General features: G+C 54.6%; 102 protein-coding genes, 2 pseudogenes and 1 riboswitch (1 of these 105 cut by a window edge). Of the genes and pseudogenes, 45 read left to right on the forward strand and 59 right to left on the reverse strand.

The window, feature by feature from the left end; translation table 11 throughout:
- From HX824_RS26005 to HX824_RS26025, 5 genes are all read right to left on the reverse strand, one after another.
- Positions 1-180: the 5' end (the start) of a sce7726 family protein gene (locus HX824_RS26005; RefSeq protein WP_177055392.1), read on the reverse strand. Its footprint begins 396 nt before the window's first position; only the first 180 of its 576 coding nucleotides appear in the window; it begins with the start codon at positions 178-180; the stop codon falls past the left edge of the window.
- A 416-nt stretch (positions 181-596) separates the two neighbouring features.
- Positions 597-3824 (reverse strand): hypothetical protein, encoded by a 3228-nt coding sequence (locus HX824_RS26010; protein WP_177055394.1) that lies wholly within the window; start codon positions 3822-3824, stop codon positions 597-599.
- 184 nt (positions 3825-4008) lie between these two features.
- Positions 4009-4722, reverse strand: coding sequence for a hypothetical protein (locus HX824_RS26015; RefSeq protein ID WP_177055396.1), 714 nt, complete (start codon positions 4720-4722; stop codon positions 4009-4011).
- A gap of 542 nt (positions 4723-5264) precedes the next feature.
- Positions 5265-6761, reverse strand: a complete 1497-nt coding sequence (locus tag HX824_RS26020) for an SIR2 family protein (RefSeq protein WP_177055512.1) — start codon at positions 6759-6761, stop codon at positions 5265-5267.
- A 345-nt stretch (positions 6762-7106) separates the two neighbouring features.
- Entirely contained in the window at positions 7107-7517 is a 411-nt protein-coding gene (locus tag HX824_RS26025) for a hypothetical protein (protein ID WP_177055398.1), read from the reverse strand.
- A gap of 319 nt (positions 7518-7836) precedes the next feature.
- Here HX824_RS26025 and HX824_RS26030 point away from each other — a divergent pair, with 319 nt between their 5' ends.
- Positions 7837-8739, forward strand: coding sequence for a restriction endonuclease (locus tag HX824_RS26030; protein WP_177055400.1), 903 nt, complete (start codon positions 7837-7839; stop codon positions 8737-8739).
- Between the two features lie 98 nt (positions 8740-8837).
- Here HX824_RS26030 and HX824_RS26035 read toward each other — a convergent pair whose 3' ends face one another.
- From HX824_RS26035 to HX824_RS26045, 3 genes are all read right to left on the reverse strand, one after another.
- Positions 8838-11387: an AAA family ATPase gene (locus HX824_RS26035; RefSeq protein ID WP_177055402.1), complete on the reverse strand. Its 2550-nt coding sequence runs from the start codon at positions 11385-11387 to the stop codon at positions 8838-8840.
- A gap of 649 nt (positions 11388-12036) precedes the next feature.
- Positions 12037-14835 carry an AAA family ATPase gene (locus HX824_RS26040; RefSeq protein ID WP_177055404.1) on the reverse strand — a complete coding sequence of 933 codons (2799 nt, stop codon included), beginning with the start codon at positions 14833-14835 and terminating at the stop codon, positions 12037-12039.
- A 342-nt stretch (positions 14836-15177) separates the two neighbouring features.
- Positions 15178-16206: a hypothetical protein gene (locus HX824_RS26045; protein ID WP_177055406.1), complete on the reverse strand. Its 1029-nt coding sequence runs from the start codon at positions 16204-16206 to the stop codon at positions 15178-15180.
- Between the two features lie 613 nt (positions 16207-16819).
- On the opposite strand from HX824_RS26045, the gene HX824_RS26050 reads away from it, so the two are divergent.
- On the forward strand, positions 16820-17437 hold the full coding sequence (locus tag HX824_RS26050) for a 3'-5' exonuclease (RefSeq protein WP_177055409.1): 618 nt from the start codon (positions 16820-16822) through the stop codon (positions 17435-17437).
- A gap of 432 nt (positions 17438-17869) precedes the next feature.
- Positions 17870-18544: a histidine phosphatase family protein gene (locus HX824_RS26055; protein WP_177055411.1), complete on the forward strand. Its 675-nt coding sequence runs from the start codon at positions 17870-17872 to the stop codon at positions 18542-18544.
- Between the two features lie 236 nt (positions 18545-18780).
- Here the strand turns inward: HX824_RS26055 and HX824_RS26060 are convergent, their stop codons facing one another.
- Positions 18781-19029 (reverse strand): CsbD family protein, encoded by a 249-nt coding sequence (locus tag HX824_RS26060; protein WP_058419426.1) that lies wholly within the window; start codon positions 19027-19029, stop codon positions 18781-18783.
- Between the two features lie 140 nt (positions 19030-19169).
- Positions 19170-19322 carry an NAD(P)-binding domain-containing protein gene (locus HX824_RS33030; protein WP_177055413.1) on the reverse strand — a complete coding sequence of 51 codons (153 nt, stop codon included), beginning with the start codon at positions 19320-19322 and terminating at the stop codon, positions 19170-19172.
- Between the two features lie 302 nt (positions 19323-19624).
- On the opposite strand from HX824_RS33030, the gene HX824_RS26070 reads away from it, so the two are divergent.
- The 3 genes from HX824_RS26070 (at position 19625) to HX824_RS26080 (ending at position 20639) form a co-directional block, all read left to right on the forward strand.
- On the forward strand, positions 19625-19867 hold the full coding sequence (locus HX824_RS26070; RefSeq protein WP_177055414.1) for a hypothetical protein: 243 nt from the start codon (positions 19625-19627) through the stop codon (positions 19865-19867).
- A gap of 33 nt (positions 19868-19900) precedes the next feature.
- Positions 19901-20296 (forward strand): hypothetical protein, encoded by a 396-nt coding sequence (locus HX824_RS26075; protein WP_177055416.1) that lies wholly within the window; start codon positions 19901-19903, stop codon positions 20294-20296.
- A 124-nt stretch (positions 20297-20420) separates the two neighbouring features.
- Positions 20421-20639 carry a hypothetical protein gene (locus tag HX824_RS26080; RefSeq protein ID WP_064053317.1) on the forward strand — a complete coding sequence of 73 codons (219 nt, stop codon included), beginning with the start codon at positions 20421-20423 and terminating at the stop codon, positions 20637-20639.
- A gap of 31 nt (positions 20640-20670) precedes the next feature.
- Here HX824_RS26080 and HX824_RS26085 read toward each other — a convergent pair whose 3' ends face one another.
- Positions 20671-21588 carry a LysR family transcriptional regulator gene (locus tag HX824_RS26085; protein WP_177055418.1) on the reverse strand — a complete coding sequence of 306 codons (918 nt, stop codon included), beginning with the start codon at positions 21586-21588 and terminating at the stop codon, positions 20671-20673.
- A 237-nt stretch (positions 21589-21825) separates the two neighbouring features.
- On the opposite strand from HX824_RS26085, the gene HX824_RS26090 reads away from it, so the two are divergent.
- From HX824_RS26090 to HX824_RS26105, 4 genes are all read left to right on the forward strand, one after another.
- The gene (locus HX824_RS26090; RefSeq protein WP_177055419.1) at positions 21826-22665 is read left to right on the forward strand and encodes a pirin family protein; all 840 of its coding nucleotides are present in this window, start codon (positions 21826-21828) and stop codon (positions 22663-22665) included.
- A gap of 71 nt (positions 22666-22736) precedes the next feature.
- On the forward strand, positions 22737-23822 hold the full coding sequence (locus tag HX824_RS26095; RefSeq protein ID WP_177055421.1) for an alkene reductase: 1086 nt from the start codon (positions 22737-22739) through the stop codon (positions 23820-23822).
- Positions 23823-24059: 237 nt separating this feature from the next.
- A complete protein-coding gene (locus HX824_RS26100; RefSeq protein ID WP_177055423.1) occupies positions 24060-24848 on the forward strand; it encodes an SDR family oxidoreductase in 789 nt (262 codons plus the stop codon).
- Positions 24849-25046: 198 nt separating this feature from the next.
- Complete coding sequence (locus tag HX824_RS26105; RefSeq protein WP_256347047.1) at positions 25047-25739, forward strand: GntR family transcriptional regulator; 693 nt, start codon at positions 25047-25049, stop codon at positions 25737-25739.
- A 62-nt stretch (positions 25740-25801) separates the two neighbouring features.
- On the opposite strand, the gene HX824_RS26110 is transcribed toward HX824_RS26105, so the two are convergent.
- From HX824_RS26110 to HX824_RS26145, 8 genes are all read right to left on the reverse strand, one after another.
- On the reverse strand, positions 25802-27328 hold the full coding sequence (locus tag HX824_RS26110) for a UxaA family hydrolase (protein WP_177055426.1): 1527 nt from the start codon (positions 27326-27328) through the stop codon (positions 25802-25804).
- Positions 27325-28695, reverse strand: a complete 1371-nt coding sequence (locus HX824_RS26115) for an MFS transporter (protein ID WP_177055428.1) — start codon at positions 28693-28695, stop codon at positions 27325-27327. Before HX824_RS26115 ends, HX824_RS26110 begins: the two co-directional genes overlap by 4 nt.
- Positions 28696-28807: 112 nt before the next feature.
- Entirely contained in the window at positions 28808-29734 is a 927-nt protein-coding gene (locus HX824_RS26120) for a 3-keto-5-aminohexanoate cleavage protein (protein ID WP_177055430.1), read from the reverse strand.
- A 50-nt stretch (positions 29735-29784) separates the two neighbouring features.
- Complete coding sequence (locus HX824_RS26125; protein WP_177055431.1) at positions 29785-30747, reverse strand: 3-hydroxyacyl-CoA dehydrogenase; 963 nt, start codon at positions 30745-30747, stop codon at positions 29785-29787.
- 322 nt (positions 30748-31069) lie between these two features.
- Positions 31070-32290, reverse strand: a complete 1221-nt coding sequence (locus HX824_RS26130; RefSeq protein WP_007913176.1) for an alpha/beta fold hydrolase — start codon at positions 32288-32290, stop codon at positions 31070-31072.
- 65 nt (positions 32291-32355) lie between these two features.
- The gene (locus HX824_RS26135) at positions 32356-33744 is read right to left on the reverse strand and encodes an MFS transporter (protein ID WP_007913177.1); all 1389 of its coding nucleotides are present in this window, start codon (positions 33742-33744) and stop codon (positions 32356-32358) included.
- Positions 33745-34134: 390 nt separating this feature from the next.
- Positions 34135-35061 carry a LysR family transcriptional regulator gene (locus HX824_RS26140; protein WP_007913178.1) on the reverse strand — a complete coding sequence of 309 codons (927 nt, stop codon included), beginning with the start codon at positions 35059-35061 and terminating at the stop codon, positions 34135-34137.
- An 84-nt stretch (positions 35062-35145) separates the two neighbouring features.
- Positions 35146-35682 (reverse strand): 2,4'-dihydroxyacetophenone dioxygenase family protein, encoded by a 537-nt coding sequence (locus HX824_RS26145; protein ID WP_007913179.1) that lies wholly within the window; start codon positions 35680-35682, stop codon positions 35146-35148.
- Between the two features lie 352 nt (positions 35683-36034).
- Between HX824_RS26145 and HX824_RS26150 the strand changes: the two genes are divergently transcribed.
- Positions 36035-37039, forward strand: a complete 1005-nt coding sequence (locus HX824_RS26150) for an LLM class oxidoreductase (RefSeq protein WP_177055433.1) — start codon at positions 36035-36037, stop codon at positions 37037-37039.
- On the forward strand, positions 37036-37983 hold the full coding sequence (locus HX824_RS33035; RefSeq protein ID WP_177055435.1) for a nuclear transport factor 2 family protein: 948 nt from the start codon (positions 37036-37038) through the stop codon (positions 37981-37983). The genes HX824_RS26150 and HX824_RS33035 overlap by 4 nt, the downstream gene beginning before the upstream one ends.
- Positions 37984-38001: 18 nt before the next feature.
- Here the strand turns inward: HX824_RS33035 and HX824_RS26160 are convergent, their stop codons facing one another.
- The 5 genes from HX824_RS26160 to HX824_RS26180 all read right to left on the reverse strand — a co-directional run bounded on the left by HX824_RS26160 (position 38002) and on the right by HX824_RS26180 (position 43729).
- Positions 38002-39018 carry a substrate-binding domain-containing protein gene (locus HX824_RS26160; protein ID WP_007913182.1) on the reverse strand — a complete coding sequence of 339 codons (1017 nt, stop codon included), beginning with the start codon at positions 39016-39018 and terminating at the stop codon, positions 38002-38004.
- Between the two features lie 161 nt (positions 39019-39179).
- Positions 39180-40142 carry a cyclase family protein gene (locus HX824_RS26165; protein ID WP_027620510.1) on the reverse strand — a complete coding sequence of 321 codons (963 nt, stop codon included), beginning with the start codon at positions 40140-40142 and terminating at the stop codon, positions 39180-39182.
- A 47-nt stretch (positions 40143-40189) separates the two neighbouring features.
- Entirely contained in the window at positions 40190-41293 is a 1104-nt protein-coding gene (locus tag HX824_RS26170; RefSeq protein WP_177055438.1) for a glycerol dehydrogenase, read from the reverse strand.
- A gap of 71 nt (positions 41294-41364) precedes the next feature.
- Positions 41365-42135: an SDR family NAD(P)-dependent oxidoreductase gene (locus HX824_RS26175; protein WP_177055439.1), complete on the reverse strand. Its 771-nt coding sequence runs from the start codon at positions 42133-42135 to the stop codon at positions 41365-41367.
- Between the two features lie 655 nt (positions 42136-42790).
- Positions 42791-43729, reverse strand: a complete 939-nt coding sequence (locus tag HX824_RS26180; protein ID WP_122597435.1) for a LysR family transcriptional regulator — start codon at positions 43727-43729, stop codon at positions 42791-42793.
- A gap of 121 nt (positions 43730-43850) precedes the next feature.
- On the opposite strand from HX824_RS26180, the gene HX824_RS26185 reads away from it, so the two are divergent.
- Both HX824_RS26185 and HX824_RS26190 read left to right on the forward strand, forming a co-directional pair.
- Positions 43851-44777, forward strand: a complete 927-nt coding sequence (locus HX824_RS26185) for an alpha/beta hydrolase (protein ID WP_177055441.1) — start codon at positions 43851-43853, stop codon at positions 44775-44777.
- Between the two features lie 179 nt (positions 44778-44956).
- Positions 44957-46129 (forward strand): MFS transporter, encoded by a 1173-nt coding sequence (locus HX824_RS26190; RefSeq protein ID WP_177055443.1) that lies wholly within the window; start codon positions 44957-44959, stop codon positions 46127-46129.
- Positions 46130-46350: 221 nt separating this feature from the next.
- Here HX824_RS26190 and HX824_RS26195 read toward each other — a convergent pair whose 3' ends face one another.
- The 6 genes and pseudogenes from HX824_RS26195 to HX824_RS26215 form a co-directional block, all read right to left on the reverse strand.
- Positions 46351-47127 carry an SDR family NAD(P)-dependent oxidoreductase gene (locus tag HX824_RS26195; RefSeq protein WP_177055514.1) on the reverse strand — a complete coding sequence of 259 codons (777 nt, stop codon included), beginning with the start codon at positions 47125-47127 and terminating at the stop codon, positions 46351-46353.
- 141 nt (positions 47128-47268) lie between these two features.
- A pseudogene (locus tag HX824_RS33040) lies at positions 47269-47370 on the reverse strand (transcriptional regulator); the annotation flags it as partial.
- Between the two features lie 200 nt (positions 47371-47570).
- Positions 47571-48917, reverse strand: coding sequence for an MFS transporter (locus tag HX824_RS26200; RefSeq protein ID WP_177055444.1), 1347 nt, complete (start codon positions 48915-48917; stop codon positions 47571-47573).
- A gap of 70 nt (positions 48918-48987) precedes the next feature.
- Positions 48988-49845, reverse strand: a complete 858-nt coding sequence (locus tag HX824_RS26205) for an NAD(P)-dependent oxidoreductase (protein WP_177055445.1) — start codon at positions 49843-49845, stop codon at positions 48988-48990.
- 11 nt (positions 49846-49856) lie between these two features.
- Positions 49857-50858 (reverse strand): transketolase family protein, encoded by a 1002-nt coding sequence (locus HX824_RS26210; protein ID WP_177055446.1) that lies wholly within the window; start codon positions 50856-50858, stop codon positions 49857-49859.
- 1 nt (position 50859) lies between these two features.
- Positions 50860-51729 carry a transketolase gene (locus tag HX824_RS26215; RefSeq protein WP_177055447.1) on the reverse strand — a complete coding sequence of 290 codons (870 nt, stop codon included), beginning with the start codon at positions 51727-51729 and terminating at the stop codon, positions 50860-50862.
- A gap of 118 nt (positions 51730-51847) precedes the next feature.
- Here HX824_RS26215 and HX824_RS26220 point away from each other — a divergent pair, with 118 nt between their 5' ends.
- On the forward strand, positions 51848-52762 hold the full coding sequence (locus tag HX824_RS26220; RefSeq protein WP_177055448.1) for a LysR substrate-binding domain-containing protein: 915 nt from the start codon (positions 51848-51850) through the stop codon (positions 52760-52762).
- A 756-nt stretch (positions 52763-53518) separates the two neighbouring features.
- Here HX824_RS26220 and HX824_RS26225 read toward each other — a convergent pair.
- Positions 53519-54436, reverse strand: coding sequence for a LysR substrate-binding domain-containing protein (locus HX824_RS26225; RefSeq protein ID WP_177055449.1), 918 nt, complete (start codon positions 54434-54436; stop codon positions 53519-53521).
- Between the two features lie 193 nt (positions 54437-54629).
- On the opposite strand from HX824_RS26225, the gene HX824_RS26230 reads away from it, so the two are divergent.
- The 4 genes from HX824_RS26230 (at position 54630) to HX824_RS26245 (ending at position 58662) form a co-directional block, all read left to right on the forward strand.
- Positions 54630-55379 (forward strand): SDR family NAD(P)-dependent oxidoreductase, encoded by a 750-nt coding sequence (locus tag HX824_RS26230; protein WP_177055516.1) that lies wholly within the window; start codon positions 54630-54632, stop codon positions 55377-55379.
- 99 nt (positions 55380-55478) lie between these two features.
- The gene (locus HX824_RS26235) at positions 55479-56777 is read left to right on the forward strand and encodes an MFS transporter (RefSeq protein WP_177055451.1); all 1299 of its coding nucleotides are present in this window, start codon (positions 55479-55481) and stop codon (positions 56775-56777) included.
- 17 nt (positions 56778-56794) lie between these two features.
- Positions 56795-57643 (forward strand): transketolase, encoded by an 849-nt coding sequence (locus tag HX824_RS26240; protein WP_177055452.1) that lies wholly within the window; start codon positions 56795-56797, stop codon positions 57641-57643.
- A complete protein-coding gene (locus HX824_RS26245; RefSeq protein ID WP_177055454.1) occupies positions 57640-58662 on the forward strand; it encodes a transketolase family protein in 1023 nt (340 codons plus the stop codon). The genes HX824_RS26240 and HX824_RS26245 overlap by 4 nt, the downstream gene beginning before the upstream one ends.
- 113 nt (positions 58663-58775) lie before the next feature.
- Here the strand turns inward: HX824_RS26245 and HX824_RS26250 are convergent, their stop codons facing one another.
- Positions 58776-58952, reverse strand: coding sequence for a CsbD family protein (locus HX824_RS26250; protein WP_177055456.1), 177 nt, complete (start codon positions 58950-58952; stop codon positions 58776-58778).
- Between the two features lie 298 nt (positions 58953-59250).
- Entirely contained in the window at positions 59251-60219 is a 969-nt protein-coding gene (locus HX824_RS26255) for a hypothetical protein (RefSeq protein WP_177055458.1), read from the reverse strand.
- 315 nt (positions 60220-60534) lie between these two features.
- Here HX824_RS26255 and HX824_RS26260 point away from each other — a divergent pair, with 315 nt between their 5' ends.
- On the forward strand, positions 60535-61848 hold the full coding sequence (locus HX824_RS26260; protein WP_122595990.1) for a sensor histidine kinase: 1314 nt from the start codon (positions 60535-60537) through the stop codon (positions 61846-61848).
- Between the two features lie 104 nt (positions 61849-61952).
- Here HX824_RS26260 and HX824_RS26265 read toward each other — a convergent pair whose 3' ends face one another.
- From HX824_RS26265 to HX824_RS26285, 5 genes are all read right to left on the reverse strand, one after another.
- Positions 61953-64067 carry an EAL domain-containing protein gene (locus HX824_RS26265; protein ID WP_177055459.1) on the reverse strand — a complete coding sequence of 705 codons (2115 nt, stop codon included), beginning with the start codon at positions 64065-64067 and terminating at the stop codon, positions 61953-61955.
- Between the two features lie 9 nt (positions 64068-64076).
- A complete protein-coding gene (locus HX824_RS26270) occupies positions 64077-64466 on the reverse strand; it encodes a response regulator (RefSeq protein ID WP_122722118.1) in 390 nt (129 codons plus the stop codon).
- Complete coding sequence (locus HX824_RS26275) at positions 64451-66181, reverse strand: PAS domain S-box protein (RefSeq protein ID WP_177055461.1); 1731 nt, start codon at positions 66179-66181, stop codon at positions 64451-64453. The genes HX824_RS26270 and HX824_RS26275 overlap by 16 nt, the downstream gene beginning before the upstream one ends.
- 302 nt (positions 66182-66483) lie before the next feature.
- Entirely contained in the window at positions 66484-66849 is a 366-nt protein-coding gene (locus tag HX824_RS26280) for a histone-like nucleoid-structuring protein, MvaT/MvaU family (RefSeq protein ID WP_177055463.1), read from the reverse strand.
- Positions 66850-67137: 288 nt separating this feature from the next.
- Positions 67138-67893 carry a hypothetical protein gene (locus HX824_RS26285; RefSeq protein ID WP_177055464.1) on the reverse strand — a complete coding sequence of 252 codons (756 nt, stop codon included), beginning with the start codon at positions 67891-67893 and terminating at the stop codon, positions 67138-67140.
- A gap of 252 nt (positions 67894-68145) precedes the next feature.
- Here HX824_RS26285 and HX824_RS26290 point away from each other — a divergent pair, with 252 nt between their 5' ends.
- A complete protein-coding gene (locus tag HX824_RS26290; protein WP_177055465.1) occupies positions 68146-68481 on the forward strand; it encodes a hypothetical protein in 336 nt (111 codons plus the stop codon).
- A gap of 101 nt (positions 68482-68582) precedes the next feature.
- Here HX824_RS26290 and HX824_RS26295 read toward each other — a convergent pair whose 3' ends face one another.
- From HX824_RS26295 to HX824_RS26315, 5 genes are all read right to left on the reverse strand, one after another.
- Positions 68583-69527 carry a DMT family transporter gene (locus tag HX824_RS26295; protein WP_177055466.1) on the reverse strand — a complete coding sequence of 315 codons (945 nt, stop codon included), beginning with the start codon at positions 69525-69527 and terminating at the stop codon, positions 68583-68585.
- Positions 69528-69606: 79 nt separating this feature from the next.
- A complete protein-coding gene (locus HX824_RS26300) occupies positions 69607-70335 on the reverse strand; it encodes an AraC family transcriptional regulator (protein WP_177055467.1) in 729 nt (242 codons plus the stop codon).
- Positions 70336-70598: 263 nt separating this feature from the next.
- Positions 70599-70961 (reverse strand): response regulator, encoded by a 363-nt coding sequence (locus HX824_RS26305; RefSeq protein WP_053123225.1) that lies wholly within the window; start codon positions 70959-70961, stop codon positions 70599-70601.
- 23 nt (positions 70962-70984) lie between these two features.
- A complete protein-coding gene (locus tag HX824_RS26310; protein ID WP_177055518.1) occupies positions 70985-72427 on the reverse strand; it encodes an ATPase domain-containing protein in 1443 nt (480 codons plus the stop codon).
- A gap of 215 nt (positions 72428-72642) precedes the next feature.
- Positions 72643-73605: an arsenic resistance protein gene (locus HX824_RS26315; RefSeq protein ID WP_177055468.1), complete on the reverse strand. Its 963-nt coding sequence runs from the start codon at positions 73603-73605 to the stop codon at positions 72643-72645.
- A gap of 92 nt (positions 73606-73697) precedes the next feature.
- Between HX824_RS26315 and HX824_RS26320 the strand changes: the two genes are divergently transcribed.
- The 5 genes from HX824_RS26320 to HX824_RS26340 all read left to right on the forward strand — a co-directional run bounded on the left by HX824_RS26320 (position 73698) and on the right by HX824_RS26340 (position 77045).
- On the forward strand, positions 73698-74132 hold the full coding sequence (locus HX824_RS26320; protein ID WP_104911081.1) for a helix-turn-helix domain-containing protein: 435 nt from the start codon (positions 73698-73700) through the stop codon (positions 74130-74132).
- 162 nt (positions 74133-74294) lie between these two features.
- Positions 74295-74355, forward strand: a riboswitch (Fluoride riboswitch).
- A gap of 137 nt (positions 74356-74492) precedes the next feature.
- Complete coding sequence (gene crcB / locus HX824_RS26325) at positions 74493-74876, forward strand: fluoride efflux transporter CrcB (RefSeq protein ID WP_168224321.1); 384 nt, start codon at positions 74493-74495, stop codon at positions 74874-74876.
- A 10-nt stretch (positions 74877-74886) separates the two neighbouring features.
- On the forward strand, positions 74887-75240 hold the full coding sequence (locus HX824_RS26330) for a DUF190 domain-containing protein (protein ID WP_177055469.1): 354 nt from the start codon (positions 74887-74889) through the stop codon (positions 75238-75240).
- A gap of 2 nt (positions 75241-75242) precedes the next feature.
- Positions 75243-75773, forward strand: a complete 531-nt coding sequence (gene ppa, locus HX824_RS26335; protein ID WP_177055470.1) for an inorganic diphosphatase — start codon at positions 75243-75245, stop codon at positions 75771-75773.
- A 612-nt stretch (positions 75774-76385) separates the two neighbouring features.
- Positions 76386-77045 carry an SH3 domain-containing protein gene (locus HX824_RS26340; RefSeq protein ID WP_177055472.1) on the forward strand — a complete coding sequence of 220 codons (660 nt, stop codon included), beginning with the start codon at positions 76386-76388 and terminating at the stop codon, positions 77043-77045.
- 176 nt (positions 77046-77221) lie between these two features.
- On the opposite strand, the gene HX824_RS26345 is transcribed toward HX824_RS26340, so the two are convergent.
- Positions 77222-78085: a sensor domain-containing diguanylate cyclase gene (locus HX824_RS26345; protein WP_177055474.1), complete on the reverse strand. Its 864-nt coding sequence runs from the start codon at positions 78083-78085 to the stop codon at positions 77222-77224.
- Positions 78086-78472: 387 nt separating this feature from the next.
- Between HX824_RS26345 and HX824_RS26350 the strand changes: the two genes are divergently transcribed.
- Positions 78473-79795 (forward strand): chloride channel protein, encoded by a 1323-nt coding sequence (locus tag HX824_RS26350; RefSeq protein ID WP_177055476.1) that lies wholly within the window; start codon positions 78473-78475, stop codon positions 79793-79795.
- Positions 79796-79797: 2 nt separating this feature from the next.
- Here the strand turns inward: HX824_RS26350 and HX824_RS26355 are convergent, their stop codons facing one another.
- Complete coding sequence (locus HX824_RS26355; RefSeq protein ID WP_177055478.1) at positions 79798-81075, reverse strand: DUF2254 domain-containing protein; 1278 nt, start codon at positions 81073-81075, stop codon at positions 79798-79800.
- A gap of 233 nt (positions 81076-81308) precedes the next feature.
- Here HX824_RS26355 and HX824_RS26360 point away from each other — a divergent pair, with 233 nt between their 5' ends.
- Positions 81309-81506 (forward strand): DUF1214 domain-containing protein, encoded by a 198-nt coding sequence (locus HX824_RS26360; protein ID WP_256347049.1) that lies wholly within the window; start codon positions 81309-81311, stop codon positions 81504-81506.
- 53 nt (positions 81507-81559) lie between these two features.
- On the opposite strand, the gene HX824_RS26365 is transcribed toward HX824_RS26360, so the two are convergent.
- Positions 81560-83023 carry a DUF1254 domain-containing protein gene (locus HX824_RS26365; protein ID WP_177055481.1) on the reverse strand — a complete coding sequence of 488 codons (1464 nt, stop codon included), beginning with the start codon at positions 83021-83023 and terminating at the stop codon, positions 81560-81562.
- Between the two features lie 323 nt (positions 83024-83346).
- On the opposite strand from HX824_RS26365, the gene HX824_RS26370 reads away from it, so the two are divergent.
- Together HX824_RS26370 and HX824_RS26375 are read left to right on the forward strand one after the other, a co-directional pair.
- On the forward strand, positions 83347-83904 hold the full coding sequence (locus HX824_RS26370) for a lipocalin family protein (protein ID WP_177055482.1): 558 nt from the start codon (positions 83347-83349) through the stop codon (positions 83902-83904).
- Positions 83905-83947: 43 nt separating this feature from the next.
- The gene (locus HX824_RS26375; RefSeq protein ID WP_177055483.1) at positions 83948-84472 is read left to right on the forward strand and encodes a DUF3833 domain-containing protein; all 525 of its coding nucleotides are present in this window, start codon (positions 83948-83950) and stop codon (positions 84470-84472) included.
- Positions 84473-84698: 226 nt separating this feature from the next.
- Here HX824_RS26375 and HX824_RS26380 read toward each other — a convergent pair whose 3' ends face one another.
- The gene (locus HX824_RS26380) at positions 84699-85091 is read right to left on the reverse strand and encodes a 4-oxalocrotonate tautomerase (RefSeq protein WP_177055484.1); all 393 of its coding nucleotides are present in this window, start codon (positions 85089-85091) and stop codon (positions 84699-84701) included.
- Between the two features lie 109 nt (positions 85092-85200).
- On the opposite strand from HX824_RS26380, the gene HX824_RS26385 reads away from it, so the two are divergent.
- On the forward strand, positions 85201-86067 hold the full coding sequence (locus HX824_RS26385; RefSeq protein ID WP_177055485.1) for a LysR family transcriptional regulator: 867 nt from the start codon (positions 85201-85203) through the stop codon (positions 86065-86067).
- Between the two features lie 483 nt (positions 86068-86550).
- Here the strand turns inward: HX824_RS26385 and HX824_RS26390 are convergent, their stop codons facing one another.
- The gene (locus HX824_RS26390) at positions 86551-86850 is read right to left on the reverse strand and encodes a hypothetical protein (protein WP_177055486.1); all 300 of its coding nucleotides are present in this window, start codon (positions 86848-86850) and stop codon (positions 86551-86553) included.
- Positions 86851-87003: 153 nt separating this feature from the next.
- On the opposite strand from HX824_RS26390, the gene HX824_RS26395 reads away from it, so the two are divergent.
- Positions 87004-87303: a hypothetical protein gene (locus HX824_RS26395; RefSeq protein WP_177055488.1), complete on the forward strand. Its 300-nt coding sequence runs from the start codon at positions 87004-87006 to the stop codon at positions 87301-87303.
- A 52-nt stretch (positions 87304-87355) separates the two neighbouring features.
- Here the strand turns inward: HX824_RS26395 and HX824_RS26400 are convergent, their stop codons facing one another.
- The 5 genes from HX824_RS26400 to HX824_RS26420 all read right to left on the reverse strand — a co-directional run bounded on the left by HX824_RS26400 (position 87356) and on the right by HX824_RS26420 (position 89556).
- The gene (locus tag HX824_RS26400; protein ID WP_177055490.1) at positions 87356-87889 is read right to left on the reverse strand and encodes an HAD domain-containing protein; all 534 of its coding nucleotides are present in this window, start codon (positions 87887-87889) and stop codon (positions 87356-87358) included.
- 41 nt (positions 87890-87930) lie between these two features.
- Entirely contained in the window at positions 87931-88122 is a 192-nt protein-coding gene (locus tag HX824_RS33045; RefSeq protein WP_177055492.1) for an antitoxin VbhA family protein, read from the reverse strand.
- A gap of 59 nt (positions 88123-88181) precedes the next feature.
- Positions 88182-88745: a hypothetical protein gene (locus HX824_RS26410; RefSeq protein WP_177055494.1), complete on the reverse strand. Its 564-nt coding sequence runs from the start codon at positions 88743-88745 to the stop codon at positions 88182-88184.
- 78 nt (positions 88746-88823) lie between these two features.
- A complete protein-coding gene (locus HX824_RS26415) occupies positions 88824-89228 on the reverse strand; it encodes a hypothetical protein (protein ID WP_177055496.1) in 405 nt (134 codons plus the stop codon).
- A 22-nt stretch (positions 89229-89250) separates the two neighbouring features.
- Positions 89251-89556, reverse strand: a complete 306-nt coding sequence (locus HX824_RS26420; protein ID WP_177055498.1) for a hypothetical protein — start codon at positions 89554-89556, stop codon at positions 89251-89253.
- Positions 89557-89874: 318 nt separating this feature from the next.
- Between HX824_RS26420 and HX824_RS26425 the strand changes: the two genes are divergently transcribed.
- Positions 89875-90339, forward strand: coding sequence for a helix-turn-helix domain-containing protein (locus HX824_RS26425; protein WP_371319423.1), 465 nt, complete (start codon positions 89875-89877; stop codon positions 90337-90339).
- Positions 90340-91142: 803 nt separating this feature from the next.
- Here the strand turns inward: HX824_RS26425 and HX824_RS26430 are convergent.
- Positions 91143-91592 (reverse strand): annotated as a pseudogene (locus tag HX824_RS26430) (cation:proton antiporter); the annotation flags it as partial.
- Between the two features lie 213 nt (positions 91593-91805).
- Here HX824_RS26430 and HX824_RS26435 point away from each other — a divergent pair.
- The 4 genes from HX824_RS26435 (at position 91806) to HX824_RS26450 (ending at position 94921) form a co-directional block, all read left to right on the forward strand.
- Complete coding sequence (locus HX824_RS26435; protein WP_003219341.1) at positions 91806-92168, forward strand: ArsC family reductase; 363 nt, start codon at positions 91806-91808, stop codon at positions 92166-92168.
- A 33-nt stretch (positions 92169-92201) separates the two neighbouring features.
- Positions 92202-93236 carry a 2,3,4,5-tetrahydropyridine-2,6-dicarboxylate N-succinyltransferase gene (gene dapD, locus HX824_RS26440; protein WP_003219342.1) on the forward strand — a complete coding sequence of 345 codons (1035 nt, stop codon included), beginning with the start codon at positions 92202-92204 and terminating at the stop codon, positions 93234-93236.
- A gap of 69 nt (positions 93237-93305) precedes the next feature.
- Positions 93306-94511, forward strand: coding sequence for an aminotransferase class V-fold PLP-dependent enzyme (locus HX824_RS26445; RefSeq protein ID WP_003219343.1), 1206 nt, complete (start codon positions 93306-93308; stop codon positions 94509-94511).
- On the forward strand, positions 94508-94921 hold the full coding sequence (locus HX824_RS26450; protein ID WP_003219344.1) for a SufE family protein: 414 nt from the start codon (positions 94508-94510) through the stop codon (positions 94919-94921). The genes HX824_RS26445 and HX824_RS26450 overlap by 4 nt, the downstream gene beginning before the upstream one ends.
- A 102-nt stretch (positions 94922-95023) precedes the next feature.
- Here the strand turns inward: HX824_RS26450 and tcdA are convergent, their stop codons facing one another.
- Positions 95024-95848: a tRNA cyclic N6-threonylcarbamoyladenosine(37) synthase TcdA gene (gene tcdA / locus HX824_RS26455; RefSeq protein ID WP_167665521.1), complete on the reverse strand. Its 825-nt coding sequence runs from the start codon at positions 95846-95848 to the stop codon at positions 95024-95026.
- 219 nt (positions 95849-96067) lie between these two features.
- Between tcdA and HX824_RS26460 the strand changes: the two genes are divergently transcribed.
- The 4 genes from HX824_RS26460 to HX824_RS26475 all read left to right on the forward strand — a co-directional run bounded on the left by HX824_RS26460 (position 96068) and on the right by HX824_RS26475 (position 101311).
- Positions 96068-98659: a glycosyltransferase gene (locus tag HX824_RS26460; protein WP_003219347.1), complete on the forward strand. Its 2592-nt coding sequence runs from the start codon at positions 96068-96070 to the stop codon at positions 98657-98659.
- Between the two features lie 236 nt (positions 98660-98895).
- Positions 98896-100047, forward strand: a complete 1152-nt coding sequence (gene dapE, locus HX824_RS26465) for a succinyl-diaminopimelate desuccinylase (RefSeq protein ID WP_008430488.1) — start codon at positions 98896-98898, stop codon at positions 100045-100047.
- Positions 100047-100856, forward strand: coding sequence for a putative RNA methyltransferase (locus HX824_RS26470; protein WP_008430489.1), 810 nt, complete (start codon positions 100047-100049; stop codon positions 100854-100856). The genes dapE and HX824_RS26470 overlap by 1 nt, the downstream gene beginning before the upstream one ends.
- 77 nt (positions 100857-100933) lie before the next feature.
- Positions 100934-101311 carry a hypothetical protein gene (locus HX824_RS26475; protein ID WP_008430491.1) on the forward strand — a complete coding sequence of 126 codons (378 nt, stop codon included), beginning with the start codon at positions 100934-100936 and terminating at the stop codon, positions 101309-101311.
- 122 nt (positions 101312-101433) lie between these two features.
- Here the strand turns inward: HX824_RS26475 and HX824_RS26480 are convergent, their stop codons facing one another.
- Positions 101434-101643 carry a cold-shock protein gene (locus HX824_RS26480; protein WP_003219353.1) on the reverse strand — a complete coding sequence of 70 codons (210 nt, stop codon included), beginning with the start codon at positions 101641-101643 and terminating at the stop codon, positions 101434-101436.
- A gap of 196 nt (positions 101644-101839) precedes the next feature.
- Here HX824_RS26480 and plsB point away from each other — a divergent pair, with 196 nt between their 5' ends.
- From plsB to HX824_RS26495, 3 genes are read left to right on the forward strand one after another with little or no spacing between them, the layout of a single operon-like run.
- Positions 101840-104344, forward strand: a complete 2505-nt coding sequence (gene plsB / locus HX824_RS26485) for a glycerol-3-phosphate 1-O-acyltransferase PlsB (protein WP_177055502.1) — start codon at positions 101840-101842, stop codon at positions 104342-104344.
- A 51-nt stretch (positions 104345-104395) separates the two neighbouring features.
- Positions 104396-104797 carry a YbaY family lipoprotein gene (locus HX824_RS26490; RefSeq protein WP_003219355.1) on the forward strand — a complete coding sequence of 134 codons (402 nt, stop codon included), beginning with the start codon at positions 104396-104398 and terminating at the stop codon, positions 104795-104797.
- Positions 104798-104825: 28 nt separating this feature from the next.
- Complete coding sequence (locus HX824_RS26495; protein ID WP_177055504.1) at positions 104826-105515, forward strand: DUF4197 domain-containing protein; 690 nt, start codon at positions 104826-104828, stop codon at positions 105513-105515.
- Positions 105516-105563: 48 nt separating this feature from the next.
- Here HX824_RS26495 and HX824_RS26500 read toward each other — a convergent pair whose 3' ends face one another.
- The 3 genes from HX824_RS26500 to HX824_RS26510 form a co-directional block, all read right to left on the reverse strand.
- Positions 105564-105755, reverse strand: a complete 192-nt coding sequence (locus HX824_RS26500) for a hypothetical protein (RefSeq protein ID WP_177055506.1) — start codon at positions 105753-105755, stop codon at positions 105564-105566.
- A gap of 542 nt (positions 105756-106297) precedes the next feature.
- Positions 106298-109363, reverse strand: coding sequence for an efflux RND transporter permease subunit (locus HX824_RS26505; RefSeq protein ID WP_177055508.1), 3066 nt, complete (start codon positions 109361-109363; stop codon positions 106298-106300).
- Positions 109364-109369: 6 nt separating this feature from the next.
- On the reverse strand, positions 109370-110470 hold the full coding sequence (locus tag HX824_RS26510; protein WP_003219359.1) for an efflux RND transporter periplasmic adaptor subunit: 1101 nt from the start codon (positions 110468-110470) through the stop codon (positions 109370-109372).
- Between the two features lie 92 nt (positions 110471-110562).
- On the opposite strand from HX824_RS26510, the gene HX824_RS26515 reads away from it, so the two are divergent.
- Positions 110563-111201, forward strand: a complete 639-nt coding sequence (locus HX824_RS26515; RefSeq protein ID WP_003219360.1) for a TetR/AcrR family transcriptional regulator — start codon at positions 110563-110565, stop codon at positions 111199-111201.
- Positions 111202-111258 lie beyond the last annotated feature (57 nt).

A 111258-nucleotide genomic window follows, 5' to 3' on the forward strand; every position in this document is an offset into this window, starting at 1 on the left:
TTCGAAAGCGGTTAGCTTTCCATTGGCATGAACGAGGTCGGCGCGTCTGGCCTTATCGATGAAGCACAGTTCCTCGATGAAGACGTCACTCTCTTCATGGCACATCGCTTTCGCGACCCACTGTTTGAGAATTGGGCGGATTTCGGTTGGATTCAACATGCGCGGATTATAGACAGACAATTGAGGCTTCTCACGCTAAAAAGCGCCCAGTCGTCGATCACCACGGGGCCCGCACCAGCGTGATATCTGTCCGGCACGGGGTGAAGACGATGACGCAAAGCCAAGCCTGCGCTAGGTCATTCCTGGCTTGACCACCTTCCCCCTGGCCGACCTCAGCACCTTTCTCTTGTGAAGGATTTTGGAAGGGCAGCTTCCAGAAAGTGCAGCGGTAGTCGCCTAAGTCTCTGCAGCGCTGGCCTGGCAGGGCAAATGTGACTGGGCTATGCCGCTGCAATCACCATCGTTGCGGAAGGAATCTCGGCTGGAACACAGCTCTGATCTTCAGGCATTTCCCTAGCGGGGCAGCCAATCCTGCTGATCCCCCTTCGTCTTGACCGCGATGGGTTTTCGCTTGGCTTAGGCCGCGAGTATGACCTTTACCTGTTTTCAAATGAACGAAGCTTCGCCAGCGCACGGCTGATTGGAGGATTTTCCACGCCTGCCGGAACAAAGATATCGTCGTCAGGCTTGATCGCCGAAATCTCCTGGTCGTTTTCATCGATCTCCCAAGCATACATGACAACGACGCCAGAAGTTATCAAATGGCTAACGAGCTTGCCCTTGGAATTCACTGTAGCGACATGACACTTCTTGTGTACTTCGTAATCCTTCAAAAATCTGTCAATATTTTCAGAGGAACTTGGCGTCATAGTATGTAGTCTAGACAGTCCCGCTTGGACTCTCAAAGACCCATCTTCAGATCGATCAAGATCACTTGTAACCGCCACGCGATAATGCGCGGGATTCTGACTGTCAATGCCCCGTATTAATGCGATGCGCAACGTATTGTTGGAATCTTTGTCTGCGATAGTTTTTGCGATATTCTCGAATATCTTATGTCCGATAGCGGCATTCTCGAAGCCGAATATCAGCACTGGAATTTCGCCTTCGCATGTCTGAAAGCCTAAACCCCTCCAGCCCGCTTGACTCCACAGGCTTTCTTGGATGATAGAAACAACTTTAAGCTCTCTATGCTTCATTGTTGAAAACTGAAACGGATGTTTTGGACGCTCCTCAGGCTCATCAGATTTAGAGGGCCAGTCCATAGGTTCTACATTGTGGTGCTCATGCCAAGTTACGCGCCGAGTTGGCTTGTAAAATTCTAAGGCATCATCCTGATGAGACTCGATGCTTGGGACAGCATTACGCCCCATAAAATAGCTGTCCAATCCAATATTACAATTGAAGACAACTGATCGCTCCAAGGCCTTGTCTTCCCGAAGCATCTCTTCGATTTTCGACCAGCTTATTTGAGGGCAAATAATGGACACAAAGTGAAGGCAGAATTCACTGTAAAATTGCCTGATCGCATCTCGTTGTTCATCGGTCAAACTAGCAATGCTGAACGGTGAACAGAGGATCTCAGCAGAGGTCACCTGCGCAGCGGTGTCGAAGCTGTGCTGCAGTATGAAGCCATCCTCATCTTCCAATAAGATATCAATGTTCACGGCGGGCACTGTAGCCGTTGCATGATCTGCCATCATCGGTGCGCAGAAGCTCTCCAGCACAGCCAGCAATTGCTGCGCTAACTCAATGCATGGAGATTTTACCGGGAAGGACACAGACACCTTACAACCCAGAATACAGGAGCTTATGGTTGTCCAGCGATCCAGATAAAGGTCGAGCGGGGCCACCGGAGCGCCCATATCGATACTGCGCCACATGTTCATAAGGTGAAAATCAATTGGCTCACCCTCAGGCCCCGCTTTATCTTCATGTCCTAAGCATACCAATAGCGCATCTGCACTGAGCCCTAGATCCAACTGATTCAGCTTGTCCGGCAGCCAGGCTATTCTTTCAACGTCTGAAAAATCAGCATTGAGAAATAGCTGACCAATCAGAACCTCATAATTCATTTTCTGATTTTCTGTCCACAGCTTTTCATCCACCGCTTGAGAGACAAGTTGAGCTAAGTGGTACCAAGTCAAAGACTGACTCACACGACCTAGTTGACCTTCGATCCACATGAGTCGTTGGTAAATAGCAGCTTGCTTAGAACTGCTTCGCTGTTCCTTCAGTGCGTCAGAGGTGATCACATAAGCTGCCATCAGCGCTGCTCCGCGCGCAGCCCACAGCAGGCCCTGCTTATCGTATGCATGGGACAACATATAAAGGGCAGCGAAGACTTCCGCCTTGCTTTCACTGCTATACAGCCCAGACAGGGATAACCCGAAGCACTTGATCGCCCTGTAGTAATCCTGTTTATCGCTGCTCAGCGCTCCTCGTCTCAGGTACTTATCTGCCTTTATCCGGCTATTTTCCCGTTCACCCGCATCATCAATGAGCTTATCCATGAGATCTTCGTAGGCCTTGAGATCTCCAAAGGCCACGTCGAGTTCTTCGAGCAAGTTGACGAGACGAGCCATAGGGTAGCCAATCAGCTTATGAGCACTATCAGCGATTTCGCTCAAAGAACGGAAGGTGTTAGTGGCTTGCTCCTCATTTTCGGCAACAAGCAGATCCAGAAGCGCCAGAGAGGTCTTGGCTTGTAATGCGCCGCTTATCATGTCCGAGTTGTCGGCTATCGAGTTCAGCTTCTCTCGAATGGTGGCCTCGATGGAGTCCATATCAAGGGTACACTTACCGTCTCGATGAGTGGTGATCACCAGATTGAACAACGTTACGACTTTTTCCCACACCTCAACATTGTCGGTCTCTCGGGCCACGCCGAGCGCTTTCTCAAAGGTTTCCTCAAAGAGAGCGGCATTTTCCAGCCACCAGTACGCGGCCCAAGTTAGCTGGTAAAGGGCGTCGAAATGCTGTCTCTGGGTACCAAACTTTTTCGCTGTCCGCACAGCAATATTGAACTGGTGCTCCACAGCAACGGCATCATGTTCCAGCTCTTTGTAAATGATGGCCCGCTTGGTGTAGAGGTCGACCTGGGAGAGCGTCAGATGGCCCGGATCTTCAATCTGTTCGATCCGGCGTTCGATCTCTGTGAGCTGAATTTTCTTGTCAGCGTCGAATGGGCCGATCTGAATTTTGCTTTCAATGCTGCCTGTAAGACCTAGGTGATCGATGGCGAGTTGCTGATTCTTAGGCTGCAGTGTTTTATCAAGCAGCCAAGTACGATCGAGGATTGTGACCTTGACGCCATACTTTTCGGAAAGCTCGTCTTGAAGCTCTGCTCTGGAGCTGTTCTTGATGAAACGGCTGGTGACACAGAAGATTTGAACGTAGCCACGCCCTGTCGACATGATGCTCTCGACGTCCTTTCTGCATTTTGCCCTCCAATCTTTCTGGGTGCTGACACCGAATGCCCATCGCTCGGACTCCGGGGCCTCGTTTAATCCCCAGAAAAAGGCGATTTGGCTGGCTACAGGATACGTCTCGGTATCGGTTTTACCGTCCCCACCCGCAGTAGGGCCGGTCTGGGCAACTAGGTTGGGGCAAATTTCTCGCTCACAAAGCTTCCGTACGAATATCTCGAACTCAAGCTCTTGGCTTCGATTGTTCAGGGTCTCGAAGTGATACTCCAGCATGGAGCGATCAATAGTCGACTCCTGTAGCTTTAAAGAGTCCGAGAACTGCTCCGGACGTCTCGCTCGCAGAAAGTCTTGCGGCTTGGGAGCAGTTATCTTGGTAGCCGATTGTTCCTTTTCCATCGTCCACTCCTGAAATGACCACTGGCACTGCCCGGCTACGATCAACGCTCTGGCCCTAGGTTAATGCAGGGCTCGACGTCATCGTGATGGTGTGCGGTACACGATGCATGGGAACGTCTGCGCACACTGGGTGAGCGGACGGTCGTATACACCAGCCCCTACCGAGGCTGATGCTTACTCGAATTTATAGTGCTGGCATCTCGGCCTGCCAAAAATTGCAGCTGAAGTTATTCAAGCCCCCACCGTAGGGACTAGGTCTCACCGCGAACACCTCAGGCACAGCATCACCGTCACCACCATCGCGGAAGAACCCCCTCATAGAGAAGAGGGCCTGAGCCTTCAAGCGCTCCCATTCTCGGTACCGACTGGCTTCGAGATCCCTCGCTACCTGCGCCTCGCTGGGTTTGCGCTTGGGCAGCGGCAAGGTATAACTGGGCTGAGGGGAGAAATCGTAGACGAACGTCAGGTGCCCGTACTTCCAGTCCGCAGACGGAGACGCTCGCCAGCGGAACGCCACGGGCACCGATAGCCGCTTGCTGAGATGGAAAGGCGGCCTGATCTGGTCTTCGATGAAGAACAGCTCCCCCTCTAGGCGCTCAGTTTCGAGCCGGCTCTTCATCTGCTGTACCGCATGAACGAGGTCACTGCCGGCGTGCAGCGCATCTTGCCGAGTTCGTTCGCGCTTGGCATGGGCCTTGGCCTTGCTGTACTCAGCGATCGCTTGTTGAAACGCATGAAGCTCGGTGCCTATATAGGGGCCACAGTCACTGAGCCCAAGGCCTTGAATCGGCCCTATTCGCTCTTCATCCAGGCACTTGCGCACTGCTGCCCGAAGCGCTGTTTCGTCGACGTCGCTGATTGCAGCCTGCTGATTACTGGGCAAGTTAATGTACGTCATACCCAAAACTATCCTTGTGTAATGGTGGCCTAGTTACAGGCTCATCTTAGCCCAGGGTTACTGGCAGGGTGACAACATACAGAATGGCTGCGGTGCGAGGCGAAGCTCCTTAAAGCCGGGCCAGCCTTGCGGCTAGCAGGCTCGTCCGATCAGATAGCAGGACTGTGGCTCTTTCCGCCTTATTTATAAACGATGATGGGCTAGCTGCGAGGCGCAGGCCCCCAGACACAGTGGAGCGCTGCCTGGGCCTCGTGGGGAGACCATGATGCAAGGCAGCTTAAACGAGATGCCGGCTTTTCTGCCCGCCCTTCCCTGCTCGAAGGCTTGCCCCATTTCAATCATAGGAAATGGCATTCCAGTTTATATGATGATCGACGTAAATCACCCGAGCAAACGGTGGAATCGTTGGGCTGGTTTGGATAGAACGGTGCTTTTCGAGCTTGCAGAATTCTGCGAGTTTGGAGATGAAAAATCTCCTTGTAGTTAGCACCTAGAATGCTGAAATCCGACACAAATAAGCGGAATTTTCAGAAAGTCCTAAGCTATGCCAATAATCTTCCTTTGCGAATACGATTAAGGATTTCTGGTATCTCATTATAGTCTTCATACCAGATCACATTCACACCTAGCTCCTTCAGCAACTCCTCATTGAGACTATGGTGCCTATCCAGAAAGCGCTTCAATACTTCAGAGGGAATTTTTAACACTCGCCCTCGGTCATCCTTAAAAAACCTTTCCAGACTCAACCTCCGCATGAAAGCAAAATGCTTTGGTCTTTCCAATGATTTAGCGCTAATCTCGAGTAGTCGGCGTAAGTTAGGATCTGTCAAGGAGAGGCCTATCATGAGGCATACTGTATCCTTGAGATTGCTCAATTGCACTAGGTTTGACCAATGATATGCCTCACCGTAAATTTGGTGATATCCCTCCTCTGAAAAAACCATCGTAGTTCGATCAAGATTGGAATAAGCAGATCTGTCCTCCGGTAAAAAACCGTGCACATGATAGACAGGTAGCTCTTCAGCGCCGGGCATCTCAAATTCTTCAAATATGCTTTTGAAACCCAGACCTCGCTTAATTAAAGCGCGTTCGATTAGATCATCAAAATTATACGTCAGAATAGATCTAACCTTCGCCCCGATCCGCGTCGGCGTGCACAATCCAGCAATGGAGCTGATAAGCTGCGACTCAAGCTCTCGGTTTGGATCTCTAAGCTCGTAAAGCTGTTTAGTAATAGATTCGATGAAAATTGACTGCTCAGATTGTGAGCCAGAGGCCATACCTTTGCGAACGTAGCGCGCCAGCATCAAAGACGATGGCCCATCAACGCTTCTCAAGCGTTGGACGATCAGGGCGACCTGCTCTCTGCTGCTATCCCCCTCTCCGAGTTTTTCATCAGCAAGCATAGATACAAATAGTGAATTAAGAAGAGTATCCCAGTCAGGAAGCCCTGCACTACTAGAAACACCCGCTCCAAGCATCAATGAAAACCTACCGGACTGGTAATGTTCCGCTACAGCTTCAATAACAGTGTCACGCTCATCCCTCCAATACTTCGCATCCCTAGAAACAGCCTCTTTAAACCTGATTGAAAATAAATTCTCAATTAGAACCTCGACTGCAGCCTTGTGCTTATCAAGTAATATTTGAATTTTTTCAGCGCCCCATATGTATATTGGAGACGGAAGAAACTCGAGCTCTGGAGGAAGATATTTAGATTTTCCCTGTGAGTATTTCGGGGCAACAATCAAGAGACCATGATCAGTCCCTTGCCGGCGATGACTAAACTTACTCAAAAGTTTTTTAAACTTTTCCGAGTTCAGGGCGTACGTGACCTCTACTTCCAAAGGCTGTTTAAGATCGCCTATACCGTTCGGAGCAAAAGCGTCCATCGCCGAAAATTTATTATCTGGAATGGATATCGATTGACCACAGCTTTCCGCCTCTAGTGCCAGCAGGCGAATCAAAAAAGTTTCGAGAAGATAGTACCCTCCCGAACCATATGAAGATAATCTTTCTTCCAACCAATCCAAATTCATAATTATACCCGACACGTCCATGACCAGCGTTTTTCTTAAATACTACGAATCAGAAGCTACAAAGTCTTATTTAGCCATTGCCCCCAGAAAATACCACATTGTGCTTCTCCCCCTAGCTTTGTTGGCTCTGATGAAATTTTGACCCGAGTTGCCGAACTCGATTGCCACCCTAATGTACTGTAGCGATGGACTTGCTCGATCCCTCAGAGGCTTCAGACGGGTCATTCAAAATCAGCCACTTGGGTCAAAATCGTATCGGCACCAACAAACCCATCACTGAAGCTAGTTTTTGCCTAGCGCACGCCTGATGAAACTTTGGTCGACGTAACCAATGAATTTTCAGGCCTACTCGTTATTCAGAAGGTGTTCAGCTAGCTCATCCATCCCCGCTCCGTCTGGGAAATCGAGAAGGGCAGAGATACGGTGTAGCGTCTGGATTGGAATGCCTATCTCCTCAAGCGCGTTCAGGCCTGCAGGAAGATGAAGGCTCTCAAAAGTCATTCGGGCGTAGCTGTAGTCAATTTTGGTCTGAATTCCATTCTTGATGGCGTGCAAGCGAACCTCATCTTCCAGTAGTCCAAGTACCTTCGGCATGGTGTAGCCGAAAGTATTGCTTAGAAGCTTCAGATCGTTGTTGTTCATGGTGGAAAGGTTGGGTCTCTCATCGACCTTGAGGCGTTGCTTGGCGTATTCAATCTGGCTTTTCAGATAAGCCGAGTAACTCTCTGCCTTCTTATAGCTCGTCAGCTTTGCCACCGCTATCATCCACTGCGACCGGACGTGCTCATCACCTTCTGGAGAATCGCTTTCGATTCGGTCACAATCATTACAGAAAATCTGATCACGAAAGCTCCAACGTAAACCTAGTGGAAAACCCCCACACTGACGATTAAGCCCATTAAACATGCTTAAAAACTTCGTAGAAGCTGGCCTGATCCCTTATGCGGAAGTGAGGGTGCTACGCGAACCCAGTTTGATTATCGACTTGCTAGACAGATCCAGCACGCGACGCCCTATACCGGGCGATGAGGCAGTCGTCACTAGCATTAATGAGAGCCTTCAAGAACGAGGAATCATGGTCGCAAAATATTGCGACGATGGGGATGCCGAATGGATTGCCGCGTTTTCTGCTGATGAGCTGGAACTTATCAATCCCGCCGGCCCACAACCGTTAGAGATTATCCTCCCGCCTCACTATGAGCAGGATGGTTCCCCACAATTATTCGTTTGGCGGGAGTGGGCACAGGAATGGTATCAAAATCGTGCCATCTGGGAGCAGAGTCTAGTTTGTGTATACTGCTCAAATCCACTCACCAAGGCAGACTCAGATACCTGTCCACCAGATCAAGAAAACAATAGGCATATAGAGTACTACCGAGAGGCTTCCTGCAGCCTGTGTGGCTGGGCTAGACGTCGGTGGGTATCCCATTATAACGCCGAGATGGCGCTGAGAAGTGGCAGATGGGCCACCTTTAGAGAGCTTAAAAGCTTTGAAATCTCTGATCAAAATATTGCTCTAGAAGAACTGGCCTCTCATCTAAAGCGTAAGTTCACAGATATATATTCCATTACGCCTCGGCGGTTCGAGGAACTCGTTGCAGAGATTTTTAGAAGTTTAGGTTGGCAAACTAGGCTCACTAAGAAATCTGCGGATGGAGGCGTCGATATTTATCTTTTTGAAAACTCCACAGGCAAGCAAGCAATTGTTGAATGCAAGCGCTATAAAGGCACGGTTGGAATCGGCATCGTGGATAGGCTCCTAGGCGTGCAAGTCGCCCTCGGTGTCAATAGTGCTTATCTTGTGACAACTTCTAAATTTTCCAAACCAGCCAAAAATCGCCTCGACTCACCGAACATTGCTAAGCAAGGTATCGAACTGACCCTAATGGATGCGGAGGTCTTACTGCGGGAGCTCGGTGCGTTCAATACCGATCTACCGTCGCTCCATTTATACAACACGTTCAAGAACACGCCATGATGTGATCGGGTAAGAGCATGGACGATTGGGCAGACGCTGATCCATTTGCCGTCGGCCTGAGTACCCAGCACACGAGGCGGTGCGCTGGGCTGATGAGGTCAGAACGGTATCGAATCTGGGTCTTGGTCATCGCCAGGTGCTTCGGGTGGTTCAGGTATGCGAGGCGTGCCTGGTTCGCCAACAGTGTTCGGGGCGTTAGGTGTGTCAGGGAGAAGAAGTCCTGGCTCAATCGCTTGACGTTGTGCTCGCTTTGGCAGGTCTGCTTCCAGAGGTGCCGTACCAGGTAATGAATCTACCTTAATTGGCTCCTCGGCTATCGGAATGTGGGCTGCAGCCAAAAGCGTTTCTCCTCTCGCCACCTCTGTTTGAGACCCGGCGTCAGAATCGCCATCAGCGTCGCTACCTTCTTCAGCCACGACATCGTCAGCCGTGAGATCCTTGTAGTCCTCACCCATCATCATCTCGTAATGCGCCAAGTGATTGGCCGCTTTGAAAATCTTGAAGAAGATTTTCATGTAGCTGGTCGCCATCTTGTCGCCAATGGCCACGAACAAATCATCTGGAGAATAGTGCGATCCGTCGTTGACCCAGCTGATCAGAGACTGGCACTGTACCTTCTCGTGACCGTCGAACTTTTCCAAGAGCTTATCGGTGTCGATGCCACCTAAGATCTTGAAGTAGTTCTCCAAAATCCTGCGCATGGTATTTTGCAGCGTCAATGTCGGCAGTGGATTCTTACGCAACTCTCCCCACAAGAGCTGATATGACGTTTTGACGGGGTTGTGCGCGTGACCCTCGACTTTCGTGTGATGATCCGGCTTGCGGACAACCCAGAAGGTCTCGTCACCCCACGCCTTGGTACCACGACGGAGCGGACTAAAGGTGATTTCCTTATGGAAATGAACGTTATGGGTCAGCACGAAAATCTGCCGAATAACATTGTTAGCCTGACGCACCTCAGTGAAAATCTGTTTGATCAAGCTGCTAACAATGAAGAGAACGTCACTGTCCAGGCTGGAAACAGGGTCATCGATAACCACGATTCGCTCAGTGGTAACCCCAGATGTCGTAGTGCTGCCCTTTAGCAGGTGGTAGAAATACAAGAATGTGACGAAAGTCTTTTCACCTTCACTCAATGTCTTTCGCGCATCCGTTCCATCTGACCTGAGGAGCTTATAAGAATTTTCTCCAGGGGCAACCGCCAGCGAGAATCCTCGGAACCCGAAATCTCTGAGCAACTCATTAATGGCTTTTACGGTAGGCTGAACACTGGTGAGCAAAGCTTCGATCGTGGCGATATCAGCATTTGCTTGCAAAATATCGCCCTTGGCCTTGTCTAAAGTTCTAGTCAACCCTTCAATAGCTTTATCAAGACGACCAGTATCAGCCGTATACTCTGAAAGCGTCTGCTTCAGTTCAGTCTCAAGCAGGTACTTCCATACTTCCGATGTCAGATTGGATTGTTCGGTACTGAAGCCGGTGACAAGCCGATTATGCTCACTTATTTTTTTGTTTGCATCTGCAATAAGCTTAGTGAGCTTCTCGCCCAGGTCACTGAGCGACTCCAACTCAACCGCCAGACTTGGCGAAGCCATCTTATTGACAATTCGCTCAACATTAACCTTTATCAGGGCTTCAAGCGCCTTAACCTCTAGACCCAAGACCTCCTTTTCTAGATGCTGGTAATCATTGTCCAGTAAAGTTTGTGCGCGCGCTACGAGGTCATTTGCTCTCAAAAAGTAGAGGTCACTGAATTCCTTCAGCGCCTTCACATCCGTTTCAAACGTCTCATCGAAATATTGACTTAAATGTGCTTCGAAGTCGTGCGAGACAGCCTGCTGACAGAAAGGACAATGGTCATCACTGTGCTCCAGAAACTTTATACCTTGACGAACCCAGTCACTATTGCCTAGACGCTCAATGAGGGCAGCCACATCAACATCACCTTTACCAATTATCTTCTTTGCAAGAATCCTGTCGGACTGAAGGGCGATAAGGGATGTCGGGTCTATGCTGGGCACAGCAACAAGGGCACTTGGCGCATCGCCATAGAGCACCAGTGCCTTATCAGTGAGCTTTTCCAGCTTTAGCAAGGATGCTTTATTGTTCAAGTTTTCCTGGAGCACTCTTGCTTTAAAGCTATCCCGGCTACTGCGAACTCCTTTAAACGCGCCCTGAAAGACTTCATCATGCTTGATCTTCTGATCCCAGCAGCGGGAAATTAGTCTCGCATCCAGCTCCCGACGTTCCGCGTGCTTTCCGCTTGTTCCATCTTCACCGTTGAGCTGGACTAATGTTCTGTCTCGCTGCTGCTCGAAACGCTTACAGTCATCCTTGAGTTGTTCCAGTCGATCTTTCTGGCTCTGCTCCGTCTTGCCAAGAGTAAAAACACCCTTGAGGTTCTTGGAGTCACTATAATTATCGGCAATAAAGTCGCTGTTATAGACCAAGGCAGGGACGGGAATATTGTTCTTCCAGCGCACCGTACAATCCGCTGATATCCCAGGATCAGCAATCAGACGACTGAGGGTTGTTTTACCCGCGCCGTTTGCTCCGTAGATGACGTTAACCGCTTTGAGTTCGGTTAGGTTTTCCGGGGTGTCAGGGCTATAAGTTGCAATCTTTTTGAGGCTGATAGACTCGATCATCTCTCTCGTGTCCATGAGAAGCAGCGGTGCACATGCCGCAGCTTGGCTGGTGGGAAAGGGTTAACAGACCTGTAACCAATCGGGTGCACCCTCGGGGCTTCTGTGCCAAAAAGGATTAAATGATGGCGAGAGGCCCGCATTAGCGTAGGTGGTTTTCGAGGATCTGCACGGTGCAAGCACAGTCCTTTGACTGGCCATCTGCGCGCGTGGGGTGTAAAGGAACAGAGACGAGTGATAAAGGGCAGTCACATCCACCCGGTCATCTTGCGCGACGATTTAAATACGGCCCTTCAAACGGTTTTTTGAAAGAAACCAGGACGTGCTCGGGCTGTGGCTGACCTACGAGCCTAATGCTTGGGAAGGACGCGACGCCGATTTTGTAAAAGACGACAAACACGGCTCCAACGATGCGGGCCGCTTTGGCAGTTAGCGAAGACTTGGAGGTCGGAAAAGGGCATGGCCCTCTACCGACTTTGATGACCAGGCGAACAAGCCTAAATTTACGAGTTCCGGATTTAGAGGGCGTCGGTCACTCGATCGACGACCTAGTCAGAACCTGCGGATCGACTGGTCAGCGAGCTTGAACTGACCAACTTTGGCAAGGAATGCGTGCCCGAGTCGCTATCGGGCACATCAGTCCTCGACGGGCTTATGTCCCGTGGCACTTTTTGAACTTCCGCCCTGACCGACACGGGCACGGCTCGTTGCGACCGACTGCTCCCATCTGGGAACGGAACGCCACACGTCTGCTTTCACTGATGATGCTGCCAATCAGTAGAGTTTGGCCATGCAGCTCGTGCTTCTGCCAATCTTCCACGCCTTCCAGGTAGGGGTCTAGCCGCCTGATTTCAGAGATTGCACCTTGGTGATCACCACTCCGAGCCAGTATCACCGCATACTGACTTCTGACTTGAACCAGCCTTCCGATAAGACCTGCCCCAGTAACGACCGGCAGGACATGCTGTTCCATGACCTCCTTTGCACCCACGAAGTCTTTAACCCCCACAAATTCATCAGCCAAGTCTTGTCCGACCCGCACAATCGACTCGTACCCCTCCACCATTCCATAAAATTTCATGGCATGGATACGTTGCAGGAACGCTTTCAATCCCTGGCCTTCGCGAGCTTTGGCGTACACCTCCAAGGCGTCCGCAAGGTGCTTGATGTGTTCATGGACATTTGGTGGTCGCTTGATGACCTCCCACAGGACATCCGAATTTTTGCCCATCACAGTTTTATGCGTAAGTCCCAAGATCTCAAAGTATTCACTGACCACTTTCTCGCACATCGCTTCAGCGGCTTTGTGGCGCTTCAACTTCCACAGTGCGACCGCGTGGTTGTAATCGAATACTCGGCGGTAGTCGGGATCAGGGATTTTCGGGGTGGCGTACGCTACTGCCTGTTCAACCTCGTCCGCACGGCCCTGGTCGGACGCTAGCAGTACTTTTCGCATTGCCCATGCGATCTGCTCGCGGGCCTCGAATCCGTGAGTATCAAGAAGCTGCTGCATCATCGAGACAGGTTCAGCCGCCTCGTCAAAGCGCCCTTCTCGCATGTAGGAAAACACTAGGGCATCAAGCGCCCAGAACGCCTCGTGTGGGTTGAGTTCGTCCGCATCAAGTGCCCGCTTCAAGCTGGAGGTGATGTCGACCGATATGCCCATCTCGTAAAACAGTTCCTCGCCTGCGAGGCCGATCAGGGTCATCACATCGTGGAGCCTGATGAAAACACGCGTGAGCAGCGAAAACCGCGAAACATCACGACTCTTTTCCAGGCTTCGGATCAGCAGCTCCTTCAGCGCTACCAATGCCTCAGTGATCACGGGCTCGCCCATGAGCTCCAGGTGACGTAAGCCCAGAGTACGGACAGCGTCATGGACTTTGAGTGTCTTGGCGCCAAACACCTCAACTGTTCCTGTGGACTGGATTTTTTTGATGGCCGCAGCTGCGCCGCCTTGGGATAGCTTGAGCGTAGCCGATAGCAAACGGACGACTTCCTCATGCGTGAGCCCGGTATCAGCAAGGCTGACAATGGCTAACGCGTTCTGGGTAATCTGCTCGAAACCATCGTAAACGCGAGCCAGGATGACCTCCTGGGCCGTTTCCACTACGTTCGATTGCTGGCCGAGATCGACACAGAGCGCCTCGATGTCTCCGCCGTACTCTGACAGGGCAACCGTAACGGCGCTGTCAACGAACAGCGGTAACCCGCCGGAGTATGTTCGGAGTTGCTCAAATGCCCGTGCACTGCCGAACGCGCCGGCGTCACTGGCCACCCGTGCCACAGTATCCAGATCCCACCCGAGAAGCGTCTCCCGCCGCAACGTCATGACCGCTTCAAGTTCCCGGACGTTTTCATGAGGCTGGCACAGAAGTGTAAAACGGATGTGGCGGGTCGCGCTCAGCAGATCTCGCAGGTGGGCGACTGGAACGCGGTGCGCGTTGTCGATAACAACAACCAAGGGCGCCTGAGCCTGTTCCAAAAATCGATCGAATGCCCGAATGGCTTCGTAACCGCTAGCACCAGGCAAGAGAATCTTCCGAATACCTTCGGGGTCTTTTTGGGAGTACTTGGAGGCAAGCTCGCGCACGATTGAGCTCGCAATCGCGGGCCCAGGGAGGTCACCAACGTCGTAGTAGGCACATGGTTCAGGGCTATGCAGAGCCGCGTAGGCTGCCCAAGTCGTTTTCCCGGCACCGGACAAACCGCAAATGATCCGTACCCGCTCCGCCGATACCAGTGCAGGTTCGTTCTGCTGAGGCCTGTAGGAGGCAGGCGGCGTAGGAAAATCTTGAAGCTGCACGATCAATTGCTCGAACAAGCCCGGCAAGTCCGAAGTGCGGAATCCGTGCTTGGCATTTCCGTTGCCTCCAGCGGACGCCAGCATCACCAACCCCGCCATTTTCCAAGTCAGCGCGGAAGGTGAGAGAAGCGAGAACTGCAGGTTTTCAGCCAGGTCTACGCACCACTGGGCCGCCTCCTCTAATGTCACCCACGCGGGCGGAAGGTATTCGGGGGGCGGGGCCTTCGATCCGGGATAGAGATAGGTCAGATCCGAGGGCGTCTTTTCCTCGTCTACCTCCGCTTGAAGCGTTCTGCCGAGAGGCTGGTTCGCAACGATCACGAACTCTGGACTCCCAGAACGACCCTCAGGCCCATGCGACTGCCGAATCTGCTCGAAGCGCTCCAATGCGCCTGCAACGTCGCCAGGCATCAGCGGCTGAGAACGTGTTTTGACCTGGATATAGACTCTCCCGGCATCAGTGCTGAGTTCGATATCTTCATCCAACTCGACCAGCACCTCTTTGACACCCGCAGCCTGCGCCAAAAACAAGCAGCCCACCCCATACAGGTGCTGATACAGGAAGCCTCTGTGCAGAGACTCGATGCGCTTGAGCTGGGCAGGATCGAGCACATCCACGGTATTGAGTTGGTCGTCGAATTGCATAGGGTTTCCACTTCACTCTGGCAGAAGGCTTTTGTGCTCAGGCGGAACCGAGCACAGGTGACGGTGCAACATTCTGTGGTGATCGGTGTAAAAGATCGAGCAGAAGCGATACCGACCGTGGCTCGGTATAGGCCGCCATTTACGCCAGTCAGTCCACGAGTCAATCCCGCAATCTCGGAATGCCAGCAATAATCCCAATGGAGTCCGTGTGTTTTTAAGCGGGCATAGCCCCCTCCTTGCCAACACTTCCAGGTGCTAACGAAGTTGTATCCAAAGGTGCTCAAGGCATCAGAAGTGCCTGCAAGCCCTTCGGCTCAAGCGTTCACAGGCGAGGACAGCAGGTCAATCTTTGCTGCCATAAAACGGGTTCGACCAATTATTGACCTCCTCGCACACTTTTTCGTAATGAGCGCCATGGCTCGGGTCTTGAAGGGCTTGATCCCACGTTACGAAATCACCGCCCGACATAGCTGACAGAATTCCGAAGCTTTGCTTCATCGCCTTTGAAACTAGGGAGTGAGCTTTGCTTGGTTCGAGTCCATTTATCCCATGTTCCAGCGCTGCGCTCTGAATCGTGCGAAGGCGGAAGGCATGCCCAGGATAGAGGTTCGCCTGATGCGACTCATACATGGGGATAACTACGCTGAAGCCCCAGAATGTTGCCGATACAGAAATTAGCGCGAAAGTGAAACACGCTTCGGTAATCTCAATATGTTTCTGGGGATGGTAGTCCTCGTCGCCAAAGAACTTCTGCTTGAGCTCATCCATAAGGAATTGAAACGCGTAGGTATCAGCGATGACCTCTCTCGCATGCTGCTCCAACCGTACCCGATCTTCTGCCGACTCACCCTCCTGTTGTGCTCCACGCTCCGCTCGGCGAACCGCGTGGAGGTTATGAAAATGACCGATTTCATGCAAAAGAATGAAGCTGAAGATTGCGTGCGTAAATGAATTGAAGGTTGCCCGGTACACTGGATCGTGCAACCACCAGTAATCCGGGCTTTCCCAGTCGAAGATGCCGCCCCTAAGCCAGACCTTGACGTCGTTACGCCAAGGCAGAGAAGTTGCTTGGTATCCTGACGGCATGGGCTGGGCATGTATGGTCACCAAGGAAGCCAGCTTGAAAATCAAATCAAGCATACCCTTCCATACCATCACTACCTTGAGCTCTGAATCCGCACAAGCTTGGCACCTCACCCCATCCACGAAGTACAGAGTCACTTTATCGCCAGGCAGTAAAGCGCACATTTCCTCACCTTGGCGCAGAAGCAAGCCGTACATTTCACCATCTGGATCTTCGGTATAGATCTGCAGAAAGCCCTCGACTGGCTTGAAGTACCTCTGGGCTATCTGACGTTCGATATCTTCCATGTCATCCCTGGCCTATACATGAGTGGCGGCGCACAATGGTCAGCGCCGATTGCCTGTATGCCATAACCCATCGACCTGATGGTACCCGTCTGAGACGAAAGCATTACTTGCCGACCGAATACGAGCGATCCCTCATCCATCAAAAATCATGTGGACGACGTCTTTTTGACCGCAAAAATTGTCAGGCGGCTGAGGTCTTCGATCTCAAGCCTGTAGCGCTTCTTGGTCGCAGAAAGTACCAGACGCCCCAGACCGAACACGCGGAAGTAGTCAGCGTCACCTTGAGCTAGGATGTCGTTGAAGAAGCCTCAGAACCGGTAAGCATCCATTTCCTGGTTGGTGACCTTCAGGGAAAGCAGCCATGCAAGGCAGATTCAGAGTTATCGAAACCAATTCTTTTAAAAATGGCAGCAAGCAATATCAGTTCGTGGATCCAGGTTGATGCCCAAGCTATGATCGATTGGCGCAGGTGCGAGATCGATTATCACGTCCCTAATGGTTGTGGGAATGTCGTGTTCCGCGCTTTCAGCGATTCGTTGTGGACAGTGAGTGATTCAATCGACATAGATGGTGCGGTTAATCTCGACGAGTTCCAAGCAAGGTCTGCTATGCCATGAGCATCGAAGCAAAACTCCTTCATCTCCAATCGATCCAGAACCTCATCGCGCCATACCGCTACCTCTATAGCGCAGACCTTGAGGCAACCTGCGATGAGGTTGGTGAGTCGGAATCATCAAGGACACTCGCAGTCCTCCCTGATCAGATGGAGACGATTGAAATTGGCCTAGTGGTGATCGATCTGGAAACGCTTGAAGTCGTCGACGAGTTTCAGCGTTTCGTCCGACCGCAGATCAATCCTGTCCTCACTGACTTCTGCCGAGAGCTGACATCCATCCAACAAGCAGACGTGGACAACGCAAGCACCTATGTGGAAGTTGGCCAGGAGCTGGGAGCATTCATTGCCCGGTATCCAGATGCTGCTTGGGCGTCTTGGGGTGACTACGATGCAAGGCAGCTGGTGCGCGATCCTGGATTAGCTGCGTGCCCTTCCCTGCTCTCCGGTCTGCAGCACTTCAACGTCAGGAAATGGCATAAAGGACTATACGATGATCAGCCGAAAAGTCTGAAGCTAACAGTTGAGTCGTTAGGCTTAGTTTGGCAGGGCACTTATCATCGAGGTATCGACGATGCGAGGAACGTGGCCTCGATCGTCAAGGAAATGCTGGGCTAGTAACGAGCCGGGCCTTGGGCCCGAAGATGCGATTGGCCATCACAGGCGCAGCAGACAGAACGAACCGTTCACTGATGATCTGCGCTGTTAAGCGGTAGCTACCTCTACCAATGATCGGTGTCTCGGGTCGGCTGTCGTAAACCATGCCACGGCTGACGCCAAGTCATGGCCCTCTGGGCTTCCATCCTCGCGTCTCCGGCCTTACTGGCCTGCGCGCTCCGCTTGCTCTGGTTATTTCCATCGACGGAAGAAACACCAGGGATACCTCAGCACTGCGCAATGGAGTGTAGTCATCCTGTCTGTCCATATTTCTGTTGGAAGGTGCAGTCGCGGGATGGACAATACGGGTTGGTCACTTGATAGATGGCCATTGAGGAAGGAACCTTGGGATCGAAGAGAAATGATGGCTGAATCTGTGCGAGTATTTCGTAAATGAAGCATGTGAGACTTATACGACATGGAGAGAGCGCTGCGAACGCGGGCCAAGCCACTTTAGATCACTCGACCATTCCTCTGACTCCGAAAGGATTCGAGCAAGCACACTTGGTGGCTCTGTCGGTCAACCATCATTTGGCTCTGATCGTTGCCTCGCCTTTCACCCGAGCGCATTCAACCGCTATGGCGACAGCAGCGGTGTTTCCTCATATGCCTTTTGAAACTTGGCCCATCCAAGAATTCACCTACCTTGAACCCGCACGGTGCACTGGCACAACCGTCGCTGATCGGCGCGAATGGGTGGAGGCGTATTGGGCCAAAGCAGATCCTGGTTTCACGGATGGTGAAGGCGCTGAGTCATTTCTGGATTTCATAGCTAGAGCTCAGTCTTTCTTGGAGCGTCTTGCTGAACATCCCGCCCAAGACATCGTAGCGTTTTCGCATGGTCAGGTTATCAATGCTGTAGCCTGGCTTATTGATCGCAAGCCGCTCGGCATTGATGGCGCAGCTATGTTGGACTGGCGTGATTATGAGATCGCTAACCACGTGCCCAATTGTGGTGGTTACCTGCTATCGAAAGATCCCGACGAAGCCGGTTGGAGAGTAAGCCGGTCAGCCCCAGAGGAGCCACGACTGGATCCCACTTGGCACGTGTCGGGCAGAGCCTATTAAGTCGCTCACGATCCCCAGCGTCTGCTCATTGAAGAGCGCGCCGCAGCTCTATCAGCAGCAGGCTATCCGCTGCCAGATGACGATTCGGCTATGTACGCCGAACAACGGTTGCAGGAGGCTAAAGCGGCTGTAAGCCTATCGTCCCCACACCCTTCTGGTAGAAAACTGTAGCGGGAGTGCGAGGGGGAATGACGTTAGCAAGAGGTGTCACCTAGCAGGAGACACCTCCTACACGTTCAACGACGAAAAATGCGATTTATCAGGATCAACGCTGCAGCACCAATCGCGAGTGCGGCTACGGGTTTTTCTTTAACGAACGTGGATACACTATCCAGTGTATCGCCGTAGGTTTTAGTCAGCTGACCAGCTGCTTGATGTCCCGCACCTTCAGCCTCCATCTTCGAATCACCAATCAGTTTTCCGACCGCGCTTTGCGCCTTGCCGGCCAGCTTTTCTGCTACACCTTCTACCTGTTCGCTCTTCATGATTCATCAGACCTTCGCGTGTGAGTGGGGAGTTCCATACAGCCCTGGTCGAGTGGCTACCAGCACGACTTTAGGGGCGTGCGCCTGATGATTAGTTCAATGATGATGAGCTGTAGGGACTGTCAGGAAGCGTCTACTCGTCATCCATGACTTTCACCCAGCTCAGCTACGAGTTCGCTAAGTGTGTCGGACAACCGTGAATTGCTCATTATCACGTTGTATCCAGCAGCAAACGCCAATCGTGCTAGCTGGCTGCTGATCATTCCGCTTCCAATGACACCAATCGTCCGCATTTACGGTTCCTCCTACAAAGCCCCCCTTTATATGGGGCTACCTCGCTTTCAGAATCGGGGGGGGGGCAACGCTAATGACTGTTGCGCACAGTGCAGCAGCGGATTGTTGATGAGCTGATCGGTGCTCATGGTGGTGATAGTTATGCTGGCTTCCCGAACGATGACTTTGATGGCCTGGATGCATCGGGAGAAAGGTTAATGTCTTTGAACCTCCACTCTGTGACCTCGGTCATGTATTACGAATGATATTCAAAAACTACAACCGCCGAAGGGGTGCGGTAGCAAAGCAAGCGGAGCCGACTATGAACGACGCTACCAATGATTTACCTGAGGTCGTCCGACGGCAGGTTAAGAAAATCATCTCTGATATTGAGTTCGCGGGATCGATGATTCTGGTCGTCAAAAGTGGCGCACGAGCTAATGGGTTTGTGCAGGGACTGATTTGCGCGGGAGGGATAACCGCAGATCAGGGAGAAGCTCTGGATGAGTATTTTGACCTAGCTACTGAAAAAAAACTCAAGATCCTAGCCTTGGGTTTGTCGTAAGGCATGACAGCTCAAATCACATGAGGGAACAGAATGAAGAAATTCATTTTCCTTGTGGCAGTTGTCTCACTATGTGGCTGCACCTCCATGAAAATATCGCACGAGAGCGCTGATCGGGTTCCCGCATCCCGAATTTATAATTACTCAAAAAAATCTGATGCCCAGCTTGCCGTAATGCTCGGGTCACGACTTGAAGCAGGTTGTGGCGTTAGATTTTTGTTAGACGGAAAGCCTGCAGCGGACTTTTATCCTGGAGAGATCGCCTACTTTGGTCTGACGCTCGGAGCGCATTTTCTAGAGGCACAACCTGGTGCCAGCTACACGAAATTTAAGCCCAGTCAGGCCAAGGTCAATATGAAGTCGGGAGACGCATTGTTGAAGGTTATGACATCGTCGGCTATTGAATCGGTCGACCTGCAATCTCGTTGACCTGAGCAAACATTCAACCACCCTCGCCGTCTAGGCCATCCGCCTTGCGGGTAGATCAGGAAGAGTTCGGGACAGGCGAGAGATCAGCTACGATCTACGCACGAGATCATCAAGGAAGATACCGATGCCAAATAGCTCTGAAGCGAACATAGCCACCGCAGACGCTCTCACACTGCTACTGCACAACCAGCATGCAATCTGCGCAGCCATTGAAGAGGTGACTAAGTGGCTCCTTGATAACGGAGCGGAGAATGTAGCCGCTAACGCAATCGGGGCGATGGAGACGCTGGACAAGAATGCTCAAGGCATCACAGATGCCATCATGCGCCTGCGTCATTCTTAGGCATATCCCATGCTCTTTACGGCTGCATGGATCAGGAGAGAGCCGTTGCAGGAAATTCTTGTCCCTCCAGTTTCTCCATCACCAACCCAATGAATGCAGACACAGCTAAGGGCAAATGTTGCCGGCTGGGGTAAAGCACATGCAGGCCGTATCCGGTTCTATGGTACTGCGGCAGCACAGACACAAGGCGCCCCGTCTGAAGATCAGACTTAGTCATGGCGGGCGGCAGCAAGGCAATTCCTAGCCCAGCCAACGTCGCCTTGCGCAAAGCTTGGGCGGTGTTTCCATTGAAACGGCTAGTGACCCGCACCTCTTCCGCCGCATCGTTTGGCCCATGAAGAACCCAGGTGGTGAAGCCGCTAGGATGGCCAAAGCTCACGCAATCGTGTTTGACCAGATCTCCAAGCTCAGTAGGAACGCCTCTTCTTTTAAGGTAATTCGGGCTGGCCACCAAACCTTCGTTACCAGCTCCAAGGAGCTGGCGACCGACGTATCCTGAGTCCTGCAACGCCCCACCTCGAAACGCAATGTCGATACGATCAGCGATCAAATCGGCGCGTGCATCACTCAGCACAAAGTCGACGTGTACCCGTGGATGCGCCTTGAGAAAATCGGCTACCCACTCCATTGGAAAGAAGTCGAAAAAATCAGCCATTGCCGCAATGCGCACGGTGCCACTCGGCTCTTGGTTTCCTGTCATCAGCTGCTCACCAGCGTCAATCAGTCCATCCACGGCTCCACAGCATCGCTCATGAAAAGCCTCGCCAGACTGGGTGAGTGTGAGCTTGCGCGTGGAGCGCTGCAGCAGCCTCGTACCGAGTTGAGCCTCAAGCTTTTGAACCCGCCGGCTTAAGGTGTTTGAGGGCATTCCAAGCTGCCGTGCTGCCTCAGCGAAACTACCGCTGCGCACCACTTTTACAAACAATGCGACGTCATTCAGATCGATCATCTTGCTGCCACCCACTCCAAAAATGGATCATTTCAATCCAATTATGCCATCTAATAAAGCAATCAATAGACGCATATCCTTCAGTCATTGCTGCAGCTGATCTTCAGTTGCCGGATTCTCCTACGGGCTGACCGTCAAGGCTTTTCGGCATCACGAGTTAATCCACATCCAGTCCAGCCAGCCGGAACTCCGCTCGACGACATCGTCTGTCGGCAAGGAAGAACAAAGAGAAAGCATATGACCGCCACCGTAGTAGTTCGACCACGCGCCATTGTCCATCGTACTGAAGGAACCACACATGGCCCCATAACGAGGCTTATGAGTCCAGGTGATCTAGGAGAGCTGTTGAAACCGTTTATTTTCCTGGACATTTTCAGCCTGAACGCCAGTGGTAGTAAGTCGAGTTTCGGCATGCATCCGCACTCAGGAATCGCAACGGTTACCTTCATGACAAAAGGGGATGTCTCTTATGAGGACACCACTGGGGCGACCGGTTTACTGCTCGCGGGTGGTGTTGAGTGGATGCAGGCCGGCAATGGGGTGTGGCACGACGCTACGCTAGCAAGCGAGTCCGCAATACAGGGATTCCAGCTCTGGGTGGCATTGCCACCATCTCTTGAAAACGCACCCGCGATGAGTGTCTACCTTGCGCCGTCGCAAGTTCCTCAAGTGGGCCCCGCGCGTTTGCTATTGGGACGTTACGGGGCAGCCCAAAGCCTGATTGAAGTGCCGAGTGAAATGAACTATCTCGCCGTGAGTTTAAAAGACGGTGAGCACTGGCATTACACCCCTCCATCCGGCCACAACATTGCTTGGCTCGCTGTGAGTTCTGGAAGTCTGGACGCAGGAGGGTTGGTCAATGTCGGCGAATTAGCTGTGTTCGAAGAGTCAGAGCACCACATCAACTTCATCGCGAAAGGCGATTGCTCTTTCGTGATGGGCTCGGCGGTAAAGCATCCGTACGACCTAGTAACAGGTAACTACTCGGTTCACACGAGCAAGGCAGCTCTGGCGCAGGGCGAAACGGAAATACAGCGGATTGGTACACGGCTGCGGCAGCAAGGACGGCTCAACTAGCGCCGCTCAACCCGGCGTGAAAATCATCTGGACGATAACTATCCAACACCCCAATCATACTGAGGCACGTCATGACAGCGAGCAATCTCAACCTTCTTTTGTCCCCCACCCGAATCGCCAACCTCCCCCTGAAAAATCACATGGTGATGGCGCCGCTGACGCGAAGCCGAGCTGGCCAAGGCGATGTTCCAACTTCCACAGTGGTCGAGTATTACCGTCAACGTGCAAGCGCCGGCCTCATCATTACTGAGGGTTCTCAGGTCTCGGCTCAAGGCAAAGGCTATATGAGAACACCGGGCATTTTCACCAACGAGCAAATCGCCGGCTGGAAACACGTGACCGACGCCGTGCATGCAGAAGGCGGACGGATATTTCTCCAGCTCTGGCACGTTGGGCGCCTGTCACACTCCCTAGTACAGATCGATAATCAGCTGCCGGTAGCCCCCTCAGCGATCAAGGCTGATGGCGAGATCTACACGCCTGAAGGATTGAAGCCTTACGAGTCACCACGGGCTCTGAGTCTGAATGAAATTCCTGGCGTGATCGCGGATTTTCGCCAAGGTGCTGAAAACGCGAAGCGTGCAGGTTTTGACGGTGTGGAAATACATGGTGCGAACGGTTACTTGATCGATCAGTTCCTGCGCGATGGCACCAACACCCGAACCGATTCATACGGCGGCTCTGCAGAAAATCGCGCTCGGTTTCTTAAGGAGGTTGTGGAGTCGGTCATCGAAGTATTCGGGGCTAGCCGCGTGGGCGTTCGCCTGTCGCCGATTTTTAATTACTTCTCCATGAGCGACAGCGATCCCCAAGAGACATTCAACTATGCAGCGAAAATGCTCAGTCGCTACGGGTTAGCCTACATTCACGTAGTAGAAGTCGGTGCGGGTTCATTCGACTTCAGAGAACTGAAGCGTCGTTTCGGAGGCACCTACATCGCCAATGGGGGCTATGACGCGGAACGCGCAGAAACGTCCCTCAGAGAAGGAAATGCTGATCTGGTGTCCTTTGGCACTGCGTTCCTAGCCAACCCGGATCTGGTAGAGCGATTCGAACAGGGTGTCGCATTGAATGACGCAGACCCGACCACCTTCTATCAGGGTGAGGAGCGAGGTTATACGGATTACCCGACCATGGCCCAGATCCGAAAACGATGAAGTGCTGCGGGAAGCGCAGTCGCTGTCAGCTGCCTCTCGCAGATTAATCGGGCCGCAGGTAGCAATGCTGAGCCGGAGTAGGAGTCTGCGCCCTCCCGGTAATCACCTGCAAATCTGCGGCAAGCCTGTCTTGACAAACAAACTGTGATCACATATCACTTAATGAGGTTTTCTTGTCTACGCACGCCGTAGCCACGAAAGAACTCATGAACAAAAATAAGACAGGACGCATTAGCTATGAACGTGATGAAGCGGCTGACACCCTATACCGGATTGAGAGTTTTGATTTCCGGTGGGGCAGCAGGCATTGGAGAATCGGTCGCGGCTGCATATCTCGAAATTGGGGCAAGAGTCCATGTATGTGATGTGAGTGAGCAGGCGATCGAACAATTTCGTGAGCGCTATCCCGAGGCTTTGGCAACATTGGCCGACGTCTCCGACTCTGCTCAAATTAAGCGAGTCTTCGAGATACAACAGGAGTGGATCGGTGGGCTCGATGTACTTATCAACAATGCAGGCATAGCAGGGCCGACCGGCGGAATCGACAAAATTAGCGATGCAGAATGGGAACAGACAATAGACATCAATCTCAATGCGCAGTATCGCTTCGCTCATCACGCTGTCCCCCTCCTATCGAAGTCAGAACACGCACACATCATTCATATTTCATCGGTCGCGGGGCGCTTAGGCTATGCCTGGCGGACTCCATACGCCGCGACCAAGTGGGCCATCGTTGGTCTTATGAAGTCATTGGCAGCCGAGTTGGGCGAAAAAGACATTCGAGTCAACGCACTGCTGCCAGGCATCGTCGAGGGCCCGCGCCAGGATCGCGTCATCAGTGATCGCGCCAAACAGTTAGGCATTTCAGAGCCGGAGATGCGCCAACAAACATTGAAGAAAATCTCATTGCGCCGGATGACTCCACCCGAAGACGTGGCAGCAATGGCTTTATTTCTATGCTCTCCTGCTGCTAACAATGTGACAGGACAAGCGATCAGCATCGATGGCAATGTCGAGTATCTTTGATTAGTCAGACCTACACGTCTCGCCACCGACCTTGGTAGCGAGACGCTTGTTGTGCGTGTGCTAGAGAACTCATTTCTCCCCAATTCCGTCACTTTCAATACCGGCACATCCGTGATCACAGATGTCTCATTTTCCTATCCCGGCTGATCGAACCTGCCTATAATTCTCGCCATGAACCTATCCACACTCGTAACCCCCATGATCCGCCAGACTCTCAGTGCGGACGTTTATGCCCAGCTGCGTGATCTGCTGATAAGCGGACGCGTTATGCCTGGGGAAAAGCTCTCGCTCAGATCTATAGCGGACGCTCTTGGTGTTAGCGTCATGCCAGTGCGAGAAGCGGTTCACAGGTTAGTCGCTGAGCAAGCGCTGGAGATGGCGGCAAATCGATATATTCGCGTTCCTGTACTGACAGTCAGCCAATTCCGGGAAATCACCAGTATCCGGTTGAATCTGGAGGGGCAAGCTGCAGCTCGTGCTGCGGAACTTGTTGATTCGCAGGCGCTGGCTGAGATTGAAAAGATACACGAGGCATTTTGCGCAGAGTTTGCAAAAGGCGCTCCCGATGAGTCACGGCTGATTACGCTGAACAAAGAATTGCATTTCGCAATTTATAATCAGGCGGACATGCCCATCCTGCTCCAGATAGTTGAGTCCCTGTGGCTGAGAATAGGGCCTATCATCAACTATGACCTACGATCTGGCACTGAGCGTGTGGTTCAGCGAGTGCAAGCCAGTCATCACGCAGCGATGGTTGATGCTTTAAAGAAGGGTGACTCCGTTGCCGCCTGTGAATCACTGCAAGATGACATCAAAAGTGCTGCCGAGTTTATCCTGAATACAGGGGCGCTGATCGTTGCCGATGCGCACAAGCCTGTCGCAGCTGATTAATTCCACCAACATGTTTTAAAAAGAGGCGCTTGATCAGGGCGCCTCTTTTTTTCGCTCGCTTATTACATTTGAGCGCCGATCATCCAAGGCACTGTTTCTTCATTGCCGACGCCCAACGCCTCGCTTTTAGATTTTTCTCCAGAAGCCACTCGTATGAGCATGTCGAAAATCTCTTTACCCTTCGATTCAAGGGTGGCGTCGCCATCCATGACATCCCCGCAGTTGATGTCCATATCATCCTTCATGCGAGTGTACATTTTGGTATTCGTCGCAAGCTTGATCGAAGGAGCAGGTTTGGCGCCAAAGCACGAGCCGCGTCCGGTGGTGAACGCAACGAGATTTGCGCCGCTGGCGATTTGGCCAGTGGCTCCCATCGGGTCATAGCCAGGCGCGTCCATGAACACCAAGCCTCGGACTGTAATGGGCTCGGCGTAACGATAAACGCCCATGAGTGCTGAGGAGCCACTTTTGGCAACTGCGCCTAGAGACTTTTCGAGAATGGTCGTCAGGCCGCCGGCCTTGTTACCAGGCGTGGGGTTGTTATCAATACTGCCTTTTTCGCGGTCTGCGTAGCTTTCCCACCATTTGATAAGGTCGACGATACCCTGGCCGACCTCACGGGTTGCAGCGCGACGAGTCAGCAGGTGTTCAGCGCCGTAGATCTCCGGCGTTTCGCTAAGGATGGCAGTTCCACCTTGCGCTACGAGCATATCGACAGCCACACCGAGGGCTGGGTTGGCCGTGATGCCTGAATACCCGTCTGAACCGCCGCACTGGAGCGCCACTGTGAGGTGCTTGGCCGAGACCGGCTCGCGTCGGCACTCGTTGGCAACCGGCAGCATCGATTCCACGGCGGCAATGGCGGCATCCGCTGCGTTACGGGTTCCGCCAACGTCTTGGATGACCACGGGAGCGATAAGCTTGCCGGTCTCGATGCCCTGGGCCATGAACAGCGCGCCCATCTGATTGGCTTCACAGCCAAGGCCGATGACAACCACCCCAGCGAAGTTGGCGTGCTTGATGAACCCGCCTAGCGTGCGCCGCAGTTGGTTCACCCCCTCGCCATTGTGCTCTATGCAGCAACCGAAGCTGTGGGTAATCGGCACCACACCGTCCACGTTTGGGTAAGCATCCAACACACCGTTTCGCGAGAAGTGTTCAACCACCATTTTGGTAACAGTGGAGGAGCAGTTCACAGTGCTCACTACACCAATGTAGTTTCGAGTTGCGACTCGCCCGTCAGCGCGGACGAAACCTTGGAATGTCACAGGAGAGGCTGCAGGCGACGCGACTTTGGCATCCTCGCCGAACGCGTAGTCTCGCTCGAACGTCGCCATTTCCAGATTGTGCGTATGCACGTAATCGCCCGGCTCAATAGGTTTAGTAGCAAAGCCAATGATCTGGCCATAACGCAGAACAGGATCACCTGAGTTTACGTGTGCAATGGCGATTTTGTGCGCTGCGGGCACATCGGCAAGCACCACGATATTACCGAACTCCGCAACCACGGTTCCTTGAGGTATCGAAGCGCGTGCGATTGCAACATTATCGTCGGGATGTAGTTTAAGTGCCAGGGATGTACTCTTCATTTTGTCCTCGCATTATCAGTAATACACGGCGCTGCCTGGGGCAATACAATGTTGTCCCGCGTTTTTGTAGTAATCGTTTCTTGTGCCTGACGTAGTTTCAAACTCAGGAATGCCGCGAGCGTTAAAAGAGCCGCTACAATAACGAGCCCATTCTTCGTGCTCCCAGTAGTTTGTTCAACGAAGCCCAGAAGTGAAGGCCCGAAGAAACCACCAGTAATACCAAAGGTATTCACCAATGCCAGACCCGCCGCCATACCTGCTCCCGCCAGCCTTGAACTGGCAAAGAGGAATATCACAGGCTGAACAACGAAAAACATCGATGCCGTAAGAGTGAATCCTATTAGAGCTATCAGTGGAGTGGTAAAGGCCGCGAGGGTCAATCCAGCCGACATCAGGAGCAGCCCACCGAACATTATTTTGCGTGAAATTTTCGGAGTAGTTGCATACTTTGGAAGAAACGCGGCCCCGAGTGCTGCTGCTATCCATGGGATTGAGTTTAACAATCCTATTTGTAACGATGACAAGCCTCCATACGTGCCAATGATGCCCGGCAAGAAGAAAATTACCGAATACACACTCACTTGGTGGAGAAAGTACACCGCGATAGCAAGCCAAATCTGAGGGATTTTAAGAACGCCCTTAAAAGAATGACCAACATTGCCGGAGGCGATTTCTTCATCATGTTCTTTTTTCAGAACTTGCTCTACTTCAGTGGCTTGTTCCTTTGATAGCCAACTTGCAGTAGATGGGCCGTCCGGAAGCTTTCGCCAAATCACGACGGAGAATAGAACAGCTGGAATCCCCTCCAAGAAGAACAGCCACTGCCAGCCGTGCCAACCCCAGATTCCATCCATCTCTAAAAGCAGCCCGCCAACCGGCCCGCTGATGATGTTCGCGAGACAGACCCCGATTAGAAAATAGCCACTGGCTCGTGCCCTTTGCTCACGACCAAACCAATAGGTTAAATAGAGCATTACACCTGGGAACAATCCGGCTTCAGCTGCGCCCAGTAGCGCGCGGGCAATGTAAAACGTAGTCTCATCGGTAATGAAGGCCATACCGGCAGACAACAACCCCCAGGTGATCATGATCCTGGTGATCCAGAGTCGGGCACCTACTCGGTGCATGATCAGGTTACTGGGTACCTCCATGAGTGCATAGGTAAGGAAGAAGAGCCCTGCACCAAAACCGTAGGCGGCAGCGGAAATACCTAAGTCTACTGCCATGTGTGTTTTGGCAAGTGAAATGTTAGTTCTGTCTAGAAAGCTTATAACGTAAGCAAAGATCAACATCGGCATTAGTTTGCGAAACATTAAAGCGTTCAGCGACTGTCCCTTTTGTGTTTTTGTATGGGTCGTAGCTAACATGGTTCATTTTCTCCTCATGAGGATAAGTTGCTAAGGCGCGGGGGTTATGCCGCGACCTTTAATTATCAAATTATCCTCTAGATAGAATTTACGGGGGGGTGAGTGCCCGCGCTTAGAAATTGACGTTGTCGCCACCTTTGAGTTTCAGGATTGCCCTGGCGTCAGCAGGTGTCGCCACTTCAAGTGAAAGCCCTTCGAGAATTTTGCGCATGCGCGATACTTGATCGGCGTTGCTTTTTGCCAGTTGGCCTGGCCCATCCCAAAGCGAGTCTTCAAGACCTACACGCACATGTCCTCCAAGCGTGGCTGATTGAGCACCGATGCTCATCTGCTGTTTTCCTGCAGGAAGAACCGACCACTGATAGTCATCTCCGAAGAGACGATCAGCTGTGCGCCGCATATGCAGGACGTCCTCTGGGTGCCCGCCGATACCGCCCAAAATGCCGAAAACCGATTGGATCAAAAACGGGGGTTTGATGAGGCCACGATCAATGAAATGTGCAGCGGTGTAGAGATGCCCAATGTCATAGCATTCGATTTCAAAACGGGTACCGTTCTCACTGCATGACTCGAGGATGTGGGCTATGTCGGTAAATGTATTTTTGAAAATGCGGTCATGGCTGCCGGCGAGGTATGGTTCCTCCCAAGCGTGTTTGAATTCCTTAAACCGATTGAGCATTGGGTATAGACCCATGTTCATCGTGCCCATGTTCAGTGAGGCCACTTCCGGTTTGAACTGATGTGCTGGACGAAGTCGATCTTCAAGCGACATTGTCGGTGCGCCACCTGTAGTCAGGTTGATCACCACATCGCTAGCCTCTTTGATAGCGGGCAGAAACTGCTTAAACAGTTCCGGATCCTGAGAGGGGCTACCATCAATTGGATTACGAGCATGTAGGTGAACAATTGAGGCGCCAGCCTCAGCGGCACCAATCGCCGCTGAGGCAATTTGACCTGGTGTTACCGGCAGGTAACGGGACATGGAAGGTGTATGAATTGCGCCGGTGACCGCGCAAGTGATGATGACTTTACGAGCCATGGAGACCTCCTGGTTACTATTATTTTGGTGTTCAGGATGAAGTGATGCCGTCAGGAATTTGGTGCTTGACGCTTGTGCGCAGCGAGAGCCATAAGGCGGCGGTCACGCCAGGCGGATCGCAATGCAACGCCTTCAAGTTCAAGTTTTTGGCGGCGCTCGTCATGTACTCGGGCGACTGCTGATTCCGACCAGTCAAAAGCATTTTCGGAATTGATCGTTTCGCGATTTTGCTGACCGTAGCGTTTGGCATAGTCAGATACGCCGGCAGGGGCGTTGAGATCGATGGTTTCGAAGGGGCCCATAAATGACCAGCGGAGGGCGAGTCCATCTTTGAGCACCCGATCAATATCCTCCGAGCTGGCAAAGCCTTCCTCATGCAATTTGAAGCATTCGTTGAGGACTGCTGCTTGGACTCGGTTCAACAAGAAGCCGTGGATCTCTCGGGATAGAACGACAGGGCTCTGCCCTGCTGCGGTGTAGATCTCATGTGCTCGAATCATCACTTCAGATTCTGTCCACGGCGCTGGGCAAAGCTCCACAAGAGGAACTAAGTAAGGTGGGTTGGTAGGGTGTGCAACTACGCAGCGCCCCCGACCTGGTAGATCTTTAGTGAACTCGGAGGCCGGTAACCATGAAGTTGAACTGGCAAGAATCGCGGCCTTGGGCGCCAACGCATCCATTCGACTGAAGATATCGATTTTCGCCTCCACCGTTTCCCGAACGTTTTCCTGTACGAGCGCCACGTCACGTAGCGCATCAGCCAAGTCGGGAACGCAAGTAATGCGTGCCAGCACGGTGAGGGGGGCGTCATTAAGAAGATCGAATTCTGCGAGCTCATTAAGTCTCGCTTCGATGTAGGCATGGCTGTTCTGCATTGTCTGCAGATCCATGTCGTGTAAACGCACCGAATGTCCCGCCCGAGCAAAAACAATCGCCCAAGCTCTCCCAATCAGGCCTGCGCCAACGATTGCAATGGGGCCACGCTCGGTCGCAGATGGAGTTGTACTTCGCATGATGTTCTCCAAATTTTGTATTTATGTTTAGGAGTAATCGTTTGAGCGGTTGGTGAACAATGCTGACGCTCAGATGTTCGCTCTGAGACAGATGCTATCCACTGTGATCACAGATCACAAGAAAATAATTCTGATTGTCTGACGATCGGCCATGGAAGGGATTCGAGGGTCGAGATAGCTCCCGCAACGGCCTGAGCCTCGGTGGCTCGGCGCGCTTTAGGTTTTTGTGCGGGAATAGAAAAGGTTTTTTTCGGGATTGAACCTTCGCGTTAAATAAACGCAGAAAAGCCCGCCTGACGAGCGGGCTCCTCAATCAGATCTTTCAGCCTGCGTGGCCGTGACCCGCTTCACGAAGGAAAGCGCGTACCGTGTCACAGAACTCCAATGGGTTCTCAGTCATTGGATAGTGGCCAGTACCTGCGAGCACGGCGATCTTACTACCGGGAATGCGAGATGCGGTCTCCTCAACCTTCTCTTGGTACACCAACCAATCCGCGTCACCGCGCAGAAGTAAAACAGGCGCTTTGATCTTTCCAACTTGTTGCCGCTGATCAAAGTTCGCATAGCCTGTGAGGTCACCTTTCATCACCTGCGGCGTGGTGCGCGAGATCTGCCACACCACCTCCCTCGCACGATCTGGTGGAGTGCGATTGCCCGTCATCGAACGAGACCAGGCACCGATAATCTCTGGCCCATTCATGAGCAACATATCGAGGAAGAACTCGGAAACCGTCGGGGTAAAATCTGCCCCTTCAGCTGAAATGATCGCGCTGTACGCATCGGGCCGACGTGCCCCCAATTCCAACACCAGATTGCCACCCATCGAGCATCCCATGATGGCGGGTTTCTCAAGTCCCAAAGCCTCCATAAGGTGCTCATTGAACTCCGCATGGCGAGTGAGGCTGTGGAATGGGCCTGATTCGGGTAGCTCTGATTTGCTGTGCCCGGGGGCGTCAATTGCAATGACGCGGAACTCATCTGAGAGGCCGTCCAGTACGTGCCTGTACATCAGAGAATCTTGTGATGCTGCGTGGAAGCAAACGAGTGGACGCCCCTCCCCTGATTCTTCGTAATAAACGCGAATTCCATCAACGGTAATGTACCGTCCTACCGTCTCTTTCCCCGACGGCTTAGGCCCGGGAGAGTACGAGACTGGTGGGTTATTATTAGCTTTCCCTACACGCTTCATTGCGTCGAACGCGCGGGCCATCACATCTACGTACTGCCATGCAGCAACCACGTTGCCCTCAAGCTCAAGTTTTCCCAATCCAGGGGACAACGCTTCAAACCAATCGATCTTTCCGTCAAGAACGCGCTGCCACTCATCATCAGCACCAGACACGATGATGTCAGCGCCCAACGGGCTTCCTTCCGGGTAAACCGCAACGACTTTACCGGCGAGAACCGCAAGCGTTGAAAAACCTGTGCTGTGCTTGAATTGAATGCGCCCATCAAAATAGCGAGCAGCGGCAGTCCAGTCGGCATCACCGTTTAACTCGTCGGCGAGTTGGCTCAACCATTTGGCATCATTAATAAGGGTCATGACTTTCTCCTAGCTTTAGCTATCCCCAAGGGGATTTTCTTGTAAGTGCAGGTGCGATCGGTTCGTTACAAACCCATGTTGCAAGAGGACTTCGATACCAGCGCCTTGTCGTACTTCAGGAACCAACCGGTAGTTTCTCGGGTGAAGAAAATGGTGATGATGGCCGCCAGTACCATGAGACCGGAGATAAAGTAGAGAGCGTAGTTGTAGCCCGCAGCCTGCTCAAAGCCACCACCTGCGCCGATGAACATCCCGATCACGAATGGCCCAAAGCCACCGGCGTAAATACCGACGTTGACGATTGAGCCCGCCAGGCCAGTCGTGCCTTGCTTCGCAGAGTCAAACGCAATGGCATACAGCAACGTGTAGGGCGCGTTCATCGCGAACCCAGCAAACAACTGAATCGCGATAAGCCAAGTCAGGCTGACGGATGAGTATTTGAAGAGGTACATGCCCACCGCAAGCCACGCGAAAACAAGCACTAGGCAAAGTTTTCGGCCTGCACGGTCTGAAATCCATCCCCAAACGATCTGGCCGATACCACCGGTGATCGTGAAGAGCACCGAGTAAGCAGCTGCCTCTGCGAAGTTGTAATGGGCAACAAAGGCCAGGTACTGAGGTAGCCAGAAGCTGATGCCGAAGTAGCCAACGATTGCAAACATCGAGATTAGAGCGATAGCGGAGATGTTCGGATTTTTCATTGCCGACTTGAACGCGCCTTTGGGCACCTCCACCACACCTTGTACCGCTTCCATTGATGGAGGGGTCTCACCCACGGCTTGAGCGTGTTCAACAAAGGACTCGTAACGCTTCTTCGTACTGAACCACCAGTAGACCGAAAAGATGATGATCATCGGTACAGGGAACAGCAGGAATGCCAAGCGCCAATTTTCCGGGCCGTAAGCGTGGAGTAGAGCACTGATCGCCAAGCCACCGATCAATGTGCCCCAAGGGTATCCGGTGTGATGAAGTCCTAGGGCGAAACCACGGCGCTCCTTCGACCACCACTCAGACAAGGAAGTGACTTCGATGGCTTCGCCAGCACCGCCAAATGCGTGAGACATCACTTGCAGCGCGACAAGCACTCCAAGCGAGCCAGTCAAGAAATTGAGGCCGGTCAGAAAGGTGAATAGCGTGTAAGCAATCACGATTGGCAGATGGCGGTATTTACGCATCCATCCCTGACCGCCTTTATCAGCCCAAATCATGCAAGGCACGGCTATCAAAGATGTAGCGATCGTGATGAACGCGGCAAGCAGTCCAGTCAGCTCAGCGCTTGTCTTGAACTCGCTGGTGATGGAGGGCAATACCATAAAGAACATCTGGCGGGAGTTGGCATCCATGGCATACACGAGCCACAAAAGAGCCATCGCGCCCCACGAGGCTGCACCTGCTCCTTTTGGCACACGATTGACCGCAGGTAATGCTTCGATTTTGTCTTGAGCAAATCCCATGGGGATATCTCCGGGTATTTATTTTTATTCTCCGGCTGAGGATCGGTGGTTTGCACACATACGCCTCAACATCCGAGATGATCCAGCACTTGTCGTACTGTTCACCATGGACAGAGGTTATGGCTCAATTTCAGGGCTGAATATAGCTGGCAAAGCACACCTGCTGTGACCGCCAGGAACAGGTCAGTGGCACAAAATGAGAGAGGCGCCAGCGAAGCATTTGGCTAAGTAATTACTGGGAAATAGGTCTCAATTTTTGGGGAGCTCTGTTGGGCACAGAGCAGGAGGTAAAATTACAGAGAGGTGGAGTATTGGCTCTCTTGTGCATGAGCCAAAGTTGCACGCTTGCGCGGAGGGAAAGTGAAAGTAAGCGCGGGGCCGTAGTGGCTATCAAGTCGCTTCGGGTAGTCCTCTCACGACCTTCCATGGATGTGCTATCCATTTTTTTTGGAAAAACTCGATGAAAACTCGGATGCGGGGACTTAGATGTTTTCTATCCGAGTAGAGCAGGTAAATAGGCTCTAAGATCTCCGCTTTGTACTCGTCAAGCAGGAGCACCAGCGATCCGTCCTGAATGTCTTTTCCAATGTGGAAATCCGCAAGACGGACTATACCCGCACCTGATTTGGCCATATCTCTCAGCAGCTCACCCTGGGTAAAGGATCCTCGAGGCTTCACAGGGGTCGTCACACCTAGGCCATCTTGGATAAAGGCCCATTTGTTCCAAGGGCTGGCAAAACTGAAGTTAAAGCATCGATGATTCATCAGGTCTTGTGGCTGCTGCGGTGTTCCATACTTTTCCAGGTAGTCAGGTGAAGCACACAGCAACCATTCACATTCGCCTATCTTCTTTGCGATTCTGGAAGAGCTCGGAAGAATCCCGCTGTGGATGGCTATGTCCAATCCCTGCTCGAACTGGTCAACGAACTGAGCGCCTAACTGAATCTCGACATCAAGACCGGGATAAGTGTCGAGGAATTCTGGCAACCAAGGCACGATTTGCTGCTTCGCAAAAGAGGTCATCGTGTGGATGCGAAGCGTGCCACTGACCCTTGAAGGAAGCCCTTCTGCCAGAGAGTCAGCTTCACTCATCGCCTCAACCACAGCTTTCGCACTGCGCAGGTAAGCAGCCCCCTCCTCCGTCAGAGTGAGGACTCGGGAACCCCTCTGGAAAAGCCGAACCCGAAGCCGATCCTCTAGCCGCGCTATCAATTTGCTGATGGCCGACGGAGTCATCTCGTGCGCCCTGGCGGCGGCAGAAAAACTTCCGCACTCTGTTGACCAGATGAAGGCTAGCATTTGGGAGTATTGATCCATTTCGGTACGCTCCTTACGCGACTGAATCTACCTGTTTATCTACACAAAAAAACGCGCCGTAGCGCGTTCTTTTTTGAACCAGAATCAGCGAATGAACTGCTCGATATAATCGTCCGGCAAGCCCAAATTTTTGTAATGGCTGCGGGCAGCTTCCAGCTTGGTGAAAACGTCTTCATAGCCAACCGCGACACCCTGTGGGTCGACGTAAGTGTAGCCACCCTGAACGTGGAACCAAGTAATCATTTCTTCGACATCTTCAGGGACGAACAGAGTGTGAGTCTCCCCTGGCGGCTCGAATGCAAAGGAGCCTTCATCAGCAACCCAATCGTGTTCGAGGTAGTACCAACGCCCCTTCAACACGATCGCATGTACTGCACCTGAGTGGCGGTGACGAGACAAAACCCCGCTCTGCCGCACTCGGAGCAAGTTGATGTAGTACCCACCGCTAACGCTCAGCAGCAGTGGTTTGAAAGATACTGACTTGGTGACAGGCACCCAGAGATTATCGTCTTCGAGCCAAGTGGTCATAACGCCTGGATGCACCATGTCTGGAGACATGAAGGGCACCTGCGGCAAAGCATAAGGAATGGCAAGTTCATCAGGTTTAACGGGCGTATTCATTATAATTTCTCTCAACGTGTGACTGGCGAGCGAGCCAGGATTTCAATCGCTGAGTGAGAGTAGGTGATGCTCTCGCACAGGAGAATACTCAGAAATTCACACCATCTGTGACCACTCGTCACAGCGCGTAAGACTCATCCCGTTGAAGGCCGCGACTCATCTAAGACGCCTACTGCGGACGAGTTCAAGCGATTGACCCAGCAGATTTTTCATTGTGTGGATAGCGGCCACCAGTGGATCGCGCCCCATCAGAGGGGACACATTTTCCCCAATACCTTCACTACCATGCAGACCTGTTCATCTGAAAGCCGCTTACACAGTAGTAATCGGCTTGAAATAATGAGGTTTAGCAATGACTTCTCTCAGCCCTTCCCTTGAGCTCAGTCCCGAACTTGCAGCTCACCCGGCCTATTCGCGAGTGTTCCAGCCCGAAGGCCTCACCTTCGGATACATCATGCCCTTGGAGGGCTATCCGAATTCACCGTTTCCCACGCTGCAGGATCATCAACGCCTTGCTCGCATCGCGGACGAGGCTGGATTCGCAAGTCTGTGGATGAGAGATGTGCCCTTCTATGACCCGAGCTTTGGTGATACTGGTCAAATGATCGACCCGTTTGTATATCTGGGATATCTGGCTGCTGTTACCAAAAACATTGCCTTGGGCACAACGGGCATCGTTCTTCCGTTACGTGAACCACTGATCGTCGCTAAGCAGTCCGTTTCGGTCGACCAGCTAACCGGCGGTCGTTTCTTGCTAGGGCTATCCAGCGGAGATCGCCCGATTGAATATCCAGCATTCGGGATTGATTTCGAAGCGAGAGAAGAACGATACCGGGAAGGCTTCGAGCTGATTAAGACAGTCACTGAAACCAGCTTCCCAAGCGTCTCAACCAAACTTTTCGGCCAGCTGGAAGGCTTGCTAGACATGGTACCCAAGCCCGTGGGCCCTCGACTCCCCATGATTGTCGTGGGCCGGGCCCGTCAGACGCTTGAGTGGATAGCCAATAATGCCGATGCCTGGATTTGGCATCTGAGCGACTTCAATCGTTTGCCGGGCCTCATCCGCGAGTTCCGTTCTGCCAGCCAGACCGGCAATGCAAAACCATACGGCTACGCGACATTTTTCGATCTGGCGAAGGATCCGAGTACACCGCTGGAACGCGGCTACAACGGAATAAGGATCGGGCGTAATGCTCTCGTGGAGCTCTGGAAACGGCAACAGGATGAAGGTGTTTCACACGTCGCACTGAATATCAAACCTCTGCAGCGACCAGCCGCTGATGTCCTGGAGGAGATGGCTGAGTATGTCCTGCCACACTTTCCCATAGGCCAACCTGCCTCGCAGGTGACCCAGTGACCGGCTCAAGTGATCGCACCGACATTAAGGGCGTTATAGCCACCTTTCTGGAAGCCTGGGAGAGCGGTAATTGGGAATCTGCTGGGGATATATTCACTGACAATTGCCAGTTGGTGACAAGCCACATGTCCGCTCATGAGGGTGGACGCAAGATTGTCAGAGCTTTCCAGCAAGACCGTGCCAAGGCTGATGGCTTTTCAGTGAAGGCAACCAATCACTATGTGGGAGGTGGAGAAACCGACGCCACTTTCAGTTTCTACGTCTATGGCCATATCAGCAAAGCCACAAAGTCGGCCAAGCTCGGATTTGGAATGACAGTCACGGGCTCTCTGAAAAAGACAGCAGGCACCTGGCACCTCGACAGCGTGCTGATTGCCTTGAATTGGGTAACCGGGGACTACTCGCTTGCAACTCACTGGCAGCTTCCACCAGGTGACGACGGATGGAGGATTGGCGATCCCGCTCCGACCATCGTGAGCGAACTGAACGCGCCATGGCTTGCTTTCCCAAGCTCAACGCCTTCGGTACCCAGCGAGGAGTGTATTGCTGAAACCTACGCTCGTTACTCATGGGCGCTGGATCAGGCTGATATGCAGCTACTTGCCCATTGCTTTGCCAACGACGCCGCTGGTGATTTCCAACCGATGGGCCTTATTGAAGGGCGTCACGCGATCATCGGCTCATTCAAAGAGTTTCGCAGGCCCTGGCCGTGGATGCAGCATTTCGCGGACGTGCTGGAGATCAAGTCCGACGAGGAAAAGGGTGTAGCGGAAATGATTGTCGGCAGAGTCATTCCTGGAAACTCACACACGCAAGATGGCACGCCTCTCTATGGCGCGCATTACCGGATGCGGCTTCGTCGCAAACATGAGGGCTACTGGCAGCTGACCTGGAGCGAGTACCGCCCAGGCTGGTTCAATGCCAATGAAGCACCAAGAGTTTAGTCCCTTCTTGGAAACGCTCTAGGGCCGTGGCGCCGTACTATCTCGGACGACGAGTTCGATTTGTATGCGCTCGCGGCGTGCAAGTGGGCGCCCCTCGATCAGCGCAACGATGTTGTTGGCGCTGCTGATACCAATTTTCGAAGTCGGCACCCTGACGGTCGTCAGGGCTGGCACGTAGGCAGCCGCGAACTCGATATCATCGAACCCGCTGACTGATAGTTCTTTGGGGACGTCGATCCCATTGGAGCGCGCTTCCGCCAACGCTCCGATACAGGTGAGGTCAGTGCTGCAGACAATGGCTGTAGGCTTGGGGTTAAGCTCCATAGCAATCCGCAGCCCGGCGCGCCCTCCCTCAATCGTGAATGGCTGCTCAATAATCCGTTCACTTGAAAGCTCTATCCCTGACTCGAGTAGCTGAGCGGTGATTCCTTTCAGACGGTATTTTGCCCGTTCGTTGTTAGAAACAACTCCACTGATCATGGCGATACTTTGATGACCAAGGCTAAGCAAGTGCTTGGCAATCAATCGACCACCCTCCTCATTGCTAAATCCCACGCAGTGATGGTCGTGAGCACCATCTAGCGACCACATGAGAATGAATGGGCATTGGGCGGCAGTTAGTGCTTCATAAATTTCAGGACTATGTTCAGTACCCACTAACAGTAGGCCTTCAACGCCCCGCTCAATCATGTTCCTTACGTTTACCAGTTCCTGCGCCTGGTCGTATTCATGGGAAGAAATGATTAAGTGATATCCAAGCTCCGTTAGCCTTAACTGGAGGGCCTGGACAGCTTCAGCGAACGCAGGGTTGTTAAAAGTAGGAAAAACGGCTCCGATGCTGTGCGTGCGCCTGGATGCCAAGGCACGCGCGGCCCCGTCTCGCACGTACCCGAGCTCTTGAACAGCTGCTTGTACTTTGGCCAGCGTGGCAGGTTTCACTAAGTGCGGGACAGCCAATGCTCTTGAAGCACTCCCCATCGAGACGCCCGCCAATTCAGCCACATCCTTGAGCTTCGGTTTCTCGATTTTTTTCATTGGAAATTCAGCATCCTCGATCGTAGCGCGGAGACAGGACGATCAGAAGAACGCCCTCGATTTGCGCAGAGGATGATAAGCCAACAGCCTGCCGTTCGGGAGCCGTTAATTGGAGGGAAAAACCTGAGAGCAGCGTTTCTGCTGCCCCCAGGCAAAAACACTTATTTAATGACGATCGGATTCACAGGAGCTCCGGTTCCGCCAACGACCTTTAGAGGGGCTGCGGTATAGAGAAACGTCCACTGACCGTCCTCAGCGCAGTCCTCAGCGAGGGGATCAAGCTGAGCGATCTCAGTGAGAGTGATGCCCAAATTCCTCATGAGTGCGTTGTGCAACGGCAACGCAACCCCTGACACGGGATCGACGGTGACTTCGTTAGCAATGGTGTCGGTGACGATGTTCGGAATTTCCATTTCCTGAAACCACTTCACCAGCTCAGGGCTGTAGGTCAGGCCTGGCTCGATAAAGTCTTTGTAGAACTCTTCCGGGTCGCGTTTATAAAACGAGCCGATCCATCCAGTGCGGATGATGAGAATGTCGCGCTTGTTGATAGAGACGCCTTGAGCCCGGGCCGCAGCCATTAAATCCTCATGGTTGAACGTTTCACCTGCATCCAGCACGTCTTTACCACGGTGGCGCGCTATGTCGATCAGAATGCCTCGGCCAACGATGCCTTTTTCACCCAATGGAGCAACGCTCGCCTTGGCCAGGGAACCGATAGTGGTATCGGCGCTGTAGCCATTCCAAATCTGATCGTCGTACCAGACATGCCCAAGGGCGTCGTACTGAGTTGACCCTTGAAGATGAAAAAACATCACGTCGTCGGCGAACTCGTAAGAGCCCGGAAAATGTGGGCCTTTGCCACAGTTGTAGTGACCACGATCCATGATATTCATGCGTTTTGACTGGGAGCGACCAGGCCAGACCGGGTCACCAGCAGGATCTGCCATCCGCACCTGCAAAGTAAATGTCTTGCCTTGCTTGACCTCTTTGACCCCTTGGAGAACTTCGATACCTGTAAGGTAGTTGAGTGAGCCTACCTCATCATCCGGGCCCCACTTACCCCAGTTCTTAGGGGAGTCTTTGAGCAAGTCATGAATATGCGGAACGGTCTTGTCTGTCATTTTCTGAGCCTCTTTTATTCTTGGATTAGCTGTGCTGCATTTAGCGGTTAGTTGAAACGTTCAAATCGTTGTCCCAGCTCGTCGGCACGAGCGAGTCCTCGGATGAGTCGTTCAGCCGTAAGGGCTGGCGACATATTTTTTGCGTACACCGCACCCAGTGTTGCCTGGACGACAATGTCCAATTCCTCAGAGGTAAACGGAGACGTCTGGCCAAGGCCGTCGAGGGTGATGGGAAGATTCACATCATTCAGAAGCTGAGCGACCTCTAGGATCTCTGAGTCTGGGCGCTCTTCGACGGACATCTGCACCAGCGTCCCGAATGCGACAAGCTCACCATGCAGCATGGAAGTAATCGCAGGAATTGCCGTAAGACCTCGCACAAGCGCATGAGCTAGCGACAAGCCGCCACTCTCGAACCCAACGCCACTGATAAGGACGGTTCCTTCAACAACCCGCTCGACATCATCATTAACCTCGTGCCGGCCTACTGCTTGGTAAGCGCTGCACCCGTAGGTCATAAGCGTCTTAAACACTGCCTCTGTTAGCAGCAATGCAGTGTTCAACGCTGGAGTACCAAATGAGTTATTGCCTCCGGCAGACTGACATTGTTGCGCCTCAAACTTTTTACTGATGGCGTCGCCGATTCCTGCGGCGAAAAATCTTGCAGGCGCACGGACAATGACTTCGGTGTCGACGACGACTGCGGAGGGGTTCATGTTCAGGTACTCGACACCAACGACTTTGTGCGCTTCGTCGTAAAGCACGATCAAACGGCTGGTTGGGGCGTCGCTGGAAGCAATAGTCGGGCATACGACAATGGGCACGTTGAGTTGAGCTGCCATCCCTTTGGCCGTATCAATCGTCTTACCTCCACCCAAAGCGATAATGGTGTCGGGTTTGTAATCAGCGGATCGTTCACAGAGCGAAGCAATTGCGGCTCGGGTGCATTCTCCGGGGAAAACGATACTGCTCGCTTCGATCCCATGCTCAATCAAGGCATTCCCGACTTCAGGCCACAGGTGCGCCGATACGAACTCGTCGCACAACACCAAAGGGCGTGATCGCCCCATATCGGAAAGGATTCTGCCAAGCTGCCGTAGTGCGCCAGGCCCTTGTTCATATCGGCCAGGAAAACCCATTGTTCGAACCATGCCACCACCTGCTGCGGAAAACCGGAAGATAAATTGTTAGATTGGACGGGAGGCCCGCTAAGTAATCAGGATCAGCGCATCAACCAGCCACCCGCCACATCCAAAACTTGGCCCGTGATGAAGTCGCTGTCGTTTGAAGTCAAAAAGCATGCTGCTTTAGCTACCTCAAGTGGCGTTCCAAGACGGCCCAACGGAGTCTCATCAACGACTGCCTGGTTCGCCTGCGCAGAAACGGTTTTCAGAAGCGGTGTTTCGATGCGTCCCGGAGCCAGTGCGTTTGCAGTAATGCCATAGGGCCCGAGCTCGCCTGCCAGGTGACGGGTAAAACCGATAATCGCGGCTTTAGTAGCGCTGTAATGCGCCGCGACAATAGGCAAATAGGCGCTGCCGGCGACGGAAGACATGTTCACGATTCTTCCAAAGCCGCGCTCAACCATTCCCGGCGCGATTGCCCTAACCAGGTTGAACGATCCAGTGAGGTTGATGCCGACGACCCTTTCCCATTCCAGAGGATCCATTTCCCAAATCGGTGCGGGTGCGCCCTGATGTTTGGGTGACACGCCTGCATTGTTGATCAAGGTGTCGATCGTGCCGAGCTGCTCACTAAGCTCAAGACAGGCTCGACTGCATTGAGCGAAATCTGATACGTCAGCTTTAGCCCAAGCCACCAAATGTCCGGCAGCACTGAGTTGCCGGGAAAGCTCGGAAACTGACTGTTCGTCGAAATCTACCAAGGCAACCCGCGCGCCCTCCTCGCAGTACAGCCGGGCAATTGAGGCACCGATGCCCCCTCCTGCCCCGGTAATGAGAACTGTGCGTCCTGAATGTCGAAGATTCGTCATGCCAAATTCCCCGCGCTGAAAAAACAGAAACAAGAGGCGGTGATGCTCAAACGCGTCCGATGCCGCACTGGCTGACCGAAAATTTCGGACTCATTTAGGCGGGTGGTTTTAGGAGATTTGCGTGGCGAAGCCAGTGCCCCCGTGCCGGAGCGGTCTGTGACTTTAGGTAAGAGAGTGGCGAGGGCAACCTGCGTCGTTGACCGAGCGAAGGCTAATGATGCAGTGATCATTATGATCTCCAGACTTGCCTAGGAAAACGGCAAATATGAATCGTTTCATTCTCACAGCCTGCGGCGCTTAGCCAACAAAATATGTGATCTTTTCACGACTCTATTTTTTGTATTTATTCTCGAAAGAGATATTTATGAAGCGCTTCATTTTTATTCGGATATTTGACCGCTGTCAAGCGGTCTGCATGGTCACTTCCCCAGCAAGGAGCGCCAGTAGTTCCGACGCAACGCAGTCATGAGCATCTGCGCCAATCATATTGAGGATGTGGAAAACACCGGCGCACTAAGCCTATAAGGCACTGGCTCCTTTGGCAGATGCACGGAATACGGGCGCAGTGCCCACGCCTGGAAGTCGGTGCTCAAGTGAAATGAATAGGCGATGCATATGTTAGGTATCGACTAGCCGTGCGAGCTTCACTCACGGGTCAGGCAGAGTGAATGCCTTCCGCAGAATGCTGATCCCATGGTGGGCATGGTGACCAAGCCTCCACGAGCTTATCAATGAAGAGTCGAATTTTTGGAGAGAGGTGTCGCTTGCTAGGGTAGATCACCCGAATAGGCTCTGCGGCCTCTGCATACCCAGCGAGCAATTGAACAAGCTTGCCGCTCCTCAAATCGTCGTTCACCACGTAGGAAGGAAGAGTCGCGATGCCCAGGCCAGCTACAGCTGACTGGTGTAATGACTCAGCACTGTCCATCTGTAGCCTTCCACCATGAGTAACGGACACAGAGCTACCATTCACGCGAAAATTCCAAGGAAGCAATCTCCCACCACTCACGAAATGCAGGCACTGGTGCTCGGATAAATCCTCCGGCGTTTTAGGCTCGGCGTGCTCAGCCAAATATTTGGGGGAAGCGCAGGTAATCATTTGTTGGTAGGCCACAGTGCGCGTTAACAACCGAGAATCTTCCTTCGGTGGCCCGATGCGCATGGCCAAATCAAATCCCTCATCGATCAGATCGACCAGCCTGTCAGAAAAAGTGATATCCACGCTCAGGGAAGGCCAATCCTTAAGGCAGCACTCAATGTGCTGAAGTACATGAAGTCTGCCCAGCGCAACCGGCAGACTCATCCGCAGTCGCCCACTGGGTGTCGAACGACGAAACGCAAGGGCATCCTCCACGTCGTCCAGATCCTGAAGAACGCCCACGCAGCGCTCATACAGAACCTGGCCGTCATCCGTCATGCTTAAACTGCGCGTAGTGCGATTCAGTAAACGTACCTGTAAACGAGCCTCGAGCCTGACTATCGACTTCCCCACTGCAGAGCGCGTAAGGCCAAGCTGTTTTGCCGCCGCAGTGAAGCTTCCAGCGTTTACCGAGCTCACAAACGCGGCAATATCATTCAGGTTATGGAGTTCCATACGGCCTCGGTGGTCTCAACGTTCGGGCGGCTTAGCACCTGTTATGGGGAACCCTATTCCCCAATACTAAGCATAGTATCTCAATTAGCTAATCCACTCCCAACGATCAATTGAGGTCATTATGAACACTAAAGTCCAAGCAGCCGTCCAAACCTGGGCCAATAGCCTTAGCGATCTGGTACCCGTTCTTAAGGGAATCGATACCACCACAAAAATGAGCGACATCCGCGACTCTTACGCAAAAATGCTCGCGCAAAATCCAGCGCCAGCTGGCGTTAAATTCGAAGCAGTCGACATGGGTGGCGTACCAGGCACACTGGTTACTCCGGACGAGATCAAAACCGACGCGGTCGTAATGTACATCCACGGCGGCGCCTACATTGTAGGACGTCCAGACGGCTACCACGGTATCGGCGGCAACTACGCGAAAATGCTCGGTGCTCGTGTGTACATGCCGGACTACCGCCTCGCTCCTGAGCACAAGTTCCCAGCATCAATTGACGACACATTGCGCGCTTACGAATGGTTGCTTGAGCAGAAAATCCCGGCTAACAAAATTGCGTTCTCTGGCGAGTCGGCTGGCGGCGCAATGGTCGTCAGCGTCATGGTCGCGGCTAAATCGAAAGGGCTTCCATTGCCTGCGGTTGGCTCCTCCATCTCACCATGGGCTAACCTTGAACACACCGGTGCTTCCATGAGCAACCGTGAAGGTCTGGATCCTCTGAACTCCAAGCCTGTCTTGGACATCCTCGCCAGAGCATTCCTAGGCGCCACATTGGCCAATCATCCTCTGGCCTCACCTGTGTTCGCGGACGTCACCGGTCTTCCACCAATCTTGGTGCAGATCGGCGAGAACGAGCTGATGTTGAGTGATGCAATGCGCCTTGCAACTCACCTGGCTGATAACCGGGTTCGCGTGAACTTGGAAGTATGGCCTGCGATGTTCCACGCCTGGCACTTCTACGCCACCATGCTGCCAGAAGGTCAGCAGGCTATGGAGAGTTCCGTTCGGTTCATCGAGGCTGGCTTGGCCGACGCTAACCGCTAAAACGCAGGACAACCGCGATAGCTTTGTGGCTGTCGCGGTTTTGCTCATTCCTGTTTCTATAAAAGCTTCATCAGGCTATTCAGAGAGCCTGAGCAAGCGCCCTGCCCAACCCCATAAATTTCACCAAACGCCCCTTCTTGGCAGGCCGTGTCCACTGAACTCAGAAGATGGTTTTTCCGATGACACCAGACCGCAGCACTATCAACCCAAGGGTCTATGCGCTGACCTTCACTGCATTTGTAATGCTCTCTTCTGAATTTATCGTCGCAGGTTTACTACCTGAAATTGCAACATCGCTGGCCATCACTATTGGGGCGGCGAGTGGGCTGGTGACAGCTTTCGCCTTAGGCATGGGCATCAGCGCGCCAATCATTGGTGTTCTAGCACACCGGGCCTCGAAACGATCCCTTCTCATCGCCGCGTGCGTGGTACTTGTTCTCGGAAACGGGATTTCCGCAGTCTTTAGCGACTATTACATCATCCTCATTGGTCGCGTGCTAGGAGGAATCGGTGTTGCTGTTTTCTGGACAAACGCCGCTCTTGCCGCGAAGTCACTGTCGCAAGGCCGCAATGAAAGCATGGCGATTGGTAGAGTCTTGGTAGGAATCTCGATCGCATCGGTCGTAGGCGTCCCGGTCGGCAAGCTCATCGCAGACGCTACCAATTGGCGGATGGCGATGTGGATGATGACGGCGCTGAGCTGTGTGGCTTTGCTAACCGTGTGGATTTGGGTGAGACCTACTGAAGAATCGCGGCAGAAAGAGAATCTGCGCGACACCCTGCGCGTAGCCTTCAAGCCTGACGTCTCAATGACCTTGGTCAGTTCATGCTTAATGTTTGCTGGCGTTGCCTCGGTATTCAACTTCTTGGCTACCTTCCTAGAAAAGGAGACCGGCTTCGGTGAGATGAACGTCACACTGATCCTATGTCTCTACGGCGTCGCAGACATTGTGAGCAATTTGATCCTATCCAAACGTGTGGAAGATGATCTTGAGCCACTGTTCAGACGGGTCTTGGTGACCATGGCCGTGGGCATGTGCGTCTTGTCAGTGTTTGGCAATCTCACATGGGCTGTCCCACTCGCCGTCATCATCGTTGCCAGCAGCCACGCCGGTGTCAGCCTGCTTATCGGAATAGACGTGCTAAAAAGGGCTGGGAACGCTGGTCAGTTGATCAACGCCATAAACGTATCAATGATAAATCTAGGCATCGGCATTGGTGCAGTCATCACTGGGTTGCTGGTAGATCGCGTGGGCGTTAGCAGCATAGGCTGGGTTGGCGCATGCTTCATTGCTCTGGCTCTGTGTACCCGACGGAAAATAGAACACAGCCACCAACAGCATAATGGCTGAGCCGTAGACGGATGCTTAAAAGTGCCCGAGCTTTAAGGAAGCGCCGGCCAATGCGGGACATGCCGCGTCGATACACAAGCTTCACGGGTTCAGCGGGCTGACTACTGGAACTAACACTCTGGTAACGCACAAATAAAAAGGGCCCCAGGGGCCCTTATGCACTCAAACTAAAGTCACTTGGTCAGCCAGGACTCAACGGTCGCAGAATGGGTTGAAAAGTCTTAATTAGCTTTGTTCTCAACCAGGCAATTGCCTCCATCCACTACGAGCAGCTCACCGGTGATGTAACTCGCTTCAGGCGAAGCCAGGAACACAACGGCGGCGGCCACTTCGTCTGGTCGCCCCGCTCTCCCGAGAGGCGCAGATCGTGCGGCTTTGACTTCATCAGGCGTGCTCGACCCTGTAGCTATCCAGCCAGGGGCAACTGAATTCACCGTGATACCTTGATGAGCAACCTCAAGAGCTAGACTCATGTTCATTCCTACCATTCCCGCCTTTGCAGCACTATAAGCAGCCTCCCCTGGATTACTGGCCCGTGTGCCGGTAGTTGAGCTGATGTTAACTATGCGGCCATAGCCTCTCGCCCGCATCCCAGGCAACACCCCTTGGGTTAACAGAAACGCAGTTGTCAGATTTCTAGCAATGGAAAGATTCCAGGTTTCGAGGCTCGTACTCGTGAACTCAGCGAACGGCTCTGGGCTCCCTTGCATCGCCATACCGGCATTATTTACAAGAATATCGATGCGCCCCCAGACGGCCTCAGCCCAAGCGACGAATTCACTCACCTGAGTTTCCTGAGTCAAGTCGACCGGTCGACCCACTGCTTCGAAGCCGGCGGCGCGTAACTCCGCAACCCGCTCATTGATGCGTGCGCTGCTTGCCGTGACGATCAACTTGGCCCCTTGAGCCCCAAGACGACGGGCAATGGCCATACCGATTCCAACCTCACTGCCCGCTCCACTAACAAGCGCCACCTGATCCGCCCAGCTTGAATTCATCATCCTTGCCTCCGTTGAAGGTTTGCGAGAAGCACATGAATGGAGGTGTAGCAGATAGCCGAAAACGAAGGTGGAGGATTCGGTCGCTTACGTCGATTAACTGGCCCTTTATTTATACTCAAACCAAAATCACTCGGTCAGTCAGGACTCAACGGTGGCGGAGCCGTGCTCAGCTTTCCATTCTTTGAGGGGCTTGTGGTTGCCGCCTTTAGTTTCGACAACCTCGCAAGTGTGAGGATTTTTTGTAGATCTTCACTGGGGTGGCTTACGAGAATCTGATTTGGTTTCGGTGGCGGGAGTACCACGAGCCTCATGCGGGACAAGCATTGAAAGCAAAGCTGCTTCACCTTCCCCAGCTATTCAAACAGCTGGAGCTTGCTGCAGAACTGGCTGCGGCCAAAGAACCAAAGTGACTGCCGGCCTTCCTTTGACCGGCATGTCAATCAGTGACGTACTGCTGCCGTTGCGAGGACATCACGCTTGCCCACAGGGGGCGACTCGCCCAAAGCCTCCACTTTAACTGGGGCTGTCTCACGCATCTTGAGCGCACACATTGTTGAGATCACGCCAAGCAGACTGAAAAGAAGCGCAGGGCCAATCCAACCGACCTGAGAGAACAATGCAGTAGCGATGAAAGGGAGCGTGCCTGCGATGAGAGATGCGCAGTTATAACCCAGCGAGATACCGGAGGAGCGCACTTCTGGGGGGAATTGCTCGGTGAACCAACTCGCTTCGACTGCAAAAATCGGATCGTGACTGAGGAGCAGTGCGATAGCCACCGCAGCAACAATCATGACGACAACACCACTGTTGATCATCATGAACATCGGTATGCCAAACGCTATCGTAAAGATGGTACCCAGGAGGAATACGGGTTTACGCCCAATTCGATCACTCCACGCCCCGTAAAGCAGATGACTTACCAACCCCAGTGCAGAGCCGATCATCGTGCCCCATAGAACGTTTTCTTTCGGAGCAACGTCCGCCAATAGGACGTAAGAAAGCATGAAGCTCGTAGCGATGTAATAACCGCCTGTTTCCGCCAGCCGAGCGCCGGCAATTTGCAGCACTTTGCGCCAATCTTTACGAATAACCTGCAAAGCTGGTTGCTTCAACAGGGTGTTTTCAGCTTTGGCCTTTTCGAAATCTGGGGACTCACTCACGCCAAGACGGATGTACATCCCCACGCCTACCATCACCACTGAGACCAGGAAAGGAGCGCGCCAGACCCAGTCACCCTCAAACAGGGCGGTGGACACCAAGAAAGCTCCGTTTGCCATCAACAGTCCCATCGGGATACCAATTTGCGGCACCGCACCGAAAAAACCTCTACGGTGCGCTGGGGCATGTTCACATGCCATAAGGACGGCACCGCCCCATTCGGCACCAAAGCCAATGCCCTGAATCATTCGTAGAAGGATCAGAAGAATGGGAGCAATTACACCGACTTGCTCGTAGGTCGGCAAGGCGCCGATGAGTACCGTTGCCCCGCCCATCGCCAGCAGCGACCAAAGTAGAACAGTCTTGCGGCCCAGGCGGTCTCCGTAGTGACCGGCTAAATAGCCTCCAAGCGGGCGCATGAAAAATCCGACTGCCATCGTCGCGAACGCGGCGAGAATGCCTACAATAGGCTCGGTAGTATGGAAGAAAACTTGCCCAAACCAACCCGCTGCAGCAGTGCCGTAGATAAAGAAGTCATAACTCTCAACTGCCGATCCGATCATCGAGGCGAATGAGACCTTACCCGCTTTGTTTTTAGGCTGAGATGACGCCGAATGAGTATTGCTCATGGCAGACTCCGAACATTTATTGTTTTTGTAAGTAGGTAGCCGCTGGGACTCCCCTTCGTTAATCGTCTTTTCAGGCGGTTTGATGCTCCCAGGTTTCGATCACTCGGCTGTCATCCCTCCGCCCCAGACCTGTCTCAGAAGCTTGCGAAAAACGCGTGTGGGCGATGTCGAGAAGTGGGACTTCCGCACTGCAAGCTTTAGCCGCCTCGGCAACCAAACCGCTATCCTTGACAAAGATGTCTACCATGCTCGTCACACGGGTGTCGGTGCCCTCGAGCATGCGCGGCCCACGATCTGATAGCATCCAAGAACCACCAGCTCCGTGTTGAACCAGATCCAGTACATGCGCTGGATCTAGCTGAAGTGAGCGCGCAAGACTAAGCGCTTCGGCAGCAGCTACCAGGTGCACTGAGCAAAGGTGTTGGTTCACCACTTTAATAGCCTGCCCGTCCCCGATTTTCACGCCAGCAGCTTTCACCTGACCCATAGCGCTCAGAACCGGTTGAACATAGGCAATCGCCCGCTCCGATCCGGACGCAAAAATGAGAAGGCTGCCTGTTTCCGCGCGAGCAACTCCACCCGTGACAGGTGCATCCACGACCACTGCGCCCTTCGCTGCGAGCTTCCCTGCTTGCTCCCGGACTGCAGCAGGGCCCACGGTACTCATGATGATCCAGTGTTGCCCTTGCCTGACCTCATCAAACTGCTGCACCAGCGCGGCCAGCTGCGATGGCGTGGCGACCATGACCACCACCGCATCCGCATCGACCGCTACCCGCCAATCTGCCGTAGCCTGTATGCCTTGCGCCTCAGCAGCCACTTGCCCGGCTTCACTCAGTTCCACACCCGCTACGGTATGCCCGGCCTTCTTGATTTGACCGGCCATTGGCAAGCCGATGGCACCCAAACCTATAAATGCGACTTTCATGGTTATGCTCCTCAGCTGAGCCAGACACGAATATTCGCGGCCATGGTTGCTGTCGAAATACCGTATCGATCATGCAGAGTGGGCAGCGCACCGGCATCTAGGAAAGCGTCGGGCAGAGCGATCTGCCTGAATTCCGGATGCACTCGCGCCTTCAACAAAGCCAAAGCAACCGCCTCGCCCAGCCCACCCACAGTGCTGTGGTTCTCGGCCACAATGACGAGCCTTCCGCTGCGACGGCACTCTTCAATAATCGTCGCCTCGTCCAAAGGCTTGATAGTCGGCACATGAAGCACTGCGACGTCGGCGCTGCCATCTCCCAGAAGTTCAGCGACCTCCAAGGCGCGCATCGTCATGATGCCGCTGGAGATAATCAGGACGTCCTTACCGCCCCTAAGCAGCTTCGCCTTGCCGAGCTCAAATCGATAGTCATACTGATCAAGCACCAGTGGTACCTTACCCCGCAGCAGGCGCATATAAACCGGCCCGTTGTAGGCTGCAATCTCGGTCACCGCTTGAGCGGTATCCAGCGCATCGCAGGGATCAATCACAGTTAGACCCGGAACGGCACGCATCAGGGCAAGATCATCTGTCGCCTGATGGCTTGGCCCGTAACCCGTGGTCAGACCTGGCAGTGCAGCGCAGATCTTCACGTTGAGGTTCTCTTCTGCGATGACTTGGTGAATAAAGTCATAAGCCCGGCGGGTGGCGAACACAGCGTAGGTCGTCGCGAAAGGCACAAGACCCTCCTTGGCCATACCGCCAGCCGCAGCCATGAGCAGCTGTTCAGCCATACCCATCTGGAAGTGACGCTCAGGGAGATCCCGAGCAAAGATATGCAGATCAGTGTACTTGGACAGGTCAGCCGTCATGCCTACGATACGGGAGTCCTGCTGCGCAGCGGCGACCAAGGCATGCCCGAAAGGAGCTGCTTCAGTGCGCTGTCCCTCACTGGCGATGGAGGCGATCATGGCAGAGGTGGTCAGGCGTGGTTTTTTGTTAGCGTCGGCGCCCATTTTAGTAGCCCCCCTTCTCATAGTTGGCATCAAGCACGCTCAGCGCGGCTTGCCACTCGTCTTGGTCAACGCGGATAAAGTGGTTCTTCTCGCGTGTTTCGAGGAAATCAACGCCCTTGCCCATTAGTGTGTCGAACAGGATCACCCGTGGCTTGAGTTCTGTCAGAGACATGGCATTGTCGAACGCGGTAACGACCGCAGCGAGGTCATTGCCATCTACACGCTGGACGTGCCAACCAAATGCCTGCCACTTGTCAACCAGAGGTTCGAACTCAAGTATCTCGTGAGAGTTACCGTCTGCCTGCTGCTTGTTAAGATCAACCAACGCGATAAGGTTGCTGAGCTTGTGGTGAGACGCCGACAGCGCCGCTTCCCAGGTGGAGCCCTCGTCCAGCTCGCCATCTGACATTGAATTGAATACCCACGCTGGGTTGTTTTTCAGGCGTAGGCCCAAAGCCATGCCGACCCCGATTGGCAAACCCTGGCCCAAGGAGCCACCAGACATTTCCATGCCGGGGGTATAGGTGGCCATGCCGGACATGGGGAGACGGCTGTCGTCCGAGCCGTAGGTTTCCAGCTCACTTTCGGGAATGATTTCGGCTTCGAGCAATGCGGCATACAGAGCGATCGCGTAATGGCCGTGAGATAGCAAAAAGCGGTCGCGGCCCTCCCAATGCGGATCAGCCGGACGGATCTTCATGGCATGGCAATAAGCGACAGCCAGCACATCGGCCCATCCTAATGCTTGGCCCACATAGCCCTGCCCCTGGACTTCACCCATGCGCAGTGCAAAGCGGCGGATCCGCCATGCGTGATATGCAACGCGCTGAAGCGGGGAAACCGCTTCGGCGCTTTGAGGAATTATTGTCATTATCGTTCCTAGGTGCTTGTTGAAATTGGCGACTGATTAGTGTCATAAATTCATCAGTTCCACTTAATCAAAAGCTATCACCCCGTTCTTCGACCGGACAAAGGATATTTTTGCAGTTATGAATGAACCAAATTCACCAGTCTTCCAACTGCGACGAGTTCCGCTTGCATCGTTGCGTGTCTTCGAAGCTGCCGGCAGGAGCGGCTCCTTTGTTCAAGCAGCGAAAGAATTAGGGTTGTCGGCAAGTGCCGTTAGTCACTCGATCAGGAAGCTGGAAGATCTCATCGAAATTCCCTTGTTCGAGCGCACGACGAGGGAGGTGAATCTGACCGTAAAAGGACGCGCCTTAATGGAATACATCCAACGCGGTCTTGAGGAAATGCACCAAGGATTGGCACTCATCAAGAGCGAGGAACCTCGCCCGCTGCGCCTGCATACCGCCCCCAGTTTTGGCACACAATGGTTAATGCCCAGGCTTGCGCGATTTGTGGAACAGCACCCGGACGTAGACCTGAGATTCTCCGCCAGTACGGATTACGCTCAGTTTGAAAACGATGACTTCGATCTGGATGTGGTGTACGGCGAGCCGCGCTCTACGCTGAACGAGAAAGTGCCTCTTGCCGTGGAGCATCTGACACCGCTTTGCAGCCCTGCTCTAGCCGAACGACTGTCCAGCGCTCAAGACTTATATGAGCACCGTCTCATTCAGTGCGATATACAGATGCTTCAATGGAAGGGCTGGTTTGAAACCAACCGACTGGTCGCCCCGCAAAACTATGCGCTGCGTTTTGACCGCAGCAACATGGCTATTGCGGCAGCCGTGAACGGGATGGGAGTGGTACTCGAGTCAACGCTACTAGCGCAGAACGAATTACGCGCAGGCACATTAGTCGCCCCATTGAGGGAGTCCACGCACGATATCCAATATGTGGGCCATTATTTGGTTTACCCCAAGCGCCGCACACGTCATCCGGCGGTCGAGACCTTTAAAAAATGGTTGCTAGACGAACTTGGGCTTTCGCAGAAGAGTTGAAGCTCAGGGGTTTGAGCTGCTCGGGGCCAGATGATGAGACTGCTCCGATAGCAGCAAGCCAGTGCGTTCGACCAGAATCACTTATAATTAGTAGATCGTTTTCGACGAAAGCGATGGACATGGCGCAAAAAAAGATACGGCACCATCTCGTATTTAGGCTACCGCCAAGGGTACACCGGATAAGCTAATTTACCTTTGATAAGCCCAGCGGTCATGGACAAACCAAGATTTCGAGATAGTGGAATTTACGGAGCATGTGCTGCCCGCACCTCCCATCTATGACTCGAATCTCGTCGCCGAAGCCATGGTGTCTTGGCGCAGCTTCCGAGCTCGAATGCTGCCGCCGCGCAGCAGGAACCCTGGCACCGATAGCGCATTTTTGCTGTCTGGTTTTCCTTATCTATCTGGATGGTTGACGAGCCAAGGTTTGCAACACATCCCGCAGGCGACATCGTCATCATGGGTATTTATTTGCGCTACAAGTCGCTCGACGTCAGGTGGTAAGTGGGTCTCGGACAACGACGCATCGCCCCTCCGTTCGCCCTTTTGGTGGCTGCGAAGTTTTACTTGAAGCTTAATGTTCGCTTCAAGTCGCCATGGCCAGACATCTGGGCGACCAAACAGGCGACATGGGATGAAAAATTGACCCACCATACCCGGTGGTCGATTATTTTCGTCCACGGTCAGTATGGCGTTGTTCCAATCCATCCAAGCCGAACATGTTCGTCTTCGCTTCTACAGCGATCTCAAGGCCGCTCAGTACGCAAACTCATGTCCCAACTCACTTTCCATCCACTCTAAAAAGCGTCTAACGCGCGGAAAGCTGGAGTGCGCTTTTGGGAACACAAGATGATGAGCGGCTACCGGCGCGCTGAGTGATTCGGGCGCGACTTCGACCAACGCGCCCGAGGCCAGGTACTTCTGTGCGAGCAACGTACTCTCCAATGCGAATCCAAGCCCGTGGCTGGCGGCTTCCAGTGACATGTAAGATCGATCAAAGCTCAACGCATAAGGTCTTTCCGGTCGAGCCAAACCATGTTGGGCAAACCATTGGGGCCACTTGAGTAGCGTGGCTTCAGACAACACCAAATCACAATCCAGTAAATCCGAAGCAACCTGGATGGGTCGCTGCGCAAGCAATTTCGGTGAGGTCAGGACGGCGAATTTTTCATTTTGTACTGTACGAACCTCATAGCTTGGCCAGTTGGGCATGCCATGGCGGATATCCACATCAATCTTGTCGCGACTGAAGTGCAAAGACTCGTATGAGCATGACAGGTTGAGCTGAATATCGGGATTGCTCGCGCGAAACGCCTCCAATCGCGGCATCAGCCAGAGCAGGCCGAAGCTAGGCGATGAATGCAGCCGAAGACAGTCGAGACTGACATCGCTGGCAGCACGCTCGGTTGCCACTGCAAGGCTGTGGAGGATCCCGGAGACTTCTTTCAGGTATTGCTCCCCCACCGGAGTCAGGGAGACACCACGTGCCGCTCGCACGAATAATTGCCTGCCAATCATCCCCTCAAGCTTGGCCAACTGGTGGCTAACAGCTGATGGCGTTAAATCCAATACTTCAGCTGCCCTGGCAACGTTTCCGAAGCGAGCCGTCTGCTCGAAGGCCTGAATTGCTCTCAGCGGTGGAAGGATGGTTGGCGTATCGGCATCAGTGCGCATGGCGTCCTCATTACATTTTTTAGATTATTGGACTGTCTTCCATTCAATCACCTGGTAATCGACTTGACGAGTGCTGAATTTTTTTCAGCATCGAGTGATATTCACGTTATTGCTCAGGACATCCTCGGAGAACAAGCTGAGCCCATCGGTTCTTCTTGGATCGACCAATAAAAACAATTTGAGGTACTCCTCCATGCTTCTCCAAGGCAAAGTCGCAATAATCACCGGCGCTGCATCTGCCCGTGGCATTGGCCGCGCGACAGCGATCACTTTTGCGCAACAAGGGGCTCACGTCGTGATCCTCGACCTGGATGAATCCGCTGCCCGTGATGCCGCAGCCTCTCTTGGCGAAGGTCATCTCGGTCTTGCCGCCAACGTTGCCGATGAATTGCAGGTTCAACAGGCCGTTGCCAAAATCATCGAGCACTTCGGTCGCATCGACGTACTTGTCAACAACGCTGGCATCACCCAGCCCCTCAAGACTCTGGACATCCGCCCCTCTGACTACGACAAAGTGCTGGACGTCAGCCTGCGCGGCACCCTGCTCATGTCACAGGCAGTGATCCCGGTAATGCGTCAACAATCTTCCGGCAGCATCGTGTGTATGTCCTCCGTTTCTGCTCAACGCGGCGGTGGTATTTTCGGTGGCCCTCATTACAGCGCCGCCAAGGCAGGCGTTCTTGGATTGGGCAAAGCCATGGCGCGTGAGCTAGGGCCGGACAACATTCGCGTCAACTCCATCGCACCCGGCTTGATTCACACCGATATTACCGGCGGCTTGATGGAGGATGATCGTCGCCACGCGATCATCGACGGTATTCCCTTGGGCCGACTCGGCGCCGCACAGGATGTCGCCAACGCAGCACTGTTCCTGGCCAGCGACCTATCCTCTTACCTCACAGGTATCACGCTGGATGTGAACGGCGGCATGTTGATTCACTGAGTACATCTGGGCGGGCCTGCGCGGCCCGTGCGGTTCTGGATCGACGACACGTCGGGTTTGATGTCCCGGCGGTCAATAAAAACAAGAGATCAGACCATCATGACAACCCTGTCGCTCGAAGCGGTTTCGACCGTGCGCTCCAATGCCTACCGTAAAACTGCCTGGCGCCTGATGCCATTCCTGATGCTGTGCTACCTGTGCGCCTACCTTGATCGCGTCAATGTCGGGTTTGCCAAACTGCAGATGATGAACGATCTGGCGCTCAGCGAAACTGTCTATGGACTTGGCGCTGGCATGTTCTTCATTGGCTACTTCCTCTGCGAAGTCCCCAGCAACATCATTCTCCACAAGGTCGGTGCGCGTGTCTGGATCGCACGCATCATGATCACCTGGGGCATCGTCTCGGCGATGTTTGCCTTCGTCGAAACCGCATGGCAGTTCTATGCCCTTCGCTTTCTGCTAGGCATTGCCGAAGCCGGTCTCGCGCCTGGCCTGTTGCTCTACCTGACCTACTGGTTTCCATCCTATCGTCGCGCACGCATGACCGTGTTGTGGTTCATCGCCATTCCTCTGTCGGGGATGGTGGGTGGCCCCCTTTCCGGCTGGATCATGAATCACTTCGCCGGCGTGCACGGCTGGGCAGGCTGGCAATGGATGTTCGTTCTTGAGGCCGTTCCGACCGTTGTTGTTGGTCTTTTGGTTCTGAGCTACCTGAAGGACGGGGTGCATCAGGCCACCTGGCTCAACGACGAAGAAAAAGCGCTGATCACTCGGGAACTGGCCGAAGACGATCAGCAGAAAGTCACCCATGCCTCCGTCGGCGAATTCATTCGCGACCGTCGTTTGTGGTTACTGGCTGCGATCTACTTCTGTGTGGTGATGGGACAGTACGCAATCACTTTCTGGCTGCCCACCCTAGTGCGTAATTCAGGCGTTTCCGACCCTCTGCATATCGGCTTTCTTACCAGCCTGCCCTACCTCTGTGCCATCGCCGCCATGCTGCTGGTTGGGCGCAGTGGTGACAAGCATCGTGAGCGCCGCTGGCATCTCATCGTGCCGATGATTGCCGGCGCTATCGGCTTGAGCCTAGCGGCGCTAATGGGGGGAAATCCAACCCTGTCCATCCTCAGTCTTTGCCTGGCCGCATCCGGCATTTTGTCTGCGACCTCATTGTTCTGGATGTTACCGACCACGCTGCTTGGGGGCGTTTCTGCCGCCGCCGGCATCGCGGCGGTTAACAGCTTCGCCAACCTCGCAGGGTTCTGCTCGCCCTATCTGATCGGCTGGATCACCACTATCACCGGCTCCAGTGCCATCGGCATGTACCTGATCACCGGCGTGCTGTTCGCCGGCGCCGCTTTGGTGCTGCGCATCCCCGCAGCCTTGGTCAATCGTTGAGTTAATGGAGTTTCACCATGACTACCAATCTTTCACTCGCTTCATCCACGACCCTGGTTGAACGCGCACACAATATCCGCCGCCATGCGCTGCGAATGGGCCAAGTACAAGGACAGGGCTATGTTGGTCAGGCGCTCGGTGCTGCCGACCTGCTGGCAGTCTCCTACTTCCATGCCATGAACCATCGGCCAGAAGATCCTGAATGGGAAAAGCGAGACCGCTTCTATCTCTCCATCGGTCACTACGCGATTGCGCTGTACGCGGCCTTGATCGAAGCCGAAATCATCCCGCTCGATGAGCTGGAAACCTATGGTTCGGATGACAGCCGTTTGCCGATGTCGGGCATGGCCGCCTACACCCCGGGCATGGAGATCACCGGTGGATCGCTGGGTCAGGGATTGGGTATCGCGGTCGGTGCCTGCTTGGGCCTCAAGCGTAAGGGTTCATCCTCCTTCGTATACAACCTGCTGTCGGACGGCGAGCTGAATGAAGGCTCGACCTGGGAAGCGGTGATGTCGGCCTCGCACTGGAAACTCGACAACCTGATCGCCATCGTCGACGTCAACAACCAGCAAGCCGACGGCTACTCCAGTGAAATTCTGTCATTCGAACCCATCGTCGATCGATGGCAGGCGTTTGGCTGGTTCACCCAGCGCGTCGATGGCAATGATCTTGACGCGCTCGTCGCCGCCTTCGATGCCGCGCGCAACCACTCAGCCGCCCAACCGCGCGTGATTATCTGCGACACAAAAATGGGCAAAGGCGTGCCGTTCCTGGAAAACCGCGAGAAGACCCACTTCATCCGCGTGGAAGAACACGAGTGGGATCTGGCACTGAGCAACCTTGAAGAAGGAAAAGACCAATGAGCAACGCCGCTAACACTCCGACTTCAACTGGCGAGCCAATCAAAAAACGCCTGACTACTTCGGCGATGATCGCCTCCATTGCCTCTGAAGGCCAAGCGACGAAATCGGCCCCATTCGGACACGCATTGGCTGCATTGGCTGATCAGCGCTCGGACATCGTCGGTCTTTCCGCTGACCTGTCCAAGTACACCGACCTGCACATCTTTGCCAAGGCACACCCGGATCGCTTTTATCAAATGGGCATGGCCGAACAATTGCTGATGAGCGCTGCGGCAGGCATGGCGCGGGAAGGTTTCGTACCCTTCGCCACCACCTATGCCGTGTTCGCATCTCGCCGCGCGTATGACTTCATTTGCATGGCCATCGCGGAAGAAAACCTTAACGTCAAAATCGTCTGCGGTTTGCCCGGCCTCACCACCGGATATGGCCCAAGCCACCAGGCTACCGATGACTTGGCGATCTTCCGCGCAATGCCCAACCTGATGATTGTCGACCCGTGCGACGCGCTGGAAATCGAGCAGGCCGTGCCCGCAATCGCTGCGCATCAAGGCCCGGTCTACATGCGCTTACTGCGTGGCAATGTCCCGTTGGTGCTGGACGAGTACGGCTACAAATTCGAGATCGGTAAAGCCAAGACTCTGCGCACTGGTAACGACGTCCTGATCATCTCTACGGGGCTAATGACGATGCGTTCGTTGGAAGCGGCAAAACAGCTTCAGTCGGATGGGATTGATGTTGCAGTGCTGCACGTACCAACCATCAAGCCGCTGGATGAACAGACCATCTTGGCCGAAGCCCGCAAGTCCGGACGCCTAGTGGTGACAGCCGAAAACAGCTCGATTATCGGTGGACTCGGCGAGGCCGTTGCCGGATTACTTCTGCGAAATGGAGTGACGCCAACCTTCCAGCAAATCGCTTTACCCGACGCATTCCTGGACGCTGGTGCGCTACCCACTCTGCACGACCGATATGGCATCTCAACGGCAGCCGTTTGTGCGCAAATCAAAGCCTGGTTATAACGCAGCTTTGTCGTAAGTAAATTGAAAAAGGCGCTTCGATTGGAGGCGCCTGTTTAGCGAGAAAGAAGATCTGAACTTTTCATCGCGGTCTGACGGGAATAGAACATCCGCTATTACTTGTCGACTGCGTCTTTGACTTTGCCGACAACTTGCTGAGCTTCACCTTTCTTTTCTTGAATCTTGCCTTCGACCTGCAGCTTCTCATTGCCGGTGACCTTGCCGACGCCTTGTTTCACGTTGCCGACTGCTTCGTTGGCCAGGCCTTTTATTTTGTCTGAAGTGCCACTCATGGGTTTTCTCCCGTTAGGAATAGGTGTCCTATCTGGACATTAAAATTGACCGGTGGGTGCGATTTGAAGTTCCACTTTTAATGACGACCACTCGTCAGTAAAGCCCAAAAAAATGGCGCTCCGTAAAGCGCCATTCCACTCACGTTACTGTCGCTGATCGGCCTTGAATCAGCCGACTCAATAACCCCGATCATGATGTGTTTAACGAGCAGTGATTATCCAGTAATCGAGCTTTACCTGCGTCCCACAAGAAAAGCAGCAGAAACGACATCCTTGTCGCCCTTCCCCTCTTTGTATATCAAGCCGAAGGGATACGACGGCTGGTCAGAGCCATGCGACCAACAAAGAAGCTCAGAGCCGCCCCCAACAGAAGCATCGCCAATGTGCTCCATGCCGCGCGCGAAATTTGCTTGGCAGCAATCTCCCCAGCCTCACGAGCCTTTTGCTCAGCTTGCTGTTTCAACTCTTCAAATTTCTGCATTGCTTGCTGATAAGCCTGAGCGTAGTTATCAACGATCTGAGTTGCCTCCTCCTTACTCTTGCCGGTGCGGGCAGCAACAATATTGACCAAAGCCTCTTTATCAGCAGCGTTGAGCGCCGGCTCACCGGAGGCTTTTACGCGCTCGAACCACTGCTTCAACTGTTCACCTGCCTGAGCAGGATTAGTAGCTGCATTGGACGCTGATTGCTTGCCGTCAGCGGCAGCTTGATCAGCTTTTTGCTCCACGTTCTCTGGAGCCAACTCAGGTTTGCCACTCTGCTGAAGCAGGGTATCCAGTTCACCCTGAAGGCTATTCCAGTCGAGCTGTACCCCTTGTTCGTTCAGTTGCTTCTTTACGCTATCACCAATACCAGGCGCTGCAGCTGCGATGCCGCTACCCGCAGTCGACACCCCTTTGCCAATAACGGAGCCTGCAGTACCCACCACGCTTGCGGCCAAACCAGCCAACAGCCAAGTCGTTAGTAAGGTTGTGACTGTCCAAGTTAGTAAGCCGTGTAAGCCGCCACGATCGGGGGCCGTCCTGCCAGAAACGAAAGCTCCGACTCCGATCGCCACTAGAGTAGAAACGAACAACCAGATTCCAGCACCAGTACCGAAACCGCTGAGCGGGTTACCGGCTTCCATCGGGGACACTGCGCTAGCACCGATAGCAGTCCCTAAAACGCTCAGCACTACGTACGTCACCAGTGCAATCGCGCTACCGGCCAATACCGAACTCCAGGACACGCGGAATAACGAACGATTCGTTTCATAGACAGTGGTCATAAAGACGGCCTTTATCAGTTATAGGAGCAAGGCGATGTGCCTTATCCAGTCTGAGTATGGCAATTGGATATACGTTCGCCTCTAGCCTAAATGCACTATGCCGTATAATGCAATTGCACCATCAGATGAAGGCATGAAATCTATTCTTTAAAGAAAAGTTGACGTCAAAATTTTTTTGGCGCGCCGTGACCTGAAGAAACGAAGGAGAGATCCCTCACTCATAAAATGCTTTTGGCTGCGGTGGAAACAATCCCTTGCTGTCTCAGCAATCAAAATAGCATCATCGCCAAACACCCCATAACGATGCGTACTCAGATGCCTCACAGTCCTGCACCCTTTCCACCAAACGAGGATGAAAGAGCCCTTTCACTGGAGCATCTACGGATACTGGACTCCGCTCCGGAGCCAGATTTCGACGACATTGTGATGCTGGCAAGCACTTGGTGTGAGGTGCCTGTCGCGCTTGTTTCGCTGGTCGATAGAGAGCGTCAGTGGTTCAAGGCTTGCGTCGGATTGGATGTGAAGGAAACCCATCGCGATTTGGCTTTTTGCGCCCATGCGATCCTGGCTCCCGCTGACGTGTTGATTGTGGAAGACGCCAAATTGGACTCGCGATTTCAAAACAGCGCGCTGGTGCTTGGCCCGCCCTATATTCGCTTTTATGCGGGAGCTCCGATCATTGACGATTCGGGGCATGCACTTGGCACAGTTTGCGTGATCGACACAAAGCCGAGAACATTGACAGAACAGCAGCGAACGGCTTTGTTGGCGTTGGCTAGGCAGACCGCTTCGTTATTGCAATTACGCCTGCTCAAACATCAACGTGAGCACCGAGCAGAGATTCTGGAGAAGGAACTCTCCCAGGCGAAGGCGCTGAATAAACTGACAGAAGAATCATTGCATCATGCGAGGCGCATTTCCTCACTGGGTATGGTCACTGCGAGTATCGCTCACGACTTCAACAATATCCTTCAGGCGTTAAGCGCAAGTTTGCAAATGATTCGCTTGCGAGCCAGGCGACCGGGCGATGTTGAACAGTTCAGCGATACCGGTTTGCAGGCTGTAGACCAAGGACGCCAGCTAGTCAGTCACTTGCTGCGCAGCGTTCGGCTGGACGGCCCGAATGTCGTCTGCATAGACGTCAATGCTCGGCTTGAAGGAATGCGTGATGTATTGCTTCGCACAGCGACCGAAAGTGTCGAGTTGGCTTTCGACTTGTCGGCTCCAAACACAATCGTGATGTGTGAGGAAGACCAGCTGAATGCAGCGGTGCTAAACCTTCTAACGAATGCAAGAGACGCGCTTGCGACAGCAGGTACTGTTCGCATTTCAACACGTCTTGTTTATGTAGAGGATGACGTTTCACTGACTGGAGGCAATTACGTAGTGCTCAGCGTAAGTGACAGTGGAACGGGCATACCCACCGATCTTGCGGCTAAAATTTTTGAGCCATTTTTCACGACAAAGGAAAGAGGAAAAGGCACCGGCTTGGGACTCTCTCAAGTGCGTGAGTTTGCAGAAAACGCTGGGGGCACAGTTAGGGTAAATACAGCACCTGACAAGGGGACAACCGTGTCCTTATACCTGAAAGCGTTAGGTCGAATCGACTCAGGGATCAACCCCGCATAACCTTCCTGACTTCGGGATTTGGCAGGCACCTTTCATGTGAAAAAGGGCCGCCAGGAATCAACGCCATATCAACGACGATCAAACGCCCCAAAAGCTTTCAAAGATCAAGTAAAACAGATTCGTTCACGCAGAAGTTCATCCAACTCACTAATCGGCAGTGGCCTACTGAACAGGTAACCTTGCACCTGATCACAGCCATTTTCCGTAAGAAATGCAAGCTGTTCAACGGTCTCGACGCCTTCTGCTATCACTTGTAGGCCGAGACTGTGCGCCAATTCAATAATCGTCTTAGCAATGGCGGCGTCTTGGGGATTGCTCGTCACTTCGCGTATAAACGCGATGTCAATCTTGAGTTTGTCGATGGGAAATCGTCGCAGATACGCAAGGCTTGAATACCCGGTGCCAAAGTCATCTATGGAAACCTTGATGCCCATTTGTTGCAACGTTTTCAAACTGGCGATGGTGTGCGAAGTGTTTTCCATCAGAGAGCTTTCCGTTAGCTCGATCTCTAGCCAATGCGGATCGACCTGATGGTCAACCAGCACCTGCTGGATGCTGGCGATTAGATCTCCTTCGATTATCTGCTGGCCCGAAACGTTGACCGCCACTCGGAATGGCTTCTCCCCTGCGGTTTGCCAATCGGCGATTTGCTTGCAGACTGACGTGATGACCCATTTGCCGACTTGGGTAATCAGCCCCAGGTTTTCCAGGATAGGAACGAATACTGCTGGCGAGACATTGGGCAGCCCTGGGCGTGGCCAACGTAACAAGGCCTCCAGTCCGCAAACAGTACCGTCGGCCAAATCAATCTTGGGTTGGTAATACAGCTCAAATGCGTGTTGCTCGACTGCATCACGTAAAGCAGCCTCCATTGCTTGACGCGCGGATGCCTCCACATTCATTTGTGTCGTGTAGAAACGGTATGTGTCTCTGCCGATCTTTTTGGCGCGATGCATTGCAGTATTCGCGTGCTTGATCAATCCGTGAGCATCGTCTCCGTCATTCGGGTATAGAGCGATACCGATACTTGCGGTCATCGCTGTCAACTGCCCGGCAAGGTGAAAAGGCTCACGTAACTTTTCACGCACCCGCTCTACTGTTTGCAGAGGATCCGCTTGCCCCTCACGAATCATCAATATCAACGCAAATTCGTCACCGTCCATGCGCCCTACGGTGTCACTCACGTTCAGGCAGTTAGTCAGTCGCTGACCTAGCTCAGTCAGCATCTGATCGCCCACCAGATGCCCCCACGTCTCGTTAACGTTGTTGAAGTCGTCCAGGTCAACGGTCACTACGGCCAATTGCCAGTTACTGAGCAATGCTTGGGTCAGCCCCATTTGCAAAGTCGTAAAGAAGAGATTGCGATTGGGCAGCCCAGTCAGACTGTCGTAATGCGCCATTTTTAGCAGACGCTGATCGGTCTCCTTGCGTCGGGAGATGTCTCGCGCAATGCCAACGATGATCCAATCGTCGCCAGTTTTATAAGCTTCACGGTGCATTTCTACCGGGATGTAGCTGCCATCTTTGCAGCGAATGCGCGTTTCTATAGGCTCGATTGGGCTTCGACCAGCTATGATCTGGTCATACATGATCTCCAACTGCTCGATAGTGTTATCGCTAAGGTCGGCAGGTGTTTTGCGCAAAAGCTCTTCGACGGAATAACCCATCACCTGGCAAGCGTGTCGGTTAAATTCAATCAGCCGCATGCTACTGCGATTGATCAGAAATATGGCATCGCCAGACGCATCCATAGCCGAGCGAAATCGCTCAAGGTCTATGGTGCGTTGTTGGAGTTGTTCTTCCAGCATCAGGTTGTGGCTTTTCAGATAATCTCCAAATGCCTTGAGCCTTAGCAGATTTCGAACTCTCAACCACAGCTCTGCACTTTCTACTGGCTTGTTGAGGAAGTCCTCGGCGCCAGCTTCCAAACCCAGAATTCGAGCGCTGTGCTCACCAAGTGCAGACAACATGATGATCGGGATGTTGGCCATGCTCTTATCGGACTTCAATTTACGTGCTACTTCATAGCCGTCCATGCCGGGCATCATTATGTCTAGCAGGATTAAGTCAGGCGGTTGCAGCTCAACAATGGAAAGCGCCTCCTCACCCGAAGACGCCGTCAGCGTAAGGTACCCCTGATCTTCCAACAGCATTTTTAGTAGCTTGCGGACTAGGGGTTCGTCATCGACGATTAACAACGTGGCAGCGGTTATAGACATGAAGGGAGCTCACATAGAGGGCTGTTGAGGCAGATTGTTTTGCAGCAACGTGTCGATGACCCGGTAGAGCTCCTTGTAGCGCAGAGGTTTGATGATGTAGGCGTTACACCCTGCCAGACGTGTTTTTTCTTCGTCCTCTTTCATGGCCATAGCGGTGAGCGCAATCACCGGAATAGCGGCAGTCAGCTCGTCACTTTTTAGCAATGAGGTGGCTTTGAGACCGTCCATTCCCGGTAATTGGATGTCCATGAGAATCAGGGCCGGCTGAAGTTCGCGAGCAAGCTTCAGACCGGTTTCGGCATCAGCCGCGCATATGACGCTATGGCCGGCACTGGTCAGGAGCAACCTAGCCAAGCGCATATTCGCGGCGTTGTCTTCGACGATCAGGATCTCGGCCACGGCGCCTCCACATGGGTCGAACTTCGGATAGGTAACCACGCCACAAATCGAGCGCCCGCCCCTTCAAGGCTGGCCACCGCAACACTTCCGCCGTGGAGTTCAGTCAGCTGCTTAACCATTGCCAACCCTAAACCGGTGCCTTCAAATCTACGTGCCAGACTGCTGTCGATTTGACTGAAAGCCCTGAACAATTTGTCCATATTGCTCTCAGCGATACCGATGCCGGTGTCACTGACACTCAACTCCAAAAACAACTCAAAATCGCTTTCTGGAATCTGGAAAGCATGCACCGGCCAGTCTCCTCCCAGCACCCCTACTTCCTCACGCAAAACCTGTCGCACCGCCAATGTGACAACCCCGCCCGGCGCACTGAACTTCACCGCGTTGGCCAACAAGTTGTAGACGATCTGCTTGGTCTTACGCAGATCAAGTTCAATGCTGCCGAGATCGCCATCAGTCTCAAGTTTCAGCTGAATGCTTTGCAGTGCGGCTTTCTCGCGCACGATCAATAAACTGTTGCTGAGCACGCTTTGAAGTTCGACGGGCTCCAGTTCCAGCTCCATCATTCCGGCTTCCACTTTGGACAAGTCGAGGATGTCATTGATCAAAGAAAGCAAATGTTGGCCGCTGTTGAAAATATCGTTGATATACTCGCGCTGAGTCTCGGTCATGTCTCCGACCATTCCATCCTTAAGCGCTTCGGAGAAACCGATGACGGCGTTTAGCGGCGTGCGCAGTTCATGCGACATGGTGGCCAAGAACTCGGACTTCATATGACTGGCGTGTTCCAGCTCGATATTTTTCTCTTCCAAAGTACGCTCAAAGCGTTTGCGCTCGGTGACATCCCGCGCAGCAGCAAACACGCCCTGCAGCTTGCGATCACGATCATGAAATGTCGCAGCGTTGTAAGAAACAACGGTTTCAGTGCCGTTGTAAGCGCGAACGGTAAGCTCGTAGTCGCTGACTTTGTTTTCACTCAAAACTCGCTTGATTGCGGCTTCGGCACTAGCAGGATCTGTGAAAAAGTTTTTGCACGGAGCACCAATCAGTTCATCCCTGGTACGGCCTGTGAGCGCCATCATTTGTTTGTTCACGTCAGAAATAATGCCTTGCGGATCAGTCATCATCAGGGCGTCGATGTTCGACTCGATCAACGAGCGCGTATAAAACTGCTGATCTCTCAAGCGCTGATCCAGCAAAGCCTGGGCGGCTTCCTCCTGCTTCCTTGCGGTGTTATCAGTCCCGATCAGCAGATAACCAATGATGGTTTCGCTGCTATCACGCAAAGAGGTGACCGACACCATCGCCGACAGCCGGCTTCCATCCTTACGGATGTAGGTCAACTCGTAAATGTCCTCAATACCCCGAGAAGCCTTGAATACAAGGGCCTCAAAACCAGGTGTGATTGGAGTTTTAAGTTCTTGGCTTAATGCTGCTGCTCGAGTAATCAATTCGGCAGGATCGGAAATGTCTGCCGGGGTGATTTTGTTGATCACATCTTCGGAAAGGTATCCGAGCATGCGCTCGGCGCCGACATTGAAGATCTGAATGACGCCTTTTTCATCGGTCGCAATACTGGAAAAGTAGGCACTGTTGAAGATCGCGTCTTGAAGCGCGCCAGCCTTGAGTACGGTTTGCTGCCGGCGAAACTCGACAAGCTTCTCAGCTCGAGTTTGGGGATGGATAGGCGGACGGTCTAAAGGCGGGGTATCCATTGATTCATTTCCCGTTAACTCGCGAACCTGACCGTTGTGACGGTGCCGTAAAGCGTGCTTACGGAAATCGCTCGAATGAGCGATTAGAGGTTTTAACAAGATAGCAGAGGCACAGCTCCTGAAGATAATCGCAGGAGCTTTCGTGAGTCTTTCAAGTCAGAGCATCTGTAGGGAAAAAATAATTTACCGGTGAGAAATCAGCGCTATCACCTGTCATTGGGCAGGGGTAGAGCGTGATTACATAGGTGGAGCTTCAGAAAAAAGGGCCCTGATGGGGCCCTTATTTGTAATCAAACCAAAAATCACTTGGCCAGCCAAGACTCAACTGTCGCGGAGCCATGTCCTGCTTTCCACTCTTTCAGCGTTTTGTGATTGCCGCCCTTGGTTTCAACGACTTCGCCGGTGTGAGGATTTTTATAGACTTTTAAGGTGCGAGGTCTACGGCTGCCAACTTTGGACTCAACGGCTGGAGCACGACGACCTGCATGTGGATCAAGCAGATTGATTACGTCCTTGAGGCTGTAGCCATATTTTGCGAGCAAATCGCGCAGCTTCGTTTCGAATTCGATTTCTTTCTTGAGGCCTGCATCACCCTTGAGGGCTTCGAGAGCTTGGAGCTGTTCGGCGAGGTGTTTTTCGAGTTGGCGGAATTCTGCGAGCTTGGACATGGAAACCTCCTAAGTAATTAGTATTGTGAAGTTACACCAAATATATGTTGGAATGAAGAAGGATTATTAACTCATACGATGAATACGTTACTTGGGGTTTTGGCTCCTATTAAGGCGGGTGTAGCAAGAACTCCAAGTGAACGGAGACTCTTTAAGAATAGGTGCGCTAGATCTCTCGTCTTTTCATCCAGCCATTGACAGGCTGGAACAGGTCGGCAGCGATTCAAGGTCGACGTCCGCCTCATGGTCAAAAGCTTTGATTTGCACGTAAGTGCTTAAACGAAATGCTTAGAGCTGCATGACGGCAAGCGCTCTACGCAGGGGCTCATCGGATATCTGGATAGGGCCGTGGAACGGCACATCCATGTCCAAAACGAGGTAAATAGAAGCGGCGATGAGCAATGATGAGATTATGAACATTCCAATTACCATCGAGTTACGCGGCGCGCGGTATCCGAAACTCGCGAAGATCAGTGTCAACCAAGCGGCTAGCATCCCGATTAAAGGGCCCGGAATCGCTCCCTCCGATTGTTCGACGATTCTCCAGCGTTGCTCAATGAGCGAATGGTATTGCTGACGGATATCCTGGAGCATAGTTTCATGAAAGCGATCCGGGGGCTTAACGCTAGTCAAAGACTTACCTATTTCATCCAGGTATTTAGCTGCTTCGCTGTTGCGATGCTGCAATGCCTCGTCCCCTCGATACGGGTTCGCGATAGCGCGCTCAAGATAGGTGATCAGACGGTTGCGCGTTTCTTGCGTCGCATCTCCATAGCCTCGGAGCGTCCGGTCAAAAATTATCAGGCTGGTTGCATACCCATGGAAGTTTGCGTCAATGGACTCAAAGGTGTTCTTGGCAGAGTTGATCATCAAACCAAAGACCAGCGAAGTCATAACTACAAAAATGTTGGCGACCAATCGAATGACGGTGTTCGTGTCGTCATCACGGTGGTGGGCCGCCAGCCTAGGATACCAATGCATCATTAGAAGCGAGGCAGCAACTAGGCACGTGAAAATGGCAAGTGCGATCCAGAGTGAGTTCATGCATCAGCGCCCTGATCAATGGGGTCAAGTCTTGAATGATAGACTGTCGATTGCTCTGCGAATTCTGCTCCTCTGATTTCGGGAATAGCCGTGATGTTGGGCTGGGATCCAATGTCTGGCCTGCGGAAAAATTCGCGCATCGGCCAGCAGGGGAGCACACGGCGGGATTCATACATGCTTCGAGTGGTCACGCTGGAGCAGCCATCCTAGTAGAATTCGTCGAGCTGATTACCGCCCCTTTTGAGATTCTCTATGAACTCGGAACTCACTGAAGAAGAAATGCGTCGCGCGTTATTCGGTACACCTCAGCCCGAAGAGCAGGTGTCTGCTCCTCAAGTACAGGAGCATGTGCCAGAAGTAGTTCCTACAAAGCCAGCAGCAGTTCCCTTGGTGAAGAAGAACGCGGCAAAAGCTTTTACGCCTAGGCTGAAGGTCACTCTCCGGGTTGGAAACGAATTTGAGGGAAAAATGACCGAGTTGATTCACGAGGCTGATACGTTGAGCTCGTTGCTTGCTGAGCAAGAGGCCGTGAAAGCCGCTAGGAAGAAGTACAAGTATGTGGACGTCGTCTCAGTAAAGTCGATGTAGCCGCGCCCAGGTTCGCTCTACCTCCAAGGTTGTTATAAGTGGCTTCAACGCTGCGGGTAGGGGTATTCAGTATTCCTGTTGCTGTAGCGTCTCTGTACGAGTTAAACAGCCGGAGAGTGACGGGGAGTACGATGACAATTCAGACACCACACGACACCGAAGACCAGAAGTGCAATCGCCGCAATTTCATATGAGTCGGGCAGCCGATGCTCCCATAGAAATCCAAAAACCAGCGCCGCTAACGTCTCAATCACGAGCACTTGTCCGCTTAGTGCCAGTGGTAGAAGTCGGCTCGCCTGATTCCAGCACGCATTACCCACAACCGAAGATAAAAACGCTACGCCACCGGCTACCATGACAAAGTGTAGCCATTCGGAGTTGCCATGCGTTCCGACCTGCCAGCCCAGGACAGGTACCGCCAAAAGCAGTGACTGAGCGCCAGTCATGACCCCTGTCAGCAGTGCCCAGTCATGGGCGGAAACGCTGACTACTTGAGCCAGCCGCCGAGCGTTGCTCACTGCGAACCAACTCCATGTCACTAACGCGCCCGCTGCGCATAGAATTCCGGCGACGATTGTCAGTATGTCTGGCTTGTCGCCGTTGATCAGTGCGTGCCAGCTGATGAGCACGACCCCGCCCACAGCGCAGAACAGAGAGGGAGTGAGCTTGCGCAAAGAAATAGCGTTGACGTCATGACGACCTGCCAGCGTGACGAACACCGGAATGAGTCCGACGATCAGAGACGTTGTGGCAATGCCAACCAACTGCACACCGGTGCCCACTAGCGTGTAGTAAATGAGGTTCCCAATCAGGCTAAGCCAGAAGAGTGACTTCCAGTCGGCGATAGTGAGATTGGCGCAAACGCGCCTCCAGCGGGGCATAAGCAAGGCCACCGAAATCGCGCCGTAGCAGAGAAATCTCAGAACGGCGAATTGCAGGCCGCTCAGCCCCGGGGTGAGCTGGGGGCCGAGGAAGATCACTCCCCAACACAGGCCCGCGCAAACTCCGTAGACAATGCCCTTTAGCAGTAATCGATCAGCAAACATTTCATCCGCGCTCCAAAGCGTTATGGGTAAAGTCTGGAGCAACTGATTCGGGGAGTATTGTCGGTAACTACGGGATTTTTTACCCAGACTGTTTTTGCGTTTTACGAAAAACCGCCGGGGTCGTGGCCCTCACGCGCTGCATGGCACGGGTCAGCGATGCCTGGTCGCAAAAGCCGGCACGCAAGGCAATCTCGGATATGGTCAATGAGGTTCCACGCAACCATCGTTGAGCTTCTTGCAGGCGTAAATCAGTCAACCAAGCTTGCGGACTCATCTCGAACATTAGCCGGAAACGTTGGTGCATCTGACTCATGCTCATTTTTGCTACTTGAGCCATGCTTTCATTGCTCCAGTTCGCTCCAGGATCCGCCTGAATACGAGCGATCAACAGCTTCATGGGGTCTGGAAAGCGGGAGATATCCGGATTTAGAGACGACAAAAGCAGAGGCCCCAATTGCGAGGCCGCGATGGACAATTGTGCATTGCCGATTAGCTCAGCGAACTCTATAAGCCGACGAGTAGCGGGGGAAATGGGCACATATATTTTCTGAGCAAGACGCTCGATCTGGAGCGTTTCCATAATCGTGGGCGCACAGTCCAAAACTAAAAAACGGCTATCGAGGTTAGTCTGCTGCGAATGGATCGAGCCAGGTTTCACAAGCGCTGCCAATGACTGATCAATGCAGCCGCCGCGACCGTTTACGTCAATTTCCATTTCGCCACGAATTGGCAGTACCAATTGAGCATGCTCGTGGTGGTGGTGACGGTCTTCCCTCTCATAGCTGCGAACTTCAAGACTAAGAAACATTACTGCACCTTCCGGCCCGTCTGGTTATCCAAGGTTGACGTCCCAAAACGCCCAATGCGCGCCCGCGTTAGGTCAGACTTGCCACTGATTCTAACATCTACGGATCAGAACGTTGATCGCACAAGCTGTATTGGCCATACGCTTAACACTTACGCCGCTTATGTTGAAGATGAGCTATTGCGCTCATCCCAGTCGCTAAGCTGCCGCCGGGCTAGAAGGGAGCCCGGCTTGAGGTTGCTCTGGGTATGCACATGGGGCACTTACTAATCAGAGGCTAGTAGTTTTTTAACTTCGGCAATGATCAAGTCGATGTTGAATGGCTTTGCCAAAACTGCATCAAACAGATCCGATCTTTCCATGCCGATATGGGCCTGAGCACCGCTCATCAAGATGATCGGCAAATGCTGGGCGGAGGGAAGCGCTCGGACGGCTGTAGCGAATTCTAGGCCGTCCATCACCGGCATCATAAAGTCAGTAATGATCAAGGCTGGCCGCTCTCTATCGAGCACCTCAAGCCCTTTCTGACCGTTGCTGGCCGTCACCACCATGAACCCCTCATCCTCCAGTGCGAAACTGAGAATGTCAGCGATCAAATACTCGTCGTCGACGACCAAGATGGTGGTCATTTTAATTCAACCCGCACAAAGGCTTAAGATTTTGAACCGGGCGATGTCTCAGTGGGGACTGAAGGTTCATGTCTTGAAGCCTTTTTCAGGAAAACGTTTTGATCACGGATCACGACCTCAAATCGCGAAGGATCGTAGGAGTTGTCTCGTACTTTAAGAATGGAAAGCGTCCTGCTTAGTTCAGAGTGATTCTCAGAGAATCGCATCAGCATCAGGTTGTCGACGATGCTGGACAGGTCAGAGTTCGGCGCGCTTACCTCTGAACCGAACAGATCACGCATTTCCCAGGATGCAAATACCGTAACGCCCCTGGATCGCAGCTCGTTCATCAGAGCACTGAAGAAGTCATTAATCCGCGCTGGATTTGTCGTGACTCGCGTCATGCCGCTTAGGCTATCGATGAACAAACGCTTGATGCCCTTTTCTTCGACGATACTCAACAGCCGTGCACCCAACCCATCCAATAGGCCTTCAGTAGTAGGCTGCCAGGCGATGCTCAGAGCTCCGCTATCTTCCATACCTTTGATATCGACACCCAGTGATTGGCCTTTCAATCGCAACCGTTGTGGGCTTTCGTAGAAACCAAAATGCAGGCCAGGAGCTTCCACTGTCGACTCAGCCAGAAATTTGAGGCCAAGGGTGGTTTTACCAATCCCGGAGGGGCCTATAACGAGAGAAACACTCGAACTGTGCAGGCCGCCCCCTAAGATATCGTCCAGTGATTCAATGCCACTGGGGATACGCGTCATATCCGCGCTATCGGGAGCGGATGGATGGCTGTAGAGACTTTCCAGTCGCGGGTAAACCACCAAACCATTTTCGGTAATTTCACACTCGTGAAGACCGGTCATTGCGGAGCTGCCGCGAGTCTTACGAAGCTGAATTCTACGCACTGACCGAGTACCAAATAGCTCCTCGCCCATTTCAATTACGCCATCAACCATGGTGTGCTCAGGGCTGCCGTCGTCGAGACGGGAGCTGGTGAGAAACAGCACCGTGCATCCAGCAAAAGCAGCGTGCCCTTGCAACTCAGAAATGAATTTCTTGGTGTCGATGTGCGAGTCGGCTTTTGAGCGCGCATTGAGCAAACCGTCCACAACCATCACGGTGGCTTTCTGACGGCTTATCTCGCGCCGAAGCAGTTTCACTACCTCATCCAAACCTTCGTTTTCCAGAGTGTCAAATGCGCTGACAAACTGAATTTCGGCGCCCACTTTGGAAGAGTCGAAAAAGCTCAGAGTAGAAAGGAACTGAAAAAGACGGTCGTGTGATTCGGCCAGCAACGTGGCGACCAGAACCCGGCCTCCATTTTCCGCGTGATGGAACCCAAGTTGGTTGGCGAGGATCGTTTTTCCAGACCCTGGGCGCCCTTGAATTATGTATGAAGCGCCTGCTACCAGCCCGCCCTTGAGCAGAGCGTCGAGCCCTTCGATTCCACTTTCGAGGCGTTTTAGCTTTTCCACAATGCGACCCTGATCTGAAAAACAGGCTGTTTAAGCCGAGTGGACGGAATGCTAACGCCATTTTTACTTCAGAGCCATTCGCACATTGATAAGGTGGATGACTGGCCTATAGCGGGTTCGACTTGAGATAGATATGGGGATCTAGATCAACTAGCGGGGCTCGCCTCTTCACCCTTACTTATAGAGGGGCAGAAACCTCACCGAAAGGCCGAGAAAAACTATTGTTTGCGCCATACCAGTGCGGGAATTACCCGGATGTAAATTAGCTCGCTGACCAGTTCAATCAGCGTTTGGGTGATGACTGCTGCCGCAGCTAACGCTCTGATCTCTTCGGGTAAAGCAAGTGCCAAGGGCAGAACCACCAACGAGTTCCGTGTCGAGCTACTGAACACTACTGATCTTGCAGTGATGGCCGGCAATTTAAATGCTCGCGCAACCAGCGCACCAACCAATGGTGCCAAGAGCATGAAACCAATGTAGAGAGGAATGACGGGCAGCAGCTTGTCCACGTCTCTGACCACCGCTGAAATTTGAGAGCCGATCACTACGACCAATACAGCCGCCATAGCCGGCACGGGCATCCAAGCCCAAGCATTGTTCCAACCCTCAACGACGCGTGACCTTTTTGCACCGGCAGCTGTTGCTACCGCCAATACCAAGGGCAAAGCAATCAGCACTACGAAAGCCTCAACAAATGGGCCCACCGATATAACCACCGCCGAGTCATTACCCAGCATGAAGGCCAGATACAGGGGCAGTAGCACAAGCTGAAGCAAGAGTAGTAATGGCGTTGCCGCCAGAGTCAGTTTGGAGTCGCCCTTACCGATATGGGTAAACACCACCACATAGTCGATACAAGGCGTCAGCAAGACCAATAGTGCACCCACCAAAATCGCTGGGTGATCCGTTAGGCCCATGGTCAACGCCCAAACCAACAGGGGGATGGCGACGAAGTTGGCTGTCAGTAGCGCCGTCATGAAACGCTTGTTTGCAAGCCCTTCACGGAGATCCAGGAATGGGATCTGTAGAAACATCGCGTACATCAGCACAGCGATGGCTGGTGTCACCAACGCACCTAACGCTTGAGAGGCATTAGGTGCGAGCAGGCCTCCGATAGCCGCGACAATGACCGCGACGAAGTAGACGGGGATCTGGTTCTTTTCTAGCTGTTCTCTGTCCAAGAAATGCCCTTAAACGCGTGAATTCAATTTTCGATTGAGCAGGGTAATATCTGTAGCCACTACAGGTTCAAGAAAATGCTTGGGGAATTCGCATGTCAGGAATCGGGGCGTTGTCTAAATCAACGGGTTGCCACATTGAAACGATTCGCTACTACGAGAAAATAGGCCTTTTACCTCCGGCCCTACGGTCGACCGGCAGGCACCGAATCTACACAGAGAAGCATCGTTCAAGACTCGTGTTCATCCGTCAGAATCGTGAGTTAGGATTTCCCCTCGACGATATACGAGAACTAATCGCGCTCGCAGCAGATGCTGATCGTCCGTGTGCTGACGCACTGTCCGTGGTCAAGAAGCATTTGGCCGAAGTAGAGTTGAAAGTAGCCAAACTCCAGCAGATTCGAATTGAGCTGCTTTCCATGGCAGGCGCTTGTGAGTCAACCTGCCTGGGCTCAAACACCTCTGATTGCACTATTGTTGAGTCCTTGTTCGAACCCGCAGCAGGGACACGTTCCAGATGCTGCTCGTGATCAAGGAATTACAGCTATTCGACATCAAAACAAGCAGTCACATCAGAAACGGCATGGAACGTTGTCAAACCACCGTCAATTAACCCGTCACTTGAGCGCTCGTGGGAGCTGCGATGCGAAGCCGGAAAAGGATATTGATGCCGATTGCTCAGATGCGGTAGGCTCAGGTTAGGAGATGGCATTCCTCCTTAAACCGCCTTGTGCTGATGATGCCTACGTGAACCCTGGACAGGGTGCGTAGGTGTGCCTCCCTGTCCTCCAATTTAGGACAGGCTATGATTTTACTCCGCTGTTTCCCTCCCGCTTTTCATGCATCCCTCTACCAGTCAAACCACACAGGTCTGATGAGGAGAGCTTGCTGTGTTTAAGTCATTAATCGTCATTGCCATTGGTGCGTCACTGGGAGCCTGGTTGCGCTGGATTTTGGGCATGAAGCTGAATGCTCTGTTCCCGACGATTCCTCCAGGTACTGTGGTCGCGAACATGGTTGGGGGTTACATCATTGGCCTGGCCATCGCCTTCTTGGCCGCTTCTCCTACCCTTAGTCCAGAGTGGCGTCTCCTGATCATCACGGGTTTCTGTGGCGGCCTTACCACCTTCTCCACATTTTCAGCCGAAACGGTCGCCTTGATTCAGGAAGGCAGACTGCTATGGGCGCTCGGCTCAATTTCGTTGCACGTCTTAGGTTCGTTAGCGATGACCGCTGCCGGGCTTCTTTCCTACCAAATGATTGGTACTCGCTGAGGAAATAGAAATGAAAGGCTTTATGGTCGTTTTCTTTACTCAACAAAACCGTCGCTATCAGGGAAAGATGCTAGGCGAATGGATCGTCGACGTGGCTAAAGAAATGGGGTTACGCGGCGCCACGCTCTGCACTGGAATCGAAGGGTTTGGGCACACCGGAAAACTGCATTCATCGCATTTTTTTGAGCTGGCGGATCAACCCACGGAGATTCGCTTGGCAATCACGGAAGATGAGGCAGAACGGTTATTCACACGACTGGACTCCGAGGAAATATCGGTGTTTTTCACTAAGACGCCAATCGAGATGGGCACTCTTGGAAAAACGCCTTCCAGCGCAGACCCTTCCAAAACTTCGGAGCTATGAACATGAGCTACACGGATATTCCAGCTGGTAACGCCATCCCCGATGACTTTTTCACCGTTGTCGAGATTCCTGCAAACCACTCGCCGATCAAGTACGAGGTGGACAAGCCAAGTGGGCAGATCTTCGTCGACCGCTTCCTCAGCACACCGATGTTCTATCCGGCCAACTATGGGTTTATCCCGAATACGCTGAGCGACGATGGTGATCCGCTGGACGTCCTGGTGGTTTGCCCTTATCCCGTCTCACCTGGCGTTGTCATCCGCAGTCGCCCGGTTGGTGTGATGTACATGACTGACGAAGCCGGAGCGGATGCCAAGGTGATCGCAGTGCCTCATGAAAAACTCAGCTCAATGTACAGCGACGTCAAGGAGTGCTCAGACCTCCCTGCATTACTCCTCGCACAGATCCAGCACTTCTTCGAAAACTACAAGGCGTTGGAGCCGGGCAAGTGGGTGAAGATGGGTCGCTGGGGGAGCGCAGATGAGGCGCGGGAGGAGATTCGTAAATCAGTGGCTGCTCATATCCAAAAATAGTCTTCCACTCAAACGTTGAATGGGGTCGAACCGTCCAATGACAGCGCGGAGCTTTTAATCGATCCGCCCGCAAACCAGGGTTGCAGCGTCCCCCCTAGGCGACGCTGCTTCACTCCCTTTTTTGAGGACTGGCAATCATCGTTGGGAGAAATTACATTGAGCTTCAGAAGTATAAGTAAGCGAGCAATACTCGCCAACGCCGACAGGGGCTAGTAAAGATGGACGCATACCAGCGCCGCCGACGCTTCCAATTCTGGTTAGGCTCATTTCCCGTTTTAGTGGGCTTTACCTTTCTGGTTCTTGCCTTGATTCTGGCGGGCCAAGGGAGCACGGTAACCCCTCAAGAACTCGATGGTGTGAGCTTGAGTCAGCAAACGAAATCTGCCTCTCAACTTACTAACCAGAAAGCAGCAATTTTGGCAGTGTCTCAATAGCAAATCTCCCGATGCTGCAGGCTTAGTAGCTCAGTCCAAAGCATGCCCAGGAGACTCGTCGGTAAAAGTCCGGCGAAGCCATCTACTCGACCTGCTAATTTCTTCAGTTGATCGAGCTACACTGGTTTCCGTCGTCTCATCGACCAGATGTCCAATCAAATAGATGAAGGATTACAGAATGCGCACCATCGGGGTCATGGCAGTTGTGGCGCTCTTTGGTGTGACCTGTGCAGTTGCTCAAGATGCTCAAAGGAAGCTTCTGCAAGCCAAGGATAGCGACATGGCCGACTATGCCGACGGGTTTTCTGGTGGCCCCGATTATTGGGACGTCGCAAACCTTGTAAATGGTCAAACTCTCAACGTACGCAGCGAACCCGGTGCCGGCAAGCAGATTGTCGGCTCGCTATTGATCGGAGAAAGGGTACGCAACCTGGGCTGCAAACCGGTTGGCTCCAGTCGTTGGTGCCAAATCGAGTCTGGCCCTAAACAGAAGCTCACGGGCTGGGTTAACGGCAAGTATCTGCGCGAAGCCGCCGACTCGCCGCAAGTTGCCACCTCCAGCAGCGATGCCACGGGCTCGCTGCCTTGCGCGACAGCTCTCGGTCAGCCGAGCAGCGACTGCTCTTTCCGCGTGACCCGTGGTCTTGCCGGCAATGCCGACGTTTGGATCGAGCTACCGACTGGCGAGGAGCGCTATATCCAATTTCGCGAGGGCAAGCCCATCGTTACCGATCCAGGGCTCGCTTTGATTTTCGAGCGCACCGGCGACCTGACGCTGATTCGCATCGGTAGTATCGAACGCTACGAGATTCCCGATGCACTGATTTTTGGCGGATAGCCAAACCGGCGATTCGCACGATGACGCTCTACAGCAGCGAATGGTCTAGTTAGGCGCAAAAGAACCTGTGATTTTCATTAATCTTCACTGAGTTGCTGTCAAACCTTATATAGAAACCTTAAGACAAACCAACGTCATTTCTTATGATTTTATTAGCGCAGCCTATCGCCACACCCTTAACTTTCTAAGTTGCGATATCTCTTCATACGGTACATTTCACTATCCGAATGGGTGAGCAGTGTATCGGCATCATTTCCGTGCTCGGGATAATATGCAACGCCAATACTGCACAATGGCATCTTGAGTGTGCCGAACTCAGGGCCCAATGGCTCAGCCATGACGTTGTGAATCTGCTCTAACTTTTTGGAAATCGTGTCCCTCGACTGGACATCTGTTAGTAGCACCGTGAATTCATCGCCGCCAATGCGAGCCACGGTGTCTGTCTCACGCACACAGCTTTTTAGACGCTGGGCAACAGTGCACAGAACACGATCCCCCGCTGCGTGGCCATGGACATCATTGATACTCTTGAAGTCATTTATATCCAAAAATAGCAAAGCTAGCTCATCACAGTTGCCCTGCGCACTCTGCAGTGCAGATATAAGTCGATCACTAAAAAGCGACCGATTGGTTAATTTCGTTAGCGGATCGTGATGAGCAAGGAAGCGTAATTCCTCCTCGGCTTTAGCTAAAGCTGTAACGTTTCTTGCCACCCCAATCCTAGCACCAACCTCCTCCGACCAGAATGCAGCCCACAGAATGTAAACGACTGCCCCATCCTTACGGATGTAACGGTTCCGGAAATCGAAGTGAGGTTGACCATTCATGACTCGGGTAATCGACGCTCGCGTCGCATCCAAATCTTCAGGATGCATATACCTGGTGATATTGGTGCCAATCAGTTCATCAGGGAGGTAGCCCAACAGGGTCTTACATGCATCACTGACAAAAACAATGTGGTCGCTCTCATCAACCACAAAAACTGTATCCAGCATTAGGTGGATCAGTTTGGGGTAGAGGGCTTGTAAATCGATGGCCATAAGTCATGTGCGATCTGAGTCGTAGAGCGCGATGATATCCCGATTTACAGGGTGGACTGCGCGGAATCTGTAGGCATAAGTTATCTCAGAGTGTGAGCATGGTGCGCCCTTTCTTAACCCACGCTCCGGGTTGGGCACGAATTTATGGGGAAGATGCTTGAGTGGATTCACGAGGGCGACACGCTGAGCACGTTGCTTGCTGAGCAGGAAGCTGTGGAGGATGAGGTTACAAGTATGCCGACGTCGTCTCGGTCAAGTCGATGTAGGCACGCCTGACCATGAGCGCAAAAAGAGCCTGTCGTGCGGCGCTGCCAAAGCTGTTTGGAACGAGCTGCTTATTTGGTTAGTCTTGCGGTCAATATCGCGACTTCAAGGGGAGCCCCTCGGGTGATCAAACCGATAATGCTGTTACGCCGAGGCTTCGCCTCCATGCGTTGGCGCACCAGGGTCACGTTATGGATCGCAGCAACCATTGCCGGCTTGCTGGTGGTGGCTTTTGCAAGGCTCGCGGACATAGCCTTGGCTCAGTTTGCCCAACAGACCGCAGAGCGAGCGTGGCTTCCTCTTGTTTACACCCCACTGATCGGCATGCTCGTAGTCTGGCTGACAACGCGCTTTTTCGTGGGCGCCCAAGGCAGCGGAATTCCTCAGGTAATCGCAGCAACACGACTTGCGCGTCAAGGTAAGCCCATCAACAGACTGGTTTCATTGCGCATTGCTTTCGCCAAGATAAGCCTTGGAACTCTGGCGCTGACGGGCGGCTTTTCGGCGGGGCGTGAAGGCCCCTCAGTGCAAGTTGCCGCATCCATCATGCACTTCTTTCACCGCTTCCTGCCCAATGCACGAATCGTGCGCAGCGAGGATCTCATTCTGGCGGGAGGTGCAGCGGGTATTGCGGCAGCATTCAATACGCCCTTGGCTGGGATCGCATTCGCGGTAGAAGAACTTGGACGCAAGCTGGAGACCCGTACCAGCGGGGTTCTTCTCAGCACCATTATCCTCTCTGGGATGGTTGCCATTGCCTTGCAGGGAAACTACAACTACTTCGGTCATTTCGGCATTCAGGACATCAACCTCGACATAGTCATCCCGGCATTAGTCATAGGGATTGGGTGCGGGTTATTGGGTGGTTTGTTCAGCCGAATGTTGTTATGGCCACAGCGGCATCCACACTTCATTATCTGGCAATGGCGGCGACTGCACCCCGTGTGGTTTGCCGGCATGTGTGGATTGGTCGTCGCTATATTGGGTTGGCTGAGTGGCGGAATGTCGTTTGGTAGTGGGTACGGCATTACCTCGCAGGTCATCGCATCCGATGTGGTCGTGCCATGGCACGCGCCCATTACTCGCTTCCTGGCGACCGTAGTGACCTATTTCTCTGGTATTCCAGGCGGTATTTTCGCCCCCTCGCTTGCTGTAGGGGCCGCAGTCGGCGCCAATACCGCAGAGCTATTTCACTTGGCCGCGCAACCCACTATTGCACTCTGCATGGTTGGTTTTCTGGCTGCCGTCACTCAGTCGCCAATCACCTCCGCAATCATTGTGATGGAGATGATTGATAGCCACAGTATGGTGATCAGCCTCATGGCTGTAGCTTTGATTGCCAAGGCTGTCAGTTCAAGAATGGGCCCTGAGTTGTATCAGCAATTGGCGCGAGGCTTTCTCGAGAATGCAGACTCTGCAGCCACGCCAAAGAATCCAACTAGATAAGCCTACCGCGTGATCGTTCTAGCCAATGAGCTCAGTTGATCCTTCTCATGCTGCAGCGCTAACGTGGACTCTGCACGAGTGATCAGAAGATCCACGTGCCTGTCGCATGCATCTTTAAAGATCGCTGGGTTTATTTCAGCGAGACTGATGAGGGCTTTCAACAGGCGCATGTTAACTTCCAGCAAAGCTGCACCGTCCCTGCTGATCGGGGCAAAAAAATCATCGAACAGATCATCAACCGTCAATCCTCGGAGAAAGACCTGTTTACACCCTTGGTCTGCTTGCGAGCCAGAGACGTTAGGCTTGCTCCAGCAAGTTAAAGTCCTCACTCCCCGGCCAATGACATCGATGGCTGTCCCGGGGTCATTCACCGCAGGCGACAAGGCGCGAGAAGCGATTTCCGAGAGCACACAAAGTCCGAAGCGTGGATCATTTTCAAAGGTTCGACGGACGCCGATGGTCAGAGTCGCTAGAACCTTCTCTCTTGCAGTATCGGCCTCACCGGCCATCGTGTTGGCCAAGTTCACAATGTGGAGGAGTGGCATTCCCTCGTGCACAAATGTCCCTGGAAGCACCTCCAGATAAATCTGTATTTGATCGTCCTGCGCGATAGCTCCCAGTGCACTGACATCAATATGTTGCACATAGCCTGTTAGCTCACTTTTGACTGTGATTGCGCCAGAAGGTAGCGACAGATCGTTGGGGTAAGCTGAACCGCCTAAGTAGGGCCACTGAACTCGTTGAGTGATTGCCTCTATCGCAGCCTTCTCAACGCGGTCGATGGTTTCCCCAACCCTTCCGAGCTTTGAAAGGTGATCGATCCAGCGCAGGAGGGTGTAAACGATCAGGATGACCACAATTATTGTTACTGCGAACAGCAACACCCGACCTTGCGTGCCATAAGCACCCGTGCTCAACGCGATGATCCCCACTAGGCTAAACAGGAATGAGCCTATAAACGTGGCAAGGGCATTTTGGGTCGTGGTGTCTTCCATAACCAAGGTGGTGGCACGCGGTGTCACTCCGCTGCTCGCGGCCCCGTAAGCGGTGACCATCGTGCTTAACGAAAAGGTGGTGACGGCCAGCATGCTGGAGGCAATGATCCCCAGAATCTTGTCCACTGCGTCCGCACCGATACGTGCTGGCAATGATTCTGGGATGAAGTCTTTGAATACAACAGCGAGCAGCGCCGTAGCTACCCCCAGAAGTGAGAACAGAGAGGCTCTGAACCACAATCGTTTGGTGAGTTGATTCGTTACCCAGCGCCAACGAGCGATCATTTACAGTCCTTACCTGAATACATCTGATTTTGATGTGGCTCGCAAAGTATCTATGTGGAGATGAGTAGGTTTTCGAAACGAACTCTATAGACGACCTGCGACACAACAAAGCCTACAACCGAAGCTATCACTGGTCTTTACAACTCGACTCCAAGATTAGTAAAGCTGATAGATCTGCGTTAGGCGTACGAGTTCATCGATGACCTATTCCCTTTAAAAGTAAAAACTCCTACCTGAACAACCGTGCGATGAAATTCAACAAGGACGGCACCGTGACCGTTCACTACGGGCCAAAAGAGAAATGCGGTGAGGTCGCCAACTGGCTGCCAACGCCGGGCGACAATTGGTATCTGGGCATGCGCATCTATCGGCCCGGTGCAAGCGTAGTCAGTGGCAAATACACCATCCCGCAGCCGACAGAAATCAAATAATCGGCGAATCAAACAGGGCAGCGACTCGTTGCAAGTCGCGGCCCTGACATCGATCAATTCACACGGACAGCCGGTGGCGGCGTCCACTCACCGCTGAGCACTTCGGGCTTCGGCCAATAGGTGCGGATGGTCGTCTCGAATTCGCTTTTCGGCGCTGGCAGCCAGTTGGCTTCTTTGTCCTTGCCCGGCGAATCGTGCTGGATATACAGGGTCAGCGAGCCATCGGCATTGGTCTTCATGCTCTTGCTGTTCTTGGTGCCGAGGGAATAGCGCTTGAGGTCGTTGGGCGCAAAGAAATGCTGCGGGTCGTACATGGTCAACGACCAGAAACCATTGGCGGGCGGTGTCTTGCCTTTGGGGAAAGTGATGGTATAGCGGTGGTCACCATTAAGACGCTCGCCCTTGTCGTCCACTTCGAGGAAGAAGTAGCGCGTCTCCTCGGGCTGGTTGGTGTACATGTTCGACTTGGCGGTGGCCGTGCGGCTGAGGTAATCGTTGCCCCAACGCGCCACGTTGGTCGGTGAGTTCCAGCCATTGGGTAGGCGTGAGCCATTGGTGCGGAAAGCGAACAGCGGGGTGATGGCCTTGTCTTCGGTCTCGACCGCCGCTTTGACGATGGCGTCCTTGATCGCCGAGTCTTTGTTCGCCGCTTCGAGCAACGCCTTGATCATCGCGTAACGGCTCTCTTCGCCGGCCAGCGGTGGCACCTTGGCCAGGACTTCCGGCAACTGGTCGAAGAAAGTCTCCGGGATCACCCAGCGCGACTCGGCGGAGGTTTTCTCGGCCTGCGGGAAGTGCGGCGTGGCCTTCCAGTCCTTGGTCACGGTTTTGCCGGTGTACTTGCTCAACGGGTAGATGACCATTTGATTGAGCACAGGCTGAATGGCTTTGCGGTCTTCGTCGCTGTCGTCAAGGAACGCCCGTGGGCCGGCTGCAACCAGTTCGGTGGGAGACTTGATGACCTGCGTGATGCCCTCGGGCACCTTGCCTTTCCAGTTCGGCCCGACCACCAGATAGTTGCCGGGCTTAGTGCCGTATTGTTTACCCAGTTTGGAGAACTCTTCACTGCGTGCATCGTAGAGCGCATACACCCAGAAGCGATCACCGAAGTCCGGCACCTGCAACACCATCGGGTCGTCGTCGGTGGCGCCATAACCAAAGCCATACACCACGTCCTGGTTCGGATGCGCGACCCAGCGTTGTTCCGGCGAAATATAGCCGGTGAGCAGACTGACATAGCCCGTCGGCGCTGCCGGCAAAATGCCGCCGATCAATCCCGGCTCCGGCGCCTTGGCAAACGAGGCGCGACGATTGAAAGCGTTGACCAGCGGCCAGCCCCACAAATAGGTGTCCTGCGCGATGATCGCAGCACTCGAAGGGGTAATCACGGTGCCTGTCGGAACACCCGGCACCTCAGCAGCAGGCTTGCCCGAGGAGTTCTCACCAGCCTGAACACCTGCGCTCAGAACCGCCAACATTGCAAGGGCCAGCAAGGAATAGGTGAATGCATTTTTCATCGGGTTCAAGCTCCATTTGGGTAATCGGTAAACGTTCCCTCGTACTCAAGTGGGGGAAACAAGCCGTGTGACAAACCATCGACTCGACTGATAACCCTAGTCGGATTTCGAAGATGTGAAAGAAAGCAGCCGTTCCGAGAGAGCGCTTATGAGTATTCAGGCAGGAACGAGAATGTCCCCTTTGCCCTGATAGTGGCCCATCGCGAAAGGCAGCAATCGGCCATTGCCAACAGTGAACGCCGCCATCAAGAAATCGATAGCACTTTTCACACCCACTTACCTCCAATGACATGTGTGTTTCTCGTGACAACTTGGAGGTCTCTATGTCGATACGCAAGATCGTTCTGCTTTCCTGCCTGGGTGTGGCACTCGCTGGGTGTGCTGGCTCACGCCAAGAGTCCCCTCCGACAACCATGCAAGTCGACCTGCAAAAATACCAGGGCACCTGGTACGAGCAGGCCAGGTTGCCTATGTTCTTCCAGCGCAATTGCCAGCAATCAGAAGCTCATTACGGTCTGCGTGATGATGGCCGCATTGACGTCACCAATCGTTGCAGGGAACAGGATGGCGAATGGAAAGAGGTACGCGGAATTGCCGAATCGCAGCAGCCAGGCAAGACAGACAAGCTTTGGGTGCAATTTGATAACTGGTTCAGCAGCATCGCGCCAGGAATAACCAAAGGCGAGTATTGGGTACTTTACCACGACCCCGCTTACCAGTTCGCACTGGTCGGCCACCCGAACCGGGAATATCTCTGGGTACTTTCGCGCGCCCCTGAAATTAACGGCGTCAACCGCGAACAGCTGCTGAAAATTGCTCAGCAACAAGGGTATGACACCAGCAAACTGATCTGGCGTCCGGCAGATCCGACCAAACCTTAGTCAGCAGGGCTACTTAAGCCCTGAGACCGTTGAGGAAATGCGCATGCTCAAGAGATGGATACTACTGTTATGCATTGGCCTTGCAAGTTGCAGTCGGGTGGATGTGCATACCTACAGCCAAGAGACGCCCACGCTTGAGTTGCGCGAATTCTTCGAGGGCCGGGTCGAAGCGTGGGGTATGTTTCAAAAGCGCTCGGGCGAAGTAACAAAGCGCTTTCATGTGGTCATCAATGGCCACTCCGAAGGCCGCAGGCTGATCCTCGACGAGTCGTTTACCTACAGCGACGGTACTACGCAAAAACGCGTGTGGACGCTAACCCCTGCGGGCCATGGCCAATGGCGCGGAACCGCTGGCGACGTGGTGGGCGAGGCGCTTGGTGAGGTGTCAGGCAATGCACTGCGCTGGAAATATGTGCTGAACCTTTCGGTGGATGGCAAGGAGTACCAGGTTCACCTAGACGACTGGATGTACCTGATGGACAAGAACACCATGATAAATCGCTCGTTCATGAGCAAATTCGGTGTGGAGGTCGGCCAGATCACCTTGTTCTTCCGCAAGCAGCCTTGAGGTTGCGGGGAACTGTCCCTTGATGGCACTGCTGCGGATGTCTCAGTGAACATAGTCGTTTGAACCGCTCATGGCCGTTTTCAGACTGTCGCGACCGGCAGCAATCGGCCAGAAGCGGACGGTCGCGACTGACCGCTTTCGACCCATAGCGGTCATCCCACTGAAGTCGCCATGCTGGTTCGATGCCTATGTGAAGTCGAACAGCACCAACGCGGCGGACGGGCTCTCAAGGGTGGTGAAGCTTGTACTCCTGGCTCAACCCGCCATAGCCGTAGGCGCTGGCGCGGCAGTCGATCACATGTATGTTTGAGTGCGGGTGTACATTTCCTATTTCTTTGGCCAGCAACTCGAAAGCCTCATGCTGATAGCGCGCTTTCTGGGCCTTGGTATTGGTTTCATCCGTGATTGTGACCTCCAGACGGAACGAGTTGCGTCCTTGTTCAGCCAGTGAAAGGTTCTCGATGAACCAAAGTTCATGAGGCAGGAACTGCACCATCACCAATGTCTGTTCCGGTCGCTTTTCCAGTACTTCACAGGTCAAGGCGGTGAGTTTGGGGACGATGCTATGTACTAGTTCAAGGTTCGAATCACCAGAAATCTTGAGTGTAATACCGGGCATGTTGAACTCCTTTGCGAGCAATGAATGTCCAGTAAAGAGTAAGAAGTTGCGTTGATGCTGAAAAGCCGGAAGATATGCATTCATCTATCGGAAAAACGGCAGGATCAACATGCGCCCCTTTGACCTGGATCTCTTGCGTTCCTTCACCGTTGCCATGGCTTCCGGCAGTCTTTCGGAGGCCGCGCCGCACCTGTGCCGGTCGCAATCAGCGCTGAGCGAACAATTACGCAAGCTGGAAGCATTCACCGGTGTAACGCTGCTGGAGCGGGGCAAAAAGGGTGTCCGGCCTACGCCCGCAGGGGAGCGATTGATGGTGCATGCACGAGAACTGTTGGCCATGAGTGATCGCGCTCTTGAAGACGTACGCGGAGTGACGTTTGCCGGCGAATTGAGATTGGCGATCACCGACTACTTCTTGCCCGTTTCGATTGCCGAGTTGTTGAAGCAACTGCGCCTGAGATATCCACGCCTTCGACTGCATGTGTCGGTGCGAAAGAGTATGCAGATAGAGAACGGTGCAGATGCAGGCGACTTCGATATCGGCCTTTCAATGCGAATACTTGATGGCCGCAGCCTTCCCGAGGGCATCCCGGTACGTCGGGAAGCATTGCATTGGGTATCAGCCATGGGGTCTGAGCCGAGGAACGAAGAAAATAGCGCGTTGCCACTATTGGTGCTACCGCAGGGATGCAGTCTCCAACGCCTTACCCGAGAGACGCTGGACGCACATAAGGTGCCTTATGTAATTGCCCATTCCGCGTCCGGAGTAGCAGGGCTGCAATCAGCACTGATGGCGGGGCTGGGGGTCGCTTGCCTGAATGCCTCGGCTGTGCCGGTGGGCGCAGAGATTTGCCGGCCAGCCTTCCTGTTACCGGCTTTGCCCGACGTTGAGTTCAGCCTGTTGCCTGCGCGTACTGGCGAGTCTGATTTGGTCGGTGCTGTCCGGGAAATGCTTGCCAGCAAATTTGGGGAATGAGTGACAAATCCCTGAAGCGAAGACGCCGGGTTTTGGACGTAATGGGGGGCACAGTGAAGAGGCTGCTTTTGGCCGAAAGCGGCCAATTGCAAGATTCCGATCTGACCACTAAAGAAAGCTGGAACTGTATAGCTCCAAACCGGATCCCCGAATCCCCATTTTCTCGGCAAGTTCTACCGCTGCCAGACTCGCCAAAGTCCGCAGACGCTCACTCCGCGAGCGCACCGGCACCCAGCTTGCATCGTTAAACGAGTCTGTAATTGGGTTGGAGCTGCTGTAGCTCGTTTCAGATCAATGCATCTATGAAGGAGGTGCGCCTTAGCATGCCGGTTAATTGCTCTCGCCTAGGGAGAATTTGTTTCCCAGGGCAGATTCCAAAGGATGAGGCGGATAGGCGAGTTTTCCGGCGTTTAGCCTTAATTCCGCAGCACGTTCAATCGGGAAATGGGGTGAGGTAATCCCACCAACGGGACGTGGGCGCTTTCAGTCGTCTCCCCAAGGATCGAATTTGTCCCCATACCTAGCGTGTAAAGCACGATTGCGTTCGATCCTCCAGATCCACGGATCGTAGTCCTCTGGCAATGCGGCGAGTTTGGCGCTGATGATCATTTGCACCGTTTCATCACGCAGCAACCTATGGGTCAGCTCGCGGTATTCGCCACGCGTAACCACACCATAAGTGGCGTGATTTTCTTTTACGTAGAGGTCGGTCAATCCCACTCGCAGATGGCCGTATTTTTCTACGTCATCGGGGTAGACGTCCTCAAGGCTAAGGTGCCCCATATCGAATTCCTGGTTTCAAAGCCGCCATCGAAAGCCTGCGCCATCATTGAAATCGTTCCTTCGCGACAGCGCCTACGTAAGCCAGCCAGCAGCAGGCCATTAAGTGTGCGCATGATAACCTCGGCATAGACATAACTGTTCTGAGAGTCCGCTTTGAACACACCTGACGCACGTGCCGATTTCAACACCCTGATCAACGCTCCAAAGTTTTCGGACGACCCAGTCGGGCAGCACCAAAAGAAACGGTGGCTACTGCTGGCTGAAAACATTTACCAAAGCACCACAATGGAGGCACTGCTCGAAGCGAGAGGCAAAGCGGAAGGCTACATCTATGGCCTAATGGACGCCGGTCACCTCTCGACCAAGGACTACGAGCGTGATTTCCTAATTCTGTGCATCGCTCAAAGGCGGCGTGACTTTCTGCGCAAATTGCTGAAAGATTACGGTTACTGAAGAAATAAACTCATGCCTTAGCAGCAATCCCAAAGCGTCTCAGGGCATGTTTTTACGTCCCCATCAAGGCTCTCAGCTTGAGCCGTAGTTCCTCCTGGATCGGTACTGAGCTAAGGCCCAAGTCAGGATCAGTCCGAATCAACCGTCGATCGTGGTCTGGCCAACTTTCAAAAGGATCGTCATCCAAGGCGAGCCAATTCGTCAGGCCTGCCCTGGTTGCTGCAGCACGGATCTGCTGATAGCGGCTGTACATGTCATAGCCCTCAAAAGGCGCCTTGGGCATTCTTGAATGCCATGTACTGCTCACGGTGAGATCCTGCAACTCGGGCGGCAAGGCAGCGCGTGCACGGCGGTAACCGAGGATGCGCACCCAGCTTGTCGATAAGCTGATTTTGACTTGAGGAAACTCCTTCAGTATCGCTACCAGTATTCCGGCATGCATCATGAGTTGTCCGGGTGCACGCAATTCCAAACCACTCCTGGTACGGTATACGTCGTCCGGATGCAGCACCCCGTCAAAATCGAGAAACAGTATTCGGTCATTCGGCTTCAGCCGGCTGCTTGTCGGGCGGTTCGAATCAAGCATGGTGAAGATCTCTCAAACCGGCCTTCTCGGAAGTTAACTGCTTACGGAGGACACTGCCGTATGCACTCAATCAACTCCTCCAGTAGCTCGTCAAGACTGACTAGGCCATCCGCATATCGCTGCATCTCAGCAAGGTGCGTAGAGGAAGGCCTCACACCTTCTAGTGCCTGACAACCAAGAACCTCAGCCACTGCTTTGCGACGTCTCTCGCGCTCGAGATCATCGGTCTGCACGTGCCAGCCCTCCTTCGTTTAGAAAGCCTCCACCAAAGGGGAAGCGTGGTATGAAGTACTTACTTAAAGGCCTTACTGAAGCGTTGAGACAGCGTTGCAGCATCAATCACTGCCCAGCTCTCCGGATCAATGCTCATCCTGATCCAATTGATCGCAAGTCCCACCATAACCAACCCGGCCAAGACCCCTTCCCAGAACGCCCAAACGAAAGTTGTCCGAACTAGGTAATCCGGGTCAATGCTCCCGGAAACTAGATGAATCGGATAGGGAGAAAGAAAGCAGCCCGCAACAGCCACAGCAACCATGAGGGGAACTGCAGCAGCAACGATCAGGATTGGGACTTTGATCTGGAGCTGCCTAGCCGCCACGAGTTTCCCATTGGAGCCCTTCACGGCGTAGATGATGGCTTTGTTCTCCGTCTTGTCTTTTTTCTTCGTGAAGATGCCGTACAGGGTCACTCGCTCCCCCGCCTCAATCTCTTCAAATATCTTTCCTGGCAGCAATACATTCGGCAACACCTGCCCATCGATAACGATGCGCGCGGTCACAGTTCCCTCCTGGGCGGCAATCACTCTTGGCTTCTCGATCACTCCAGTGACCTGCCGGCAATCAAATCGAATCAAAACGTGCTCCTGCAATTTTCTAAAGGCGTAGCCGAACGCACTGCCTGAATGACAGCGTGGGTAAAACTGTTAGTTCAGTTACGCTCTAAACGAGAAAACGGTACTCAGTGCTGCGGGCTTTCTCACACCATCACCAAGCAATAGGTAGACGGTGCTTTTGGTTTCAAACATGCACGGGTGGTCATGCGAAACTCCAAAATTTGTGCGCACAAAGTGGCCGGGAGAAAAACGTCGGCGGCTATCCAGGACGACCTCATGGGAGTAGACAGCTTTGGGTAGCAGCCCCATTGATGCGAGACGATCCTGCTCCGCCTGTGTGAGCTGGAGATCAGCGATGATCCATTGCTTCACTAGGCAGAAAGGCTTCCCCGGAAAAGTCTGTTCGGCAAGCCCTATTAATTCTTCTTGCGCGCCATGCCAACCATGAACGACTTCCCCACTTCCATAAAAAAACTGAGCGACTTCATCAAGGGTTACTGACATGGCGTCTCCCGTGTTGGAACCATCATTTGCGTGCACTGGTGTAGATATGGCCCGTGCCGGTTATGAACTCGTAGACCGGGTTTTCCTCGGTACCAGCTTGAATGCGAATTTCAGAGAGAAGCTCCATTACGTATGACCCCTGCTCGCGCTTTGTGGGTGGAAGGATGAGATGAATGTTCGTCACAATCATGAACTCACCCTGCTCCGCTGCACGCATCATTTGTACGGTTTCCACATCCGTAACTAGATGCGCAACCGGGCTGAAGTCTCCATCCTCTAATCCCATTCCCTCAATCAGAAACGAGTACTCGCACCGACTGATATCCATGGATTTCCAGAGCATTCGAATCCCGTCTGGAGTTTTAAATTGCCCCTGCAAATTGCTGCTATTGGTTACAAACACTGCAGATAAACCCCATTCCAAATCCTGCCAAGCTCTGAATAGGCTCAGCGTAAGGCAGACCTCGATTGACCCTGCTCATGCTTCTGGCAACCGGATAGGGATGCTGCCGAAAGGCACGCGATTCCTTGGCGGTATACATCCGATTGGATGGCAATCATAAGCAAATATCCCACCATTAACAATTAATGATATTTGGTGGGCCATTGCGAGTATGGCTCTATCCTTCATTTTGAGAAACTGAACGTGAAGGAAGAGCTAGCCGTCACGCTGCGCGCCATCCGGCAAATGAAAGGATTGGGATATGAGGCCCTTGCGGGAACCATCAGCCAGAGCAACCTCAGCTTGCTGGAGCAAGGGAAAATCCAAGCGACGCTACCGACCCTCGTCAAGATCGCCGAAACGCTCGATATCAACCTTCTGACTCTATTGGCGTTGTGCTTGGCGATCCGTGACAAAGAGGCTCCTGAACATTTGATAAAAAATGCGCAGAAAGAGCTTCAAGGCTTCATCGAATCGGGTGGCCTTAAAATCATGGAGGATCAGATTCAAGACGGCGCATTGAAAAAGCGCTCTCGAGGAACTCGAGCGGATGCTCAGAGGGTGAGCGCCGTTGTTGAACTGAAAAAGCGGGGTCTGACGCAAGCTGAAGCTGCGCGTGAACTAGGTTTGCCGACATCGACTGTTCAGCGGTATTGGCAAAAGGGATAGGCCGTTAAAGGCGAAACGTCCACCATGAAGCGCCTCATCATCGCCTCATCCATCTACGTTTCTATACGGGATCGAGCGCGTCAGTGAACCTAGTGACATGCGGGTTTTGACTTTTATCATCGTCATTTAAGCACAACATTCCACGCACGATTGATTCGGGGACGACGGCTGGCTTTGGGAAAATTTGAGTCCTAGGAATGCGAAAAGCAAAAGCGGATATTGCTGCTGCGGCGACGCCCTCTGAATAAAGCACAACCTTCTGAGCCATACCATCCTCAATCATGTGATTGATCTCAAGGATGCTAATGGGCGAGATTTGGATCGCCTTCAACATTATCTAATGTCAACTGGAACAAGAATTCGCAAGTTATACCGCTCGAGAACGACAACGAAAAACCGCACTATCTCCCCCCCCCTACGGTCAAAGCTCACAGCTACTGGCCTACCGAACCCCGAATGGCTCTCGTTGATAAGGTCGCGCAAGCTTGTAGTGACTAAAATCCGTGATTCCTATAACTCCAGCTGACACACAAAAAACCTTCATTTTTTTAAGTAACCACTGCGGAAATTGTGGGCATCAGTGCAGGACGACTGAGATCCACTCTGTGAGCGCCGTGGGATTTCTTTGCCCTCGAGTTACTGGGTGGGCAGGACGGTTAGGCCTGAAGCCTTATAGAGAACTAATTACCCGGATATTGCTGGTGTCCATTTCTTCATGCTGCGAGATGGACACTCTTCTATTGAGCAAGACCCAAGCAAACCGGGGCTTTGGTGGTGTCTGTCGGTACGTCACATAGGGGGTATAGCGACTCGCCCTGGAGCATGTGCATCAGTGGCGTCGGCAACCGATTCTGGGAAATGGCCGACACCGCCACGGCATCCGTCGGCGACAACACGGCCGCCAGGGCGAAGGCCACCGGCAGGGGAATACTCGGCAACAACCAGTGAATGAAGTAACCGGCACCCACCACTGTAAACAGCACCAACCCCACCGCCAGCGTCAGGATCGGCCCGCGCAGGCGCCACAATTCACGCTTGGGCATGCGCCAGCCATCAGAGAACAGCAGCGGCGGCAGAAACAGGAAAAGAAACAACTCAGGGTCCAGGGCGACATGCAGCCCCAGGGTCGGCCAGGCCAGCAACGCACCGGCGGCGATCTGCACCAGTGGCAACGGCAGTGGGATGATACGCCCGACAAGGCGCGAAACGCTGACCAGCATCAGCAGGATAAGTACGGTGTAGGCGGTTTGCATAACGCGGGATTCCCAGACAATCAACTTGCAACAACACACATCAGGCAACAACTCGCCGTTGAAGTGCCATATTAGCCGCCTATGCTGCGCGATGGCCTTTGCACAAAAGTCGCACACGAGCAAAACGTAAGTGTGACGAGCGGCGCCGAAAGCCGCTGGCCATGGCATAATCCGTGACCTTTAATCTGCGTGAGCCCAAAGGGGGGCAATTCCTTGACCGCTTCAAGCAAAACGTTGCACCTTTTCGGCATCAAAGCCTGCGACACCATGAAAAAGGCGCGCACCTGGCTCGATGAGCACGCTATCCAGTATGAGTTTCATGACTACAAGACGGCCGGTATCGACCGCGAACACTTGACCCAATGGTGCAATGAGCACGGTTGGCAGGTGGTTTTGAACCGTGCGGGCACCACCTTTCGCAAACTCGAAGACGAACGCAAAGCCGATCTCGACCAAGCGAAAGCCATTGAATTGATGCTCGCGCAACCCTCGATGATCAAGCGCCCGGTGCTTGATCTCGGTGACAAAACCCTGATTGGCTTCAAGCCAGATAGCTATTCGGCGGCCCTCAAGTAGGCCAGCCCACTCCATTTTTGTAGAGGTAACAGCATGTCCAATTCCCTGTTCAGCCTGGGCTTCGGCGTCGGCACTCAGAACCGCCAAGGTGCTTGGCTGGAAGTGTTTTACGCACAACCGCTGCTCAATCCATCGGCTGAAATCATCGCGGCCATCGCGCCGATCCTCGGTTACACCGAAGGCAACCAGGCGATCACTTTCACCGTCACCCAGGCCCTGCAACTGGCTGACGCGCTCAAGGGCGTCGACGCTGCCCAAGCCGCCCTGTTGAGCCGCCTGGCTGAAAGCCACACGCCGCTGGTCGCCACCCTGCTGGCCGAAGACGCCGCACTGACCTCCACGCCTGAGGCCTACCTCAAGCTGCACCTGCTGTCCCATCGCCTGGTCAAGCCTCACGGCCTGAGCCTGGCCGGTGTGTTCCCGCAGTTGCCGAACGTGGCCTGGACCAGCCAGGGCGCAATCGACATCAATGAGCTGGCCGAGCGTCAACTGGAAGCGCGCCTGCGTGGCGACCTGCTGGAAGTGTTCTCGGTGGACAAGTTCCCGAAGATGACCGACTACGTGGTGCCGAGCGGCGTGCGTATCGCTGATGCCGCGCGCATCCGCCTGGGCGCCTACGTGGGCGAAGGCACTACCGTGATGCACGAAGGTTTCGTCAACTTCAACGCCGGTACCGAAGGCCCGGGCATGATCGAAGGCCGCGTGTCGGCTGGCGTGTTCGTCGGCAAGGGTTCGGACCTGGGCGGCGGTTGCTCCACCATGGGCACCCTGTCGGGTGGCGGCAACATCGTGATCAAGGTCGGCGAAGGCTGCCTGATCGGCGCCAACGCCGGTATCGGTATCCCGTTGGGCGACCGCAACACCGTGGAGTCGGGCCTGTACGTGACCGCCGGCACCAAGGTTGCGCTGCTGGACGAGCAGAACCAGCTGGTCAAGGTGGTCAAGGCCCGCGAGCTGGCCGGCCAACCGGACCTGCTGTTCCGCCGCAACTCCGAGACCGGTGCCGTGGAGTGCAAAACCCACAAATCGGCCATCGAACTGAACGCAGCGCTGCACGCTCACAACTAAGCAGCGACTCGATGCCACTAACGGCCCGCACCTGACCGGTGCGGGCCGTTTATACGAGTCTTGATCACCATGCTTGTGCCCTCTCCCTGGCGCGCCGATTTTCCGGCCATCGCCACCCTGCAACGGCAAGACCAGACCTATCTGGACAACGCCGCCACCACGCAAAAACCTCAAGCCCTGCTGGACGCCATCAGCCATTACTACGCCAATGGCGCAGCCAATGTGCACCGTGCCCAGCACTTGCCGGGCGCCCATGCGACCCAGGCTTTCGAGGACAGTCGCAGCAAGGTGGCACAGTGGCTGAACGTCGGTGACGAGGGGCAAATCATCTTCACCCACGGCGCGACATCGGCGCTGAACCTCCTGGCTTATGGCCTTGAGCACCTATTCAACCCGGGCGACGAGATTGTCATCAGCGCCCTGGAGCACCACGCCAACCTGCTGCCGTGGCAGCAACTGGCAAAGCGTCGCGAGCTGGCGCTGGTGGTACTGCCGCTTGACGATGACGGCTTGATCGACCTGCAAGCCGCCGCCCAACTGATCGGCCCGCGCACCCGCCTGCTGGCGGTGAGCCAACTGTCCAATGTGCTTGGCGCCTGGCAGCCGTTGCCGCAACTGCTGGCGCTGGCCAAGGCCCACGATGCACTGACGGTGGTCGATGGCGCCCAGGGCATCGTGCATGGTCGCCATGATATGCAGGCCCTGGGCTGCGACTTCTACGTGTTTTCCAGCCATAAACTCTACGGGCCGGACGGCGTCGGCGTGCTGTATGGCCGCACCGAAGCCCTGCATCACCTGCGCCACTGGCAGTTTGGGGGCGAGATGGTGCAGCAGGCTGATTATCAAAGCGCCAGTTTCCGCCCGGCGCCCCTCGGTTTCGAAGCCGGGACTCCGCCGATCGCCAGCGTGATCGGCCTGGGGGCAACCCTGGATTACCTGAGTTCCCTGGACCAGCAGGCGGTGACGGCTCACGAAGCCGCCCTGCACGACTACCTGTTGCGTGGCTTGCAAGCGCGCAATGGCGTGCGCTTGCTGGGGTCGCCGCACGTCGCCCTGGCCAGCTTCGTGGTGGAAGGCGTGCACAACGCCGACCTCGCCCACTTGCTGACCGAACAAGGGATTGCGGTGCGCGCTGGCCACCATTGTGCGATGCCGCTGCTCAAGCAGATGGGATTGTCGGGGGCGATTCGGGTGTCATTGGCGCTGTACAATGACTCCGATGACCTGGAGCGCTTTTTTGAAGCGCTGGATCAAGCCCTGGATATGTTGCGATGAGCTTGCCGACTGAGGCCGTTGTCGCGCTGGAAGCGTTCCAGGCAGTCGGCAGTTGGGAGCAACGGGCCCGCCTGCTGATGCAATGGGGCGAGCGGCTGCCCGCCTTGCCGGACGAAGACAAGGTAGACGTCAACCTGGTGCAGGGCTGTGAAAGCCTGGTGTGGCTGGTGGGGCGCTTGCAGGATGGGCATTGGCAGTTTGCCGCCAGCAGCGATGCACGGCTGATACGCGGGCTGGTGGCGTTGTTGCTGGCGCGGGTCAACGGTGTGTCTGCCGCCGAACTGCAAGCCGTCGACTTGCCCGGCTGGTTTGAGCAACTGGGCCTGTCGCGGCAGTTATCGCCGTCGCGCAGCAATGGGTTGAATGCGGTGCTGCAGCGCATGCGGGAGTTGAGCCTTATACAAAACTAAATGTGGGAGCGGGCTTGCTCGCGAAGGCGGTGTATCAGTCGACCTGTCTGGTGACTGACACTCCGCCTTCGCGAGCAAGCCCGCTCCCACATTTTGATCTTTTCAGGGTGCAGAGATCGGTGTTGCCTGAACTCTGTCAGCAGGCCGGCGCACCCCGGCCACTATCTTGTCCACCGCCTTGGTCGCGGCCACCATGCCGAAGGTCGCAGTCACCATCATCACCGCGCCAAACCCGCCGGCACAGTCCAGCTTCACGCCATCCCCGACAAAACTCTTCTGCAAACAGATGCTGCCGTCCGGCTTCGGGTAACGCAGCTGTTCGGTGGAGAACACGCAGGGCACGCTGTAGTGGCGGGTCACAGTGCGGGAGAAGCCATAGTCGCGACGCAACGTGGAGCGCACCTTCGACGCCAGCGGGTCATTGAACGTACGGTTCAAGTCACACACCTGAATCAACGTCGGATCAATCTGCCCGCCCGCGCCGCCGGTGGTGATGATCTGGATCTTGCGCCGCTTGCACCAGGCAATCAGTGCGGCCTTGGCGTTCACACTGTCGATGCAGTCGATCACGCAATCGATATTGGGCGTGATGTACTCGGCCATCGTCTCGCGGGTCACGAAATCCGCCACCGCGTGCACGGTGCAATCCGGGTTGATGCCTTTCAGGCGCTCGGCCATGACCTCGACCTTGGCCTTGCCCACCGTGCTGTCCAGCGCATGCAGCTGGCGGTTGCTGTTGCTGACGCATACATCATCGAGGTCAAACAGCGAAATCTCGCCCACGCCGCAGCGAGCGATGGCTTCCGCCGCCCACGAACCCACCCCGCCCACGCCGACGATGGCCACATGGGCCGCCTTCAGGCGCTCCAGGCCTTCAATGCCATACAAGCGGGCGACGCCGGCAAACCGTGGATCTTCTGTACTCATGACCATTACCCCAAAAACCGGCGCGCATTATAGGGCTACACAGCGACAAGTTTTAAACTACAAGCTACAAGTAAGAGAACTTACGACGAGTTGCACTGCCCAATGTCCGGTTTTTCCCGGCTTGCTGTACGGTCGGTGAAAGGCCAGTGTAGGATGCGCGCCGTTCGGCGCAGGCCGACACCTCTTTTCGTTCCACACCCTTTGGAACCCGAAATAGCCATGTCATCGCGTAAATTTGGACTCAACTTGGTGGTGGTGCTGGCAATCGCCGCGCTGTTCACCGGCTTCTGGGCGCTGATCAACCGCCCGGTCAATGCCCCTAACTGGCCCGAGCAGATCTCCGGTTTTTCGTACTCGCCGTTCCAGCAAGGCCAGTACCCACAGAAAGACCAGTATCCGACCGACGATCAAATGCGTCAGGACCTTGCGATCATGAGCAAGCTGACGGACAACATCCGTACCTACTCGGTCGACGGCACCCTGGGGGATATCCCCAAGCTGGCGGAAGAATTCGGCCTGCGGGTGACCCTGGGGATCTGGATCAGTCCGGACCTCGAGCGCAACGAGCGCGAGATCCAGCGCGCCATCGAAATCGCCAACAGCTCCCGCAGCGTAGTGCGGGTAGTGGTGGGCAACGAGGCGCTGTTCCGCGAGGAAATCACTCCGGAAGCGCTGATCGTGCTGCTGGATCGGGTACGGGCCGCCGTCAAGGTGCCCGTGACCACCTCCGAGCAATGGCACATCTGGGAACACAACCCGCAACTGGCCAAGCACGTCGACCTGATCGCCGCGCACATCCTGCCGTACTGGGAACATATCCCGGTGGACAAGGCCGGCCAGTTCGTCCTCGATCGCGCACGGGACCTGAAGAAGACCTTCCCGAAAAAGCCGCTGTTGCTGTCGGAGGTTGGCTGGCCGAGCAACGGCCGGATGCGTGGCGGTGCTGACGCCTCCCCCGCCGACCAGGCGATTTACCTGCGCACGCTGGTTAACACGCTGAACCGCCAGGGCTACAACTACTTCGTGATCGAAGCGTTTGACCAGCCATGGAAAGCCAGCGACGAAGGCTCTGTAGGCGCCTATTGGGGCGTGTTCAACGCCGCACGCCAGCAGAAATTCAACTTTGATGGCCCGGTGGTCGCGATTCCGCAATGGCGAGTGCTGGCGATCGGCTCGGTGGTGCTTGCGCTGCTGTCCCTGACCCTGCTGATGATCGACGGCTCGGCCCTGCGCCAGCGCGGCCGTACGTTCCTGACCTTTATCGCGTTCCTGTGCGGGTCGGTATTGGTGTGGATCGGTTATGACTACAGCCAGCAATACAGCACCTGGTTCAGCTTGACGGTGGGCTTCCTGCTGGCACTCGGCGCCCTGGGCGTATTTATCGTGTTGCTGACCGAAGCCCATGAGCTGGCCGAAGCAGTCTGGACCCACAAACGCCGGCGTGAATTCCTGCCGGTTGAAGGGGATTCGGACTACCGCCCGAAAGTCTCGATCCACGTGCCGTGCTACAACGAGCCGCCGGAGATGGTCAAACAGACCCTCGACGCCCTGGCCGCCCTCGATTATCCGGACTACGAAGTCCTGATCATCGACAACAACACCAAGGACCCGGCCGTGTGGGAGCCGGTGCGCGACTACTGCGAAACCCTCGGCCCGCGCTTCAAGTTCTTCCACGTCTCGCCCCTGGCCGGTTTCAAGGGCGGCGCACTGAACTACCTGATCCCGCACACCGCCAAGGATGCCGAAGTGATCGCGGTGATCGACTCCGATTACTGCGTGTCGCCAAACTGGCTCAAGCACATGGTGCCGCACTTCGCCGACCCGAAAATCGCCGTGGTGCAGTCGCCACAGGATTATCGTGACCAGAACGAAAGCACCTTCAAGAAGCTCTGCTACGCGGAATACAAAGGCTTCTTCCATATCGGCATGGTCACCCGCAACGACCGTGACGCGATCATCCAGCACGGCACCATGACCATGACCCGTCGCTCGGTGCTGGAAGAGCTGGGCTGGGCCGACTGGTGCATCTGTGAGGATGCCGAGCTGGGCCTGCGGGTCTTCGAGAAGGGCCTGTCGGCGGCGTACTACCACGACAGCTACGGCAAGGGCCTGATGCCCGATACCTTTATCGACTTCAAGAAACAGCGTTTCCGCTGGGCCTACGGCGCGATCCAGATCATCAAGCGCCACACTGCGAGCCTCTTGCGCGGCAAGGACACCGAGCTGACCCGTGGCCAGCGCTACCACTTCCTCGCGGGGTGGTTACCGTGGGTGGCCGACGGCATGAACATCTTCTTCACCGTGGGCGCCTTGTTGTGGTCGGCGGCGATGATTATCGTGCCGACGCGGGTTGACCCGCCGCTGCTGATTTTCGCGATCCCGCCACTGGCGTTGTTCGTGTTCAAGGTCGGCAAGATCATCTTCCTCTACCGTCGTGCGGTGGGTGTGAACCTGAAAGATGCGTTCTGCGCGGCACTGGCCGGGCTGGCGTTGTCGCACACCATCGCCAAGGCGGTGCTGTACGGGTTCTTCACCACCAGCATTCCGTTCTTCCGTACACCGAAGAACGCCGATAACCACGGTTTCTGGGTGGCGATTTCCGAAGCCCGGGAAGAGATGTTCATCATGCTGCTGTTGTGGGGTGCGGCACTGGGGATTTACCTGGTGCAGGGCCTGCCGAGCAATGACATGCGCTTCTGGGTGGTGATGTTGCTGGTGCAGTCGCTGCCGTATGTGGCGGCGCTGATCATGGCGTTCCTGTCGTCGCTGCCGAAACCGGCACCGAAGCAAGAGCCTGTGGCCGCTGCTTAAAATCCTGCGCAATGCACTAAACGGCGGCCTCTGGCCGCCGTTTTGCTATAAGATAACGGCCATTTTGTGAGACTTGGCCCAGGCCATTGCTTTGTGTGGGAGCGGGCTTGCTCGCGAATGCGCCGGGTCAGTTCATACATTGTTGACTGACACTCCGTATTCGCGAGCAAGCCCGCTCCCACACAAGCTCCCTCCCACATAAGCCTTGCGCCCTGACATGCTTCTGGAGTTTTTACATGACGGCCCACGCCGACCTTTCGCCGACCCTCCAACTCGCTATCGACCTGATCCGTCGCCCGTCGGTGACGCCGGTCGACGCCGATTGCCAGAAGCTGATGATGCAGCGCCTGGGCGACGCCGGTTTTGCGCTTGAGCCGATGCGCATCGAGGATGTGGATAACTTCTGGGCCACCCACGGCAAACACGAAGGTCCGGTATTGTGCTTCGCCGGCCACACCGACGTGGTGCCGACCGGCCCGGTCAAGGCCTGGCAGAACGACCCGTTCGACGCGCTGATCGATGAAAACGGCATGCTCTGCGGCCGTGGCGCAGCCGACATGAAAGGCAGCCTGGCGGCGATGCTGGTCGCTTCCGAGCGCTTTGTGACCGACTACCCGGACCACAAGGGTTCGGTCGCATTCCTGATCACCAGTGACGAAGAAGGCCCGGCGCACCACGGCACCAAGGCCGTGATCGAACGCCTGGCAGCCCGCAAGGAGCGCCTGGACTGGTGCATCGTCGGCGAACCGTCGAGCACCACCCTGGTGGGCGACGTGGTCAAGAACGGCCGTCGCGGCTCCCTCGGCGCCACCCTGACCGTGCGCGGCGTGCAAGGCCATGTGGCCTACCCGCACCTGGCGAAGAACCCGATCCACCTGGCCGCTCCGGCCCTGGCCGAACTGGCCGCCGAGCACTGGGACGATGGCAACACCTTCTTCCCGCCTACCAGCTTCCAGATTTCCAACCTCAACTCCGGCACCGGCGCCACCAACGTGATCCCGGGCGACCTGACGGCGGTGTTCAACTTCCGCTTCTCCACCGAGTCCACCGTCGAAGGCCTGCAGCAGCGGGTCGCGGCGATTCTCGACAAGCATGGCCTGGACTGGCATGTGGAGTGGGCGCTGTCGGGCCTGCCGTTCCTCACCGAACCGGGCGCGTTGCTCGATGCGGTCTCCGCCAGCATCAAGGCCGTCACCGGTCGCGAGACCCAGGCGTCCACCAGCGGCGGCACCTCCGATGGGCGCTTCATCGCGACCCTCGGCACTCAGGTGGTGGAGCTGGGCCCGGTCAACGCGACGATCCATCAGGTCAACGAGCGCATCCTCGCCAGCGACCTCGATGTGCTGACCGAAATCTACTACCAGACCCTGATCAAGTTGCTCGCCTGATGCTCGCTTGCCCCATTTGCAGCGCACCGCTCCATGAAGTGGACAACGGCGTAGCCTGCCCGGCCGGGCACCGTTTCGACCGGGCGCGCCAGGGTTACCTGAACCTGTTGCCGGTGCAGCACAAGAACAGCCGTGATCCGGGCGACAACCTGGCGATGGTGGAAGCGCGCCGCGACTTCCTCAACGCCGGGCATTACGCCCCGGTGGCCAGGCGCCTGGCCGAACTGGCCGCTGAACGCAAACCCCAGCGCTGGCTCGACATCGGCTGTGGCGAGGGTTACTACACCGCACAGATCGCCGACGCCCTGCTGCGCGCCGATGGTTATGCCCTGGATATTTCCAGGGAAGCGGTCAAGCGCGCCTGCAAGCGCAACCCCACGGTGACCTGGTTGATCGCCAGCATGGCCCGGGTGCCGTTGGCCGATGCCAGTTGCCAGTTCCTGGCCAGCGTGTTCAGCCCACTGGACTGGCTGGAGGCCAAGCGCCTGCTCAGCCCGGGTGGTGGTTTGATGAAAGTCGGCCCGACCCGCGGCCACCTGATGGAGCTGCGTGAGCGTTTGTACGACGAAGTGCGCGAGTACACCGACGACAAGCACCTGGCGCTGGTGCCGCAGGGCATGAGCCTGCAACACAGCGAAACCCTGGAGTTCAAGCTCAGCCTGGCCGATCCCAAGGATCGCGCCAACCTGCTGGCGATGACGCCCCACGGCTGGCGCGCGAGTGCCGAACGCCGGGCCCGGGTGATCGAAGCCGCCGAACCGCTGCTGGTCACTGTGTCGATGCGCTACGACTATTTCGTGCTTCAATAACCCATTATTTTTGTGGGCCTCGGGGCCCACACCGAATCCGCGAATGGATTTTCAAAATCCCGCAACGAGGAACATCCATGCGCCAACCTGATATCGAGATTTACCTCAAGGACGCCGACGTCGACCACAAGGCCATCGCCGCCTGGTTGGGCGCCGCCCTGGGCCCGTGCACCGACTGGGTCCAGCGCGGCCAGACCTACAAGTGCAAAGCCGGCAGCGTACCGGTCACCTGGCTGCCGAAAGCCGTAGGCAAATGGAACAGCCTGTACCTGGAAAGCGACCAGACCCCGTGGGAAGACGACATCGCCTGCGCCCGCGCAGCCTTTGCCGCGCTGAACGTCGAAGTGCGTTGCGCGCCGGGCAGCTGGGTAGAGGAAGAAGGTGAAGAAAGCGCGGATACCTGGATTCGTATCAGCGCAGACGGTGAAGAGCAGATCACCTGGAAAACAACCTGAGGGATCGTTCCCACGCTCTGCGTGGGAATGCAACCTGTGACGCTCCGCGTCACGATTAAAAGCAGACGCGGAGCGTCCAAAGAAGCATTCCCACGCAGAGCGTGGGAACGATCACGCCAAGGTTACAGGCCCACCACATCCTCAGCCTGCAAGCCCTTCTCTCCCGTCACCACGGCGTATTCCACCTGCTGGCCTTCAGCCAATGAACGATGCCCTTCACCGCGAATGGCGCGGTAGTGCACAAACACATCCTTGCCATCTTCCCGCTGGATAAAGCCATAGCCCTTGGCGTCGTTGAACCACTTCACATTGCCGGTTTCGCGCGTTGCCATCTGTTTTGCTCCCACATGCTTTTTATAAGTACGTTTATTGTTGAGTCGTCGCAGTTGAACTGCCGAGTATAAGACAGGCTCAAAAAGCTTCAACTCAAGATTACTTCGCCGCTTTTTTGCCGATTTTCGGCTAATACTGCACACTAGCGCCCCGAGCACCTGCCCGGTTTTTTTCCCCACTCAAAGCAGAAGCCGTATGACCCGTTCTCCCTTTCGCCGTCTGGTATTTGGCACCTTGCGCCGGCTGTTGTACCTCTGGGTTCGCTCAGAGACGATCAACCAGTCGTCCCTTACCTTGAACCTCGACCGCAGTCGTCCGGTGTTTTACGTCCTGCAATCTCCATCCCTCACCGAATTGGCGGTGGTTGATACCGAATGTACCAAGGCCGGCCTGCCGCGCCCGGTGCTGCCGGTGTCGGTCGGCCCGCTGATGGAGCCGGCGGCCTTCTTCTACCTGACGCCCGACCCCGACTGGCTGGGGCGCCAGGACAAGCGTGGCGCCCCACCCACCCTGACCCGCCTGGTGGATGTACTCACCGAACACGCCGAAGAGAATGCACAGATCATTCCAGTCAGCGTGTTCTGGGGCCAGTCGCCCGACAGCGAGTCCAGCCCCTGGAAACTGCTGTTCGCCGACAGCTGGGCCGTCACCGGCCGCCTGCGCCGGCTGCTGAGCATCCTGATCCTGGGCCGCAAGACCCGGGTGCAATTCTCCGCGCCCATCAACTTGCGTGAGTTGATCGAGCACAATAAAGGCCACGAACGCACCGTGCGCATGGCCCAGCGCATCCTGCGGGTGCACTTTCGCAACCTGAAAACCGCAGTGATCGGCCCCGACCTGTCCCACCGGCGCAACCTGGTGAAGGGCCTGGTGAACATGCCACTGGTACGCCAGGCGATCCTCGACGAGGCCGAACGCGAGAAAATCACCCCCGAGAAAGCCAAGGCCCAGGCTCTGCGCTATGGCAACGAGATCGCCTCGGACTACACCTACACCGCCATCCGTTTCCTCGAAGTGGTGCTGAGCTGGTTCTGGAACAAGATCTACGACGGCATCAAGGTCAACAACATCGAAGGTGTGCAAAAGGTCGCCCAGGGCTACGAGGTGATCTATGTACCGTGCCATCGCAGCCATATCGACTACCTGCTGCTCTCCTACCTCCTGTTCAAGAATGGCTTGACCCCGCCGCACATCGCCGCCGGGATCAACCTGAACATGCCGGTGATCGGCAGCCTGTTGCGCCGTGGCGGGGCGTTTTTCATGCGCCGTACCTTCAAGGGCAACCCGCTGTACACCTCGGTGTTCAACGAATACCTGCACACCTTGTTCACCAAGGGTTTCCCGGTGGAATACTTCGTCGAAGGCGGACGCTCGCGCACCGGGCGCATGCTGCAACCGAAGACCGGGATGCTGGCGATCACCCTGCGCAGCTTCCTGCGTTCATCACGCATGCCCATCGTGTTCGTGCCGGTGTACATCGGCTATGAGCGGGTGCTGGAAGGCCGCACTTACCTGGGCGAACTGCGCGGTGCGAGCAAGAAGAAAGAGTCGATATTCGATATTTTCAAAGTGGTCGGCGCCCTCAAGCAGCGCTTTGGCCAGGTCGCCGTGAACTTCGGCGAACCGATCAAGCTGGCTGAATTCCTCGACAGCGAACAGCCCGACTGGCGCTCCCAGGAGCTGGGCCCGAACTACAAGCCGGCGTGGCTCAACGAAACCACCAACCGCCTCGGCGAACGGGTGGCGCAACACTTGAACGAAGCGGCGGCGATCAACCCGGTGAACCTGGTGGCCCTCGCGCTGCTGTCCACCACCCGCCTGGCCCTGGACGAACAGGCGATGGCGCGCCAGCTGGATCTGTACCTGGCACTGCTGCGCAAGGTGCCCTACTCGCCCCACACCACCCTACCGGAAGGCGACGGCCTGGCGCTGATCAAGCACGTCAAGGACATGGACCTGCTGTCGGAACAGAGCGATGCACTGGGCAAGATCCTCTACCTGGACGAGCAGAACGCCGTCCTGATGACCTACTACCGCAACAACGTGCTACACATCTTCGCCCTGCCGGCGCTGCTGGCAAGTTTCTTCCAGAGCAGCTCGCGGATGAGCCGCGAACAGATCCTGCGCTATACCCGTGCGCTCTACCCGTACCTGCAATCGGAGCTGTTTATCCGCTGGTCCCTGGACGAGCTGGACGCGGTGGTCGACCAGTGGCTCGAAGCCTTCGTCGAACAAGGCCTGCTGCGTTTTGAAAACGACGTGTACCTGCGCCCGGCGCCCAGCTCACGGCAGTTTGTGCTGTTGACCCTGCTGTCCAAGAGCATCGCCCAGACCCTGCAACGCTTCTACATGGCGATCTCGCTGCTGCTCAACAGCGGCCAGAACAGCATCAGCGCCGAAGAGCTGGAAGACCTGTGCACGGTCATGGCCCAGCGCCTGTCGATCCTGCACGGCCTGAATGCCCCGGAGTTCTTCGACAAGAGCCTTTTCCGACATTTTATCCAGACCCTGCTGGAGCAAGATGTGCTGCGTCGCGACGAGGCCGGCAAACTGAGCTATCACCCGCTGCTGGGTGAGCTGGCCGAAGGTGCAGCCAAACGCGTATTGCCCGCGGAGATTCGCCTGTCGATTCGCCAGGTCGCACTGCATCGCAGCGAAGAGGCGGCAGACCAGCCTGTGGTACCCGAAGAAACACACTAGAGTGACCGAGGCGCCAGGGTGTTTCTGGCGCCGTTGACAAGGAGCTGCACCATGAAAAAAATCATCCTCCTGGGCCTGACCGCCCTGCTGGGAGCCTGCCAGACCATGAGCCCCGCGCCCAAAGCCAGCCTCGATGGCGAAGTCTTCTATTTGCAACGCATCGCCCTCCCGCCCGCCGCCACCTTGAGTGTGACCCTGCAGGATGTGTCCTTGATGGACGCCCCGGCCGTGACCCTGGCCGAGCAGAAAGGCCCGGTGAAAGGCCAGGTGCCACTGCCCTTTCATCTGAGCTACGACCCGACCCAGGTCAAGCCTGGCCACAGTTACTCGGTGAGCGCTCGCATCGAACTGGAGGGCAAGCTACTGTTTATCACCACCGAACGGCACTCCGTGCAGTTGAACGGCCAGGACCCACAACCGCTGCGCCTGCGCGTGGATGCGGTTGCACACTGATTAAAATATCGAACATAAGGAAGCGCCCATGCTCCGTAACTCCCTTCGCCTCACTGCCCTGTGCGCCGGCTTGCTGCTCGGTTCCAACGCCATGGCCTTGTCCCTCGGCAGCCTGTCCCAGGGCGACGCCACCGGCGGCCTCAAGGATGCACTGACCCAAGGCGCACAGATTGCCGTGAAACAACTGGGTGTGCCCGGTGGTTTCAGCAACAACCCCGAAGTGAAGATCGGCCTGCCGGGCAAGTTGGGCAAAGTCGCCGACAAGTTGAAAATGTTCGGCATGGGTGACCAGGTCACGCAACTTGAAACCAGCATGAACAAGGCGGCCGAGTCTGCTGTCACCCAGGCCCAGCCGATCCTGGTAAACGCGGTGAAAAACATGAGCGTGACCGATGCCAAGGGCATCCTCACCGGCGGCCAGGACTCGGCCACCCAGTACCTGAACAAAAGCAGCCGTGACGAGATCCGGGCCAAGTTCCTGCCGATCGTCAAGGCCGCTACCGACAAGGTCGGCGTGGCCCAGCAGTACAACGCGCTCGCCGGCAAGGCCGCCACCTTTGGCGCCATTGATGCCAAGAGCGCCAATGTCGAAAGCTACGTGACCGAACAGGCGCTGGACGGGCTGTTCAAGATGATCGCCCAGCAGGAAGAAACCATTCGCAAGAACCCGGCGGCGGCTGCCACCAGCTTGGCCAAGAAGGTGTTCGGCGCGCTGTAGATCATACCCGGCAACTAAAAACGCCCTGAACTATTCAGGGCGTTTTTTTTAATAGCGGCACTTGCAAGGCAAATCACTACCCACGGCATTGCTGTTGCTGATGTTGGTGGTGTTGTTTTCGGTTTTGATATTAATGTTGATCTCGGGCTGGCCATTGCCATTGGACCGACCGGAATTCGGCCCTATTCCAAATACAGCCCCCAACATGTGCAGTGGTGAAACCAGTACTGGAAAAATCATACACACTCCTCGATATCTATGGTCAAAAGCCCCCTCTGAGTGGCAAGGCAGCCCGAGTGGTTCCCGGGCTGCCTCGAGTCAGCGGCTATCGATGGATCGGAAAGAGTGCCGATGACCTCTGGTAGGGTTGGTGGGCCTCATGCACCGGCGCCTGGTGATACGGCTTGGGCCGCGCAGGCAGGACAGGCCCCGTTGGTCGGGAGTGATGGCCGTGGTTGAAACCGGGCCGTCCATGGCCGGGCTTGTGCGGTCGCGCCGTATCAGCTTCTTTATTGGAACCAGGCAACAGATTGCCCAGCAGTGACCCCAGGAAAGCACCTTTGAAAGCTGCCAGGGCAGACAAAATAAACATATGACACTCCATGAACTCATTGTTGTTCATCGGGACCGCAGGCTTGCGGCCCCGACAACGACGTCTGTCAATCAGACAATTCTGAGTGGAGCACCATGGGCAAACGTTCCGTCGCCCAGGGTCGCAGTTTGCGTCTATGTGTGAATGACCAGAGGCATTTCCTTACAGGACACCCCTGCCACTCGCAGCCTTACACCGCCTCCTTGCGCACCCGAAACCACGCCGCATACAGCGCGGGCAGGAACAACAGGGTCAATGCCGTCGCAACAATCAAGCCGCCCATGATCGCCACGGCCATCGGCCCGAAGAACACGCTGCGGGACAGCGGGATCATCGCCAGTACGGCCGCCAGCGCCGTCAGCACAATCGGCCGGAAGCGCCGCACGGTCGCCTCGATAATCGCCTGCCAGGGAGCCAGGCCGGCCTTGATGTCCTGCTCGATCTGGTCCACCAGGATCACCGAGTTACGCATGATCATCCCCGACAGCGCGATGGTCCCCAGCATCGCCACGAACCCAAAGGGCTGGCGGAACACCAGCAGGAACAGTGTCACCCCGATCAGGCCCAAGGGCGCCGTGAGAAACACCATCGCGGTGCGGGAGAAGCTGCGCAATTGCAGCATCAGCAAGGTCAGCACCACCACGATAAACAGCGGCACACCGGCCTTGACCGAGTTCTGCCCACGAGCGGAATCCTCGACCGTGCCGCCAACTTCCAGCAGGTAGCCGTCCGGCAGTTCAGCACGCACGCCTTCGAGGGTCGGCAGGATCTGCTGCACCAGGGTGGCCGGTTGTTCCTTGCCGTAGATATCGGCGCGAACGGTCACGGTCGGCAGGCGATTACGGTGCCAGATGATGCCTTCCTCAAAGCCGTATTCCAGGGTCGCGATCTGCGACAGCGCCACGCTCTTGCCGTTGTCGGTCGGCACCGCCAGGCTTGGCAGCAGCGACAGCTCGGTGCGCTCATGCACCGTGCCGCGCAGCAGGATTTCGATCAACTCGTTGTCCTCGCGGTACTGGCTGACGCTGGAGCCCGTGAGGGAACTCTGGAGGAATTTCGACAGGTTGGCGGTGCTCACGCCGAGGGCACGGGCGCGGTCCTGGTCAACGTTGAGGTAGACGATCTTGCTCGGTTCTTCCCAGTCCAGGTGCACGTTGACCACGTGGGTATTTTCGCGAACCTTGGCCGCCACTTTCCGCGCCAGGGCCCGGACTTCTTCGATGTGCTCGCCCGTTACCCGGAACTGCACGGGGTAGCCAACCGGCGGGCCGTTTTCAAGCCGCGTAACCCGCGAACGCAGGTCCGGGAATTGTTCGTTGAGGGTTTCGATCAGCCAGGTGCGCAAGCTTTCGCGCTCCTCGATGGTCTTGGCCAACACCACAAACTGGGCAAAGCTGGCGGCCGGCAGTTGCTGGTCCAGCGGCAGGTAGAAACGTGGCGAACCGGTACCGACATAGGCCACATAATTTTCAATACCTGCATGTTCCTTGAGCAAGGCTTCAAGGCGTTTGACCTGGTCAGCCGTATTGCTCAGGGACGCGCCTTCAGCCAGTTTCAGGTCGACCATCAGTTCCAGTCGCCCGGAAGCCGGGAAGAACTGCTGGGGCACAAAGCGGAACAGCGCCACCGAGCCGATAAACAGCAGCAAGGTCAGGACGATCACCGTCTTGCGCCGACGCACGCACCATTCCACCAGGCGTCTTACGCGCTGATAGAAGGGTGTGCCGTAGGGATCCGGCCCGTCGGTGCCATGCTTGGCCGCATGAATCTTCGCCAGGTCCGGCAGGAGTTTTTCCCCCAGGTACGGCACGAACATCACGGCGGCGACCCACGAGGCCAGCAGCGCAATGGTCACCACCTGGAAGATCGAGCGGGTGTATTCACCGGTGCTCGATTGCGCCGTGGCAATCGGCAGGAAACCTGCGGCCGTGATCAGGGTGCCGGTGAGCATCGGGAAGGCTGTGCTGGTCCAGGCGAAACTGGCGGCCTTGAGCCGGTCGTACCCCTGCTCCATTTTGATCGCCATCATTTCCACGGCGATGATCGCATCGTCCACCAGCAAGCCCAGCGCCAGCACCAGCGCGCCGAGGGAGATTTTGTGCAGGCCGATGCCGAGGTAATACATGGTGGCAAACGTCATGGCCAACACCAGCGGAATCGCCAGGGCGACCACCATGCCGGTGCGCACGCCCAGAGAGAAAAAGCTCACCAGCAACACAATCGCCAGGGCCTCGGCGAGCACCTGGACGAATTCGCCGACACTGGTTTTTACCGCTGCCGGCTGGTCCGACACCTTGCGCAGTTCCATACCGGCAGGAAGGTTCTTCTGCAGGCGTGCGAATTCGCCTTCCAGGGCCTTGCCCAGCACCAGGATGTCGCCACCATCACGCATGGCCACGGCCAGCCCGATGGCGTCGGCGCCCATGTAGCGCATGCGCGGTGCCGGCGGATCGTTGAAGCCACGATGAATCTCGGCCACGTCACCGATACGGAACGTACGATCACCGACGCGGATCGGGAAGTCGCGAATCTCCTTAACGGTCTTGAAGTTGCCGGACACCCTTAACTGCACCCGCTCGCTCGGGGTTTCAAAGAAGCCGGCGGTGGACACCGCGTTCTGTTCCTGCAACGCCTGCTGCACGGCCGCCAGCGGCAGGCCGAGGGTGGCGAGCTTGAGGTTGGACAGCTCGATCCAGATCTTCTCGTCCTGCAAGCCCAGCAGTTCGACCTTGCCGACATCCGGCACCCGTTGCAGCTGAATCTGGATGCGGTCGGCGTAGTCCTTGAGCACGGCGTAGTCAAAGCCATCGCCGGTCAGGGCGTAGATATTGCCGAAGGTGGTGCCGAATTCATCGTTGAAAAACGGGCCCTGGATATCCGGTGGCAGGGTCTGGCGAATATCGCTGATTTTCTTGCGCACCTGGTACCAGAGGTCCGGGATCTCTGCGGAGTGCATCGAGTCCCGGGCCATGAAGGTGACCTGGGATTCACCGGGCCGCGAGAAGGAGACGATGCGCTCGTAGTCGCCGGTCTCCATCAATTTCTTTTCAATACGCTCGGTGACCTGGCGCGACACTTCCTGGGCCGTAGCGCCTGGCCAGTTGGTCTTGATCACCATGGCCTTGAAGGTAAACGGCGGGTCTTCGCTTTGTCCCAGCTTGGTGTAGGACAAGGTGCCGACCACTGCCAGCAGGATCATCAGGAACAGTACGATCTGGCGATTACGCAACGCCCATGCGGAAAGATTGAAACCCATCGGGGACTACTCCTTGGCCGCCAGACTTACCACTCGATTGGCGCGATCCACCGGGCGCACTTGCTGGCCCTCATGGAGTACATGCACACCGGCGGCGATCACCCAATCAGTGGGGTTCAAGCCTTCCAGCACCGGCACGGTTTTCTCGCCAAAGGCGCCGATCCGCACCGGTGTGCGCTTGAGGGTATTGTCGGGCTGCACCACCCAGACGTAGGACGCGCCGTTCTCCGCGCTCAGGGCAGACAGCGGCACCGCCAGGGGAATCACCCCGTCAGCCTGAATGAAGACGCGAGCGCTCTGCCCCAGTTCCGCAGGCACTTTGCCGCCGGTAAACGCGACGCGGGCGGCGAAGGTTCGCGACTTTGGATCGGCAGCCGGCGACAGTTCGCGGATGCGGCCGTTGAAGCGTTGGTCGGGCTGGCTCCACAGTTCCACGGACACCGGCTGGCCAATCTTGAAACGCCCGAAGCTTTGCTCCGGCAGGCTGATCAACACCTCCCGCTCGCCATCGGTGGCCAGGGTGAATACGGTCTGGCCGGCCGACACCACCTGGCCGACTTCCACTGCACGCTTGGCGACCACGCCATCCTGGGGTGCGCGCAACACGGCGTAACCGGCCTGGTTATTGGCCACGTCGAATTCGGCCTTGATCTGCTTGAGGCGTGCTTCACCGGAGCGGTAGAGGTTTTCGGAGTTGTCGTACTGGGAGCGGCTGACCATCTGACGGTCCATCAGGGTCTTGTAGCGGTCACGCTCGGCGCGTACCAGGCTCAGGTTGGCGTCGGCAGCGGCGACCTGGGCGCGGGTGGCTTCCAGTTGCAGGCGTACGTCCTGAGGGTCGAGTTCGGCCAGGGGCTGGTTGGCCTTGACGCGCTCGCCCTCCTCCACCAGTCGTCGGCTGACTTTGCCGCCAATGCGAAAGGCCAGGTCGGGTTCATAGCGGGCACGCACCTCGCCCGGGTAGCTGTCGGAAGCCTGCGCCGAAGGCTCTGGCTGAACCACCATGGCCGGGCGGACGGTGGTTTGCGCCGCTTCTTCATGGCCACAGGCAGCCAACAGGAATAACAAGCTGGCAGGCAACGCGAGTGGCAGGAAATAGCTGCGCATGCTGAAGGACCTTTCGCTAATGGTGCTAGGAATAATTATACTGGCCAGTATGTTATTAATACCAAACTCACCAGTCCAGTAATAAAGTGAAAATGTCCGACAATCCTGTGAACACCAATAGCCCCGGGCGTCCCAAGGACATGGCAAAACGCCAGGCGATTCTTGATGCGGCGAAGATCCTGTTTTTGAGTAATGGATATGCCAGTACCAGCATGGATGCCGTGGCAGTGGAGGCCGGGGTGTCGAAGCTGACGGTGTACAGCCATTTCACCGACAAGGAGACGCTGTTCTCGGCAGCGGTGGTTGCCAAGTGCGAAGAGCAGTTACCGGTGATGTATTTCGAGCTGCCCGAGGGTATGCCGGTGGAGAAGGTGCTGCTCAATATCGCCCGCGGGTTTCATGTGCTGATCAATAGCGAGGAGTCGGTGAACCTGCATCGGTTGATGATGACTTCCGGGAGTCAGGATCCGAAGTTGTCGCAGATCTTTTTCGAGGCCGGGCCGATGCGTATGTTGCAGGGGATGGAGCGGCTGCTCGGTAAGATCGACCAGAGTGGCGCATTGCGTATTGCCAAGCCGTTCACCGCGGCGGAGCATTTTTTCTGTTTGCTCAAGGGGACGGCTAATTTTTGTTTGTTGTATGGGTGTGGGGGGCAACTGAGCGCAGAGGCGGCCGAGGAGCATGTACAGGAGGTTGTGGGGCTGTTTATGCGGGCTTATCGGGCTTTTTGAACTGAGTACATATCCGTTATTTAGGTAACGGCTTCGATTGGTTCCGCTCTTACAGCG

The sequence above is a fragment of the Pseudomonas sp. D4002 genome (assembly GCF_013385665.1).
GTDB lineage: Bacteria > Pseudomonadota > Gammaproteobacteria > Pseudomonadales > Pseudomonadaceae > Aquipseudomonas.

What these genes read in the sequence shown, in the direction of transcription:
- HX824_RS26010 (WP_177055394.1), bottom strand. Translation starts at nt 3,824, where the DNA reads ATGGAAAAGGAACAATCGGCTACCAAGATAACTGCTCCCAAGCCGCAA.
- HX824_RS26015 (WP_177055396.1), bottom strand. Translation starts at nt 4,722, where the DNA reads ATGACGTACATTAACTTGCCCAGTAATCAGCAGGCTGCAATCAGCGAC.
- HX824_RS26020 (WP_177055512.1), bottom strand. Translation starts at nt 6,761, where the DNA reads ATGAATTTGGATTGGTTGGAAGAAAGATTATCTTCATATGGTTCGGGA.
- HX824_RS26030 (WP_177055400.1), top strand. Translation starts at nt 7,837, where the DNA reads ATGGTCGCAAAATATTGCGACGATGGGGATGCCGAATGGATTGCCGCG.
- HX824_RS26035 (WP_177055402.1), bottom strand. Translation starts at nt 11,387, where the DNA reads ATGATCGAGTCTATCAGCCTCAAAAAGATTGCAACTTATAGCCCTGAC.
- HX824_RS26040 (WP_177055404.1), bottom strand. Translation starts at nt 14,835, where the DNA reads ATGCAATTCGACGACCAACTCAATACCGTGGATGTGCTCGATCCTGCC.
- HX824_RS26045 (WP_177055406.1), bottom strand. Translation starts at nt 16,206, where the DNA reads ATGGAAGATATCGAACGTCAGATAGCCCAGAGGTACTTCAAGCCAGTC.
- HX824_RS26050 (WP_177055409.1), top strand. Translation starts at nt 16,820, where the DNA reads ATGAGCATCGAAGCAAAACTCCTTCATCTCCAATCGATCCAGAACCTC.
- HX824_RS26055 (WP_177055411.1), top strand. Translation starts at nt 17,870, where the DNA reads ATGAAGCATGTGAGACTTATACGACATGGAGAGAGCGCTGCGAACGCG.
- HX824_RS26060 (WP_058419426.1), bottom strand. Translation starts at nt 19,029, where the DNA reads ATGAAGAGCGAACAGGTAGAAGGTGTAGCAGAAAAGCTGGCCGGCAAG.
- HX824_RS33030 (WP_177055413.1), bottom strand. Translation starts at nt 19,322, where the DNA reads ATGCGGACGATTGGTGTCATTGGAAGCGGAATGATCAGCAGCCAGCTA.
- HX824_RS26070 (WP_177055414.1), top strand. Translation starts at nt 19,625, where the DNA reads ATGAACGACGCTACCAATGATTTACCTGAGGTCGTCCGACGGCAGGTT.
- HX824_RS26075 (WP_177055416.1), top strand. Translation starts at nt 19,901, where the DNA reads ATGAAGAAATTCATTTTCCTTGTGGCAGTTGTCTCACTATGTGGCTGC.
- HX824_RS26080 (WP_064053317.1), top strand. Translation starts at nt 20,421, where the DNA reads ATGCCAAATAGCTCTGAAGCGAACATAGCCACCGCAGACGCTCTCACA.
- HX824_RS26085 (WP_177055418.1), bottom strand. Translation starts at nt 21,588, where the DNA reads ATGATCGATCTGAATGACGTCGCATTGTTTGTAAAAGTGGTGCGCAGC.
- HX824_RS26090 (WP_177055419.1), top strand. Translation starts at nt 21,826, where the DNA reads ATGACCGCCACCGTAGTAGTTCGACCACGCGCCATTGTCCATCGTACT.
- HX824_RS26095 (WP_177055421.1), top strand. Translation starts at nt 22,737, where the DNA reads ATGACAGCGAGCAATCTCAACCTTCTTTTGTCCCCCACCCGAATCGCC.
- HX824_RS26100 (WP_177055423.1), top strand. Translation starts at nt 24,060, where the DNA reads ATGAACGTGATGAAGCGGCTGACACCCTATACCGGATTGAGAGTTTTG.
- HX824_RS26105 (WP_256347047.1), top strand. Translation starts at nt 25,047, where the DNA reads ATGATCCGCCAGACTCTCAGTGCGGACGTTTATGCCCAGCTGCGTGAT.
- HX824_RS26110 (WP_177055426.1), bottom strand. Translation starts at nt 27,328, where the DNA reads ATGAAGAGTACATCCCTGGCACTTAAACTACATCCCGACGATAATGTT.
- HX824_RS26115 (WP_177055428.1), bottom strand. Translation starts at nt 28,695, where the DNA reads ATGTTAGCTACGACCCATACAAAAACACAAAAGGGACAGTCGCTGAAC.
- HX824_RS26120 (WP_177055430.1), bottom strand. Translation starts at nt 29,734, where the DNA reads ATGGCTCGTAAAGTCATCATCACTTGCGCGGTCACCGGCGCAATTCAT.
- HX824_RS26125 (WP_177055431.1), bottom strand. Translation starts at nt 30,747, where the DNA reads ATGCGAAGTACAACTCCATCTGCGACCGAGCGTGGCCCCATTGCAATC.
- HX824_RS26130 (WP_007913176.1), bottom strand. Translation starts at nt 32,290, where the DNA reads ATGACCCTTATTAATGATGCCAAATGGTTGAGCCAACTCGCCGACGAG.
- HX824_RS26135 (WP_007913177.1), bottom strand. Translation starts at nt 33,744, where the DNA reads ATGGGATTTGCTCAAGACAAAATCGAAGCATTACCTGCGGTCAATCGT.
- HX824_RS26140 (WP_007913178.1), bottom strand. Translation starts at nt 35,061, where the DNA reads ATGGATCAATACTCCCAAATGCTAGCCTTCATCTGGTCAACAGAGTGC.
- HX824_RS26145 (WP_007913179.1), bottom strand. Translation starts at nt 35,682, where the DNA reads ATGAATACGCCCGTTAAACCTGATGAACTTGCCATTCCTTATGCTTTG.
- HX824_RS26150 (WP_177055433.1), top strand. Translation starts at nt 36,035, where the DNA reads ATGACTTCTCTCAGCCCTTCCCTTGAGCTCAGTCCCGAACTTGCAGCT.
- HX824_RS26160 (WP_007913182.1), bottom strand. Translation starts at nt 39,018, where the DNA reads ATGAAAAAAATCGAGAAACCGAAGCTCAAGGATGTGGCTGAATTGGCG.
- HX824_RS26165 (WP_027620510.1), bottom strand. Translation starts at nt 40,142, where the DNA reads ATGACAGACAAGACCGTTCCGCATATTCATGACTTGCTCAAAGACTCC.
- HX824_RS26170 (WP_177055438.1), bottom strand. Translation starts at nt 41,293, where the DNA reads ATGGTTCGAACAATGGGTTTTCCTGGCCGATATGAACAAGGGCCTGGC.
- HX824_RS26175 (WP_177055439.1), bottom strand. Translation starts at nt 42,135, where the DNA reads ATGACGAATCTTCGACATTCAGGACGCACAGTTCTCATTACCGGGGCA.
- HX824_RS26180 (WP_122597435.1), bottom strand. Translation starts at nt 43,729, where the DNA reads ATGGAACTCCATAACCTGAATGATATTGCCGCGTTTGTGAGCTCGGTA.
- HX824_RS26185 (WP_177055441.1), top strand. Translation starts at nt 43,851, where the DNA reads ATGAACACTAAAGTCCAAGCAGCCGTCCAAACCTGGGCCAATAGCCTT.
- HX824_RS26190 (WP_177055443.1), top strand. Translation starts at nt 44,957, where the DNA reads ATGACACCAGACCGCAGCACTATCAACCCAAGGGTCTATGCGCTGACC.
- HX824_RS26195 (WP_177055514.1), bottom strand. Translation starts at nt 47,127, where the DNA reads ATGAATTCAAGCTGGGCGGATCAGGTGGCGCTTGTTAGTGGAGCGGGC.
- HX824_RS26200 (WP_177055444.1), bottom strand. Translation starts at nt 48,917, where the DNA reads ATGAGCAATACTCATTCGGCGTCATCTCAGCCTAAAAACAAAGCGGGT.
- HX824_RS26205 (WP_177055445.1), bottom strand. Translation starts at nt 49,845, where the DNA reads ATGAAAGTCGCATTTATAGGTTTGGGTGCCATCGGCTTGCCAATGGCC.
- HX824_RS26210 (WP_177055446.1), bottom strand. Translation starts at nt 50,858, where the DNA reads ATGGGCGCCGACGCTAACAAAAAACCACGCCTGACCACCTCTGCCATG.
- HX824_RS26215 (WP_177055447.1), bottom strand. Translation starts at nt 51,729, where the DNA reads ATGACAATAATTCCTCAAAGCGCCGAAGCGGTTTCCCCGCTTCAGCGC.
- HX824_RS26220 (WP_177055448.1), top strand. Translation starts at nt 51,848, where the DNA reads ATGAATGAACCAAATTCACCAGTCTTCCAACTGCGACGAGTTCCGCTT.
- HX824_RS26225 (WP_177055449.1), bottom strand. Translation starts at nt 54,436, where the DNA reads ATGCGCACTGATGCCGATACGCCAACCATCCTTCCACCGCTGAGAGCA.
- HX824_RS26230 (WP_177055516.1), top strand. Translation starts at nt 54,630, where the DNA reads ATGCTTCTCCAAGGCAAAGTCGCAATAATCACCGGCGCTGCATCTGCC.
- HX824_RS26235 (WP_177055451.1), top strand. Translation starts at nt 55,479, where the DNA reads ATGACAACCCTGTCGCTCGAAGCGGTTTCGACCGTGCGCTCCAATGCC.
- HX824_RS26240 (WP_177055452.1), top strand. Translation starts at nt 56,795, where the DNA reads ATGACTACCAATCTTTCACTCGCTTCATCCACGACCCTGGTTGAACGC.
- HX824_RS26245 (WP_177055454.1), top strand. Translation starts at nt 57,640, where the DNA reads ATGAGCAACGCCGCTAACACTCCGACTTCAACTGGCGAGCCAATCAAA.
- HX824_RS26250 (WP_177055456.1), bottom strand. Translation starts at nt 58,952, where the DNA reads ATGAGTGGCACTTCAGACAAAATAAAAGGCCTGGCCAACGAAGCAGTC.
- HX824_RS26255 (WP_177055458.1), bottom strand. Translation starts at nt 60,219, where the DNA reads ATGACCACTGTCTATGAAACGAATCGTTCGTTATTCCGCGTGTCCTGG.
- HX824_RS26260 (WP_122595990.1), top strand. Translation starts at nt 60,535, where the DNA reads ATGCCTCACAGTCCTGCACCCTTTCCACCAAACGAGGATGAAAGAGCC.
- HX824_RS26265 (WP_177055459.1), bottom strand. Translation starts at nt 64,067, where the DNA reads ATGTCTATAACCGCTGCCACGTTGTTAATCGTCGATGACGAACCCCTA.
- HX824_RS26275 (WP_177055461.1), bottom strand. Translation starts at nt 66,181, where the DNA reads ATGGATACCCCGCCTTTAGACCGTCCGCCTATCCATCCCCAAACTCGA.
- HX824_RS26280 (WP_177055463.1), bottom strand. Translation starts at nt 66,849, where the DNA reads ATGTCCAAGCTCGCAGAATTCCGCCAACTCGAAAAACACCTCGCCGAA.
- HX824_RS26285 (WP_177055464.1), bottom strand. Translation starts at nt 67,893, where the DNA reads ATGAACTCACTCTGGATCGCACTTGCCATTTTCACGTGCCTAGTTGCT.
- HX824_RS26290 (WP_177055465.1), top strand. Translation starts at nt 68,146, where the DNA reads ATGAACTCGGAACTCACTGAAGAAGAAATGCGTCGCGCGTTATTCGGT.
- HX824_RS26295 (WP_177055466.1), bottom strand. Translation starts at nt 69,527, where the DNA reads ATGTTTGCTGATCGATTACTGCTAAAGGGCATTGTCTACGGAGTTTGC.
- HX824_RS26300 (WP_177055467.1), bottom strand. Translation starts at nt 70,335, where the DNA reads ATGTTTCTTAGTCTTGAAGTTCGCAGCTATGAGAGGGAAGACCGTCAC.
- HX824_RS26305 (WP_053123225.1), bottom strand. Translation starts at nt 70,961, where the DNA reads ATGACCACCATCTTGGTCGTCGACGACGAGTATTTGATCGCTGACATT.
- HX824_RS26320 (WP_104911081.1), top strand. Translation starts at nt 73,698, where the DNA reads ATGTCAGGAATCGGGGCGTTGTCTAAATCAACGGGTTGCCACATTGAA.
- HX824_RS26330 (WP_177055469.1), top strand. Translation starts at nt 74,887, where the DNA reads ATGAAAGGCTTTATGGTCGTTTTCTTTACTCAACAAAACCGTCGCTAT.
- ppa (WP_177055470.1), top strand. Translation starts at nt 75,243, where the DNA reads ATGAGCTACACGGATATTCCAGCTGGTAACGCCATCCCCGATGACTTT.
- HX824_RS26340 (WP_177055472.1), top strand. Translation starts at nt 76,386, where the DNA reads ATGCGCACCATCGGGGTCATGGCAGTTGTGGCGCTCTTTGGTGTGACC.
- HX824_RS26345 (WP_177055474.1), bottom strand. Translation starts at nt 78,085, where the DNA reads ATGGCCATCGATTTACAAGCCCTCTACCCCAAACTGATCCACCTAATG.
- HX824_RS26355 (WP_177055478.1), bottom strand. Translation starts at nt 81,075, where the DNA reads ATGATCGCTCGTTGGCGCTGGGTAACGAATCAACTCACCAAACGATTG.
- HX824_RS26365 (WP_177055481.1), bottom strand. Translation starts at nt 83,023, where the DNA reads ATGAAAAATGCATTCACCTATTCCTTGCTGGCCCTTGCAATGTTGGCG.
- HX824_RS26370 (WP_177055482.1), top strand. Translation starts at nt 83,347, where the DNA reads ATGTCGATACGCAAGATCGTTCTGCTTTCCTGCCTGGGTGTGGCACTC.
- HX824_RS26375 (WP_177055483.1), top strand. Translation starts at nt 83,948, where the DNA reads ATGCTCAAGAGATGGATACTACTGTTATGCATTGGCCTTGCAAGTTGC.
- HX824_RS26380 (WP_177055484.1), bottom strand. Translation starts at nt 85,091, where the DNA reads ATGCCCGGTATTACACTCAAGATTTCTGGTGATTCGAACCTTGAACTA.
- HX824_RS26385 (WP_177055485.1), top strand. Translation starts at nt 85,201, where the DNA reads ATGCGCCCCTTTGACCTGGATCTCTTGCGTTCCTTCACCGTTGCCATG.
- HX824_RS26390 (WP_177055486.1), bottom strand. Translation starts at nt 86,850, where the DNA reads ATGGGGCACCTTAGCCTTGAGGACGTCTACCCCGATGACGTAGAAAAA.
- HX824_RS26400 (WP_177055490.1), bottom strand. Translation starts at nt 87,889, where the DNA reads ATGCTTGATTCGAACCGCCCGACAAGCAGCCGGCTGAAGCCGAATGAC.
- HX824_RS26415 (WP_177055496.1), bottom strand. Translation starts at nt 89,228, where the DNA reads ATGTCAGTAACCCTTGATGAAGTCGCTCAGTTTTTTTATGGAAGTGGG.
- HX824_RS26420 (WP_177055498.1), bottom strand. Translation starts at nt 89,556, where the DNA reads ATGGATATCAGTCGGTGCGAGTACTCGTTTCTGATTGAGGGAATGGGA.
- dapD (WP_003219342.1), top strand. Translation starts at nt 92,202, where the DNA reads ATGTCCAATTCCCTGTTCAGCCTGGGCTTCGGCGTCGGCACTCAGAAC.
- HX824_RS26445 (WP_003219343.1), top strand. Translation starts at nt 93,306, where the DNA reads ATGCTTGTGCCCTCTCCCTGGCGCGCCGATTTTCCGGCCATCGCCACC.
- HX824_RS26450 (WP_003219344.1), top strand. Translation starts at nt 94,508, where the DNA reads ATGAGCTTGCCGACTGAGGCCGTTGTCGCGCTGGAAGCGTTCCAGGCA.
- tcdA (WP_167665521.1), bottom strand. Translation starts at nt 95,848, where the DNA reads ATGAGTACAGAAGATCCACGGTTTGCCGGCGTCGCCCGCTTGTATGGC.
- HX824_RS26460 (WP_003219347.1), top strand. Translation starts at nt 96,068, where the DNA reads ATGTCATCGCGTAAATTTGGACTCAACTTGGTGGTGGTGCTGGCAATC.
- dapE (WP_008430488.1), top strand. Translation starts at nt 98,896, where the DNA reads ATGACGGCCCACGCCGACCTTTCGCCGACCCTCCAACTCGCTATCGAC.
- HX824_RS26470 (WP_008430489.1), top strand. Translation starts at nt 100,047, where the DNA reads ATGCTCGCTTGCCCCATTTGCAGCGCACCGCTCCATGAAGTGGACAAC.
- HX824_RS26475 (WP_008430491.1), top strand. Translation starts at nt 100,934, where the DNA reads ATGCGCCAACCTGATATCGAGATTTACCTCAAGGACGCCGACGTCGAC.
- HX824_RS26480 (WP_003219353.1), bottom strand. Translation starts at nt 101,643, where the DNA reads ATGGCAACGCGCGAAACCGGCAATGTGAAGTGGTTCAACGACGCCAAG.
- plsB (WP_177055502.1), top strand. Translation starts at nt 101,840, where the DNA reads ATGACCCGTTCTCCCTTTCGCCGTCTGGTATTTGGCACCTTGCGCCGG.
- HX824_RS26490 (WP_003219355.1), top strand. Translation starts at nt 104,396, where the DNA reads ATGAAAAAAATCATCCTCCTGGGCCTGACCGCCCTGCTGGGAGCCTGC.
- HX824_RS26495 (WP_177055504.1), top strand. Translation starts at nt 104,826, where the DNA reads ATGCTCCGTAACTCCCTTCGCCTCACTGCCCTGTGCGCCGGCTTGCTG.
- HX824_RS26500 (WP_177055506.1), bottom strand. Translation starts at nt 105,755, where the DNA reads ATGATTTTTCCAGTACTGGTTTCACCACTGCACATGTTGGGGGCTGTA.
- HX824_RS26505 (WP_177055508.1), bottom strand. Translation starts at nt 109,363, where the DNA reads ATGGGTTTCAATCTTTCCGCATGGGCGTTGCGTAATCGCCAGATCGTA.
- HX824_RS26510 (WP_003219359.1), bottom strand. Translation starts at nt 110,470, where the DNA reads ATGCGCAGCTATTTCCTGCCACTCGCGTTGCCTGCCAGCTTGTTATTC.
- HX824_RS26515 (WP_003219360.1), top strand. Translation starts at nt 110,563, where the DNA reads ATGTCCGACAATCCTGTGAACACCAATAGCCCCGGGCGTCCCAAGGAC.